General features: G+C 38.3%; 113 protein-coding genes, 3 tRNA genes, 1 other RNA gene and 2 other annotated features (1 of these 119 running past the window's edge). Of the genes, 93 read left to right on the forward strand and 24 right to left on the reverse strand.

Going from position 1 to position 115,343, the window contains the following annotated elements:
- Positions 1-141: LPXTG cell wall anchor domain-containing protein (locus AC6UD6_RS05755; protein ID WP_500696109.1), on the forward strand; the 141-nt coding region annotated here is incomplete at its 5' end.
- 290 nt (positions 142-431) lie between these two features.
- Here AC6UD6_RS05755 and AC6UD6_RS05760 read toward each other — a convergent pair.
- The gene (locus tag AC6UD6_RS05760) at positions 432-1,484 is read right to left on the reverse strand and encodes a lactonase family protein (protein WP_500696013.1); all 1,053 of its coding nucleotides are present in this window, start codon (positions 1,482-1,484) and stop codon (positions 432-434) included.
- 240 nt (positions 1,485-1,724) lie between these two features.
- Between AC6UD6_RS05760 and AC6UD6_RS05765 the strand changes: the two genes are divergently transcribed.
- From AC6UD6_RS05765 to whiA, 4 genes are all read left to right on the forward strand, one after another.
- Positions 1,725-3,068 (forward strand): glutamate--cysteine ligase, encoded by a 1,344-nt coding sequence (locus tag AC6UD6_RS05765; protein ID WP_500696014.1) that lies wholly within the window; start codon positions 1,725-1,727, stop codon positions 3,066-3,068.
- Between the two features lie 93 nt (positions 3,069-3,161).
- Positions 3,162-4,043 carry an RNase adapter RapZ gene (gene rapZ / locus AC6UD6_RS05770; RefSeq protein ID WP_500694289.1) on the forward strand — a complete coding sequence of 294 codons (882 nt, stop codon included), beginning with the start codon at positions 3,162-3,164 and terminating at the stop codon, positions 4,041-4,043.
- Positions 4,044-5,051 carry a gluconeogenesis morphogenetic factor MgfK gene (gene mgfK / locus AC6UD6_RS05775; RefSeq protein ID WP_500696015.1) on the forward strand — a complete coding sequence of 336 codons (1,008 nt, stop codon included), beginning with the start codon at positions 4,044-4,046 and terminating at the stop codon, positions 5,049-5,051.
- A gap of 11 nt (positions 5,052-5,062) precedes the next feature.
- Complete coding sequence (gene whiA / locus AC6UD6_RS05780) at positions 5,063-5,998, forward strand: DNA-binding protein WhiA (protein ID WP_500694291.1); 936 nt, start codon at positions 5,063-5,065, stop codon at positions 5,996-5,998.
- 67 nt (positions 5,999-6,065) lie between these two features.
- On the opposite strand, the gene clpP is transcribed toward whiA, so the two are convergent.
- The 4 genes from clpP to AC6UD6_RS05800 all read right to left on the reverse strand — a co-directional run bounded on the left by clpP (position 6,066) and on the right by AC6UD6_RS05800 (position 9,700).
- Entirely contained in the window at positions 6,066-6,659 is a 594-nt protein-coding gene (clpP, locus tag AC6UD6_RS05785) for an ATP-dependent Clp endopeptidase proteolytic subunit ClpP (RefSeq protein ID WP_500694292.1), read from the reverse strand.
- 98 nt (positions 6,660-6,757) lie between these two features.
- Positions 6,758-8,674, reverse strand: a complete 1,917-nt coding sequence (gene asnB / locus AC6UD6_RS05790; RefSeq protein WP_500696016.1) for an asparagine synthase (glutamine-hydrolyzing) — start codon at positions 8,672-8,674, stop codon at positions 6,758-6,760.
- Positions 8,675-8,875: 201 nt separating this feature from the next.
- Positions 8,876-9,532, reverse strand: coding sequence for a helix-turn-helix domain-containing protein (locus AC6UD6_RS05795; protein WP_500696017.1), 657 nt, complete (start codon positions 9,530-9,532; stop codon positions 8,876-8,878).
- Positions 9,533-9,628: 96 nt separating this feature from the next.
- Positions 9,629-9,700, reverse strand: a tRNA-Arg gene (locus AC6UD6_RS05800).
- Positions 9,701-9,936: 236 nt separating this feature from the next.
- Between AC6UD6_RS05800 and gap the strand changes: the two genes are divergently transcribed.
- From gap to AC6UD6_RS05860, 12 genes are all read left to right on the forward strand, one after another.
- Positions 9,937-10,941 carry a type I glyceraldehyde-3-phosphate dehydrogenase gene (gene gap / locus AC6UD6_RS05805; RefSeq protein ID WP_500696018.1) on the forward strand — a complete coding sequence of 335 codons (1,005 nt, stop codon included), beginning with the start codon at positions 9,937-9,939 and terminating at the stop codon, positions 10,939-10,941.
- A gap of 89 nt (positions 10,942-11,030) precedes the next feature.
- Entirely contained in the window at positions 11,031-12,248 is a 1,218-nt protein-coding gene (locus AC6UD6_RS05810; protein WP_500694296.1) for a phosphoglycerate kinase, read from the forward strand.
- 113 nt (positions 12,249-12,361) lie between these two features.
- The gene (gene tpiA, locus AC6UD6_RS05815) at positions 12,362-13,129 is read left to right on the forward strand and encodes a triose-phosphate isomerase (RefSeq protein WP_500694419.1); all 768 of its coding nucleotides are present in this window, start codon (positions 12,362-12,364) and stop codon (positions 13,127-13,129) included.
- A gap of 86 nt (positions 13,130-13,215) precedes the next feature.
- Positions 13,216-14,535 carry a phosphopyruvate hydratase gene (eno, locus tag AC6UD6_RS05820; RefSeq protein ID WP_500694297.1) on the forward strand — a complete coding sequence of 440 codons (1,320 nt, stop codon included), beginning with the start codon at positions 13,216-13,218 and terminating at the stop codon, positions 14,533-14,535.
- A gap of 102 nt (positions 14,536-14,637) precedes the next feature.
- Positions 14,638-15,591 (forward strand): LPXTG cell wall anchor domain-containing protein, encoded by a 954-nt coding sequence (locus AC6UD6_RS05825; RefSeq protein ID WP_500696019.1) that lies wholly within the window; start codon positions 14,638-14,640, stop codon positions 15,589-15,591.
- A gap of 86 nt (positions 15,592-15,677) precedes the next feature.
- Complete coding sequence (secG, locus tag AC6UD6_RS05830) at positions 15,678-15,914, forward strand: preprotein translocase subunit SecG (RefSeq protein WP_500694299.1); 237 nt, start codon at positions 15,678-15,680, stop codon at positions 15,912-15,914.
- Between the two features lie 116 nt (positions 15,915-16,030).
- On the forward strand, positions 16,031-18,370 hold the full coding sequence (gene rnr / locus AC6UD6_RS05835) for a ribonuclease R (RefSeq protein ID WP_500694300.1): 2,340 nt from the start codon (positions 16,031-16,033) through the stop codon (positions 18,368-18,370).
- A gap of 11 nt (positions 18,371-18,381) precedes the next feature.
- Positions 18,382-18,855 (forward strand): SsrA-binding protein SmpB, encoded by a 474-nt coding sequence (gene smpB, locus AC6UD6_RS05840; RefSeq protein WP_500696020.1) that lies wholly within the window; start codon positions 18,382-18,384, stop codon positions 18,853-18,855.
- 82 nt (positions 18,856-18,937) lie between these two features.
- Positions 18,938-19,639 carry a uracil-DNA glycosylase gene (locus tag AC6UD6_RS05845; RefSeq protein WP_500694302.1) on the forward strand — a complete coding sequence of 234 codons (702 nt, stop codon included), beginning with the start codon at positions 18,938-18,940 and terminating at the stop codon, positions 19,637-19,639.
- Between the two features lie 2 nt (positions 19,640-19,641).
- Positions 19,642-20,616 (forward strand): phosphate acetyltransferase, encoded by a 975-nt coding sequence (gene pta / locus AC6UD6_RS05850; RefSeq protein ID WP_500696021.1) that lies wholly within the window; start codon positions 19,642-19,644, stop codon positions 20,614-20,616.
- Between the two features lie 15 nt (positions 20,617-20,631).
- Positions 20,632-21,111, forward strand: coding sequence for a tRNA (adenosine(37)-N6)-threonylcarbamoyltransferase complex ATPase subunit type 1 TsaE (gene tsaE / locus AC6UD6_RS05855; protein ID WP_500696022.1), 480 nt, complete (start codon positions 20,632-20,634; stop codon positions 21,109-21,111).
- Complete coding sequence (locus AC6UD6_RS05860; protein ID WP_500696023.1) at positions 21,098-21,586, forward strand: GNAT family N-acetyltransferase; 489 nt, start codon at positions 21,098-21,100, stop codon at positions 21,584-21,586. Before tsaE ends, AC6UD6_RS05860 begins: the two co-directional genes overlap by 14 nt.
- 18 nt (positions 21,587-21,604) lie before the next feature.
- Here the strand turns inward: AC6UD6_RS05860 and AC6UD6_RS05865 are convergent, their stop codons facing one another.
- Both AC6UD6_RS05865 and AC6UD6_RS05870 read right to left on the reverse strand, forming a co-directional pair.
- On the reverse strand, positions 21,605-22,138 hold the full coding sequence (locus AC6UD6_RS05865) for a 3'-5' exonuclease (RefSeq protein ID WP_500694306.1): 534 nt from the start codon (positions 22,136-22,138) through the stop codon (positions 21,605-21,607).
- A 14-nt stretch (positions 22,139-22,152) separates the two neighbouring features.
- Positions 22,153-22,923, reverse strand: a complete 771-nt coding sequence (locus tag AC6UD6_RS05870) for an exodeoxyribonuclease III (protein WP_500694307.1) — start codon at positions 22,921-22,923, stop codon at positions 22,153-22,155.
- A 100-nt stretch (positions 22,924-23,023) separates the two neighbouring features.
- Here AC6UD6_RS05870 and murB point away from each other — a divergent pair, with 100 nt between their 5' ends.
- Both murB and AC6UD6_RS05880 read left to right on the forward strand, forming a co-directional pair.
- A complete protein-coding gene (gene murB / locus AC6UD6_RS05875) occupies positions 23,024-23,923 on the forward strand; it encodes a UDP-N-acetylmuramate dehydrogenase (RefSeq protein WP_500696024.1) in 900 nt (299 codons plus the stop codon).
- 15 nt (positions 23,924-23,938) lie between these two features.
- On the forward strand, positions 23,939-26,050 hold the full coding sequence (locus AC6UD6_RS05880) for a cation:proton antiporter (RefSeq protein ID WP_500696025.1): 2,112 nt from the start codon (positions 23,939-23,941) through the stop codon (positions 26,048-26,050).
- Between the two features lie 37 nt (positions 26,051-26,087).
- On the opposite strand, the gene AC6UD6_RS05885 is transcribed toward AC6UD6_RS05880, so the two are convergent.
- Complete coding sequence (locus tag AC6UD6_RS05885) at positions 26,088-26,738, reverse strand: DUF1361 domain-containing protein (RefSeq protein ID WP_500694310.1); 651 nt, start codon at positions 26,736-26,738, stop codon at positions 26,088-26,090.
- 167 nt (positions 26,739-26,905) lie between these two features.
- Between AC6UD6_RS05885 and cdaA the strand changes: the two genes are divergently transcribed.
- The 12 genes from cdaA (at position 26,906) to AC6UD6_RS05945 (ending at position 38,572) form a co-directional block, all read left to right on the forward strand.
- Complete coding sequence (gene cdaA / locus AC6UD6_RS05890) at positions 26,906-27,754, forward strand: diadenylate cyclase CdaA (protein ID WP_500694311.1); 849 nt, start codon at positions 26,906-26,908, stop codon at positions 27,752-27,754.
- 2 nt (positions 27,755-27,756) lie between these two features.
- Positions 27,757-28,728 (forward strand): CdaR family protein, encoded by a 972-nt coding sequence (locus tag AC6UD6_RS05895; RefSeq protein WP_500694312.1) that lies wholly within the window; start codon positions 27,757-27,759, stop codon positions 28,726-28,728.
- Between the two features lie 17 nt (positions 28,729-28,745).
- Positions 28,746-30,098: a phosphoglucosamine mutase gene (gene glmM / locus AC6UD6_RS05900; RefSeq protein WP_500694313.1), complete on the forward strand. Its 1,353-nt coding sequence runs from the start codon at positions 28,746-28,748 to the stop codon at positions 30,096-30,098.
- Between the two features lie 201 nt (positions 30,099-30,299).
- Positions 30,300-32,117 (forward strand): glutamine--fructose-6-phosphate transaminase (isomerizing), encoded by a 1,818-nt coding sequence (glmS, locus tag AC6UD6_RS05905; RefSeq protein ID WP_500696026.1) that lies wholly within the window; start codon positions 30,300-30,302, stop codon positions 32,115-32,117.
- A 145-nt stretch (positions 32,118-32,262) separates the two neighbouring features.
- Positions 32,263-33,408 (forward strand): ABC transporter ATP-binding protein, encoded by a 1,146-nt coding sequence (locus AC6UD6_RS05910; RefSeq protein WP_500696027.1) that lies wholly within the window; start codon positions 32,263-32,265, stop codon positions 33,406-33,408.
- Between the two features lie 57 nt (positions 33,409-33,465).
- Positions 33,466-33,780 (forward strand): hypothetical protein, encoded by a 315-nt coding sequence (locus AC6UD6_RS05915; protein ID WP_500696028.1) that lies wholly within the window; start codon positions 33,466-33,468, stop codon positions 33,778-33,780.
- 102 nt (positions 33,781-33,882) lie between these two features.
- A complete protein-coding gene (locus AC6UD6_RS05920; protein WP_500696029.1) occupies positions 33,883-34,926 on the forward strand; it encodes a lactonase family protein in 1,044 nt (347 codons plus the stop codon).
- Positions 34,927-35,021: 95 nt separating this feature from the next.
- Positions 35,022-35,849 carry an HAD-IIB family hydrolase gene (locus AC6UD6_RS05925; protein WP_500696030.1) on the forward strand — a complete coding sequence of 276 codons (828 nt, stop codon included), beginning with the start codon at positions 35,022-35,024 and terminating at the stop codon, positions 35,847-35,849.
- Positions 35,850-35,899: 50 nt separating this feature from the next.
- Complete coding sequence (locus tag AC6UD6_RS05930; protein WP_500694319.1) at positions 35,900-36,148, forward strand: hypothetical protein; 249 nt, start codon at positions 35,900-35,902, stop codon at positions 36,146-36,148.
- Between the two features lie 89 nt (positions 36,149-36,237).
- The gene (locus AC6UD6_RS05935; protein WP_500696031.1) at positions 36,238-36,558 is read left to right on the forward strand and encodes an ArsR/SmtB family transcription factor; all 321 of its coding nucleotides are present in this window, start codon (positions 36,238-36,240) and stop codon (positions 36,556-36,558) included.
- Positions 36,548-37,150 (forward strand): cation efflux transmembrane domain-containing protein, encoded by a 603-nt coding sequence (locus AC6UD6_RS05940; protein ID WP_500696032.1) that lies wholly within the window; start codon positions 36,548-36,550, stop codon positions 37,148-37,150. The genes AC6UD6_RS05935 and AC6UD6_RS05940 overlap by 11 nt, the downstream gene beginning before the upstream one ends.
- An 81-nt stretch (positions 37,151-37,231) precedes the next feature.
- The gene (locus AC6UD6_RS05945) at positions 37,232-38,572 is read left to right on the forward strand and encodes a dihydrolipoyl dehydrogenase family protein (protein ID WP_500696033.1); all 1,341 of its coding nucleotides are present in this window, start codon (positions 37,232-37,234) and stop codon (positions 38,570-38,572) included.
- A gap of 58 nt (positions 38,573-38,630) precedes the next feature.
- Here the strand turns inward: AC6UD6_RS05945 and AC6UD6_RS05950 are convergent, their stop codons facing one another.
- Positions 38,631-39,512: a 3-hydroxyacyl-CoA dehydrogenase gene (locus tag AC6UD6_RS05950; RefSeq protein WP_500696034.1), complete on the reverse strand. Its 882-nt coding sequence runs from the start codon at positions 39,510-39,512 to the stop codon at positions 38,631-38,633.
- 157 nt (positions 39,513-39,669) lie between these two features.
- Here AC6UD6_RS05950 and AC6UD6_RS05955 point away from each other — a divergent pair, with 157 nt between their 5' ends.
- The 8 genes from AC6UD6_RS05955 (at position 39,670) to AC6UD6_RS05990 (ending at position 47,122) form a co-directional block, all read left to right on the forward strand.
- Complete coding sequence (locus tag AC6UD6_RS05955) at positions 39,670-40,197, forward strand: GNAT family N-acetyltransferase (protein WP_500696110.1); 528 nt, start codon at positions 39,670-39,672, stop codon at positions 40,195-40,197.
- A 17-nt stretch (positions 40,198-40,214) separates the two neighbouring features.
- Entirely contained in the window at positions 40,215-40,988 is a 774-nt protein-coding gene (locus AC6UD6_RS05960; protein WP_500696035.1) for a sulfite exporter TauE/SafE family protein, read from the forward strand.
- A gap of 25 nt (positions 40,989-41,013) precedes the next feature.
- Positions 41,014-41,760 carry a sulfite exporter TauE/SafE family protein gene (locus AC6UD6_RS05965; protein WP_500696036.1) on the forward strand — a complete coding sequence of 249 codons (747 nt, stop codon included), beginning with the start codon at positions 41,014-41,016 and terminating at the stop codon, positions 41,758-41,760.
- A gap of 23 nt (positions 41,761-41,783) precedes the next feature.
- Positions 41,784-42,533 (forward strand): sulfite exporter TauE/SafE family protein, encoded by a 750-nt coding sequence (locus AC6UD6_RS05970; RefSeq protein WP_500696037.1) that lies wholly within the window; start codon positions 41,784-41,786, stop codon positions 42,531-42,533.
- 46 nt (positions 42,534-42,579) lie between these two features.
- Positions 42,580-42,788: a binding site (T-box leader), on the forward strand.
- A 43-nt stretch (positions 42,789-42,831) separates the two neighbouring features.
- Positions 42,832-44,229, forward strand: a complete 1,398-nt coding sequence (asnS, locus tag AC6UD6_RS05975) for an asparagine--tRNA ligase (protein WP_500696038.1) — start codon at positions 42,832-42,834, stop codon at positions 44,227-44,229.
- Positions 44,230-44,349: 120 nt separating this feature from the next.
- On the forward strand, positions 44,350-45,750 hold the full coding sequence (locus AC6UD6_RS05980) for a DHA2 family efflux MFS transporter permease subunit (protein WP_500696039.1): 1,401 nt from the start codon (positions 44,350-44,352) through the stop codon (positions 45,748-45,750).
- Between the two features lie 206 nt (positions 45,751-45,956).
- Entirely contained in the window at positions 45,957-46,442 is a 486-nt protein-coding gene (locus AC6UD6_RS05985) for a C40 family peptidase (protein WP_500696040.1), read from the forward strand.
- A gap of 95 nt (positions 46,443-46,537) precedes the next feature.
- Positions 46,538-47,122: a YdeI/OmpD-associated family protein gene (locus AC6UD6_RS05990; protein ID WP_500696041.1), complete on the forward strand. Its 585-nt coding sequence runs from the start codon at positions 46,538-46,540 to the stop codon at positions 47,120-47,122.
- A gap of 9 nt (positions 47,123-47,131) precedes the next feature.
- Here AC6UD6_RS05990 and AC6UD6_RS05995 read toward each other — a convergent pair whose 3' ends face one another.
- The 3 genes from AC6UD6_RS05995 to AC6UD6_RS06005 form a co-directional block, all read right to left on the reverse strand.
- A complete protein-coding gene (locus AC6UD6_RS05995) occupies positions 47,132-47,779 on the reverse strand; it encodes a hypothetical protein (protein WP_500696042.1) in 648 nt (215 codons plus the stop codon).
- 324 nt (positions 47,780-48,103) lie between these two features.
- Positions 48,104-48,470: a transfer-messenger RNA gene (gene ssrA / locus AC6UD6_RS06000) on the reverse strand.
- A 49-nt stretch (positions 48,471-48,519) separates the two neighbouring features.
- Positions 48,520-49,293, reverse strand: a complete 774-nt coding sequence (locus AC6UD6_RS06005) for a Cof-type HAD-IIB family hydrolase (protein ID WP_500696043.1) — start codon at positions 49,291-49,293, stop codon at positions 48,520-48,522.
- Between the two features lie 117 nt (positions 49,294-49,410).
- Here AC6UD6_RS06005 and AC6UD6_RS06010 point away from each other — a divergent pair, with 117 nt between their 5' ends.
- Both AC6UD6_RS06010 and AC6UD6_RS06015 read left to right on the forward strand, forming a co-directional pair.
- Positions 49,411-50,580 (forward strand): class I SAM-dependent methyltransferase, encoded by a 1,170-nt coding sequence (locus AC6UD6_RS06010; RefSeq protein WP_500696044.1) that lies wholly within the window; start codon positions 49,411-49,413, stop codon positions 50,578-50,580.
- A gap of 97 nt (positions 50,581-50,677) precedes the next feature.
- Positions 50,678-52,042, forward strand: a complete 1,365-nt coding sequence (locus AC6UD6_RS06015; protein ID WP_500696045.1) for a glucose-6-phosphate isomerase — start codon at positions 50,678-50,680, stop codon at positions 52,040-52,042.
- Positions 52,043-52,114: 72 nt separating this feature from the next.
- Here the strand turns inward: AC6UD6_RS06015 and AC6UD6_RS06020 are convergent, their stop codons facing one another.
- Together AC6UD6_RS06020 and AC6UD6_RS06025 are read right to left on the reverse strand one after the other, a co-directional pair.
- A complete protein-coding gene (locus tag AC6UD6_RS06020) occupies positions 52,115-52,429 on the reverse strand; it encodes a hypothetical protein (protein ID WP_500694336.1) in 315 nt (104 codons plus the stop codon).
- A gap of 115 nt (positions 52,430-52,544) precedes the next feature.
- Positions 52,545-54,605, reverse strand: coding sequence for an NlpC/P60 family protein (locus tag AC6UD6_RS06025; protein WP_500696046.1), 2,061 nt, complete (start codon positions 54,603-54,605; stop codon positions 52,545-52,547).
- A gap of 318 nt (positions 54,606-54,923) precedes the next feature.
- On the opposite strand from AC6UD6_RS06025, the gene AC6UD6_RS06030 reads away from it, so the two are divergent.
- The 4 genes from AC6UD6_RS06030 to AC6UD6_RS06045 all read left to right on the forward strand — a co-directional run bounded on the left by AC6UD6_RS06030 (position 54,924) and on the right by AC6UD6_RS06045 (position 56,626).
- Positions 54,924-55,133 (forward strand): MerR family transcriptional regulator, encoded by a 210-nt coding sequence (locus tag AC6UD6_RS06030; RefSeq protein ID WP_500696047.1) that lies wholly within the window; start codon positions 54,924-54,926, stop codon positions 55,131-55,133.
- Complete coding sequence (locus tag AC6UD6_RS06035; protein ID WP_500696111.1) at positions 55,129-55,434, forward strand: TipAS antibiotic-recognition domain-containing protein; 306 nt, start codon at positions 55,129-55,131, stop codon at positions 55,432-55,434. Before AC6UD6_RS06030 ends, AC6UD6_RS06035 begins: the two co-directional genes overlap by 5 nt.
- A gap of 96 nt (positions 55,435-55,530) precedes the next feature.
- On the forward strand, positions 55,531-56,025 hold the full coding sequence (locus AC6UD6_RS06040) for a DnaJ domain-containing protein (RefSeq protein ID WP_500696048.1): 495 nt from the start codon (positions 55,531-55,533) through the stop codon (positions 56,023-56,025).
- A 133-nt stretch (positions 56,026-56,158) separates the two neighbouring features.
- Positions 56,159-56,626, forward strand: a complete 468-nt coding sequence (locus tag AC6UD6_RS06045) for a DUF2798 domain-containing protein (RefSeq protein ID WP_500696049.1) — start codon at positions 56,159-56,161, stop codon at positions 56,624-56,626.
- A gap of 59 nt (positions 56,627-56,685) precedes the next feature.
- Here the strand turns inward: AC6UD6_RS06045 and AC6UD6_RS06050 are convergent, their stop codons facing one another.
- Both AC6UD6_RS06050 and AC6UD6_RS06055 read right to left on the reverse strand, forming a co-directional pair.
- Positions 56,686-57,357: a hypothetical protein gene (locus AC6UD6_RS06050; protein ID WP_500696050.1), complete on the reverse strand. Its 672-nt coding sequence runs from the start codon at positions 57,355-57,357 to the stop codon at positions 56,686-56,688.
- Between the two features lie 112 nt (positions 57,358-57,469).
- Positions 57,470-57,542, reverse strand: a tRNA-Gln gene (locus AC6UD6_RS06055).
- Positions 57,543-57,659: 117 nt separating this feature from the next.
- On the opposite strand from AC6UD6_RS06055, the gene AC6UD6_RS06060 reads away from it, so the two are divergent.
- From AC6UD6_RS06060 to AC6UD6_RS06070, 3 genes are all read left to right on the forward strand, one after another.
- A tRNA-Glu gene (locus AC6UD6_RS06060) sits at positions 57,660-57,733 on the forward strand.
- A 78-nt stretch (positions 57,734-57,811) separates the two neighbouring features.
- On the forward strand, positions 57,812-58,834 hold the full coding sequence (locus AC6UD6_RS06065; RefSeq protein WP_500696051.1) for a linear amide C-N hydrolase: 1,023 nt from the start codon (positions 57,812-57,814) through the stop codon (positions 58,832-58,834).
- Between the two features lie 74 nt (positions 58,835-58,908).
- Entirely contained in the window at positions 58,909-59,913 is a 1,005-nt protein-coding gene (locus tag AC6UD6_RS06070; protein ID WP_500696052.1) for a serine hydrolase domain-containing protein, read from the forward strand.
- Positions 59,914-59,956: 43 nt separating this feature from the next.
- Here AC6UD6_RS06070 and AC6UD6_RS06075 read toward each other — a convergent pair whose 3' ends face one another.
- Entirely contained in the window at positions 59,957-62,347 is a 2,391-nt protein-coding gene (locus AC6UD6_RS06075; RefSeq protein WP_500696053.1) for a Xaa-Pro dipeptidyl-peptidase, read from the reverse strand.
- A 123-nt stretch (positions 62,348-62,470) separates the two neighbouring features.
- On the opposite strand from AC6UD6_RS06075, the gene AC6UD6_RS06080 reads away from it, so the two are divergent.
- Positions 62,471-62,827, forward strand: a complete 357-nt coding sequence (locus tag AC6UD6_RS06080; protein ID WP_500696054.1) for a DUF1516 family protein — start codon at positions 62,471-62,473, stop codon at positions 62,825-62,827.
- A 39-nt stretch (positions 62,828-62,866) separates the two neighbouring features.
- Here the strand turns inward: AC6UD6_RS06080 and AC6UD6_RS06085 are convergent, their stop codons facing one another.
- Positions 62,867-63,571, reverse strand: coding sequence for a type 1 glutamine amidotransferase (locus AC6UD6_RS06085; protein ID WP_500696055.1), 705 nt, complete (start codon positions 63,569-63,571; stop codon positions 62,867-62,869).
- Entirely contained in the window at positions 63,571-64,923 is a 1,353-nt protein-coding gene (locus AC6UD6_RS06090; protein WP_500696056.1) for a MurT ligase domain-containing protein, read from the reverse strand. Before AC6UD6_RS06090 ends, AC6UD6_RS06085 begins: the two co-directional genes overlap by 1 nt.
- A 231-nt stretch (positions 64,924-65,154) precedes the next feature.
- On the opposite strand from AC6UD6_RS06090, the gene AC6UD6_RS06095 reads away from it, so the two are divergent.
- The 23 genes from AC6UD6_RS06095 (at position 65,155) to AC6UD6_RS06205 (ending at position 84,797) form a co-directional block, all read left to right on the forward strand.
- A complete protein-coding gene (locus AC6UD6_RS06095; protein ID WP_500696112.1) occupies positions 65,155-65,727 on the forward strand; it encodes a thymidine kinase in 573 nt (190 codons plus the stop codon).
- Between the two features lie 20 nt (positions 65,728-65,747).
- Positions 65,748-66,836 (forward strand): peptide chain release factor 1, encoded by a 1,089-nt coding sequence (gene prfA, locus AC6UD6_RS06100; RefSeq protein ID WP_500694425.1) that lies wholly within the window; start codon positions 65,748-65,750, stop codon positions 66,834-66,836.
- The gene (gene prmC, locus AC6UD6_RS06105; protein WP_500696057.1) at positions 66,820-67,671 is read left to right on the forward strand and encodes a peptide chain release factor N(5)-glutamine methyltransferase; all 852 of its coding nucleotides are present in this window, start codon (positions 66,820-66,822) and stop codon (positions 67,669-67,671) included. The genes prfA and prmC overlap by 17 nt, the downstream gene beginning before the upstream one ends.
- 15 nt (positions 67,672-67,686) lie before the next feature.
- The gene (locus AC6UD6_RS06110; RefSeq protein ID WP_500696058.1) at positions 67,687-68,700 is read left to right on the forward strand and encodes an L-threonylcarbamoyladenylate synthase; all 1,014 of its coding nucleotides are present in this window, start codon (positions 67,687-67,689) and stop codon (positions 68,698-68,700) included.
- Positions 68,701-68,736: 36 nt separating this feature from the next.
- On the forward strand, positions 68,737-69,981 hold the full coding sequence (gene glyA / locus AC6UD6_RS06115) for a serine hydroxymethyltransferase (RefSeq protein WP_500696059.1): 1,245 nt from the start codon (positions 68,737-68,739) through the stop codon (positions 69,979-69,981).
- A 71-nt stretch (positions 69,982-70,052) separates the two neighbouring features.
- On the forward strand, positions 70,053-70,685 hold the full coding sequence (gene upp, locus AC6UD6_RS06120) for a uracil phosphoribosyltransferase (protein ID WP_500694349.1): 633 nt from the start codon (positions 70,053-70,055) through the stop codon (positions 70,683-70,685).
- Between the two features lie 298 nt (positions 70,686-70,983).
- Positions 70,984-71,694: a F0F1 ATP synthase subunit A gene (gene atpB, locus AC6UD6_RS06125; RefSeq protein WP_500694350.1), complete on the forward strand. Its 711-nt coding sequence runs from the start codon at positions 70,984-70,986 to the stop codon at positions 71,692-71,694.
- Positions 71,695-71,714: 20 nt separating this feature from the next.
- Positions 71,715-71,927, forward strand: a complete 213-nt coding sequence (gene atpE / locus AC6UD6_RS06130) for a F0F1 ATP synthase subunit C (protein ID WP_010021947.1) — start codon at positions 71,715-71,717, stop codon at positions 71,925-71,927.
- Positions 71,928-71,968: 41 nt separating this feature from the next.
- Complete coding sequence (gene atpF, locus AC6UD6_RS06135) at positions 71,969-72,487, forward strand: F0F1 ATP synthase subunit B (RefSeq protein ID WP_500694351.1); 519 nt, start codon at positions 71,969-71,971, stop codon at positions 72,485-72,487.
- On the forward strand, positions 72,474-73,016 hold the full coding sequence (gene atpH, locus AC6UD6_RS06140; RefSeq protein WP_500694352.1) for an ATP synthase F1 subunit delta: 543 nt from the start codon (positions 72,474-72,476) through the stop codon (positions 73,014-73,016). Before atpF ends, atpH begins: the two co-directional genes overlap by 14 nt.
- Positions 73,017-73,052: 36 nt before the next feature.
- On the forward strand, positions 73,053-74,588 hold the full coding sequence (gene atpA / locus AC6UD6_RS06145) for a F0F1 ATP synthase subunit alpha (protein WP_500694353.1): 1,536 nt from the start codon (positions 73,053-73,055) through the stop codon (positions 74,586-74,588).
- Positions 74,589-74,610: 22 nt separating this feature from the next.
- Entirely contained in the window at positions 74,611-75,537 is a 927-nt protein-coding gene (locus AC6UD6_RS06150; protein ID WP_500694354.1) for a F0F1 ATP synthase subunit gamma, read from the forward strand.
- Positions 75,538-75,560: 23 nt separating this feature from the next.
- Positions 75,561-76,985 carry a F0F1 ATP synthase subunit beta gene (atpD, locus tag AC6UD6_RS06155; protein ID WP_500694355.1) on the forward strand — a complete coding sequence of 475 codons (1,425 nt, stop codon included), beginning with the start codon at positions 75,561-75,563 and terminating at the stop codon, positions 76,983-76,985.
- A 13-nt stretch (positions 76,986-76,998) separates the two neighbouring features.
- Positions 76,999-77,427, forward strand: a complete 429-nt coding sequence (locus tag AC6UD6_RS06160) for a F0F1 ATP synthase subunit epsilon (RefSeq protein ID WP_500694356.1) — start codon at positions 76,999-77,001, stop codon at positions 77,425-77,427.
- Between the two features lie 125 nt (positions 77,428-77,552).
- Positions 77,553-77,783, forward strand: a complete 231-nt coding sequence (locus tag AC6UD6_RS06165; protein ID WP_500694357.1) for a DUF1146 family protein — start codon at positions 77,553-77,555, stop codon at positions 77,781-77,783.
- Positions 77,784-77,804: 21 nt separating this feature from the next.
- Positions 77,805-79,097: a UDP-N-acetylglucosamine 1-carboxyvinyltransferase gene (gene murA / locus AC6UD6_RS06170; protein WP_500696060.1), complete on the forward strand. Its 1,293-nt coding sequence runs from the start codon at positions 77,805-77,807 to the stop codon at positions 79,095-79,097.
- 106 nt (positions 79,098-79,203) lie between these two features.
- Positions 79,204-80,217: a rod shape-determining protein gene (locus tag AC6UD6_RS06175; protein WP_500694359.1), complete on the forward strand. Its 1,014-nt coding sequence runs from the start codon at positions 79,204-79,206 to the stop codon at positions 80,215-80,217.
- Positions 80,218-80,230: 13 nt separating this feature from the next.
- Positions 80,231-80,506, forward strand: a complete 276-nt coding sequence (yidD, locus tag AC6UD6_RS06180) for a membrane protein insertion efficiency factor YidD (protein WP_500696061.1) — start codon at positions 80,231-80,233, stop codon at positions 80,504-80,506.
- Positions 80,507-80,548: 42 nt separating this feature from the next.
- A complete protein-coding gene (locus tag AC6UD6_RS06185) occupies positions 80,549-80,764 on the forward strand; it encodes a DUF2969 family protein (RefSeq protein WP_500696062.1) in 216 nt (71 codons plus the stop codon).
- A 31-nt stretch (positions 80,765-80,795) separates the two neighbouring features.
- The gene (locus tag AC6UD6_RS06190) at positions 80,796-81,992 is read left to right on the forward strand and encodes an FtsW/RodA/SpoVE family cell cycle protein (RefSeq protein ID WP_500694362.1); all 1,197 of its coding nucleotides are present in this window, start codon (positions 80,796-80,798) and stop codon (positions 81,990-81,992) included.
- 102 nt (positions 81,993-82,094) lie between these two features.
- Positions 82,095-83,231 carry a D-alanine--D-alanine ligase family protein gene (locus AC6UD6_RS06195; protein WP_500694363.1) on the forward strand — a complete coding sequence of 379 codons (1,137 nt, stop codon included), beginning with the start codon at positions 82,095-82,097 and terminating at the stop codon, positions 83,229-83,231.
- 80 nt (positions 83,232-83,311) lie between these two features.
- On the forward strand, positions 83,312-83,890 hold the full coding sequence (locus AC6UD6_RS06200; protein WP_500696064.1) for a DNA-3-methyladenine glycosylase I: 579 nt from the start codon (positions 83,312-83,314) through the stop codon (positions 83,888-83,890).
- Positions 83,891-83,927: 37 nt separating this feature from the next.
- Positions 83,928-84,797, forward strand: a complete 870-nt coding sequence (locus AC6UD6_RS06205; protein WP_500696065.1) for a helix-turn-helix domain-containing protein — start codon at positions 83,928-83,930, stop codon at positions 84,795-84,797.
- Between the two features lie 20 nt (positions 84,798-84,817).
- Here the strand turns inward: AC6UD6_RS06205 and AC6UD6_RS06210 are convergent, their stop codons facing one another.
- The 5 genes from AC6UD6_RS06210 to rpsD all read right to left on the reverse strand — a co-directional run bounded on the left by AC6UD6_RS06210 (position 84,818) and on the right by rpsD (position 88,139).
- Complete coding sequence (locus AC6UD6_RS06210) at positions 84,818-85,309, reverse strand: universal stress protein (RefSeq protein ID WP_500694366.1); 492 nt, start codon at positions 85,307-85,309, stop codon at positions 84,818-84,820.
- 68 nt (positions 85,310-85,377) lie between these two features.
- Positions 85,378-85,662 carry a hypothetical protein gene (locus AC6UD6_RS06215; RefSeq protein WP_500696067.1) on the reverse strand — a complete coding sequence of 95 codons (285 nt, stop codon included), beginning with the start codon at positions 85,660-85,662 and terminating at the stop codon, positions 85,378-85,380.
- A 6-nt stretch (positions 85,663-85,668) separates the two neighbouring features.
- Positions 85,669-86,952, reverse strand: coding sequence for a replication-associated recombination protein A (locus tag AC6UD6_RS06220; protein WP_500696068.1), 1,284 nt, complete (start codon positions 86,950-86,952; stop codon positions 85,669-85,671).
- 14 nt (positions 86,953-86,966) lie between these two features.
- Positions 86,967-87,425, reverse strand: a complete 459-nt coding sequence (locus tag AC6UD6_RS06225) for a YueI family protein (protein ID WP_500696069.1) — start codon at positions 87,423-87,425, stop codon at positions 86,967-86,969.
- A 108-nt stretch (positions 87,426-87,533) separates the two neighbouring features.
- On the reverse strand, positions 87,534-88,139 hold the full coding sequence (gene rpsD, locus AC6UD6_RS06230; RefSeq protein ID WP_039144319.1) for a 30S ribosomal protein S4: 606 nt from the start codon (positions 88,137-88,139) through the stop codon (positions 87,534-87,536).
- 330 nt (positions 88,140-88,469) lie between these two features.
- Between rpsD and ezrA the strand changes: the two genes are divergently transcribed.
- From ezrA to ruvB, 21 genes are all read left to right on the forward strand, one after another.
- Positions 88,470-90,188 (forward strand): septation ring formation regulator EzrA, encoded by a 1,719-nt coding sequence (gene ezrA, locus AC6UD6_RS06235; protein ID WP_500696070.1) that lies wholly within the window; start codon positions 88,470-88,472, stop codon positions 90,186-90,188.
- A 113-nt stretch (positions 90,189-90,301) separates the two neighbouring features.
- Positions 90,302-91,447, forward strand: coding sequence for a cysteine desulfurase family protein (locus tag AC6UD6_RS06240; RefSeq protein ID WP_500696071.1), 1,146 nt, complete (start codon positions 90,302-90,304; stop codon positions 91,445-91,447).
- A gap of 33 nt (positions 91,448-91,480) precedes the next feature.
- On the forward strand, positions 91,481-92,704 hold the full coding sequence (gene thiI, locus AC6UD6_RS06245) for a tRNA uracil 4-sulfurtransferase ThiI (protein ID WP_500696072.1): 1,224 nt from the start codon (positions 91,481-91,483) through the stop codon (positions 92,702-92,704).
- Between the two features lie 42 nt (positions 92,705-92,746).
- Positions 92,747-92,950: a binding site (T-box leader), on the forward strand.
- Positions 92,951-92,986: 36 nt separating this feature from the next.
- A complete protein-coding gene (locus AC6UD6_RS06250) occupies positions 92,987-95,653 on the forward strand; it encodes a valine--tRNA ligase (RefSeq protein WP_500696073.1) in 2,667 nt (888 codons plus the stop codon).
- A 52-nt stretch (positions 95,654-95,705) separates the two neighbouring features.
- On the forward strand, positions 95,706-97,046 hold the full coding sequence (locus AC6UD6_RS06255) for a bifunctional folylpolyglutamate synthase/dihydrofolate synthase (protein WP_500696074.1): 1,341 nt from the start codon (positions 95,706-95,708) through the stop codon (positions 97,044-97,046).
- 107 nt (positions 97,047-97,153) lie between these two features.
- The gene (locus AC6UD6_RS06260) at positions 97,154-98,158 is read left to right on the forward strand and encodes a rod shape-determining protein (RefSeq protein WP_500694426.1); all 1,005 of its coding nucleotides are present in this window, start codon (positions 97,154-97,156) and stop codon (positions 98,156-98,158) included.
- Between the two features lie 59 nt (positions 98,159-98,217).
- Positions 98,218-99,066 carry a rod shape-determining protein MreC gene (gene mreC, locus AC6UD6_RS06265; protein ID WP_500696076.1) on the forward strand — a complete coding sequence of 283 codons (849 nt, stop codon included), beginning with the start codon at positions 98,218-98,220 and terminating at the stop codon, positions 99,064-99,066.
- The gene (gene mreD / locus AC6UD6_RS06270) at positions 99,050-99,598 is read left to right on the forward strand and encodes a rod shape-determining protein MreD (protein WP_500696077.1); all 549 of its coding nucleotides are present in this window, start codon (positions 99,050-99,052) and stop codon (positions 99,596-99,598) included. Before mreC ends, mreD begins: the two co-directional genes overlap by 17 nt.
- Before the next feature lie 18 nt (positions 99,599-99,616).
- Positions 99,617-100,297, forward strand: a complete 681-nt coding sequence (locus AC6UD6_RS06275; protein WP_500696078.1) for a septum site-determining protein MinC — start codon at positions 99,617-99,619, stop codon at positions 100,295-100,297.
- Complete coding sequence (gene minD, locus AC6UD6_RS06280; RefSeq protein ID WP_500694377.1) at positions 100,297-101,100, forward strand: septum site-determining protein MinD; 804 nt, start codon at positions 100,297-100,299, stop codon at positions 101,098-101,100. Before AC6UD6_RS06275 ends, minD begins: the two co-directional genes overlap by 1 nt.
- A gap of 67 nt (positions 101,101-101,167) precedes the next feature.
- The gene (yfmF, locus tag AC6UD6_RS06285; protein WP_500696079.1) at positions 101,168-102,430 is read left to right on the forward strand and encodes an EF-P 5-aminopentanol modification-associated protein YfmF; all 1,263 of its coding nucleotides are present in this window, start codon (positions 101,168-101,170) and stop codon (positions 102,428-102,430) included.
- Positions 102,423-103,709, forward strand: coding sequence for an EF-P 5-aminopentanol modification-associated protein YfmH (gene yfmH, locus AC6UD6_RS06290; RefSeq protein ID WP_500696080.1), 1,287 nt, complete (start codon positions 102,423-102,425; stop codon positions 103,707-103,709). Before yfmF ends, yfmH begins: the two co-directional genes overlap by 8 nt.
- 71 nt (positions 103,710-103,780) lie before the next feature.
- A complete protein-coding gene (locus AC6UD6_RS06295) occupies positions 103,781-104,746 on the forward strand; it encodes a helix-turn-helix domain-containing protein (protein WP_500694380.1) in 966 nt (321 codons plus the stop codon).
- Positions 104,747-104,819: 73 nt separating this feature from the next.
- Positions 104,820-105,401 (forward strand): CDP-diacylglycerol--glycerol-3-phosphate 3-phosphatidyltransferase, encoded by a 582-nt coding sequence (pgsA, locus tag AC6UD6_RS06300; protein ID WP_500696081.1) that lies wholly within the window; start codon positions 104,820-104,822, stop codon positions 105,399-105,401.
- A 23-nt stretch (positions 105,402-105,424) separates the two neighbouring features.
- Complete coding sequence (locus AC6UD6_RS06305; RefSeq protein ID WP_500696082.1) at positions 105,425-106,663, forward strand: competence/damage-inducible protein A; 1,239 nt, start codon at positions 105,425-105,427, stop codon at positions 106,661-106,663.
- Between the two features lie 139 nt (positions 106,664-106,802).
- Complete coding sequence (gene rny, locus AC6UD6_RS06310; RefSeq protein ID WP_500696083.1) at positions 106,803-108,359, forward strand: ribonuclease Y; 1,557 nt, start codon at positions 106,803-106,805, stop codon at positions 108,357-108,359.
- A gap of 83 nt (positions 108,360-108,442) precedes the next feature.
- Positions 108,443-109,252: a TIGR00282 family metallophosphoesterase gene (locus AC6UD6_RS06315; RefSeq protein WP_500696084.1), complete on the forward strand. Its 810-nt coding sequence runs from the start codon at positions 108,443-108,445 to the stop codon at positions 109,250-109,252.
- A 15-nt stretch (positions 109,253-109,267) separates the two neighbouring features.
- Positions 109,268-111,916, forward strand: coding sequence for a DNA mismatch repair protein MutS (gene mutS / locus AC6UD6_RS06320; protein ID WP_500696085.1), 2,649 nt, complete (start codon positions 109,268-109,270; stop codon positions 111,914-111,916).
- Positions 111,917-111,928: 12 nt separating this feature from the next.
- On the forward strand, positions 111,929-113,845 hold the full coding sequence (gene mutL / locus AC6UD6_RS06325; RefSeq protein ID WP_500696086.1) for a DNA mismatch repair endonuclease MutL: 1,917 nt from the start codon (positions 111,929-111,931) through the stop codon (positions 113,843-113,845).
- Positions 113,846-113,869: 24 nt separating this feature from the next.
- Positions 113,870-114,466, forward strand: a complete 597-nt coding sequence (gene ruvA, locus AC6UD6_RS06330; RefSeq protein WP_500696087.1) for a Holliday junction branch migration protein RuvA — start codon at positions 113,870-113,872, stop codon at positions 114,464-114,466.
- Positions 114,467-114,481: 15 nt separating this feature from the next.
- On the forward strand, positions 114,482-115,343 hold the 5' portion of the coding sequence (gene ruvB / locus AC6UD6_RS06335; RefSeq protein WP_500696088.1) for a Holliday junction branch migration DNA helicase RuvB. 152 nt of this gene lie beyond the right edge of the window; 862 of the gene's 1,014 nt are visible here — the first part of the coding sequence; the start codon lies at positions 114,482-114,484; its stop codon lies beyond the right edge, outside the window.

Below are 115,343 nucleotides of genomic sequence, written 5' to 3' on the forward strand. Positions count from 1 at the left end.
AAGTCTGAAAAGAAGACGACGTTACCACAAACTGGTCAAAGTTCTGATAGCTTCTTAAGCCTGATCGGAACCATGCTTCTGTCACTTCTCAGCTTCTTTGGCTTAGGAAAATGGTTTAAAGACCGAAAAGAAACCAAGTAAGTCAATTTGTGATTTAAAGATTAAGCGAGATTAATAAGTTTAAAGGCTAACATCCATTTTGGGTGTTAGCCTTTTTATAAATTCATACTTTCAAGGACTCATACCGATATTTAATCTGTGTGAGTCTTTTTTTCTTACCTGAAATGTTTGCTTTAATGTTAAAAAAATATTTAGTCATAATAAAAAGCTCCAAATCAGTTAGTTTTTACCTAACCATTTTGGAGCCTATTAATGTCTAAAAATTACAGAGCACTTCATAAATTAATAAAATGTTTTTTAATGACAAATTATTAGTCAACGTTTTTACGTCGAACCACACAGGTACCTTCAGGAACTTCGAAATCTTTTTGAATCAAAGTTAATTTTCCGGTATCGGCGTCTCGTGAGTAAAGAGTAGCATTGTCACTGTTTTGGTTAGCAACGATAAACATTGATTCATCGGCACTAAAGTTAAAGTCGCGAGGGAACTCACCTTCACTTGAAATCAATTGAATTCGTTTTAAATCACCATTTGGTTTAATCTTAAATACCGCAATTGAATCGTTACCACGGTTTGAGACATAGACAAAGCGGTTGTCCTTTGAAACTTTGATTCCAGCAGCACCGTTGTGACTTTCCCAATCGTCAGGAATGGTTGAAACAATTTGTTGAACCGTGAATAATCCAGCCTCTTCGTTGTAGTCAATCACAGCAACTTTACTGCTTAGTTCACCAACAAGGTAACCCTTGCCAGTTCCTGGAACAAAAGTAATGTTTCGTGGTCCAAAGCCAGGGTGAGCGTTGACTTCGCTGACTAAGTTTAATTTACCTTGATCAGAAACATCATAGAGGTAGACGCGGTCAAGACCAAGGTCACACACTACCAGTCGATTATCAGGAGTTAGATTGGCATAATGAGGGTGTGGTCCGTCGGCCTGCTCAGGAAGTGGCCCAGGAATTCCATTATCTTGGGCACGATCGGTAAGCTTTAAAGTGCCATCTTCTTGGATTTTGTAAACGCTGGCGTGTCCCATGTGGTAGTTGGCGGTAAAGACAAATTGGCGTCTTTCGTCAATGGAAACAAAGGCGGCTGAAGTACCTTTTTCGATGCATTCCTGCATTTCTTTAGCTGGGATGGTTTTACCATCGAAAGTTGCCACTCCACCACGGAGTTCTGGTTCGTCCATATTACGATCAACGGCGTAGATCTTGTGGGCTTTTGACTCAGCAAGATATGTAGGACTACCAATCTCGGCTACTAATTGAGTGTTTTGTAATCTTTTTTTGTCGGTATCTAACTCGATTTGGTAGATCCCCTGGCTAGCATTAATGGTGTAAGTTCCAATTAAATATTTTTCAATCATGATCTCAATTCCCTCCTAATATATACAGTTTCATTTTGCCACAAAAGTGATCCTTTTGCAGTCGAAATGTGTTTTTATTTCTTCAAATTCCAAATTTTATCAATGTCAAAAGTAGTAATCGGGACGGAAATGAAATTAGTTTAGTAAATCCTATTGACGTGTCACGTGAGCGGTGTAAACTATTGGAAATTTCACCTATCAACTACTCGTGAAATTATCAACAGGTTTGGAGGGATGAAAATGGGAAGCAAAGCAAAATTTGTTAACTCACCAAACGAACTTTTTGCTGGTTCGTTTGGCATCGAGATCGAGGAGGAACGGGTTGATCTGAATCGTGACAGTCTCTCTCGCTATGCTCACAGACGTGAACTAGGTGATCGACGAGGGAAAACACACTTTCAGACTGACTTTGCTGAGTGTATGGAAGAATTAGTTACGGATAAACACACGACCACCAAAGGAGTGCTCCTACAAATGCGATCACTTCAGTCTATTCTTCATGGAACACTAGAACCAAGTGAGATTATTTGGCCGATGTCGATGCCACCCAAACTTGATGAAGATGATGTTAATTTTGTAAGAAAGACGTTTAAGCGTTTTTGGATGGATGATTATCGCAAATGGCTCGTGAGACGCTACGGAATTTTTCGTCAAATCATGTGTGGCATTCATTTTAACTATTCACCCAGTGCTCAAATTATTGAGATTTTTCAACGAAATTATTCCATTGATAGTCGGAAAAGGGCACAGTCAGAGCTGTTGTTTCAAATTGCTCAACAATTGGTAGGATATCGTTGGCTTTTAACGTACCTTTTTGGGGCCAGCCCGCTATCAGAAAATCCAGAAGATCACTTATTCGGTGCTGAAAAAAAGATTGTCCCAGTCCGTTCTTTACGTTCCAGTCAATACGGATACGAAAACTTGGATAATATCCATGTTTCTTACGCTAGTTTGAGTCAATACGTAAACAATTTGCAGCATGAGGTTAATTCCCACAAATTATTTTCCGAGAGCGAGTTTTATGGTCCGGTGCGTTTAAAGGCTAAAGATGGGATTAATTCTGTTAAGGAAGAGGGATTCGACTATCTTGAACTTCGGACCCTTGATCTTGATCCATTTGACTTTTTAGAGATTAATTTAAAAACTTTAAATTTCATCCATCTTATAATAGTTGACGGGATCGTTAATCCTCAGAAATGGACTGACGAAAGTTTAAATGAAGCAAAAGATCAAAATAATCGGGTCGCTTTACAACATCCAACTGCTCCGTTACCACCATCTTTACAGAGTAAGACTTATCGGGTCTTGGATCAGCTTGATGAATTAATTGAACATGCTCCTAATGATTTAAAACCAGAGCTAGTTCAAGCTAATGAGGCCGCTAGAAATAAGGTTGATAATCCAAACTTGACACCATCCGCAAAACTAATGAAATATGCTGAGAATCGCTCATTAATGAATTTTGGAATTCAGCGCGGTGGGCAACTAAAAAAAGAGTATGAAAATCAGAGCCTTGAGGATGCTTTTCCTGGGGTTCAACCAGATACAGTTAATCAATACATTGAGAAACAAAAGGGAGTTTAATGAGTATTCGTTAACTCTCTTTTTGAATCATCTTGAGACTATATAAATGACACACCCGGTATGTTATACTTATAAGAGTTTGGAGGTATCAAAATGGCAGATAACGAACAATTTGTGATTATCACGGGCATGAGTGGAGCAGGTAAGACACTGGCCATGCAAACATGTGAAGATTTAGGATACTTTTGCGTTGATAATATCCCACCTTCTTTAATTCCGAAGTTCATGGAATTGGTTCACACTTCTAGTGAAATTAAGAAGGTTGCTTTAGTAATTGATTTAAGGGCTCCAGCCTCATACCACGAAATTGTTGATACCTTGGTTAATATGTCTAACGACAAAGACACTGAGGATCAGGTGATTTTTCTCGATGCCTCTGACGAAAAATTAGTGTCTCGATATAAAGAAAGCCGGAGAACCCATCCCTTAGCACGAAAAGGGCGGGTAGTTGATGGAATTGAAAAAGAACGAAAATTAATGAAAAGGGTCAAAGACTCTGCTGATCTTGTTATTAATACAAGTGATTTGACCCCACAGGAATTACGTGAGGAAATCATTCATAAGTTTAAGCTCTCTCATTCAGAGCCATTTCACGTTGAATTAATGTCATTTGGATTTAAATATGGGCTTCCAATCGATGCTGACATTATTTTGGATGTGCGTTTTTTAAAGAATCCATTTTATGTGGTTAAGTTAAGAAGTAAGACTGGAAAAGATCAAGATGTTTATGACTACGTTATGAACCAAGATGAAGCTAATGAATTTTATGAAAAAGTCTTTGACCTCGTTAAATTTACGTTACCTAAATTTAAAAAAGAAGGAAAATCGACTGTCACCATGGCAATCGGTTGTACTGGCGGTCAACATCGTTCGGTTGCAATGGTTGAACGATTGGCTAAGGATATCAAGGATCAACTTGGATATCCAGTTAATGTTACCCATAGAGACATTAACCGTCACAAAGGGGTTAAATAAATGATTGATAAAGTAGGTAAAAGAATCGGACGTCCTAAAATGGTTGTAATTGGAGGAGGAACCGGTTTACCTGTAATTTTAAAAAGTTTGAAAAAGCGTGATGTTGATATTACCGCTGTTGTCACGGTGGCTGATGATGGGGGGTCATCAGGGATCCTTAGAAACTACATTAATGTTTTGCCACCGGGAGATATTCGCAATGTTATAGTGGCACTTTCGACGTTGCCTCAGATTGATTTGGATATCTTTCAGTATCGCTTTGAATCTTCCGACAAGTTTCTTGCTGGGCATGCCATTGGCAATTTAGTAATTGCGGCGCTTTCTGAAATGAGCGGCGGCTTTTTTGATGCCATCCAAAAGTTGACCGACATTATGAAGGTCGACGGGCATGTGTATCCGGTGTGTGATGAAAGTTTAGAACTACACGCTGAGTTTTCCGACGGGACGACCATGTCTGGAGAATCTGAAATTACCAATTCTGACAAAATGATTAAAAAAGTGTGGGTTGAATCTACTGATGGCAATAAGAAGCCAGAGGCAGTTCCAAGTGTGATCAATGCGATCATGAACGCTGACCAAATTGTTTTGGGACCGGGAAGCTTGTTTACCAGTATCTTACCCAACCTGATGGTTGATAATGTTGGCAAAGCGGTTACTGAGACCGACGCGGAAGTTGTTTATATTTGTAATATCATGACTCAGAAGGGTGAAACCGATAATTTCACTGACGCTGATCATGTCCGGGTTTTAAATCGTCATTTGAAAACTAATTTTATCGATACCGTTTTGGTTAACAATAAAAAAGTTCCAGCGAGTTATATTGATCATCAACGCTGGGGTGATGAAGCTCAACCAGTGAAATCTGATTTTAAGGGTTTAAAGAAACAAGGTTGTCGGGTAATCTCTTCTGATTTTCTTGAATTAAGAGACCACGGAGCTTTTCATAATGGACTACTAGTGTCCGACGAACTGATTCGTTTATTAGGGCAACCTAAAATTCGCCAGTAGGGGATGATTAGATGTCATATGCTAGTGACGTCAAAAAAGAATTAACTAACCTAGAAGTCCATCGAGCTAACGCAAAAGCAGAACTGATGGCATTAATTCGAATGAATGGAACACTTAAAATATCCGAAAAACACCTGGTGTTAGATGTTCAGTCCGAAAATCCAGCAATTGCTAGACGACTGTATCAACTTTTACTTCAGTTTTATCACGTTGAAGGAGAAGTTCTGGTTCGAAAAAAGATGAAACTAAAAAAGAACAATCTATACGTGGTGCGTTTGAATCATCATGTAAGAGCAATCTTGGATGATTTGGGCATTTTGGATGGAAACAAGATTATTGAACGGGTGCCATTAGAGTTACTTAAAGATGATGGGCAGGTTCGTTCTTACTTACGTGGTGCATTCCTAGCGGGGGGATCCGTTAATAATCCAGAAACATCTCGGTATCACCTTGAAATTTATTCAACGTATGAGAATCATAACGAAATGATTGCGGAGATGATGAATCGTTATCATTTGGGCGCTAAAACTACTACGAGACGAAGCGGGTGTATTGCGTATCTGAAAGAAGCTGAAAAGATTGCGGATTTTCTGCAACTAATTGGGGCCACTAATTCTATGTTAAAATTCGAGGACATTCGAATTGTTAGAGACATGCGGAATTCCGTTAACCGACTTGTAAACTGTGAAAATGCCAATATGAACAAGGTAGCCAATGCATCAACTAGGCAAATTGAAAACATTCAGTTTATAAAGGAAACCGTGGGGCTGAAAAAGTTGCCACCAAAGCTTCGAGACGTTGCCGAGGTTCGCATGAAGCATCAAGAAGTGAGTTTAAAGGAGTTAGGTGATTTGGTTCCAGGAGGACCGATTTCTAAGTCTGGAGTCAATCATCGGTTACGTAAAATTAATGAATTTGCAACTCAATTACGTTCCGATAATGCCTAATGAAACGAACAAAAAAGCAGCAATTAGAATAATTCTAATTGCTGCTTTTGTTATAAACAGGAACTAATTATTTTTTGTCAGAACTGTTTTTCATGATACCGTCAATCAAACCGTAATCAACTGCTTCGTCAGCGGTAAGATAATTGTCTCGTTCAGTATCACGGTTAACTCTTTCAAGGGGTTGACCGGAATTTTCGGCAAGTAATTCATTAATCATCTTACGGGCACGCAAAATTTCTTTTGCGGCGATTTCGATTTCAGTTTGTTGACCTTGAGCACCACCAGATGGTTGGTGAATCATGATTTGAGCATGTGGCAATGCAAAGCGCTTCCCTTTGGCACCAGATGAAGCCAAGACACTGGCCATTGATGCTGCCATCCCCATCACGATGGTTTGAACATCGGCGTGGATGAAGTTCATCGTATCGTAGATTGCCATTCCAGAAGTGATAACACCACCTGGTGAGTTGATGTACAAGTAGATATCTTTGTCAGAGTCTTGAGCATCCAAGAACAATAGTTGAGCAATAATTGCGTTAGCCATATCATCCTGGATTTCACCGGATAACATAATGATTCGGTCTTTTAGAAGACGTGAGTAAATGTCATATGCACGTTCACCTTGTGGTGAGTTTTCGATGACAGTTGGAACTAAATTCATATCCATACTCCTCCTTTGATAATTTCAAATTATATCAAGTTATAAAAGTCATTCTACATTAAAGGTCAATAAAGGTCAAAAACTTTGCTTGATGATAATTATGCGATTGATTCACGTGAGTATTTGTGTAAATCAACTTCTTTATTGTAGTTCATCTTGGTGTCTTCTGGGAAGTAAACACCATACCAAAGAATGAAAGTGTAGATGGTAAAGATCTTTTGCATGCTGGATTTACCTTCCATGTGTTCTTTCAGGATGCGGTCTAATTCATCCACATTAAAGAACTTTTGGGCAATATCGGAATGAAATGCTGTTTCGATTTTATCATGGTATTTGGGTTCTTTGATCCATTGTGCGATTGGGGATGGGAAACCTAGCTTTTCTTTGTCGGCAACGATCTTTGGTACTTGCGAGGAAGCCGCCTTTCGAAAGGCCACCTTAGTGATTGGATTGCCGTCTTTATCAAATGAAATTCGAGTTTTAGTTGGCATCGTTTTGGCGAATTCTGCTACGTCTTTGTCAACTAGTGGAGTTCGAACTTCAAGACTGTTAGCCATGCTCATCCGGTCAGCCTTTTGCAGGATATCAAAGGGTAACCAGGTGTTAATGTCAAAGTACTGTTCCTGCGTTACTTCGTCCTTGCCAGCCACTTCATCAAAGATATGCTTAGTGTACTGACCAGTATCGAAGTTAAGTGATTTATCTTTTAAGACGCGCTCACGATCGTGTTCGTCAAACACGTAGTTAACCCGATAGTATCGTTCATACAACGGTTGAGCACCACGGATTAAGAAACGACGACCGTGAAAACGTGGGAGTGATGAGGCGATTTTACCGAGAGCGGTTCTAACAAACTTTGGTACCATCTTTTGGTACTTCTCAAAGGTAAAAGCTTCAAGGTACGTATTGTATCCGCCAAAGAATTCATCAGCACCTTCACCGGATAATGAAACAATTAGGTCTTTTCTAGCACTATGTGACAGGTAGTAAAGTTGTGGAGCAGAAGGATTAGACAGTGGTTCGTCCATGTAGTACATCATAGTAGGAAGGAAATCGAAGTAATCCTCACCATCAATTGTGGTGGCCGTGTTCTTTTGTCCAATTTCTTTTGCAAACTTAGTTGACCATTTTAATTCACTGTACTTAGAACCGTTAAACCCAAGTGAAAATGATTGCATAGGTTTAATCTTAGCGGCTTCATTTAGCACATAACTGGAATCGACACCACTTGATAGAAAACTACCCAAAGGAACGTCAGACGCCATGTGCGCCTTAACACTGTCATCAACTAATCCTTCGATCTTTTTAGCGTCCCCATCAATGGTTTGCGAATTATCAATGTGATCGTAGTTGTACTTGTAGTATGTGTCAGTGGTAGTTTTACCATCTTTATAGATGAAATACTGTCCTGGCATCACCTTATAAACGTTTTTAAACATTGTTTCTGCTGATGGGATGAATTCAAAACTTAAGTGAACTGGTAATAATTTGGTATTCAGTTCCTTTTTAAAATTAGGGTTTGCTAAGAAGGCTTTGATCTCAGATCCCCACATGAAATTCGTTCCATCATCATAGTAGTAGAGTGGTTTGATACCAAAGTGGTCTCGAGCTCCGAAGACCTGGTGTTTCTTTGAATCGTAGATTGTAAATGCAAACATTCCGCGAAGCTTTGAAAGTAATTTTTTCGGACCCCATGCTTCGTATCCACGAATTAAAACTTCTGAATCACAGTCAGTATCAAATTTTTGACCTACTGCAATTAATTCTTTTTGTAAATCTTTATAATTATAAATCTCACCATTAAAGGTTAAAACGTCGGTATCATTATCACCAAACATTGGTTGATGACCATTGGCTAAGTCAATGATTGATAAACGACGAAAACCCATTGAGATTTCATCATTTTGGAAGAAACCATCATCATCTGGTCCACGGTGTTTAATTCTTTTAGCCATGCTTTTGATAGTATCCTTCGGGATATTATTTTGGTTAATATAACCAGTAAATCCACACATAGTATCCTCTCCTTTTCAATTGCTTATTAAATTGATTATTTCTGCTAACCAAACTCCATTAACTATCTTAAGTTGTTCGCACACAAAAGGCTAGCTATGTATGGCTAGTCTCAATAAAATATTAATAAATTTGTCTATTTAACGGTTACATTATGGGTTACATTGCTTACAGAACAGCCCTTGTTAGCCGGAACTGTCTAATTAATTTTTAGACGAACGCTTAACCGTCATCCGCTTTAACGGAAACAAGATTCCAAGAATCAAGCCAATACTTAATGTAAATGAAAACATAATTATACCAATAATGGTTCCGACTTTCATCATTAAATCATGACTAAGCATGGCATCAAGATTGATAACACAACCAATTATAAAGATTACTACCCATAATATCGGAGATAAAATCTCGACCTTTTTCATTAAAGGTTTGTCTTGTGTAATGGTTTTCCAGTTCTTCTCATAGAGAATAATGATGCAAATGTCAATCACGAAGAGGGGGATTAACCAAAGGTCACGTAAATTAAAGGGCAAAATAAATAATATTATCCCAATTACGAGTAAGACCAGCTCAAAAAAGTAAGCATACTTTGAGATATAACCATACCGTTTTATACGGATCATCTTTTGTCTAAAACTTAATTTTGGTTTGTGGTTATTTTCAGGGTTGTGACCGGTCAGGTTACTGACTGGAACTTGATAAAGGGTAGCAAGGTTGCTTATCGCATTTTGATCAGGTTTACTTCTACCATTTTCCCACGCTGAAATGGTTTTTCTTGAAACGTTAATTTTATTGGCAACTTCTGCTTGAGTTAATTGATTTTGTTTTCGATATTTTTTAAGGTTTGCGTTTAATTTCATATATAAGTTCCTACAGTTCGACTTAACCTCTATTATAACGGTAATGGTCAATTGAAAGAAATTAAAAGCAGTGAGCGAGACTCTCTCACTGCTTTATGCGCATGGACGGAATCGAACCGTCATCTCAAGAACCGGAATCTTACGTGCTATCCATTACACTACACGCGCAACACAATATTAAATATAGTAGATTAGAGGAAAAAACTCAAGATAATAATGGTTTTTAATTACAAATGGGGTTTGTTTTTGCTATACTATTTCTGGTAATGAATTTCGAATTCATTGTCACAATTTTATCGCTTGTAGCTTGTCATTTGGTGTTTTTAATCACTGACATGATTTGGCAAAAGTGTTAAGATGTGAATGTATTAAAATTTGATTATTCCAAAAGGAGGAAGCATATTATGACTACAAAAATTGGTCTTAATGGTTTCGGAAGAATTGGTCGTCTAGCATTCAGACGTATCCTTGAATTGAATTCAAGTGATATCGAAGTTGTAGCAATTAATGATTTAACTACCCCTTCAATGTTAGCTTACCTACTAAAATATGACTCAGTTCATGGTCGCTTTGACGGTGACGTTTCAGCTACTGAAGATGCAATTATCGTTAACGGTACTCGTATCCCAGTTTATGCAGAACGTGACGCAAAGAACATTCCTTGGGTTAAAAATGATGGTGTTGACTTCGTACTTGAATGTACCGGCTTCTACACATCAAAAGAAAAAGCACAAGCTCACCTTGACGCTGGTGCAAAGCGTGTCTTGATTTCAGCACCTGCTGGTCAAATGACTACTGTTGTTCCCGGTGTTAACATGGATGATTTGACTTCAGAAGACAAGATCGTTTCTGCTGGTTCATGTACCACTAGTTGTTTAGCACCTATGGCTTACTGGTTGAACAAAGACTTTGGCGTTAAGTTAGGTACTATGACTACTGTCCATGCTTACACTGCTTCACAAGCACTTCAAGATGGTCCACGTAGCGCTAAGTTACAAAACAACCGTGCTGCAGCTATTAACACTGTACCTCACTCAAGTGGTGCTGCTAAAGCTATCGGTTTGGTTATTCCAGAACTTGATGGTGTCCTTAAAGGTCACGCACAACGTGTTGCCGTAGCTGATGGTTCATTAACTGAATTAGTAGCTGTCTTAGACAAGAACGTTACTGCTGAAGAAGTTAACGATGCTATGAAGAGTCATGCAAACGATGCCTTTGGTTACGCTGATGACTACATGGTTTCAACCGACGTTATCGATGACTCACACGGATCAGTATTTGATCCAGGTCAAACTGAAATCACCCAAAGTGGTGACACTCAATTAGTTAAAACTGTTGCTTGGTACGATAACGAATGGGGCTTCACTTGCAACATGGTTCGTACCTTGTTGAAATTTGCTACTCTATAATTTTAGATTGCAACTTTGAAAAGGCGGAGGAGGGAAATCTCTTCCGTCTTTTCCTTTATAAAATATAACTAACACTGGAGGCAATCACGATGGCAAAAGTAATCGTTGATGATTTAGATGTTCAAGGTAAAAAAGTTCTGATGCGTGTTGATTTTAACGTTCCAATTAAGGACGGTAAAATTGGTGATGACAACAGAATCGTTGCTGCTCTTCCAACAATCAAGTACGTAATTGATCATGGTGGTAAAGCAATCTTATTCTCTCATTTAGGCAGAATTAAAACAGAAGATGATAAACCTGGTTTATCACTTCGCCCAGTTGCAGAAAAATTAGCTGAATTGCTTGGCAAACCAGTTACATTTGTTCCTGTTACTGAAGGTCCGCAGCTTGAAGAGGCAATTGATAACATGTCTGACGGCCAAGTCCTTTTGGTACAAAATACTCGTTATGAAGATGTTGTTAATGGTAAGAATGTTAAACGTGAATCTGGTAATGACCCTAAGTTAGGGGAATACTGGGCTTCACTTGGTGATGAATTCATTAATGATGCGTTTGGAACTGCTCATAGAGAACATGCTTCAAACGTTGGGATCGCTAAAGCAATGGAAAAGGCTGGTAAGCCAGTTGCTGCCGGATACTTAATGGAAAAAGAAATTAAGTTTTTAGGTAACGCTGTTGATAATCCAAAGCATCCATTTATCGCAATTCTTGGTGGTGCTAAAGTTTCTGACAAAATTGGTGTGATCGATCACTTGTTGGACAAGGCTGATAAGATTATTATCGGTGGTGGAATGACCTATACATTCTATGCCGCTAAGGGAATCCCAGTTGGTAATTCACTTGTTGAAAAAGATAAGATTGATGTTGCTAAAGATATCCTTAAAAAAGGTGGCGACAAGATCGTCTTACCTGTTGACTCAGTAGTAGCCGACAAGTTTTCAAATGATGCAAAGGCTGAAGTCGTTGATGGTGGAATTCCAGACGGCATGATGGGTCTTGACATTGGTCCTAAGAGTATTAAATTATTCGAAGACGTTTTAAAGGACGCCAAGACCGTTGTTTGGAACGGACCAATGGGTGTTTTTGAATTTCCTAAGTTTGCTAAGGGAACCTTGGCAATTGGTAAATTCTTGGGTACATTAACTGATGCTACTACCATCGTTGGTGGTGGAGACTCAACCGCTGCTGTTAAGGAATTAGGTGTGGCTGATAAGCTTACCCATATCTCAACTGGTGGGGGAGCTTCGCTTGAATATCTTGAAGGTAAGACTCTTCCAGGGATTGCATCAATTTCTGATAAAAAGTAATTTAAAAGTCACCGATTTAATCGGTGACTTTTTTGTTTGTATCAATTTTCTAGCTTATTGCTTCTCTTTCGGCTAAAATGTAGGTAAAGATGAATTATGAGAGGAGAAGTATCATGCGTATTCCCTTTATTGGTGGGAACTGGAAAATGAACTTGTCTTTAGATGAAGCAGTTCAATTTGTGATTGATATCAAAGATAAAATACCAGATCCTAAAAACGTTGAAACGGCTCTTGCAGCTTCACCGTTGTTTCTTGAATCAATGCTTAAAGCCAACGGATCGAGTCCATTGCACGTAACAGCTGAAAATTGCTTTTACAAAAATGAGGGTGCTTATACTGGGGAAGTTAGTCCTAAAGCTCTCAGTCAGATGGGAATCCCGTACGTGATCGTTGGTCATTCTGAAAGACGTCGTTACTTTAACGAGACTAATGACATCATTAATAAGAAGGTTCATGCGGTTTTAAATAACAATATGAAGCCGATATTATGTTGTGATGAAACGATGGGACGACTTGAGACTGGTGATCGAATCCACTGGGTAGTTAACCAGGTTACCGCTGGTTTAAAGGGTGTTTCCGAAAAAGACGCTTTAAAGGTCGTTATTGCCTATGAACCAAGTTGGGCAATCGGGACAGGTCATAGTGCTTCAACTACCGAAGCGGAAGAGGGATGTTACCTAATTAGACAAACTTTAGCTGACATTTACTCGGATGATATTGCTAACCAGATTCGAATCTTATATGGTGGAAGTGTGGACCCAAATAACATCATCTCGCTTATGAAACAAATTGATATTGACGGGATTTTAGCCGGTAAAAGTAGTCTTGAACCAAAGGAATTTTTGGAGCTTGCGAATTACCAAGATTTGCAAAATAATTAGTTATTATGATTGCAAGTTAAAGCCTAAACTAATAGAATTAAGTTGACCTTTAAATATAGGTAACAAATTCACTAAGGAGAGATAACATGTCAATTATTTCTGATATTTATGCTCGCGAAGTATTGGATTCACGTGGAAATCCAACTGTTGAAGCTGAAGTTTACACAGAAGACGGTGCAATGGGCCGTGGAATCGTCCCATCTGGTGCCTCAACTGGTGAACACGAAGCCGTAGAACTTCGTGACGGAGACAAAAATAGATATATGGGTAAGGGTGTTACTAAAGCTGTTAGCAACGTTAATAACATTATTGCCAAACAAATCGTTGGTTTCGATGTAACTGATCAATTAGGTATTGACCAAGCTATGATCAAACTTGATGGCACTCCAAATAAGGCTAAGTTAGGTGCTAACGCAATCTTAGCCGTTTCAATTGCTGCTGCTAGAGCTGCAGCTGACGAACTTGGCGTTCCATTATATAACTACTTAGGTGGTTTCGATGCACATGTTCTTCCAACTCCAATGATGAACGTTATCAATGGTGGTAAGCATGCTAACAACAAGGTTGATTTCCAAGAATTCATGATTATGCCAATTGGTGCAAAATCATTTAGAGAAGCTGTTCGAATGGGATCAGAAACATTCCATAACTTGAAAGCAATCTTAGCAGAACGTGGATACTCAACTGCTGTTGGTGATGAAGGTGGATTTGCACCTGATTTGAAGAATAACGAAGAGCCATTTGAAATCTTAGTTGAAGCAATCAAGCGTGCTGGATACAAGCCAGGTAAGGACATTTCAATTGCCTTTGACTGTGCCGCTTCAGAATTCTACAATGCCGACACTAAGAAGTACAACTTGGTTGGTGACGGTAAATCATACAATGCTGATGAATTCATCACTTTGCTTGACAGCATCGTTGAAAAATACCCAATCATTTCAATCGAAGATCCACTAGATGAAAACGAATGGGAAGATTGGCAAATGGCTACTAAGCGCTTAGGTAAGAAAGTTCAAATCGTTGGTGATGATTTGTTCGTTACTAACACTGAGTACTTGTCAAAGGGTATCAAGATGAACGTTGCTAACTCAATCTTGATTAAGCTTAACCAAATCGGTACTTTAACTGAAACTGTTAATGCCGTTAACATGGCTAAGGAAGCTAGTTACACTGCAATTATTTCTCACCGTTCTGGTGAAACTGAAGATACCACTATTTCAGACTTAGTTGTTGCTTTAAACACTGGTCAAATCAAGACTGGTTCAATGAGTCGTGGTGAAAGAATTGCTAAGTACAATCAATTGATGAGAATTGAAGATCAATTAGGATCAGTTGCTGTGTACAAGGGAATTAACTCATTCTACAACTTGAGTCCAGAAGCAAAAGAAGCAATCATCAAAAAATAATTGATTTAAAAACACCTTCGTTATGAAGGTGTTTTTTTATACATAAATTTCGTGAGTTCGTAAACCTTCCTCGTATTTAATCACAGAAAGAGGAGGAGAAACATGAATATTACAAAACAATTTTCATTATTTTTAGCATTAATTGCAATTACAGTTGGATTATCATTGAGGATTTTTACTCCAAATGTGAGGGCAAGCGAATACACCATTACTGCTCATAAACATTGGGTAAATAAGGACGGAGAAAAGGATTCATCGTATGCCTTTGACATTGCCAGAGTGAACGTCAAAAATCGAGCTGATATCAAGGCGCCACTAATTCCTGGGTTTCATTTAGATAAAAGTATTCCACCAATCTATGTGGGAAGTGACGTGGTCGTTTTTAACTACAATAAAGACGAAGATTTGCCGATTCCGTCACCTCACATTCCGATTAAACCAATTCCAAGTAACGATCATCCAGATTCTGGTGGAACAGTTCCATCCAATGATCATAAGCACGATCGTCCAGTTGAACCGGCTGATAATCGTAAACCAATCGTACCAGCTGAACCGACCAAAAAACCCGCTCATTCTCAAGATCTGCCAGATAAACGACCTCATGAATCAGGTAGAATCGCCCCAGATAAAAAAATAGTTGGTAATCACAGTGAGCCAATGGCAAAACGTATCAGTCAGAGTAGTAAGAAGCAGAAAGATCAGTATGAACCCACGAAGAAGGTACTTGAAAATGGGATGAATCCAATGTTATTACGTGGTAAAAAAAGATCTGGGCGTCATCCTGTTCAAATGCCAAATGAAAACGGAATGAGCAAGTATAATCGACGTAATTTCACTAATCACGCTCCGTACCTAGATGCGAACCACGATTCAATTGCAACGGTTCACGTGAGAAGAAGTAAACATGGGGTAAACAGAACCCATACGAATCGCCAACCTACTAAAAGGTTACCTCAAACCGGGGAACGCACCAGCGAACTTCTTTCACTGATTGGAATGGTAATTTTGCTGTTCAGTTCGATTTTGTTTATTAGGACCAATCGAACTGAGAAATAATGATGGACTGGAAATAACTCCTAGTTTATGCTAAACTAATTAAAGTATTGATAAGCCTGTTTAGCTGATGGGTAGGAGGCATTTTTTTGAATAATCTTTTGATGATATTATTATGGATCGTTAGTATTCTCATTATTGGTGCAGTTTTAATGCAACCTTCTAAAAATAATGATGCAATGTCATCACTCTCTGGTGGTGCAAACGATTCTTCCTCTGAGTCCAAGCCGAGGGGCTTTGAGGCATTTATGCAAAAAGTGACTGTGGTACTAGGAATCTTTTTCTTTGGTATCGCATTAATTCTAATGTGGATTTCATCACATTAATAAAAAACCTCCTGTTAAACAGGGGGTTTTTGCATTTAAAGCGGATTACTAGCGTTTATTAAAGAATGAGATTTATAATTGACGTATAAGTCAATTGGATTGTAGAGGAAAATATATTGCAAGATAATAAGTTAAAAAATGAAATTGAGCAGGAGTTACAATCACATCCTGATCAAAGTTATAGTGTCGAAAAATTAGCTGATGATTTGAATTATCATGGATCATCAGCTTTCAAATTAATCGTTTCAGAGCTCGCTTCACTGGAACGAGACCGTGCCGTTGTGGTTACTGAAAACGGTGATTTTAAGGTTAATCCAAGTGAGTTGAAGCTAGAGGGGATTTTCCACTCTAATCCAAAGGGATTTGGCTTTGTTAGATATGATGATGAATTACCTGATGCCTTTATCGCACCTGATGAAACGATGCATGCGATGAACCTGGATAAGGTTGAGATTCAGATTACTAAGCCAGGTGAAAAAGATTCTGATCGGGGACCACAAGCTAAAGTGGTTAGTATTTTAGAACACCATTACACTCATGTGGTTGGTGAATTTCGTAAGACTGATGATGATCATGGTTATCTTGGTCAGGTTGTTTTAAAAGACAAAAAATTAGCAGGATTCAAGTTCTACGTGGTAGATGCTGGTCTTCATCCTACTCCAGGAGAAGTGGTTACTGCTGATATTACGGAATATCCAAGTAACGAGCATCCAGATTACATGGTTGGAATTGTGAAACAAGTAATTGGAAGTGTTGATGACCCTGGAATTGATATTTTACAGGTTGTCTATGCTCATGATGTTCCTTCCCAATTTCCAGAAGATGTTCTAGAAGAAGCAGATGCTATTCCGGACCATGTTTTGCCTGAGGAAACCAAAGGACGAGAAGATATTACCGATCAGACGTTAGTTACCATTGATGGAGAATCATCCAAAGATTTGGATGATGCCGTCACGGCATGGAAGTTACCAAATGGCAATTATCATTTAGGGGTCCACATCGCTGACGTTAGTCACTACGTTAAACAAGGAACACTACTTGATCGTGAGGCGTATAAACGTGGAACCTCAGTTTATTTAACCGACCGAGTTATTCCAATGCTGCCTCGCCGTCTATCAAACGGGATTTGTTCGTTAAACGAGGGACAACTACGGTTATGTTTAAGCTGTGATATGGAAATTAATCCCCAAGGGAAAGTTGTCAAAAAGCGGATTCATCCGAGTGTTATGAAGTCGAAAGCTCGAATGACATATACAGCTGTCAATAATATTCTTGAATCACATGATAAGAAAACGAGAGAAGAATACCATGATTTAGTACCAATGTTTGAAACCATGGCTGAGTTACACCGAATTTTATACAAGCAAAGAAAGCGTCGTGGGGCGATCGACTTTGATGATGACGAAGCAGAAATCATCATGAACAAAGAAGGTAAACCCGTTGATATTAAACTTAGAACGAGAGGTTTAGCCGAACGAATGATTGAATCATTCATGTTGGCTGCAAACGAAACTGTTGCTGAAACTTACTATCGACTTAAAGTTCCGTTCATTTATCGTGTCCATGAGACGCCAGATCCAACGCGAGTTAAGGACTTCTTTGAATTCCTAACTGCCTTTGGAATTGAAGTAAAAGCTGACCCCGATCATTTAACTCCCAAGACTTTACAGAACATTTTAAGTAAAGTACACGGACTTCCTGAAGAAACAATGGTATCAGTAATGATGCTTAGAAGTTTACAACAGGCCAAATATAGTGATAAGTGTGTGGGACACTTTGGATTAGGTGCCAAATACTACACCCATTTCACTTCACCAATTCGACGTTATCCTGATTTGTTTGTCCATCGTTTAGTTCATTATTATGAAGATAATGGGATTAATGATGTTACCAAGCAAACCTATGCTGACCAGGTTGGAGAAGTTGCGGTTCACTGTTCAGAAACTGAGCGTCGCGGTGTTGACACCGAAAGAGACGTTGATTCGATGATGAAGGCTGAGTACATGACTCAACATATTGGTGAGGAATACGATGCAGTTGTATCTTCAGTGATGAAGTTCGGAATGTTCGTTGAACTTCCAAACACCGTTGAAGGTCTTATTCATATCAGCAAGATGAATGATGATTACTATGAGTACGTTGAAAAGTACTTGGCGCTTGTTGGTAGAAATACCAGAAGAACTTATAAGATTGGACAAACGTTACGGGTTAAATGTGTTGCGGCCGACGTTGATCAGATGACCGTTGACTTTGAGATCGTTAAACCAGAAGATGCTCCATTGAGTGAACTTCTCCCAAAACAGGAACATAAAAATGATAAGCACCATCACAGTGGCAAACATTCTGATGGGAAAAATCGTCGTCAGAGTTATAAGAATCAAGATCGTAGAAAGAACGGTAAAAAAGGTCATTCGTTTAAAATCAGAACCAAACCATCTAATAGTCGCAAAAAATAGGGGATGGGAACATGGCTAGAAAAAAGCATCAACCAACTGAAAAGAACGTAATGGCAACTAACCGAAAGGCCCGACATGATTACTTTATTTCTGATACTTATGAAGCTGGCATCTCACTAACGGGAACTGAGATTAAATCAGTTAGAGAACGCCGTATGAATCTAAAGGACGGATTCGTGCAGGTGAGAAACGGACAAGCTTATTTGATGAATGTCCACATCAGTGAGTATGCGCAAGGAAACCAGTTTAATCATGATCCATTGCGTAATCGAAAGTTGTTGTTGCATAAAAAAGAGATCAAAAAACTTGGTGAAGCGACTTTGACTAAGGGAATTACCATTGTTCCCTTAAAAGTTTATTTAAGACATGGCTACGCTAAGGTGCTGATTGGGGTTGCTAAGGGGAAGCGTGAATATGATAAACGTGAAACCATAAAGCAACGTGATACCCAACGGCAAATTGATCGCGTTATGAAACATTATTAATTAAAAGAGAGTGCAATAGCACTCTCTTTTTGCTTGCCTAAAAATTCACATTTTATGGTAGAATAAATTGGAGGTGTTAATAGTGAAACCGTTTATTCATAACGACTGGTGGCCGATTTTGGAACCAGAATTTGAGAAACCATATTATCAAAAGTTAAGGCGTTTTTTGGTTGAAGAGTATAATAACAAGACGATTTATCCAGAAATGCACCATATTTTTCAGGCATTTGAGTGGACTCCCTTTAGTAAGGTGAAAGTCGTTATTCTGGGACAAGATCCATATCATGGTCCTAATCAAGCCAATGGTCTTAGCTTTTCGGTAATGCCAGGCGTAGCTGTTCCACCATCTTTAAAGAATATTTATAAGGAATTACAAAGTGATTTGGGCATTAAACCAGTTAATCACGGTTATCTAAAAAGTTGGGCTGAACAAGGGGTATTGTTATTAAACTCCGTTTTGACCGTTCAAGATGGAGTGGCTTTTTCTCATCGTGGCAAAGGATGGGAAAGACTCACTGATTATGCTATTGAACAATTGTCAAAGCGTCCTGAACCGGTTGTCTTCATCCTATGGGGAAGGGCCGCTAGGGATAAGATTAAGTTGATTAATACTGACGCTAATATTGTGATTCAGTCGGCTCATCCAAGTCCCCTTTCTGCGAATCGAGGCTTTTTTGGCTCAAAACCGTTTTCAAAGACGAATGAAGCACTAAAAGCCATGGGTGAGACGCCGATTAACTGGAAATTACCGGAACACGTCACTGCCACTAATAAGGAGAGTTAATTATGGACCTTTTTGATAGTTTGAAAGCAAAGATTAACGATAAAAACATTAAGTTAGTATTCCCTGAAGGGGAAGATCCAAGAATTATTGAAGCAACTAGTCGGCTTAAAAAAGATAATTTGGTTGAACCAACGTTATTGGGTGATCCCCAAAAAATCAAACAAGTTGCTAAAGAAAACGGAAATGATTTAGACGGAATTACCATCATTGATATCCAAAACGTTGATTCTGACACGTTCAACGAGATGGTTAGATCACTTGTTGCACGGCGTAATGGCAAAACGGATGAAAAAACAGCTCAGCAATGGTTGAAAGATCCGAATTATTTTGGCACGATGATGGTATACATGGGAACCGTTGACGGAATGGTGTCCGGTGCAGCTCACCCAACTGGTGATACGGTTCGTCCAGCACTTCAGATTATTAAAACTAAACCAGGTGTGAAGTTGATTAGTGGTGCTTTTGTCATGCAAAAGGGTGACACACGTTACTTGTTTGCAGATTGTGCCATTAACATTGAACTTGATGATCAACAACTTGGTGAAGTTGCCGTTGAAAGTGCACATACCGCCCGGTTGTTTGATATCGATCCCAAAGTTGCCTTACTTAGTTTTTCAACCAAGGGTTCAGCTAAGGGACCAGAAGTCGATAAAGTTCAAAGTGCAACCAAGATTGCCCAAAAGTTAGATCCAGATACTCCAATTGATGGGGAACTCCAATTTGATGCTGCGGTTGTTCCCGCGGTTGCAAAGAGTAAGGCACCGGGTTCAAACGTTGCTGGTCAGGCAACCGTTTTTGTCTTTCCAGAGCTTCAGTCAGGAAACATTGGTTACAAGATTGCCCAACGTTTAGGTGGATTTGAAGCCATTGGTCCAATTCTTCAGGGATTGAATCAACCAGTTTCTGATTTGTCGAGGGGATGCAATGCTGAAGATGTTTACAAGGTAGCCATTATCACGGCTACTCAAGCACTTTAATTTGAGGCGATTGAATTGATTAAATTTAAGGTTGATAGTCCCGATCAAACTGAAAAATTAGGCGAAGAACTCGCCCCGGATTTAAAAGCTGGAGACGTTATTTTACTCGATGGCGACCTTGGCGCGGGAAAAACCACCTTCACAAAGGGACTTGGGAAAGGTCTCGGAATTAAGCGAAACATCAAAAGTCCGACTTTTACCATTATTCGGGAATACAAAAATGGACGGTTGCCCCTTTATCACATGGACGTTTATCGTCTTGAAGAGGGAGGATCCGACGAATTAGGTCTGAATGAATATTTTAACGGTGATGGAGTCAGCGTCGTTGAATGGTCCAAATTTGCGGAGGACGAACTTCCCGACCAGTATTTGAGAATCAGATTTACTAGAAATGATGATCTGGGGGATAACGATCGGACAATTGAAATGACTGCTAAGGGACAGCATTTTGATTCAATTTTAAAGTCAGGAGACTTAGTGCTTGGCAAAGGATAATGAAGAAATTACGATTCGTGCTGCTAAATCGGACGATTCCGAAGCACTAATCGAGCTAATGAAACGATTAAGTCAAGAATCTAGTAACTTTACGACGGATGTTCAGATTGATCAATTGACCGCTGAAACCGAAGCAGATGCCATTGACGCGGTGAATGCCACTGGGACTAACATCATTTTAGTGGCAGTTGCTGGGACGAAATTAATTGGAGTCTTGAGCGTTAGTCAGGTTGACGAGACTGCTGGGGAACTTGGTGTCGCCGTTTTAGCTGATTATCAGGACATTGGACTTGGGACCAATCTGATTCAGGAAGCAATTGACTGGGTGGCCACTTTTAGTCACCTTAATGAATTGCGATTGACGGTCTTAAAGTCCAATGTAGGGGCTTTTCGATTGTACAAAAAATTAGGATTTATCACTAGTGATCAAAACGATCATGTTATTGAAATGAAAATGAACGTAAAAAAAGGCTGAGAAAATATCTCAGTCTTTTTATATTAACTTAACGAACGGTTTAACAGCGTTTTTGCCAAACTGCTGGTATTCATAAATCAAGATGTTAGCACACGCTAAGCTGTCATCTAATGCATTATGATGGTGTTTTAATTCAATTCCTAAGTTCTCGCTAACCGTGTTTAACTTATGGTTAACAAATCCAGGGTAAAACTTTTTGGAAGTCTTAACGGTATCAAGAGTCTGATAGTGTGGTTTTGATAAACCATACCTTTCCAGACTCTTTTTTAATACACTATTATCAAAATTATTGTTGTGGGCAATCACCAGCTTATTTCTATCAAAGAGGGGGCTAATTTGATCCCACACCTCTGGAAAGGTTGGTGAGTCAATTACATCTTTTTCATGAATACCATGAACATTGATATTGCGCCAGTTAAACTCACATTCGGGGTTAATTAATGAGTAAAACTCATCAACGACTTCGTTATTTCTTACTACCGTTAATGCGACCGAACAAGCACTGGCTCGTTGACCCGCAGCAGTTTCAAAGTCAATTGCCGCAAAATTCATTTAACGATTCTCCTCTAATCAATCTTAAGTCCATCAGTAATTAATTGGATCGGAGCATGATCTGAGCCGGTTACCTCACCAAGAATGTTTGACTCGGCAACGTCATCTTGAATTGAGTTAGAAACCAAGAAATAATCCATTCTCCAACCACGATTTTGGGCTCGCTCGTCGTAACGGTAACTCCACCAAGTATAGGCACCACTTTGGTAAGGATGAAGTGCTCTAAAGGTATCTACAAATCCGGAAGCTAATAATCGACCAAAATCGTCACGTTCCTGTTGGGTGTATCCAGCCTTGTGGTGATCTTCTTCTGGGTCATCAATGTCAATTGGTTGATAAGCAACGCTCATATCGCCGCCAATCACGACCGGCTTTCTTTCAGCAAGTTTACTTACAAAGGTAATAAATTTTTGGTCCCAATCAAGACGGTAGTCGAGTCTTTGCAGCTCTTCACCTGAATTGGGTACGTAGGTATTAATTAAATAAAAGTCAGGATATTCGAGTGTCAAACAACGGCCCTCGGTGTCAGTGTCGCTTCCATCAACACCATAAAACACGTTATCAGCTTTATGCTTTGTGAAAGTAGTTACGCCTGAGTAGCCGGGGCGTTCCGCTGAGTCCCAGTACTGGTAATAGTCACCTGGTACTTCTAAAGCAATATCATTTTCGTGAACTCGAGTTTCTTGAACATTAAAAAAGTCAGCATCAGTTTCATTAAAAAATTCGTAAAAATTCTTTTTAACTGCTGAACGTAAACCATTTACATTCCATGAGATAAAATTCATTGTATCCCCTCCTTTAATGCCAGTATAGCACGATCAGAAGTGTTTAAATAATGATAACGTGCTAGAATGTAATATGGATAATTAGAAAGGAAAATGACGAATGACTGAAGATTTAACAAAAAAATTCAAGGATATTAAAATTTTAAAAGATGAACCACTTTCCAAGTATTCTTGGACTAAAACTGGTGGGAAAGCTGATTTTCTTGCATTTCCTTCATCATTTAAAGAAACCGAAGAATTATTAAATTATACAAATGAAATTAAAATGCCGCTTACTGTGCTGGGAAATGCCAGTAATCTAATCGTACGAGATGGTGGAATTCGTGGGTTAACCATGATTTTGACCCAAATGAATAACATTAGAACTGAAGACCATCGGGTAATTGCCGAGGCTGGGGCTGCTTACATTGATGCAACTAAGGCTGCTCAAAAAGCCGGTTTGACTGGATTAGAATTTGCTGCTGGGATTCCTGGCAGTGTCGGTGGCGGAGTGTTTATGAATGCCGGTGCTTATGGGGGAGAGACCCAGTATGCACTTGAATCAGCCACGGTTTTGACGCGTAAGGGTGAGATTATTGTTTTAAACAACGACCAGTTAGACTTTGGTTATCGTCATAGTAGTATTCAAGACTATGGGGACGTTGTTTTGGAAGCGACCTTTAAACTTGAACCCGGGAATAAACGTGAGATTCAAAACGAGATGGATCATTTGAACTACCTGAGAAGATCAAAGCAACCCTTAGAATGGCCTTCATGTGGGAGTGTTTTCAAGCGTCCTAAAGGATACTTTGCCGGAAAGCTGATCCACGATGCTGGACTACAGGGATATCGCTCTGGCGGAGCTGAAGTGTCAAAAAAACACGCCGGATTTATCATTAACGTTGGTGGTGCCACCGCTACTGATTATTTGAATGTGATTAAGCACGTTCAGGAAACTGTGTATAAAGATAATGGGGTTCACCTTGAGACTGAGGTTCGAATTATTGGTGAGCCAAAATAGGAGGAAACATAGCTTATGGTAATAGTTGAAGCAGTCATCACATTAATAGTTTTAGTCCTGCTTTCTAGCATTATCTCTCACTATGTCACTAAGATTCCAGTTAGTTTGATTCAAATTTTGCTTGGTTTAGGATTAGCATTATTCTTTAAATTCAAAATTGATTTAAACACGGACTGGTTTTTATTGCTGTTCATCGCACCATTGCTATTTAATGATGGTCGTGACTTTCCAAAACGAGAACTTTGGGAATTACGTGGTCCCATTTTTGAAAATGCCATCTGGTTGGTGTTCATTACAACCATTATTGGCGGTTATTTCGTTAATTTGCTGGTACCATCAATGCCACTGGCAGCCTGTTTTGCTCTAATTGCGATTTTGTCTCCAACCGATCCAATTGCCGTTCAGTCCATCTCAAAGCGTGTTCATCTTCCAAGTAATATTTTGCATCTAGTATCAGGTGAGAGCTTGATTAACGATGCTAGTGGACTAATTGCGTTTAAATATGCGATTGCTGCAGTTGTCACCGGTTACTTTTCTTTGGAACACGCTGCGGTTGATTTTGTTTATACCGCACTAGTGGGTTTGATCATTGGAATTGTTGGAATGTCTTTAATTATTGTTCTTCGTAATTTGTTATTAAAGGTACACTTCAATGACGTGATTTTTAACGTCGTCCTGCACATCTTGACACCGTTTATTATTTATGTAATTGCTGAAGATCTTCTTCATGCTTCGGGAGTTATTGCGGTGGTTGCCGCTGGGATTATTGATCACTTACAGACTAACGTTACCAATACCAAGTCACCAGAAGTCAACTTGTTGACCAATCGTACTTGGGATGTCATTGTTTACTGTTTAAACGGGATTGTGTTTTTAATCTTAGGTATTGAATTACCGGTTGCTACTAGGGTGGTCATCAATGGATCGGAATATCGAACTTTAGCTTCGTTTGGGATTGCTTTTGCCGTTTGGGTGGCTCTTTTGGTAATTCGAGTGGTCTGGATTTTAGGATACGAATTCTTTTCGTACTACATTACTAAACGGTCCAATAAGAAGCCCAGTTTGTCGGTTGCGCTATTGGCTGGAATTTCCGGGGTTCGTGGTGCCATTACCATGGCAGGAATTCTTTCGGTTCCCGCATTTTTATCGAATGGAAAGGAGTTTCCCGACCGTTCTTTGATGCTTTTTATTGCCGCAATGGTTATCGTGATCAGTTTAGTTGCGGCTACCATTATCTTGCCAATCATTTCCCCAGATGCTAGTTCACTTCAGACCCGAGCCTCATTGATTGATAAGGATGAAGATGATGATGAGACGGAAGATGAAGAAGATGAGCAGGAGGGCTATATTTCGGAAGATGCTGCTCGGATTTACATCGTAAAGAGTGCCATTGTCAGTCTTGAAAATAATAAGACCAATGATAATGAACGAGCGGTATATGATATTGTTTTGGATTATCAGGTTGAGTTACGAAAACTTTTAAGAAAGACGAGAGACGATAGTGCAGAAAGTACGTCTCTCAATGAAGAACTTAGTTTGAGACGAGTTGCTTTAAAAGGAAAACGTGACGCGGTTAAAGATTTGTATCGTGAACAACAAATCTCAAAAGATACTTACTGGATTGCAAATCGAAGGATTAATCGTGAGGAACGTCGAATGTTTGCAAATGGCTACGACGGCTATCGCAAAAATCACTGGTACTATCCGGGATGGTTTTCATCGATTCTTCATTCCATTAAAACCTGGCAGGTAAGTGAATCAGAAAGTAAAAAGACCAAGAGTGAATTAAGACTTGTTACGATTGTTGGTGATCAGGCCGCCATTGATGCTATTTCAGATTTCTTGAGTCGAAGCGACATTAATGGTCAGGACTTTGACTCACAAATTGTTCACTTTATTGTCACTTTCTATCAGAGTCAGATTGAACGGGCCAATTCATACGATGATCCCGACGAAGATGATGAAGTCTTTGAGTATCAATTGATAAGATTACGGTCGGTTGCACTGGAAGCAGAACGTCGCGCTGTGGAACAATTGATTAATAATAAAAAAGTTAGTCACGCGATGGGACTTCACTTGCGGCAGGACATTAATTATAAGGAAACGCTAATGTTGAGTGATAACTAAAGAATCCTCCACTTATTGATAAGTGGGGGATTTTATATTATTCCTTATTATTACTGATAATGGAATAAATCCAGTAGATCATTAACTGTAGAACGGTCATCAAAAATACGAATACGACCATGTGCATATTCCACATGTTTAAAAATGGTCGAATGTACATCCTAGGTGAAAGGATGAGGTAAATTGTGTGGACTCGCATAAACCGTCCAATGAATAGTCCGATGGAACTTGCAACCGTTAGAATCACAATTGTAACGAAGTTAGAAAAATTACCGGATAAATGAATTTTAACGTCAATGGCCTTAGCAACGTGGACTAAACTCCAGAAACCGATAAAGGCACAGCTTAATGCACTGATCATCAGACATGTGTATAAAAACCAGACGTGCGGATCAAGTCGAAGTAACCCATTGGCTTCATCAGGATGTAGCCAAGCGAGATGAAGTAGGTCGGTCAGAATGTAGGGTGAATTGGGATAGAACAATAACCACAGAAGTGATAGGATCCAGAACACGAAACTATTTTGGTGTGGTTTGTTACCGATGTGGAAACTAAGTTCAATTGGGATGTATCCTAAAAGGGTGTTGAGCGCTAAAAAACCGAAGCGTGTATCACGTAGAAACATGAATAAAAGCACGATCCACCCGATGAAAAATATTCTAACTTGCCATCTTTTATTTTGTGACATTATAATTTGACCCCTTTTCTTCTATATATAAATTAAACCCCAAATTAGCAAAAAAAACTAGAAATTTAACCATAGAATTTAATTTTTTTAACATTTGGAATTAGTTAACTGCCTTTATTTCAGCAATAATTCAGTGATATAATAATATACAAATTGGAGGTCGTTCTATGGGGATTGATTGGAGTAGCTTATTTACATTACATAACCTAAGCAACTTAATTGATATATTGGTTGTCTGGCTCGTGATATACGAGTTAATCATGCTTCTTCGTGGCACTCGGGCAGTGCAACTTTTTCGCGGCATTATTGTAATTATTATCGCTAAAATTGCCAGTTGGTATTTAGGACTGACGATGGTATCTTGGATTCTGGATCAAATTATCAATTGGGGAGTTATTGGATGCATTATCATCTTCCAACCTGAAATTAGACGCGGACTTGAAAAATTAGGACGCGGCTCACTCTTTAGAGCAACCCAGAATCAGGATGAAAAAGCCAAAAAAATGATTAATGCTTTAGATGGAGCAATTCAATACATGTCCAAGCGTCGAATTGGAGCGTTAATCACCATTCAAATGCATACCGGGCTAGAAGAATACATTGAGACCGGGATTAAGCTTGATGCTGACATTTCAAGTCAGTTATTAATTAACATTTTTATTCCCAATACGCCTCTTCATGACGGAGCGGTCATCATTAAGGATGATAAGATTGCTGCAGCGGCTGCCTACTTACCGTTATCGCAGAGTAATTTGATCCCTAAGGAATTGGGAACTCGTCATCGTGCTGCCGTTGGAATCTCGGAAGTTTCCGATGCTTTAACGATTGTTATCTCAGAAGAAACGGGAGAAGTTTCAATCACTAGAAACAATGAGCTTCTTCGTGGGATGACTCAGGAGGATTACCTGAAATACCTGAGAAGTCAGTTGATTCCTCGTGATCGACAGGAGCAACATCCAACGATTGTGACTCGTGCGATTAGTTTCTTTCAGAAGCATTTCGGAGGTGACAAGTAGCCATGAAAAAATCTTTTCGGAGTAAATTATTCTATGCTATCTTGGCACTAGTCTTTACAATTGCACTGTTTTTCTATGTTCATGATGGCAAAAATGATATGGGTCTCACTAACAGTACCAGTAATTCGACTAAAAGCACCCAGATGGCAGCTAATAAAACCAAGACACTGTCAGTTCCATTACAGCTCAACGTAAACTCAGACAAGTATTTTGTAATTGGTTATCCAGAAAAAGTTAACGTCCAGTTGTCAGGACCGTCGGCGTTAGTCACTACAACCGCTAATACCCAGAACTTTAAGGTGTACGCTAACCTTAGTAATTTGGGGCCCGGAGAACACATCGTTAAATTACAACAGCAGGGTCTAAATTCTGACATTAAGAGTAAGATTAAACCTGCTCGCATTAAAGTTAACATTCAACCACGCCGGACCGTTAAGTTCCCCGTAAAAGCTGTCTACGACAAGAAAAACATTGCTTCTGGTTATAAGGCCGGAAAGCCGTCGTTAGACGTCAGTTCTGCAAAAGTGACTGGACCGAGTGATCAAATTAATCGAATTGATTCAGTAGTTGCTAAAACTAACTTGAAGCCTAACACCAAGCGTGATATAAAACAGGATGCGGTGATTGAGGCTTTAGACAAAAAAGGAAAGACCATCAACGTTATTATTACCCCATCAACAAGTTCGGTTGATTTACCGGTTTCAGCGGGTGATAATAAGAGGGTACCAGTCAAGGTTAATTTAGTTAATAAGCAGGCAAGTAAGACCTATGACGTTAAGTGTGATCCATCTGATGTGTTATTGTTAGGTGATAAAGACACGATTGATGGGATTAATTCGGTTAATGCCGACGTTGATGTCGAAAACATGTCTGGTGATAATACTAAGACGGTTTCACTTGATGCGGGTAACTCCAAAGTAAGTGGCTTGGATCCGGAAACGGTTAAAGTACAGATTAACGCAAAGAATAAGTAATAAAGTGAGGACTATATATGAAATATTTTGGAACAGACGGAATTAGAGGAGTTGCGAATAAAGACTTAACCCCAGAATTGGCTTTTCGGGCTGGTCGTGCAGGTGGTTATGCTCTGACTAAGCACAGTGTTCAAGATCATCAGCCACGTGTCTTGGTATCAAGAGATACACGAATTTCTGGACAGATGTTGGAAGATGCTTTGGTAGCTGGAATGTTGTCCGTTGGAATTGAGGTGGTTCAACTCGGAGTTGTCACTACCCCCGGAGTAGCATACTTGGTTAGAGATCAAAGTGCTGATGCCGGAGTTATGATTACGGCTTCACATAATCCCGCTGAGTTCAATGGAATTAAATTCTTTGGCGGTGACGGATATAAATTGTCCGATGACATCGAGGCTGACATCGAGAAGATTCTTGAAAGTGATACTGATGACTTACCACGTCCCTCAGCAAAGGGATTAGGCACTTCAGCAGAGTACACCGAAGCATCGCAAAAGTATCTTCACTTTCTGTCCCAAACGATTCCAGATGAATTAAGTGGGATTAAGGTGTCAGTTGATGCCGCAAATGGGGCTACCAGCAACTTGGTTCCCCGCCTTTACGCTGACCTTGGCCTTGACTTTAAAACAATGGCGACCTCACCTAATGGACTAAATATTAATGATAACGTCGGTTCCACTCACCCAGAACAGTTGCAAAAAATGGTTGTTGAAAATGGTTCCCAGTTAGGAATTGCCTTTGATGGTGATGGTGATCGGTGCATTGCTGTCGATGAAAAGGGAAACATCGTTGATGGTGATAAGATTATGTACATCTGTGGTAAGTATATGGATGCTAATGGTCGATTAAAGCATGACACCATTGTTACGACAGTGATGAGTAACCTCGGAATGTACAAAGCCATGGAAGCCAACGGCTTAAATAGTGTGAAAACTAAAGTTGGGGACCGATACGTGGTTGAATCAATGAAAGCCAATGGTTACAATCTAGGTGGCGAACAGTCCGGTCACATTGTGTTTTTGGACTTTAATACCACTGGCGATGGGATGCTAACCAGTCTGCAATTAATGCATATTATGAAAGAAACCGGTAAACCGCTTTCCGAATTAGCAGACGAAGTGAAAAAATATCCTCAAAGTCTTGTTAACGTGAAGGTTTCTGACAAAAAGCACGCGATGGATCATGATAATGTTAAAAAGGCCATTGATGATGTTGAAGATGAAATGAATGGTAATGGTCGTGTCTTGGTTCGACCAAGTGGGACTGAGCCGCTGTTAAGAGTCATGGTGGAAGCTCCGACTCAAAAAGAAAGTGATAAGTATGCAAACAAAATTGCCGACGTTGTTAGAGACGATATGGGAATTGAATAAAGCAATCACGAATTATTAAAAGAGTTAACGTTTGTTAACTCTTTTATTATGCTTAAATTTTTATTAAATTTCGTTCATCAGTGCTATACCAATTCTAACTTATATTTGACAAACACTTGTGAAACCATTATTATCAAAGATGTTAAGTATATAAATAAAATTTAAATACATCTATACCAATTTTAAAGAGAGGTCATTCCCATGTGCGGAATCGTTGGAGTTACAGGCAATAAGAATGCGACATCCATTTTAGTTAATGGATTAGAAAAATTACAATATCGAGGATATGATTCAGCCGGAATCTTTGTGGAAGAAAAAGACCACAAAGATTATTTAGTGAAAACAACTGGAAGTATCGACGATTTAAAGAAAAAAATTGGACCAGAGGTTCAGGGAACTGCCGGAATTGGGCACACTCGTTGGGCCACTCATGGTGGAGTGAACATTGAAAATGCTCATCCTCAATTCTCAGATGACAATCGTTTCTATCTGGTTCACAATGGTGTGATCGAAAACTATGAACAATTGAAGAAAGAATACTTATCAGACGTTAAGTTTCATAGTCAAACTGACACCGAAGTGGCGGTCCAATTGGTTGATAAGTTTGTGACTGAAGACAAAATGAGCACGAAGGATGCCTTCATTAAGATGCTTTCACTCCTTAAAAATTCTTCATATGCTTTTATCTTAATGGATAAAGAAGATCCAGATACTTTATATGCAGCCAAAAACAAAAGCCCCATGTTGATTGGATTATGTGACGGTTTCAACGTAGTATGCTCTGATTCAATTGCCATGTTAGACGTTACTGATACTTTTCTTGAGGTGGTTGATGGTGACGTTGCGATCGTAAAGCCTGATAAGGTAACCATCCTTGATGAAAACAGTAAGCCAGTAGAGCGTCATCAGTTCAAGGTAACCATTGATCCAAGTGCGTCTGATAAAGGGACTTATCCTTACTACATGCTTAAAGAGATTGATGAACAACCCAATGTCATGAGAAAATTAGTTAAAGAGTACTTTGATGCAGACGGAAACATGAACGTTGGTTGTGGCGTAATGGATACCATCCTTGATTCAGATCGAATCTATATCGTGGGTGCTGGTACCAGTTATCATGCTGGATTAGTCGGTAAAGATTTGATGGAAAAGTACACTGGAATTCCAACTGAAGTGCACGTCTCATCCGAGTTTGCTTATGAAGATCCATTGCTTTCTAAGAAACCATTCTTTATCTTTTTGACTCAAAGTGGGGAAACTGCCGATAGTCGGGAAGTCTTAGTGAACGTTAACAAGCATCATTTCCCTAGTTTAACCATTACTAATGTTGCTAATTCGACCTTGTCACGCGAAGCAACTTACACGATGTTGCTTAATGCTGGTCCAGAAATTTCAGTTGCTTCAACTAAAGCATATACTGCTCAAATTGCAATCCAAGCCATTTTGGCAAAGGCCGTTGGTATGCGGGGTAATCGTCAGGTCGCAAAAGATTTTGATTTAGCACGACAATTGGGTTTGGTTGCGACTGGGATGCAGTCAATTGTTGAAGAAAAAGATAAGATTGATGAAATTGCTAAGAAATATTTCGTTGATGCTAAACAGGCCTTTTACATCGGCCGTGGGGTTGATTACACTGTTTCCCTTGAAGCAGCGTTGAAGTTAAAAGAAATTTCTTATGTCCATGCGGAAGGCTTTGCTTCTGGTGAACTTAAGCACGGAACGATTGCATTGATTGAAAAGGGCACTCCAGTGATTGGTATTATCACCCAGAAGAAGACCGCTGGATTAACTCGTAGTAATCTGGAAGAAACTGCAGCTCGTGGTGCCAGTGCTTTGACGATCGTGCGACAAAGTCTAGCTCAAGATGGTGATACGTTTGTGATCCCGGACGTTGATGAGTTGTTAACACCGCTGCTTAGTGTCATTCCAGCTCAACTAATTGCTTATTACACTAGTTTGAACAAGGGATTGAACGTTGATCGTCCAAGAAACCTTGCTAAAAGTGTTACAGTTGAATAATGTTTTTAAGAGCTACCATTCTTGGTAGCTCTTTTATTATGTTGTTGAAGCATCGTTGAATACTGAACTTTCTTTACATTTTAGTAATTTTCTCGTATTATTTTATTATCGTGTCAGTTGTAATTTTGAATTTAGGAAGTAAACCATGACTGAAAAAAATTATAAAATTAAAGTACAAGATGTCACCAAAGAGTATGACATGTTCAAGACTCAATCTGACAAGTTAAAGTCGTTTTTCTCATTATCAAGGAAAAATAAAACCCCACATTTTTGGTCTTTGATGGGAATTTCATTTACCGTTCAGCCTGGTGAAGCATTGGGAATCATTGGTGTAAATGGTTCAGGAAAGTCAACCATTTCTAACATTATTTCTGGCATTATTCCGCAAACGACCGGCCAAGTTGACGTGCGCGGAGATACTTCGATTGTTGCGATTAACGCTGGATTGAGAAAGAATTTAACTGGCCGTGAAAACATCCGAATGAAGTCATTGATGCAGGGACTTACAAACCACCAAATTGATGACATGATGGATGATATCATTGCCTTTGCTGATATTGGTGATTTTGTTGATCAACCAGTAAAAGACTACTCTAGTGGTATGAGGTCCCGACTTGGCTTTGCCATTGCCGTTCACATTAAGCCAGACATTTTGATTATTGATGAAGCCTTGTCCGTTGGTGACGATACCTTCTACCAAAAATGTGTTGATAAGATTGATGAATTTAAAAAAGAAGGTAAGACCATCATCTTTGTATCTCATTCACTAAAGCAGGTGCGTTTGTTGTGTGACCGAGTTGCTTGGATTAACTACGGGAAGCTACGGAAAATTGGTCCGATGGAAGAAGTCGTCTCCGAATACCAGAAGTTCATCAAGTGGTTTAAGTCGTTAAGCAAAAAAGAGAAAAAACAGTTCCAGAAAAAAGAAAAGACCATTCAGAAGAATTTTGATATTGATAAGTATCAAAAAGAAATTACTAATGAGTATGCTGAGGATCACCCGAATGACCCTAATCCAGCACGAACCATCCATAAGCGGTTCTATAGTGAAGTTATTCAAGAAAAGATGCCGTTGACCACTAAGATTATGACGTGGGCGGTTTTCTTTGCCATGATTTTCTTTTGCTTGGTAAATGTATCTGGTCATCCAACGATGGCAGTTGTTAGACATCCAAGTTATATCATTCACCCAAGTAAGAAGATGAGGTACCAGAAGAAAAATGGTAAATCAGTAATGGTCACCAAGCATGAATACAAACAACTTGAGAAACATGCCTGGGGACAACGATAAAAATTTTGCTATTATTCAAAGTGAATAATAGCATTTTTGTTTAGGAGGAAGATTTAGATGGCAATGAAGAGTCATGAAACATTTACATTGATTGAGGAAATTACGCGGTTAGATGGGTCTAAGTACCTTGAAATCAGCAACATGGTGCAGAACGGACGAGCTGAGCTTGCCGCAGAACGAAAAATGATTAAACAGGTTCGGATCCTTCAACTAAACATTCCTCACTCCGTTCATGTCATTAATTACGAGAACTATGTTAACCAGAATTATGTGATGCCAAAGGAAAACTTTGACCACTTTGAGGAGTGGAAACGAACCCCAGCAATGGATCATGAAGTCCAGATGATTTTAAAAGAGAACCATATTGGTTAAATCAATTGGCTAATCTTTTTGTGAATTAAATCATTAATATTTGTTATCACCAACCACCAAATATGGCATAATGAGTATGAATAATATTTGGAGGTGTTGATGATGACTGAAAAATTTTTAATTGGAACTTATACCCAAAAAACTAGTAAGGGCGTTTATCAAATTGAATTAAACAAAGACAAAAAACAGCTGGAAAATGCTCAGTTAATTGCGCAAATTAGCTGTCCAACTTACGTTGTGGAATCTAGTGATCATAAAATCTATGCGATTGATCGTAATCAAGATGAAGCGGCAACACGTGGTGGGATTGCTGTTTTTGATGGCAGTACCATGCCTGCTAAATTAATGCAAGAAGACATTGAAGTGGGTCCCTCACCAGCTTACATTACTGTAGATGAAGGACGCCAGATGGTCTATACAGCAAATTATCATACTGGTAATGTCATTGCGTATCACATTGAAAGTGACGGGACTGTCAAAGAATCACAGCGAATCCATGACGATGGAATGACCGGTCCACTACCAGAACAACAAAGTGGTCCTCATCCACACTATGCCGATCTAACTCCTGATGATCGCTTAGTGATTTGTGACCTGGGATTGGATCGAGTTTATTTGTATGATGTTTCTGACGCGGGTGAGATTACTCCTGTTAGTGAGATTCAGTTGTCACCTGGATTTGGTCCAAGACACATTGCTTTTGCTGAATCGACGGGAAAGGCTTACTTAATTGGTGAACTAAGTAGTAAGATTGCAGTTCTTGATTATAATGAAGAAGCTGGCATCTTTACCGTCCAACAAGTTGTTAAAACTATTCCTAATGACTACAAAGATGCCAATGGTGGAGCGGCAATTCGAATAACTGACGATGAGAAGTTTGTGTATGTTTCTAATCGTGGCAATGATTCGATTGCTGTTTTTAAGGTCCTAGATGATGGTGACTTAGAGCGAATTCAAGTAATTTCAACTGAAGGGGAATTCCCGCGTGATTTTAACTTTAATTCAGATCAATCCTTCCTAATTGCTGTAAATCAAAACACTAATAACGCAACCTTGTACGAGCGAAATCATGAGAATGGTAAGTTATCTGTCATTCAAAAGGATTTTGCGGTACCAGAGGGAACCTGTGTTGCTCCTCGAAAATAGTTAATTTAATTAAAAGTTAATGCTTTTATAGCGTTAACTTTTTTCATTCCCTTAACAAATTGATATAATTAATTTAGACAGGTGGGGTGGAGATTTTGATTAAATTAATTGTGACAGATATGAACAAAACCTTTTTAAATGAAGCTAATCGATATGATGAGATTAAGTTTTTAAAAACGTTTCAAAAGATGAAACACCAAAACGTTAATTTTGCCGTAGCTAGTGGCGGACCGAATGATAAATTACAAAGCCTGTTTATTGATTATCGGGACCAAATGGATTTTATTTCTCAAAATGGTTCAGTAATTTATCGTGGTAATGATTTAGTTCATGCCGAATCGCTGAATGATGATCAGATTAAACAGACCTTAAAGATGCTTTATGATGATTTTGGCCCTGACATTGTCGGGGTTAACGTATCTGGGCTTAAGCATACTTATGTAGATAAAAGGCTACCCGAAAAAATGTATCAGTTAATGAAACAATACTACAGTAATACGGTCCGTTTGAATGATTTGGCTAACATCACAAGTGAGAACACTGATGATCAATTAGTAAAAGTTGGTGTGACGTTTAAGCAAGGTGCAAACGTGATGCGAAAAGTTCATGAAATGCGACAGATGCTTCCAGATAATCTTGAGAGTTTGAACTCTGGCTTTAATACCGACCTAATTGGTGTAAAGGGGATCGACAAAGCAACTGGCGTGCGCTATTTGATGAAAAAATATGATGCTAATCCTGAAGAAGTTGTCACATTTGGGGATAATGAGAATGATTTAGGAATGTTGGATTTAACCCCGAATAGTTATGCTATGAAGAATGGCATTCGGGAGGCAAAGGACGCCGCTGGTCACGTTACCGAGTTTGATAATAACGATGATGGGGTTCTAAGGACAATTGATACCATTTTAGATAATCAGTAGTTTCATTTAGTAAGGTAATGACAGTACAAATATACGTGAGGCGATTAAAAATGAATAATGAAGAATTAAATAACATTGTTGAAGGACGTTTGGATAAGTACTTTGAAAAATATCCAAGTACTCCTGATGTTGAGATGTACAAGATTGAGTTGAAACGTTCAATCGTAAAAGATGCCTTAGCTAAGATTTCAGATGAAGTTACGATTAACGATGCAATTAACCAGGCTTTTTCTGACTTTGGTGACATTGATCACGCTATTAATCAGATTGTTTTTAAAAGTCATGGAATCAAGGATTAAAATGAATTAGCCGTTGTGGCTTTTTTTATTAGGATACACATGATAATATATTCATATGAAATAAATTACATATATATAAGGAGAAAATCATGGATTCTAAGATTAATCCCAAAAAATTAGAAGAAGCTCATGAGTTATTTAAAATCTTGAGTAATCCGGTTCGGATTCATATGTTAGTGTTGTTAGAAAATCACTTACTCAACGTTGGTGAGATTAGTGAGGAACTTGGACTTGAACAATCAGCTACCTCTCATCAATTGGCAATGCTTAAAAAGCATCAATTGGTAAGTAGCGAACGGAAGGGCAAGTCAAATTATTATCGCCTGGATGATCCTCATATTATGGACATTGTAAATGAAGGACTAGCTCATTCGGATCACGTGGTAAGGGGTGTCAAACATGGAAACTAAAAACGTGGTTGGATATGGAATCATAGTTGAGTTGGTTGCGATTGCTTGGATGATAGTAGAATTTTCGGTTGGCTTAAAGGCCGGGATCGATGCCCACTCAATTGTATTAATTGCGTTTGGTCTTGATAGTTTGATGGAGATTATTGCTGGATTTGTTTTACTATTTCGTTTGGAAATTGAGTTTAAAGGGAGTTCAAAAATTGACATTAATCGAGTGGATAAGGTTGCCACGAAGATCGTTAGCATCATTTTGCTCCTTCTGTGTGTCTATATTCTAGTTACTTCTGGATATAATTTGTTTCAGCATGAAGGTGCTGATGGCAGTCTGATGGGGATCATCATTTCTATTTTGTCTCTTATTATCATGCCAATGATCGCCTATGCTAAGTATTGGATTGGGAAAGTAATTGGTTCTAACGCTTTAATTCAGGATGCCATTTGTAGTGTTACGTGTGCTTATCTTGCTGGGACGGTGCTTATCGGAGTTTTGCTTAATTATTTTTTCCATATTTGGTGGATCGATTCAGCAGCAGCAATTCTAATTGTTTTCCTTATTGGTAAAGAGGCATTAGAATGTCTTGTGGAGAGCTAATCTTGACAAGTGCAATTATAGAACTATAATAATAATTGTATAAAGTTTAGTTGTACAAAACTAAAAGGTGAGGTGTTAAGTATGAGTGAAAACAATTATCAATTTGATGTATTGTATTTAGGAAGTGGACATGGTGCTTTTAACGGTGCTATTCCATTGGCCCTAAAGGGTAAAAAAGCTGGCATTATTGAAGTTGGCAAGATTGGTGGAACTTGTCCTAACCGTGGATGTAACGCTAAGATTGCTTTAGACTTCCCAGTTAAGATGAAAAAAGACGTTGATAACTTCCAAGGACACGGCTTAGATGGAACTACTAAGATCAATTGGGCCGATAACGTTAAGCATGAAAAAGAAGTCATCAGTCAATTACCTGGTGGAATCGAACAGGGTCTAAAGAGTGTTGGCATCGATGTGATCCATGGGTATGGAAAGATCGTTGATGCGCACACCATCGACGTTGACGGTACCAAGTACACTGCTGATAAACTTGTTGTAGCAACTGGAGCTCATTATCACAAGATTGATATTCCGGGTGCTGAGTTGGCATACGATGGAACTGATTTCTTGAACTTAGAAAAACAACCAGAACACATGACCGTTATCGGTGGTGGATACATTGCCATTGAATTTGCTACAATCGCAGCAAATGCTGGAACTAAGGTAACCATCCTATTGCACCATGACAAGGCTTTAAGAAAGTTTTATCAACCATTTGTTGAGTCATTACTTAAAGATCTTGAATCTCAAGGAGTTCAAATCATTCGAAACGTTGATCCTGAATCAATCGAAAAATCAGGTGATGGTTTTGTAGTCAAGACTAACAAAGACGACATTGACTCTGATTGGGTTCTTGACGCAACTGGCCGTGATCCGAACGTTGAAGGATTCGGTCTTAAAGAAGTTGGCGTTGATTACGATAAGAACGGAATCAAAGTTGATGATCATCTTCAAACTTCAGTTGACAGCATTTACGCTGCTGGCGATGTTCTTGATAAACAAGTTGGTAAGTTAACTCCAACCGCTATTTTTGAGTCAATGTACCTTACCAAGTTATTTACTGGTGCTACTACTGATCCAATTAAGTATCCAGCTGTTCCAAGTGCAGTTTTCTCATCACCACGAATTGCTGAGATCGGTGTTAGTGTTGACGAAGCTAAGGCCAACCCTGATAAGTATGATGTTAAAGAATCAGACCTTGCCACTGATTGGTTCAGATTTGCAATGCAGGAGAACAAAGGTAAGACCATTTCAATCACCGACAAACAAGGTTACCTAGTAGGTGCTACTGAAATCAGTTCTGAAGCTGATAACGTTATTAGTACTTTGGCACCATTTGTTGAGTATCACATCTCACCAGAAAAGATGAGCGAATTGCTCCCATTGTTCCCAACACTTGGTTCTGAGACTTTGAATCATCTATAAAATTAAAAATCTATAAAATAAAAAGTTCGCCAAATGGCGAACTTTTTTTTATCTAATTCTATTTAAGAAATTCTGGTTTTCTGAAATCAGGATCTGGATAAGTGTAAAAGCCCTTACCGGATTCAAGACCAATGTTACCTTGGTCAATCATATCCTTGAATTTTTCGGAAGCTTTTTTAACTTCTGGGTTAGTTGACATCTTAGTGATATCATACATGGTTTTCATCCCAATAATGTCCATAATAGCGAATGGACCAAGTGGTGCACCAGTTCCAATCATCCATGCCTTATCGATCGTTTCAGGATCAGAAACGCCATTGTTCCAGAGGACTAAAGCATCTGATAGAAATGGTACTAACAGTGAGTTCAATAGGTAACCAGGTTGTTCCTTGTTAACTAGGATTGGAACCATTCCGATTTCGCGTGAAAACTGTTCCATCTCTTTTGGAAGATCCTTATTAGTTTTAGATTGTGACATGATTTCAGCGGTATTGTTTTTCCAAATTGAGTTAGCGAAGTGGTAACCCAAATACTTGTCAGGGCGACCAGTAGTATCAGCAAACTGTGATGGTAGTAAAGTTGAAGTGTTAGTGACGATAACAGTATCTGGATCAGCTAAATCGTTGAACTTTTTGTAAAAGTCATTTTTAACATCTGGATCCTCAGAAAGAGCCTCGATAACTAAGTCAGCACCCTTAAGAGCGGCCTTTAAATCAGTGGTGTAATGGAGATGTTCCTCTGCGTTCTTGACCTGTTCATCGGTAGCTCCAATGTCTTTTTTTACTGCTTTTTCCCAACGAGCTACTCGCGCCTTAGCACGATCGAGTGAGCCGTCTGAACGGCCCCAAATAGTAGTGTTTTTTCCGTGAAAAGCCGACATGAAAGCAATTTGTGAGCCTAAGGTGCCTCCACCGACAATGACAACGTTATTGAATGTCATGGTGATTTCCTCCTATATATTTACTTATTATCCACTTCTATTTTATGCTAGTGAAAGCGCTTAAGCAACCTTCTTTATCTGTTATAAATGACAATGGTTGCAAGCCAGAGTAAATTAGTTAAAATATTAACTAAATTGTTAATGGAGGTTCAAAATGATGAGTGAGATTAGAAGGGTAACGATTGATGATATTAGTGCTTTACGAGCCATTAGTCGGGAAACGTTTGCCGAGACGTTTGGAACCGAAAATAAACCTGAAAATTTAAATCAATACTTGGATAATGCTTACGATCCGGAAAAATTAAAGAATGAAATTTCTGATCCTAATTCTCAATTTTATTTTGCCTACGTTGATGGAAAGTTAGCTGGTTATCTAAAGTTAAACGTTGATGATGCTCAATCTGAAGAAATGGGTCCGCATCTTTTAGAAGTAGAACGAATTTATTTGAAAAAAGAATTTAAACGTCACGGTCTAGGAACCGAATTGATTGATTTGGCTGTTAATGAGGCGCAGAAAAAAGGGAAAGGAAAGGTTTGGCTTGGGGTCTGGGAACATAATGATGCTGGATTAAAGTTCTATCAAAAAATGGGATTTAAGCAAGTTGGGGATCATGTTTTTCAATTGGGCAAGAGTGCTCAGCGTGATTTGATAATGGAAAAACCAATTAGTGGTAACATTAAGTAAGTAGTTAATAATCTTAATTGGGAAAGTTGGTTCTTTCGTTGTTATTTAATGGTATTTTTCTTTTAATTGCTAGCATCATTGCCGGAACGTTGAGTAGTGTCGTTGGCATGGCAAGTGTGATTCTTTATCCGGCACTTTTGTTTGTTGGATTACCACCAATTATGGCAAACGTCACGATTACGGTGGGAATTATTTTTAGCGGAACGAGTGCCGTCTTGTCATCGAGACGAGAGCTCAAAGGACAGGGTTCGGTCACTCTTCACGTTATGCTATTTGCGGTCATTGGTGCGGTTATTGGATCAATTATCCTGTTACATAGTTCCAATAAAAGCTTTCAAGATGTTGCTCCCTTTGTCATCTTACTGTCTGGAGTTTTAATGTTAATTCCAAAACGACAGTCAACGTTTGCTTCTGAAAGTATTTCAAAAACAGCGAGTGCAATTGCCGCGATTGCCATTGTGATTGTTGGGATTTACGTTGGCTACTTTGGTGCAGGCGGCGGAGTGCTAATGGCTGCCATTTTGATTCGAATTATCGATGCACCATACGCCATTTGCAATGCGGTCCGAAATGTGACGACTTTAACCATGAACGCAGTATCAGCTGCCATCTTTATTTTTACTACCCCAATTAGTTGGAGTGCTTTGGTGGTGCTTGCCATTGGTCTGTTTATTGGTGGGTACATTGGCCCGATTATTGTCCGGGTAATTCCATCAGCTGTAATGAAGTACACGGTTGCGATTGGTGCGATTATCCTGGCTGCTTTTTTAGCATATCAGGCATATTTTTAAAAAAGATGAATGTAGGGAAAATATTATGTGGAATTTAATTTTTTTAGTAGTGGCAGGAGTTGTTAGCGGGGTGCTTGAAAGTACGGTTGGACTGGCCAGTTTAGTTGCTTATCCAGCGATGCTTCTGGCAGGATTTGCACCGATCGTTGCAAACGTTACCAACACGGTTGGCTTTGCTTTTAGTGATTCAAGTGCCATTTTAGCGTCCCAAAAAGAACTTAAGGGACAAAGCAAAGTCATCTTTAAGGTTACCATCTGTGCTGGAATTGGGACCATTATTGGTTCTTTAATTTTACTTAACAGTTCGAATAAAAATTTTGAAAACGTTGCCCCAATCATCATTATGATTTCGGGAGTTTTGATGTTGCTGCCAAAGAGTCAAAAACAATTATCTGAGACGCATATGACCGTATGGGGAAAGATAATTACCGCCATTGCACTTCTTTTTGTTGGGATGTATTTAGGTTACTTTGGTGCTGGCGGAGGAGTCATGTTAATTGCAATTTTACTTCGAGCTGTGAACCAACCCTATGCTGTTTGTAATGCAATCCGAAATTTTGTTTCGTTAATTTTGAATTGGATTTCGGCCATCATATTTATGTTTACAATGCCAATCAATTGGGTGGCTTTGATTGCCATCACAGTTGGGTTACTAGTAGGTGGATATATTGGGCCGTCAGTCGTACGTCATATTCCATCCAATGTTATGAAGTATGGGGTTGGGATCGGTGCCATTGTATTAGCGATTTGTTTGGGAATTAAGACCTATTAATAAAACAAGGAGAAAGTGGAAGTTTGATTTTAAAGTATTTCTTATTGATTTTTGCTGGGATTTTGAGCGGAATTATGGGAACCGCTGTGGGACTTGCTAGCGTTGTTTCATATCCAGCAATGTTGGCTTCCGGACTATCACCAATCGTTTCCAGTGTGACTAACATCGTTGGTTTTGCGTTTAGTAACATGAGCGCAGTGGCTTCATCTCAAAGAGAATTAAAGGGTCAAGGTAAGACCATTTTAAAAGTGGCTATTTTTGCTGGAATTGGGTCTGCACTCGGTTCCCTGATTCTTCTTCGTAGTTCCAACAAAAGTTTTGCAGATATTGCACCAGTTGTCATCATGTTGTCTGGGATTTTGATCATGCTACCGAAGAGTCAAAAGCAGTTAATGAAAACCCATTTGGGATTATGGGGTAAGACCATTACCGCCATTGCACTGACGTTGGTTGGAATGTACTTAGGTTATTTTGGTGCTGGTGGTGGAATTTTGATCATGGCGATTTTAATGCGAGCCTTAAATGAGTCATATGCCGTGGATAATGCCATTCGAAATGTGATGTCACTAGTTATGAATTGGATCTCGGCTTTGATCTTTATTTTTACAATTCAGATTAACTGGCCAGTTCTGATTACGCTAACGATTGGATTGATGATTGGCGGATACATTGGACCAGCCATTGTACGTCTCATCCCATCCAATATCATGAAGTACGGGGTCGGAATCTTGGCAATTTTATTGGCCATTTATTTAGGAATTAAAACTTACTAATCATGTTGCAACCAGCCTGTGATTATGGTACTTTTAAATCAAATAAGATATGACAATAAAGAGGACGAGTACCATTAATTTCTTTTATAGCGAGTCGAAGTTGGTGAGAGTTCGATAAAGAGTTAATGGGAAAAACACCTTGAGTTTTAAAGCTTGAACGAAGTAGGGCTAACGGTCGCAATCCGTTATCATTGTGTGAGTTGGTTTATGTTACATAAACAATATGGGTGGTACCGCGATGACCTCGTCCCTTTTTGAGATGAGGTCTTTTTTATTGTCTAAAAAGGAGTTGTTAAGTATGAAAGAACAAAACGTTTTAGCAAAAGATTTGTACACTAAGAAACACGATTTTGGTAATGAATCAGTAGTTCTAGAAGGATGGATTCGAACCATTCGTAATTCTAAAAAGATTGCCTTTATCGAAGTCAACGACGGTTCATACATTAAGAATGTTCAGGTGATTGTCAAGAGTGATCTAGATAACTTTGATGACATCATCAAACTGCCGATTAGTTCAACTCTGAAGGTGATTGGCAAACTCGTGGACACCCCGGATGCCCCGCAGCCATTTGAAATTCATGCGGAGCAAGTTAAGATTGAGGGTGTTTCTGATCTAGACTATCCACTGCAAAAGAAGAAGCAATCACTTGAGTACCTTCGTTCTATTGCACATTTACGTCCTCGAACCAATACTTTTTACGCTGTTTTCAAGATTCGTTCGATGGCAGCCTTTGCGATTCATGAATACATGCAAAAACACGGCTTTGTCTATGTAAACACTCCGATTGTTACTAGTAGTGACACGGAGGGGGCTGGTGAGATGTTTCAGATCACTAGCTTAGATCAAAATGACCTGCCAAGGGATGAAAATGGTAAAGTCGATTACTCAAAGGATTTCTTTGGTCAAGAGACGAACTTAACCGTTAGTGGACAATTACCAGTCGAGGCCTTTGCTCTGGCATTTAGAAACGTATACACTTTTGGCCCAACTTTTAGAGCTGAAAATTCGCATACTAAACGCCACGCTGCCGAATTTTGGATGATTGAACCGGAAATGGCCTTTGCTGATTTAGATGACATTATCGAAACGTCTGAGGACATGCTAAAGTATGTCATTAATTATCTACTTGAAAATGCTGCAGAGGACCTTCAATTCTTAAATGATAACGTCGACGACAACTTACTTAAGTTGCTTCAAACTACTGTGAACGAGAAGTTTGCGCGGATCACGTATACGGAAGCAATTGATTTGCTTGAAAAGGCCGACGTTCAATTTAAATACCCAGTTAAGTGGGGGATTGATTTAAAGGCTGAACACGAACGTTATCTATCCGAAAAAGTGTTTGGCAAACCCGTGTTTGTCACCGATTATCCACGCAATATCAAAGCCTTCTATATGCGTGATAACGACGATGGCAAGACCGTTGCTGCTTCAGATCTTTTGGTCCCAAGAATTGGTGAACTAGTTGGAGGAAGCCAACGAGAAGAGCGTGAGCAAGAATTGGCTGACAAAATGGATGAATTTCATTTATCAAAGGATGAGTACGAGTGGTACCTCGAATTACGTAAATACGGTGGCACTAAGCACTCTGGCTTTGGAATTGGCTTCGAACGATTACTGATGTATGTCACTGGGATGGATAATATTCGTGATGTTATCCCTTATCCAAGAACCCAAGGTAGTATTAAATTTTAGACTAAAATGAGCCCATGAGAAATCATGAGCTTTTTGTTATCTTTTGTAACAATTCAAATGAAAAAATGATAGTCTATAAATAGCTATTAAATTAGTACAAATCGAAAAGGAGCGCTTTATATGGCAAAAAGTAATGGACTTAGTAGATTAGAAAGATTTTGGTTTATTACCATCATGTTAATCGGTACTTTCACCATGTCGATTAGTCAGTCATCACTATCGACGGCTTATCCCACATTGATGAAGTACTTTGATATTTCAGCATCAACCGTTCAATGGTTAACAACTGGCTTTATGATCATCATGTGTATTATGATGCCGATTAGTCCTTGGCTTTTGAACAACATGAGTTTTAAGAAACTCTTTATGGGAGTTTTACTGATGTTTGATCTAGGGACGTTAATCATTTTAATCAGCAATAGTTTTACGTGGGTTCTGATTGGGAGAGCCTTAGAGGCAATTGCCGTTGGGATTTTGTTTCCATCGTATCAAACTGTTTTACTAAATATCACGCCGGAAGATGATCGAGGAACGATCATGGGAGTTGCTGGACTGGTCATGGGTTCAGCTCTGGCTTGTGGACCAATCATTTCTGGAATCGTTTTGAAGTTTACCACTTGGCGTGGTTTGTTTGATGTTTTCATTGTGATTATCACTGCTGTATTCCTGATTTCATTCTTTGTGATGAAAGACGTTATGCCACGAATTAAATCAAAGTTAGATTGGCTTTCAATCATCTATTCATTTGGTTTGATTGGAATCTTATACGTAATTAGTGAAATTGCTAAACCAAACAATAACTATGGAATGCTTTTACTCATCCTGATTATTAGTATCGTTTTGATTGCGTTGTTTGTTTTCCGTCAGTTTAGAATCAGCAATCCACTATTGAACTTAAACGTGTTAAAGACGTTTAACTATGATTTGGCGGTACTCTTAACCGGATTCTCATACATTTCATTGATTGTAGTTACGATCATTTTCCCACTGTACTATCAACAGGTACTGGGAGTATCACCATTCATTTCCGGGATGGCACTAGTTCCTGGAGCTGTTTTCTTAAGTATCTTGAACCCGATCACGGGTACGATTGTTGATAAAATTGGATTTAAGCCAGTTATGTTAACAGGAATGTTGATGATTGTGCTGGGCTGGGCCATTTTAGCCTTTTTCCCAATTTACAATATTTGGGGCATGATGGTTCTGGCAATGTTAATTGAGGGTGGAAATGCCTTTGTCATGATGCCTGCGGTTACGCTTGGGGCCGATTCACTGCCGGAAGATTTGATTTCTTATGGAACGGCTTTAATTACGACGGTCAGACAGGTACTTGGGTCAACCGGAGTTGCGGTTGCTACGATTGTATTAGTGAGAGCAACTGGATTCTTCAAACTCAGTATGCCGACGATGCCAGCTCAGGTTAATGGATTCCACATGGTTTACTGGGTCTTCTTGGTAATTGCGGTTATCGGACTATTGTTTGCAGTTATGATTAGAACGCCGAAAAAAGATCAAAAATAAATTAAAAACGTATTTTAGGTGGAAATCGAATGATTTCCATCTTTTTTGTTCAAAAGTAAATTAATTTCACAAAGTATTACTTTAATTACTGAAATTAATGGATTTGCAATCGTGATGTAATCATTTGGTATTAATCCTAACCTATCATAGAAAGTGTATGATGATTGTAAAATAATGCACAATAAATTAATAAAGGAGCTGGTAAGATGTTCAAAGGATTAATCAGAGGTGTAACAGTAGCGATTGCGTCGTTAGGTTTATTTGGTGTTGTAAACATCGCCACTAACCAAAATCGAGTATCCGCAAATAAAGTCCATTTTTCAAACGTTAAGCGGGTTGCTACTAGTGAGCTTGGTAAATCATATTCGTACGGTGCAGTCGGACCTAACAGTTTTGATTGCTCTGGCTTTACTCAGTATGTCATGGAAAATGGTGCTAATCGTAATATTGTAAGAACCGCACAGGCTCAATACGATGCTTATAAGCATGTTAGAAAGAGTAAAATCAAAAAAGGTGACTTAGTCTTCTTTGGTTCAAGTAAAAGTGACATTTACCACGTTGGGATTGCTTTAAACAAACATCAAATGATTGATGCGCAAAATCGTGGAGTGGTGATTGAGCCAATCCACGCCCCGTGGTGGCATTTAGTGGGGGTTTCGCGTCCAGTTTCATTTACTAAGAAAACAGTTTAAAGTCCCGTTAGGTTTTAATGAGCCTGACGGCTTTTTTGACTTCTCCAACTTTGCTGATTACTATGTAGGCAAATGTTGAAGGGAGTGCATTTCAAGTGCTAAGAAAAGACGAGCCATTTTTACCAATTACATCAAGAAAGGAACTTCGTGACTGGTTTGCTGAAAATTGCAAGAGAGAAGATTGTCTGTGGGTTCCAGTCAGCATGAGTAAAACCAGTGAAGAAAAGATGTTTTATTTGGATATCGTCGAAGAGGCACTGTGTTTTGGCTGGGTCGATGGTTTGCATAAAAGTTCGGATGAAACGGGACTAGCACAACGATTGACTCCTCGAAAGGAAAACAGTAACTGGACCGAGCTCAACAAGGAGCGGGCTCGAAGACTAATTAAACTAGGTTTAATGACTGAAGAAGGCAAACGAGTGTTACCAGATTTGTCTCCTAAATCGTTTAAGATTATTCAGCCCGTTAAACGTGCCTTAAAACGTGATCCGAAAGTATGGGATAACTTTAACCATTTTCCCGATTTGTACCAACGAGTTCGCGTTGATGGTGTTCAGTCCCGCTTGAAATTTAGTAAACCCCAATCATATAAACATCGGTTACGTAAGCTAGTAAAGAAGACGAAAGTCAATGAGATGTATGGTGGTTGGTGTGATGATGGAAGATTGTTGCATTATTAAGTATGATATTTACACTTTGTTATTTCTCTTTGTTTTATAAATTTGATTGTCTATAATATATATTTTGTTATTTAACAATTTCTGTAATACTTTCTTTTTTGAGAAAAGTACTTTGTCTACCCAAAAAGATAGAATTAGGAATAGCATTGGAATTATTATTAAACATAAAATAATCAATTTTATTTCATAATTATAAACAAAAATACTTAATAAAATCGATAATACTAATGATATTACAGGTAATATTATAGAAAAAAGAATTTGAATATCAGATATATCATTATTACCATTGATTTCATTTAACAAATGGTTTAAGTGATTTTTTTGCCACTTAACGTCATTTGAATTTTGAAGTTGTTTGTCAAGTTTGCATTTTAAATTTTCCTTTTTTTGTGTCTGATCTTTTTTTGCATTTAAAATTTGTAGTACAACTCTTATAATCATAGACACACATAAAATTATAGCAATTACTATAGAAATGACACTAACGCTGTTCATTAAAGCTAAAATTATTACAATGATAAAAAATGATATAAAAAAAAGTTCAGCTATTATTTCTGTTAGATCATTGAATTTAAGAGGGAATCCATTTGGAGCAGATTCATATAATTCTAGTGCATTATCGGATAATCCTTGATAGTTAGTATTTTTAAACATTTTATCGCTCCTTTTTAGATGTAAATTTACCTAAGCAGGTAAAAAACTAATGTGTGTTCATGGACTAAATTGTTGATTGTCATTTGCTTCATAAAATTATACAGAAAGATATACTTTATATTCAAATAATAGCTACTAGTGATATTGGGTTAGAAGGGACTATTAAAAATAATGGGGACGGAACTGCTAACGTATCAGAAAACGTTGTTTCAGAAGCAACCAGTCCGCATTCTTCAAGTTTAGAGAGAAATGGGACAATTCCACGTTAAACCTATAGAATACAAAAAAGCGAGCCAATCAACTTAATGACTGGTTCGCTTTTTATTATGGAGGCGGCGGGATTTGAACCCGCGTCCGAGCATATTGCCTCCTGAACGTCTACATTCGTAGGCTAATCATTTGAAGTTCACTGTACAATCCGCAATTAGTCAATGCTAGCATGCACAGCTAATCTGATTAATCTCTTCATACTACTTCAGATGGGAGCAGTAAGCGTATCCTATTAAAGGTAGGACCTAGGACTGATCCATAGGAAAAATCAGCTAGATCTACGTCAAGCGCTTATTAGGCAGCTACGGCGTAAGAATTGTTATTATTTTTTGCAGTTATAATTAAACTGAGCGATTTGACGCATCGTCGTACGGAATGCAATTCAGGCTCAAACTATACCCGTCGAATCCATAACGCCCCCGACAGACACATTATTACTATACCATGATATCTGCCTAATTTACAGTAATTTAGATCAGGTTAAAATGCTTCAGTCCGTTGACAATTCCATGGTCGGTATTTTTGGTGGTAATGAATTCACCATGTGGTTTGACATTTGGAAGTCCATTACCCATTACGACCGGATGATCAACGTAGTCTAACATTGGGATGTCGTTATTACCGTCTCCAAACGCGTATGTTGGGATTCCAGTTAGTCCAGCAGTGTTTATTAATTGCTTGATTCCAGTAGCCTTAGAAACGTCATGAACGACCACATCAATTGAATAGGGCGAATTACGGTAAAAGGTTAGGACATCTCCAAAGTTTTCTACGTAGTCAGTATCCAGATCAGTATTGGTAACCACCATCATGTTAATGGGATTTTCGTGCCAATACTTTTTTGTGACAATGGTCGGAAGTGGAGCGTGGACGTGTTCAAAGGCTTTAACTGCCAATTCATCGTGATTGGTAATGGCACCACGTTTTTGGTTCAGTAAAACTAATGTATTATCGTGTTTTTCAACAAAGTTGTACAAACGATCAATGATTTTGGGGTTGATTGTATTAGAAAAGACTTCTTGGTTTCTTAACATTCCAAAATCACCGTTTGCGGCTACCACGGAATCAATCTTGGTTTTCTCTAACGTATCTCTGATTTCAAAAAGATTCCTTCCGGTTGAGATTACCGGAAGGCCACCATGTTTTCTGATTTCATCCATTGCGTTTGCAACTTCATCGTTCACCTTTGAATTTTCATCAAACAAGGTCCTATCTAAGTCAAAAAATACTAAATATTTATACATAATCGAATCTCCTTTGCTTATTATTTTAACATATGACCTACTTTGCAATCCTACTAATTAATCGTGATTACATGTACAATGAGATAGGAAGCGATTTTTAGAGGAGAATAAAATAATATGAAAAAAGTTGAAATAACCGGTAAAGCCGTCAAAAAGTTTGAGGGCGGTTATCCACAAATTAGTGAAAAAGATTTAGTTAACGAAGCGGATTTTAGCAACGGCGAAGTCGTGGCTTTAATTAAGGGAGATCATTTCGTTGCCAGTGCTTACTTTGGCAAACAAGCTGGGGGAATCGGTTGGATTTTGGATCGCAGGGAAAATCAATCTATCGACGATCGTTTCTTTGGTCATTTATTTAGTCAGGCCTTCAGTAAAAGGATCTTACTTCAAGATGAAGGCATTGATATTCATCGCCGGTTTAACGGACAGGGAGACGGTTTGGCCGGAATTACGATTGACAGCTACGATGGTCAAGACGTGATTACCTGGGAAAATGCTGGAATTTACCAATTGCGAAATCAGTTGATTCCAATCATTGTTAATCAATTGGGGAGTTACCAGAATTTATACGAGTATCAGCAGTTTGAACATGGTTCTGAAATCAAGTCAGTTGAAAACGCTAGTCCCGATCCAGTAGGCTCGGCCAATGTCTTGGAGGGTGAAGTAACGTATCCAATTAGTTTACAGAACGCCAAAACGACAGGATTAGACATTATTTATCGCGATGTAAGACAGGACGTTTTTGATCAATCACAAGATAAAGTTGGTCTAAATTTATTTTATGAGGGAACCGGAGTTGCTAGTGCCATGATTGGTGGTGGTAGCGTTAAGACCGTTAATGTTGACGATAGTAATCGTGCTAAATCTCAATTGATTAATGAAATTGATGCTAATGGATACGTGATCGGTGCCCAAGAGGTCAGAAAAATGAGTGTCTTTGGGTATTTAGACTATGCGCAAAAGCATGATTTGAAGTTTGACTTAATCACCGTTAACGTGCCTGTCTTTGTTAGAGATAAAAAGAATCGGTTTGAGATTAAGCGTGATTTACAAGCTCTCGTTAGTGCGGTAAGTCAAGTTGCTAGTAAGGATGCGTCCGTCTTCTTTACCACAGATACCAATAAAATGAATTCGAAAAAGTTTCGGTCTGAAATCTCGGATGCATTTGCCGCAAACGGTGTTAACGTTAATTTTGGCAAGACTTACTCTAATCCAAATGATTTTCCGATTGACCCTGATTATGAACGTGAGGGATCGTTTAAAGGAATCAATGTGCGGATTAAATAAGAACTAATATAATAAAATTAACAGAGCAAAAACATCATTATGTAATTAATTTTTGTTGTATAATGTAAGCGATATTATAGAAAGTGGGGATAGTGTAATGGCTTATTTGAAATTTGATGATTCTAAGTTAAGCAAGTTTGTACATCCGGATGAGTTGCCTGAGATTCAAGCGATGGTGACTGCAGCGGATAAAGAGTTAAGGGATGGCACTGGTGCTGGAAATGATTTCCGTGATTGGTTAGATCTTCCAGAAAATTATGACAAAGATGAGTTCGCAAGAATTCAAAAAGCGGCTGACAAAATCAAGTCTGATTCAAAGGTTTTAGTTGTAATTGGAATTGGTGGTTCATATTTAGGTGCCAAGATGGCCGTTGATTTTCTAAATGGTACGTTTTACAACTCTGAACCTGACGAAAAGCGTCGTGGTGTAAAGGTTGTCTTTGCAGGTAATTCACTTAGTGCTCCATACATTCATGATTTGTTGAACTACATTGGTGACGATGACTTTTCAATTAACATCATTTCTAAGTCTGGAACAACCACTGAGCCAGCAATTGCTTTCCGAATTTTCAAGGAAAAGTTAGTTAAAAAGTATGGTGAAGATGAAGCTAACAAACGAATCTATGCTACTACTGATGCTCATCGTGGTGCTTTGAAACAAGAAGCCGACGCTAACGGCTACGAAACCTTCGTAATTCCAGATGGTGTTGGTGGACGATACTCAGTTCTTACCCCAGTTGGTTTATTACCAATTGCTGCAACTGGTGCTGACATTAGTCAATTAATGAAGGGTGCACTTGATTCTTCTAAGGAATACACCAATCCAGATGTTAATAAAAACGATGCCTATCGTTACGCTGCGTTGAGAAATATCCTTTACAGAAAAGGTTACACCACTGAATTACTCGAAAACTACGAACCAAACATGAGAATGTTCTCAGAGTGGTGGAAGCAGTTAATGGGTGAGTCAGAAGGAAAAGACCAAAAGGGAATTTATCCATCATCAGCTAACTTTACAACTGATCTTCATTCATTAGGTCAATACATTCAAGAGGGACTCCGTGATCTGATTGAAACGGTTGTTAAATTAGATAAGCCTGATGACGATATTGCGATTCCAAAGGAAGAGTCAAACCTTGATGGTCTTAAATACCTTCAAGATGACACGGTTAACGAAGTTAATACCAAAGCCTATGAAGGGGTTGTTTTAGCTCATACCGATGGTGGGGTTCCAGTTATGACCGTTCATATTCCTGATCAATCAGAATATTCACTAGGTTACTTGATTTACTTCTTTGAAGTTGCGGTTGCTATTTCTGGTTATCTAAATGGCATTAATCCATTCAATCAACCAGGCGTTGAAGCATACAAGAATAATATGTACGCACTATTAGGTAAACCTGGTTACGAAGAATTAACCAAGAAACTGGATGCAGAATTAAAAAAGGAAAACAATAACTAAATAGACAAAAAGAACGGATTCAACTGAATCCGTTCTTTTTATATGGTCAATGATTTGATTGTAATAAGAGGGTTATTCCCATTTTCCCTCAAGAGTACGAAGTTTTTTAATCAAACGTTGTTGGGCTCTTTCAAGATCATTCATTTGATCATCAACGTGACGGTTTTTGTCCATTCCACGTTTATCATCTCGAGTCGGCTTAGCAACCTTAGTATCACGTAAGTTATTGGTCTGATTTTCATTTTCAATCAACTCTTTCACAACGTCCATTCGTTCGTTGTAATTAGATAATAAATCAGCGTTGAATTTATCTGAGTTTTCTTTTTGGAACTTTTCTTGATCCTTGATTAATTTTTTAAGTTCTTTTTCTTTTGAGTGTGCGTCCATATTGTCATACCTCCAATATAAAAAGAATAGCACTAATGATGTTTCAATAGCAATCTAATTTTATAAATAAAAATGGTCTTCCGATTAATCGGAAGACCATTTATTAGTTTAGATATTATTTGTCAGTATCTTTACGTCTGAAACCAAGTACTGCGGCAAGAGCAACCATGATAGAACCAATGGCACTCATAAGTAGTGTACTTGCTTGACCAGTTTGTGGCAAGATGTGACCATTCTTTTGGTCATTGTTTTTAACTGCAGAAGCTTGACCGTTATCCTTAGTAGCAATGTGTGAAGTTGTCTTATCATCATTGTTTACCTTAGCAGCAGTTTCTTTGTTTGAAGCATTCTTGTCAGAAACTTCTTTGTTTGAAACAACCTTAGCGGAAGTCTTCTTGTTAAGTGCTGCCTTTTGGTCAGTTGACTTCTTTGAAGCGTTCAAATCAACTGTGTTCTTCTTAGCAGTAGTGTCATTTGACAAGTTACTTACTTGTTCTTTAGGTGCTGCTGGAGTTTGTTGAACATTTTGTTGAACGTTAGGAGTCGTCTTTGAAGTTTTAACAGTCTCGTTAGTGTTGGCACTAGTATTTGATGATGCCTTTGTTTGTTGAACATTCAAGTTAACCGTCTTAGTGTTATTTTGTGATACAACACTAGTAGTTTGTTGTTTGCCATTTGAAGCAGTTGGAGTTGGTGTAACACTAGCTGATTTATTAACAGTGTTCAATTGAGTAGTAGGGACATTAGCTCTCAAGTTGTAAGTGTATGCTCTGTTATTAGCAGGTCTTGCAGCTGGAGTGCTTACGTTTTGTTGAACGTAGTTAACTCTTGGAGTATATGAATTGTTGTTAGTGTTTTGGCTTGGTGTGTAAGTGCTTGCGCTTCCACCGTTAAATCCGTTAACACGTCCGAATAATACGGCACCAGGGAAATAACTAAGTGAATCGTTGTAAATAACACCACGGTTTTGAGCATCAAGCATTAAACCGTTACCTAAGTAGATTCCAACGTGGTAAAGATCGCCACCTTGAGAGAAGAATACTAAGTCACCCTTTTGAGCTTGACTACGTGAAATGTGTTGTGTAGCAGGGTATTGACTGTAAGTAGTTCTTGGAAGACTGTATCCAGCCTTGCCAAATACGTATTGAACGAATCCAGAGCAATCAAATCCAGCTGGTGTACTGCCACCCCAAACGTACGGAGTTCCAACATATTGTCTACCAATGTTAACTACTTGATCGGCATTAGTGTTTTGAGCTCTAAAGCTGACATTTTGAACTCTAAAGTTAGTTGCGGCTGCACGAGCGGCACTCAATTGAACGTTTGAGTAAGAATGAGCGGCTGGGGTAACATTGTTGGTTTGAGTGTTAGTCTTAACAGTTTCAGTCTTAGCTGATTGTGCGGGAGTAGTAGTTTTAGCATCAGCTTGTTTTGCATCATCGTTTGAAACTGGTGCTTGCTTAGCAGGTGTTTGTTGAGTAGTTTTAGATTTAGTAGCTGGGGTTACATTATTTTCAGCTTTTTCAGTATTTACTGATTGTGCTTGTGTAGTAGCTTCGGCTTTAACTGAATCGTTGTTAGTAGTCTTTTGGTCAGCGTTGTTGTTTTGCTTGTTATCTGCTTTAGCAGAAACAGCGTTGTCTAAATTATTAACGTTAACATCAGTTTTAGCTGATTGTGCAGGAGTAACAGCTTCTGCAACCTTGTTTTCAATCTTGTTTGGTGTAACAGTTGATGTTTGGTTATCGTTTTTAACGGCATCATTGTTAGCATCATTTTGATTGTTTTGGTTGTTTTCAGCTACTTGATTATTATCAGTAGTTGCTGATTGATCGTTAGTAGTTGTAGCTTTTGTTGCATCATTAGTAGTGTTGTTTACATCATTGTTTGAAGCAACATTAGTTTGAGTAGTGGCATCTTTAGTAGCATTAGCATCGTTTGTTTGATTATCAACGTTAGTGTTAACTTTGGCTGCGCTCTTAGATGAGTCATTTTTAATAGTGCCGTTATCTTTCTTGGCACTTTGAGTAGCTTGTGCGTTATTTCCTAAGGCGTCAGCGTTAACAACGCTACTGGTAGTTAGAAGGCCACCGGCAACCATCGTAGTTGCAAGGGCAGCAAACATCCATCTCTTACCAGCTTTGTACATTTTATAGTGTAATTTATCATTATTCATATATTTAATTTCCTCCTTTGGAATATATAAACAATAACATCAAAACTATGTGAAAAAAAGAGTTAAACTCAAGCGTAACTATAATGATATAGTGCGAAACATTCAGGAAATGGTTTGTTAAACTAGTAATGTTTCAGTAACATTGGTGTAATATAACTGTGCTACTTATAAAATGTGACTAAACGGCTTGACCACGACGTTACGTAACGGTTAACAATGATTTATAGAGAGGTATCATGCATGCTTAAAATAAAAGAATGAGCCGATATGGCGGGCGTTATAGCTCGTTCCCTTCAATACTATGATTGAATATATTTATTGGTTCTCAGAAGAGATATTGATTCTGGTTATCGAAATTATAATTCTAACGATATTTTGAAATTACAGGTGATTTTATTTTACAAAAGTTTTGGTTTTGACTTAAAAGAAATTAAAAAAATTATGAGTGATCCAGCCTTTAGTTTTCACAATGCAGTACTGATTCAAGAAAGATTTTATCTGAACAGGGCCGGCACCTTACCCGATTAATCAAAAGCATTTAAACTTATTTGCCGTTGATTTTCAAAATATACAAGAAATGGAAAATCGAATGATTGGTTTATTAAAACAATCATTAAGGAATAAAAATACTGATTATAATGGAAGAAAAATTTACAAATTACACAAAAAGTGTTTGCAATATACATGGCCAAATTATTCTATAGAAGCTCATCAAGGACTGTCTAAAATTTATTTAAATGATGGCCGGTTTCAAAAATATTACGATAATAAAGCGGGAACTGGTGCCACAGAAATTTTGGCTCAATCAATTCAAAAATATGCAAAGTAATGACCCTAACCCCAAAGATGTTTTATTAAGCATTGATTAACCGAATTGTTCAAGGTTTGGTAGAATTAGTGTAATACATTTAAGAGGGGGATTATGATGGCATATGGAAACTTAGACTATTATTATGCAATATTAGGATTACCCACAACAGCAGACAAACAAGAAGTTGATCGAGCTTATCGCAAATTGGCTAAGAAGTATCATCCTGATGTTAATCATTCTCCTGATGCTGCCTCCAAGTTCAAAGAAATTACCAGTGCGTATGAAATTATTAAAGAAAATAATTATAGTTCTGGATCATATGCAGGATCAAGTCAGTCTAGTTATGAATCACATTCTAATGAGTCTAACGCTAACAATGATTCTTATCAGCAAAACACTAATTATAATTATTCTAATTACCAGCAACAAAATCAAAATCATGAACCTCATCATTTCACTGAAGCTGACATTGGTAAGGTAATTTTCTGGATTGCAATCGCAATTTCGATTGCGACGGTAGTGATTGTCATTAAGGTCTTACCTCTTAGTATTACTTATGCGGTTTTGATTGTGTGTGGAATTTTGTATTACTTCTATCAGAAAAAGTGATTAATTATAAAGATCGAGCATTGTAATGCCTGGTCTTTATTTTTTATTAATTAAGTTTTTATTGTAATAAAAACTTACATGAAAAAATTCTTTGTGGTAGATTAATCATTGCTGAAAAATTAGGAGGTTAAGTATGCCAAAGGATTTTAAGGAAGAATTATTGTTTACTGGATTAATGGCAGGTATGATGGTGATCGTGATGGAAGCCTATAACATTGCACTCGGGAGTGGGGTTGATTCCACTTTTGTTAAAAGTGTGTTAATGGGTTATCCATTTGCGTTAGTTATTGCGGCTGTTTGTGACTTACTTTTTGTGGGACCACTTGCAAAAGGAATCTTTTTCAAATTTATTTTTACTGAAAAAATGGAAGAGAAGCCACTTTTGATTTCTTTAGGAATTTCAATTTTGATGGTTTTAGGAATGGTAACTTGCATGTCAATTTTCGGAATTGTAGTTGAAGGCGGATTTTCTAGTCTTAATCTAGCAACGTTTGAGATGACATGGATTAGAAACTTGATTTTGGCTCTGCCATTACAACTTCTGATCGTTGGACCAATTGCTAGAATGGTTTTGGGTAAGGTTCAAGAAATCAGGAATTAAAGTATTTAGGTGCGACTGAAAAAATAAACCCTCAACACTAAGTGTTGAGGGTTTATTAATTAATAAGGTAAAGTTAAATTTTCATTTGCTAGTGTATACGTTGATGCTCTATTGGTTGAATTGGTTGTAATATGAGATCTCCCGAAAACGCTGTTGATTTCTTTTTGTGTTACAAGGTGATACCCGCCATTTGGATCTATATACCAAGAGTTTCCACGTGATTTAAAGAAAGCACCAACGGTGTCATGTTGACCCGATTTTTCGTTTTTATTATTACGTTTTAAAGTTGTGGTATATGTAGTAGGTGGAATTATTTCCGCGTATTTATAGTATTTATTATTAATTTTTAGATTATTTATATTATTTGTTTCATTTGAATTACTGGTTTCTTTGATAAAGATTGATACGTCATAAATCGGCATTCCAGAATCGTTTTTAATGATGATTCCATTACTGTTGTTATTGTTGTACTTTCGATTTTGATCCCATATGCCAATGTTTGATGCTGTTGATTGTTTTGCTTGCAGTTCTTGAAAATTTAAAGCTTGTATAGCAGTAGATTTTGAATCTTTAGCGATTAAATTAGAATGTTTAGAAAGAGCATTAGCATGTTCGTTGTTTGTATTTGAATTGATGTAAAACCATATAGTCAGCATAAGGGATATGACAGCAATTACTAGAGTAAAAATGTCTAAAAGATGTTTACTAAGCCAGGATTCTTGTTTTTTCATTTGGAAGTTCTCCAATATATCTATATAATTTGTGAAATATAATTAACTAATCGATTATTAAACAAAAGTGCTATTAAATCCACATATTGTGGATTTAATAGCACTTTATTAGTTGAGTATACTGGGCTCGAACCAGTAAATTGCGGATTCAGAGTCCGCTGCCTTACCAATTTGGCGAATACTCAATATTTGAACAACTAATATACTACAATTCTTTATGGACAGTTGTCAACAGAAAATTTTGCATTACTTTGTTGACAGACCGGTTTAAATTGGGTAAACTATGTAATTGTTCAGTTTATTGCCCGTTGGTCAAACTGGTTTAAGACGTCGCCCTCTCAAGGCGGAGCTATGAGTTCAAGTCTCATACGGGTAATTCAAATATGATAATGCCTTCAAACATAGTTATGTTTGGAGGCATTTTTTTATAAATAAATCTGAGGAGGATTTGGATATGTGTACTTCAATTATTATTAAATCTACGGATGGTCATCCATTTTGGGGACGTACGATGGACTTTATGGTTCCACTTTTTGATTCTCATAACGAAAAAGCGGCTGTCTCAACTAAAATCGTAAATATTCCCGCAAATCAGATAATTCAGTCAGAATTAAAAAACTGGCATAGCAAGTATGCAGTTATGGGGATTGGCCCTGACGAAGGAAGTCTTCTGTTTGATGGTATCAACGAAAAGGGAATCACTGGAGATCTTCAGGTTCTTCTGGAAACCACTCATGGAAGTGAAGCAGATTTAAAAACTCGTAATCTAATACCAGTTTTTGGTGAGGAATTTGGGACATATGTTTTAACTCAATGTGCAACGCTTGATGACATCAAACAGTTTGCTAAGACCACTGGATTGATTGATAAAGCTTATGTTTTTCATGGAAAAGCTGGCAAGCTTCATCTTCATTACACCTTTTCTGATGAAAACGGGAATTCCATTGTGCTTGAAGCGACGGACAATGGCGGATTTAAAATATACGATAGTATTGGAGTGATGACCAATAGTCCACAATATTCATTTCATACTACTAACCTCAGAAATTACGTTTCGTTAAACGCTTATAATCAGAAGCCGACTAAGATTGGTGAAAAATTACCGGTTAATCCAATCGAAGGTGGTACTGGATATGGAATGTTTGGGCTTCCAGGAGATTATTCTTCACCATCGCGGTTTATTCGAGCAACTTTTATCTCTAAAAACATTGATGAATTTTCAGATGCTGAAGGAATAAGCACTTTATACAATTGCTTTAAGCCATTCATCGTTCCAAAGGGTATCAGTCGAAATCCTGATTTGCCGCAACAGTGCGATTTTACTCAGTATTGGGTTGGTTATGACGTTAAAAACAGGACCTTGTATTTACAAACATCAAGTTGTCCGACGATGACCCGTGCTACTCTTGATCCTAACTGCACTGAAATTGATAAATTTGACGTTGATCAGACATGGAAAGTTAATGAGCCTAAGTAAATTTAATTTGGAAGTAATTTGCTCTCTTAATTTTTAGAGAAATTGGTATAATTAAAGTTATTAGGAGAATAAAAATGAATTTTTCAAAGACAAAAGCTAAAATAAAAAAAATGATTGAAAGTCAGAGTATTCCAGGAGCGGCATTTTCGTTTATCACTGGGATGAACGTTGAAAGTGATGAAATGGGATTAAAGCAAGTGGAGCCAACGAAAGAAGCCGTGGGACCAAACGACGTTTACGACATTGCTTCTTTGACCAAAGTAGTCGGGACCCTCCCGGTTATCATGCGGTTACTTCAAGATGGACGGATTCACTTGGATGATTCTGTTTCTGACTATTTACCAGAATGGAAGTATCCGGAGGTTACAATTCGTCATTTGTTGACTCATACGTCCGGGATTGAAGGGTACATTTCCAATCGAAATCAGATGAACATCAATCAGCTTCGTGAGGCTCTTTTAGGTCTTCATGTGGGCGGTAATTTTAACAAGCAAATGAAATACGAAGACGTGAACTATATTTTCTTAGGATGGATTGCTGGGTTGGTAATGGGAATTCCTATTCAACCACTGATTACGCAAATGGTCCTAAAACCACTTGGTTTAAATGACACGACTTTTCACCCAGAAGTGCAACGTTCTGTTCCCACTACATACAATGAAGAAACCCGTACTAATTTGCAGGGTGAAGTTCATGACCCGAAGGCGCAAATCTTGGGCGATGATTGTGGTTCAGCTGGGATGTTTAGTACTTTAAATGACTTGTCTCGTTTTGCCCAGTGGATGCTTCAGGTTAATAGTCGTAGTAGCATCTTTAATAATGAGACGTTTGATGAATTGTATACCGATCAGACGCCGATGGAAGATGGCACCCGGTCATTTGGATGGGCTTTAGCTGATTACGAAGGTCATCCGTACATTTGGCAGTCCGGTTACACAGGGGTGGTAATCGTACTCAATCGGGACCAAAAGAGTGGCTTTGTCTTTTTGTCTAATCGGGTTCACCCTCACTTAAGTGATCATTTCATGGAAGATCGAAATGACTTAATTAACACCTATCTTGATGAATTATTTAATTAGATTAAAAACACGTTTGCTTTAATTTAAGACAAACGTGTTTTTCTTATTTATAAGGAACTTTAAGATAACTGTTTTCCAAATCAATCGTGTACTCAATCTCTTGATTCCCGCGCTGAGTCATCTGAAAGTCAGTTCCGTATAGTACTAGTCCAAGTTTTCTGCCAGCTGGAAGGTGGTAGAAGGTTGGTTGTAAAGTTAAGTCAATATCATAAAATCGGTTTGGGACCAATTGATCGTTTTGATAAGCAGAATGGCGATTCTGAAGGTTCATATGTCCAAACGAAATCATTTTATTTGGTGTTGAATGCTTATTTAAAGTGAATTCCCGTAGATCATCCGTGTACCATTTGTGTCCTAGTAGAATTCCTTTGGGCTCAAGAATGGTAGGGGTAACATTCAATCTTTTAGCGTCCCCATAATCGACCAATTGGGCTGACAAGAGTCCGACGTTCTTAGACGTGGCGATGCGTAGATGAAGGGTACTAAATCCCGAAATGATTTGATCTTCACTAAAAGATATTGTCTTAAAGATCAAACGGTGTCCTTTTAATGAACTGTTTGAATCAAGTAAGTCTTTTTCCCACCGTGTTGGATGAGAACAGTATGCCTTAAATCGCGACAAATCCAACTGGTCTTGGTATTTAAGTTGGCCTTTGTTTGAAGTTTTGCTTAGTTTTTCATCATTTAAGTAGTATTTTTTACTATGATTATCAAGCCAGTTATTCTTTTTGTTCCACGTTTCCGGCTTGACGTTGTCTTGCACAATCATATTTGGGATTTGGTTCATTACGTTATTCTCAATCCCATATAACTCATGTGAAATCCACATGTTGACGATATCGTTGAAATCAAACGAACGAAAGGCGTTGATGTAAATGTGTTGACCTTGGTGAAGGATAATCTTTTGATTGATTGGAAGAGACCTGATTCCTTGCCATAGTTTAGCTGCGTTGACTGGTTTAACATTCCAGTCGTTTAAGCCCTGCACAAGCAAGACATCGGCTTTAATGTTTTTAACATTGTTTCGATAGTTTCTTTTGTCCCAAAATTCGTTGTAATTTCCGGTAGTACGGTCCATCTGTTTTTGCATAATTGATAAGTAGCGATCAAAGAAGGGCCGGATCTGGAAATTATCACCAGGATTGAGACTTCTACTGAATGTCTCAGCCGCTAAAACGTCAGCGTCTTCTCCCTGAAATCCGCCGGGAGCCATTACAAGGCCATTTTCACGATAATAATCGTACCAAGAAGAGATGGCGGCTTCTGAAATAATGGTTTTAAGGCCGTTCACTCCAGTGGTTGCTGCAGCATTGGCAAGGGTTCCTAGGTATGATCGTCCGGTCATTGCTACGTTACCATTGGACCAGTCAGCTTTGATCTCGATGTTGTCCGTTCGGTTGGTGAATGCTCGCCGTTTATGATTAAGCCATTCAATTACCGCAACTGTTGAATCGGTTTGTTCGGGGGAACCGCACGTCTGAATTCCGTCAGAATCTTTGGTTCCAATACCAGCTGAATAAACCACTGCATATCCCCGCATTAAGAAGTAGTCATTTAAAGTATAACCGGGCTTTGCAACGTGTCTCTCAATGGCTTCATCAGAAAAACCCTTTGGTGTTCTAGTACTAAACTTTTGGGGTTGTTCTTCATACATAATGTCAGAATAAATGGTATCATCTGGTTCTTTTCGAATAATTGGTTTGTTTACATCATGAGTGATTTGGTCTCCAAACGCATCGTTTGTCCCTTGGTCGTACGGACTAGCCGTATAAAGAGTTCCTAGCTTGAAACTAGTTTTGGGACGGGTGATCTCAGCTTTGATTAGATCAGCTTTTCCGTCCTTATCAGAATCAGTGTCGGTTTCAACGTAGACTGTCTCATAAATGAGGTCTTCTGGTTCAAAAATAGCCTGCGCTTTGCCATTAAAGAAGAGGGGCTTATCTTTTGGAAATCCCTTAAAGAATCCCTGGTTTGCTAAGTGATCAAGGTAGGTTTGACCAGTCTTGTTATGGGTGGTTAGTAGAAGGTACCAAGCTTGAAGTAAGTCGTCTATGTCCCACTGACCAGGTTTATTAAAGTACTTCAAATGAATTTCTTTCATCGCTTTTAGTGGTTCATCAACCTGAAAGTCGACGTCTGCTTGAAATTCAAGCAGTTGGAGGGCCACTAGGTAGAAAACCCGTTGGTTGACTTCACCATTATTTTGCAAATAATCGCCAAGTCGTTTATCTGGAGTCGCTAGTTGATTATTCAATTGCTCCATTTGACCACTTTTATTGTTTACGTTAATAAGCGTTTTACTAAGTAATTTCAAAAATGCTTCTGAAACGGTTTTAGAATTTTCGATTTCGGTTGGATTAAAGCCAACTTGGGCTAACTCTTGCTTAGCGGTGTTAAGGTCAACTAGTACTTGTGCGAACTGATTATTTTTCATGTCATCCACCACTCCTTCTTTTCAGTAATTATGCCATAACCAGAGAAGGGTGTTAACGAATTATGACTAAAAGTCCTTATGGATTGTGTATAATGGAGTTAATCTAAATGGGGAAGTGTTATTATGCTAATTTGGATTCATTTATTAACGTGGTTGGTTCTTTTTATTGTGGTTTGTATCGCTCTTTTTTCGAACTGGCATTTTAAAGCCATGACGATGATTGCCAGACTCTGTTATGTGATTTTAATTATTTCGGGAATTTTTCTGATCCCATTTGCATGGGGACGTGATCCAATCTTGACGATTATCAAGGTGGTTTGCGCGTTACTATTGATTGTTCTGATTGAGATGGCGTTTGCCTTTAAATCACAACAGAAACTTTCAGGATGGTTTTTGTGGATGACCGTGATTGCAATTATAGTGGTGGCAATTCTTGGATTGCTTCTAGCAGGTGGTCGACCGTTTATTCATTTTATGTAAAAAAGAAGCACTACCAATTTAATCGGTAGTGCTTTAATTTTAGAATGATTCAACTTTTACTTTTTTCTTATCTTCTGAAAAATCTGTATCATGATATTTCTTTTCAAGGGCATGAAACATCATTCGCTTTGCTAGGTTTCCGTTTCGAGCTAGGATGGGTCCATGAAAATAGGTACAAACGGTGTTTTTATAGATGGCACCCTCGGTCCCATCTTTCCCGTTATTTCCATGTCCCTTAATGACCTTACCAAGTGCTCGCTCGCTTGGACCCAGGTATGTGACCCCGGCGTGGTTCTCAAAGCCATGGTATCTTTCCTTGGTTTGTTCGTTTTGAATTTCAATGTTTCCAATGAAACGATTGTCCTTCATTGCATCCGTGTAGTGATCAAGGGCACCAATGCCAGGAAGCTTTTCGCCATTAGCTGCAACGTAGTAGTTTCCAAGTAACTGGAAGCCACCACAAATTGCGATGACTGGTTTACCTTGTTCAATGAAACGTTTAATTTCATCCTTTTTGGTTTGAATGTCTTTTGAAACAATGGTTTGTTCAAAGTCTTGTCCACCACCGAAAACCATGAAATCATAATCGTCTGCGTTGAACCCTTCTTCTAAACTAACAACGTTTGAGGTGACCTCAACGCCAATCTGTTTAGCGTAATATCGTAACGACAAAATGTTACCGATATCACCGTAAGTATTCATTAAGTCACCATATAAGTGAGCCACTCGAATGGTTTTTGTCATTAGTCCATTCCTCCTTTAATGAATCCCTTTTGTGCTAGTAAGTGTCTGAATTGAAGCATAGCCGTGTAAGTGGCCAGAACGTAAACCTTTTTAGTGGGAAGCTGCTTAATTTGTTCCAAGATTTTTTCAATGTTTGGTTCAATGATGTGATTGTCATCGTGAACCCCAGCAACCTTAAGGCGGAAGGTAATGTCTTTGTATCGTTCACCACCGGAAATGAATTTTTTAATGTTCATCTTTGGCAGACGTTCAAAGTCGCCATCCCAGATCCAACTCGTGTCAATTCCGTCAGCATAGTTAGCATTTTCAAGAAAGACAAATGAAAATGGTTCTTTTTCATGAGAAATCATATCAATGACTTGGTTAAGTCCAACTGGATTTTTAACTAACACAATGGTTACTTCCTTGTCACCAACTTTGATTTCTTCTTGTCTTCCAAAGAGCCGCTTGTTGGTTTCAAAAGCGTGTTTAATTTGATCAGGACGAACTCCCATTTGTCGACCCGCCGCATAAGCTGCGAGAGCATTGTAAATATTGTATGTTCCACCAACATCAATTGAATACTGGTTTCCATCAATGTCAAAGGTTGAACTAGTGGGGGTTTCGTCCACCACTTTAGTGACTTTGTAATCTAGTTCTGGACGATGGAAACCACAGTTAGGACAGAAGTAGTCACCTAAATTTCCGTAAGTGATGTAATGGTAGTGCATAATGTGCGAACAAACGGGACAAAGGACCCCATCCGTGTTGGGAGCTGCCTTGATGTCTTTATCAGCTGGTTGATCTTGAAAGCCATAGAACACTTGTTGATTTGGCATTTTTTTAGAGTTAAAAATGGCGGAATCACCGTTTGCAACCACTAAGGCATCTGGAACTAGTAAGATCCCATTTAAGATTTTTTGGTAGGTAGTGTAAATCTCACCATAACGATCCAGTTGGTCACGGAAGATATTAGTCAAAACAAACATCTTTGGTTTGATGGCCTTAACAACCGGTTTTACGTTGGCTTCGTCAACTTCTAAGACTGCAATTGGATTTTCACCATATTTGGGATGCTTTGCTTGTAAAAAGGTTGAGACAATTCCCTGAGTCATGTTAGATCCAGTTGGATTAGTCAGAATTTGATCATATTCTTCCTTTAGGACTTGAACGATCAGTGCGGTAGTCAAAGTTTTACCGTTCGTTCCTGACACAATAATCACATCATAATTTTTACCCAGCGTCTTTAAAATATTGGGATCAATTGCAGTGGTTATTTTTCCTGGTAATGAGCTACCACGGTGCAAAAAATTATGCAGGAACCAGTAAGATGACTTACCAGCCATGGTGGCAATTCTACTCTGAAATGACATAATGAGTTCTCCCTTAGAAATGATTAGTTTTACACAATTAAAAATAATTCTATCATAAAATCACTCTTATAAGTAAGAATAGTGACTAATTTAAGAAAAAGCAATTATTCAAATGGTAGAACAAATTTTGAATTTGGATGCGAAAAAGTGGTAAATTCGATATAATGAAAAAGTTAGTGAAAATAGAGAAAAGGTGATAACTTGGCACAACTATTCTTTCGTTACGGAGCAATGAACAGCGGAAAATCAATCGAAATTATCAAAGTCGCTCATAACTATGAGGAACAGGGTAAATCAGTTATTTTGATGACAAGTGGCGTTGATACCAGGGAAAAGAAGGGGACCATCGCTTCTCGGATTGGGTTGACTCGTAAGGCCCTTTCAATTAATTCCGATTTAAACGTATTTAAAATGGTAAAAGATGAAATTGAAAAGCGCGATGAACCCATTAGTTGTGTGTTAGTTGATGAAGCCCAGTTTTTAAATAAGCATCACATCTTCGAATTAACCGAAGTGGTTGATCAATTACATATTCCGGTCATGGCATTTGGACTTAAAAATGATTTTCAAAATAAATTGTTTGAGGGATCGAAGTATTTACTATTGTATGCGGATAAGATTGAAGAAATGAAAACGATTTGTTGGTTTTGTGAAAAGAAAGCAATTATGAACTTAAGAGTCCATGATGGAAAGCCCGTTTACGAGGGCGAGCAGATCTTTATGGGTGGTAATGAGTCATATTATCCTGTTTGTCGTTATCATTATTTCAATCCTCCGATTGAAGCACAAAAGAATAAGGAGTAATAAGAATGGCTGAAGCCGATATGGATAAAATTTTTGATAAATTACAGTCCGTTTCTGACAGATACGATGAATTAAACGAACTGATCAGTGATCCAGAAGTGATTGCTGACACGCAGAAGTTCATGAAACTCTCAAAAGAAGAGGGCAGTCTCAGAGAAACGGTTGAAACTTACAATAAGTATAAAAAGATTAGTAAACAATTAGATGATGATGAGACCATGTTAAGAGAAAAACTTGATAGCGAAATGGAAGACATGGTTAAATCCGAGATTAGTGACTTAAAGGATCAGAAAACGCAACTTGAAGATCAAATGAAGTTGTTGTTGATTCCAAAGGATCCTAATGACGAGAAAAATATTATCATGGAAATTCGTGGAGCAGCTGGTGGAGATGAGGCCAGTTTATTTGCGGCTGACTTATATAACATGTACACCAAATATGCTGAACGTCAGGGATGGAAGATTGAAGTGATCGATGAAACTGATACCGAAGTTGGTGGTTTTAAAGAGATTGTTCTAATGATCACTGGTGATAAAGTTTATTCCAAGTTAAAGTACGAAAATGGTGCTCACCGAGTACAACGAATTCCATCAACGGAGTCGGCTGGACGAGTTCACACTTCTACAGCTACCGTTGGTGTAATGCCTGAGGAGGAAGATGTGGACATTGATATTGATCCAGGCGATATTCGAACGGATGTCTATCGTTCCTCTGGTGCGGGTGGTCAACACATTAATAAAACCTCATCAGCCGTCCGAATGACCCACCTCCCAACTGGGATCGTGGTTGCCATGCAAGATGAGCGTTCTCAACAACAGAACCGTGCTAAGGCAATGCGAGTTTTGAAAGCGCGTGTCTATGACTACTACAAACAAAAAGAACAGAATGAGTACGATGAGAAACGGAAAGATGCCATTGGAACGGGTGATCGTTCTGAACGAATCCGGACTTATAACTATCCTCAAAATCGAGTTACTGACCATCGAATTGGATTAACCTTGAACAAGTTAGACAAAATCATGGATGGTGACTTAGATGACATCATTGATGCATTAATTGTTTCTGATCAAGCTAAAAAGTTGGAGAAATTGAATGACTCAGAAGCTTAGAAATAATGCAACTGTTTTTGAAGCCCTTAAATGGGCTTCTTTGCGTCTGGAGCAAGAAAATTTGGATCCTGATCAAGGACGCCAGGTGATGAGGTCTTTGATGGGATGGAATTTGACGGATTTGCTGATGAATTATCGGTTTAATTTGTCTGATGATCAGGAAGCTAAGTTTATTGAAATGATAGAACGGGTTCTAAATCATGAGCCACTGCAATATGTAATTGGAACTGCTAATTTTTATGGATACACGTTTCAAGTTAATCCCAGTGTTTTGATTCCAAGGCCTGAAACGGAAGAATTAGTGGAGTGGATCTTAAATGATTATGATGATCATCCTATTAACGTATTGGATGTTGGAACTGGTAGTGGTGCCATTGCGGTTTCATTAAAAAAGCAACGCCCAAGTTGGAAAGTAACTGGTTCTGATATTTCACTTAATGCATTAAAAATTGCTCAAAAAAATGCAACGTCAAATCACACCGAAATTAATTTTGTTCAGAGTGACCTATTTGGCGCTTTTAGTGAACAAAAATTTGACCTGATTGTCTCTAATCCACCATATGTGGCTCAAAATGAGATTAAATATATGGATGAAAGTGTCTTAAAATATGAGCCACGTCAGGCTTTGTTTGCTGATAATAATGGGCTTTCAATCTATCAGAGAATTTCGCGTGACGTTGATGCTCATTTAGAGAGGGATGGCTCTCTTTATTTAGAAATTGGCTTTAGACAGGGAGATCCAGTTCAAAAGACTTTAATGAAGGATAATAAAAAACGGTCGGTTCGTCTTAAAAAGGACATGGCAATGCGTGATCGAATGATTAAAATGAAATAAAGGAGAATTTTTAAAATGGATACAAAGATATTTACGCCGGATCAGATTGATGCGGCCGCAGAAGAACTTAAGAAGGGGAGCCTCGTTTCTTTTCCCACCGAAACAGTTTACGGACTAGGGGCCGATGCTACTAATGTCTCAGCGGTTAAAAAGGTTTATAAAGCTAAGGGACGTCCAAGTGATAACCCATTAATCGTTCACGTTGCTGATGTTGAGACGGTTGAGAAGTATGCTCAACCGTTAGACGAAGAAGTAAAAAAATTAATGAAAACGTTTTGGCCTGGTCCATTGACAATCATCTTAAAGTTAAAAAAGGGTGCACTTGCTAAAGAAGTTACTGGTGGACTTGATACCGCTGCTTTTCGAAATCCCAATAAGCAGTCAACGCTAAATTTGATTAGGAGCGCTGGTGTTCCGTTAGTAGGTCCATCAGCAAATACGTCTGGCAAACCTAGTCCGACCCTTGCAAAGCACGTTTATCATGATTTAAATGGTAAAATTGCTGGAATTTTGGACGACGGTGCCACTGACTTTGGGGTTGAATCGACGGTTATTGATATGTCAACGGGGAAGCCAGCAATCTTGCGGCCTGGTGCAGTTACCGTTGACCAGATTGAAAAGGTCGTAGGCCCAGTTGACGATGCCGTTCACCATGTTAGTGCGGATCAGGTTCCAAAAGCTCCTGGAATGAAGTATCGTCATTATGCCCCAGATGCTCAGGTTCAAATTGTTGACCATAAAGATGACTGGAAGCGAGCGGCTGATTGGATTAAAAAACAAGATGGGACTGTGGGAGTTATGGCAACTGACGATGTAATTGATGCAGTTGACTGGCCAAACAATGCAGAAACTTACAGTCTTGGAAGTGATATTAATACGGCCAGTCATTTACTATTTGCCGGACTTCGTCAATTTGATTCAGAAGATGGTGTTGATAATATCTTGACACAGGGATTTACCCCAACTGAATTAGGGGAAGCTTACATGAACCGCTTAAACAAATCCGCAGGACAAAAGCACTTTGAATAGTATACTTAATTCAAATAGTGAAATGAGGTAGATATCATGTCAGACAAAGAGTATAAAAAGATGGATCCTGAACTTTGGGACGCCATTTACGGTGAAAAAAAGCGTCAAGAGGACACAATTGAGTTGATTGCATCCGAGAACATTGCCTCAAAGGGTGTCCGAGCCGCCCAGGGCTCCGTTTTAACCAATAAATATGCGGAAGGCTATCCTGGTCATCGTTATTACGGTGGCTGTGAGTATGTTGATAAAGTGGAGACGCTGGCCATTGAACGAGCAAAAAAGTTATTTGGTGCTGAGTATGTAAACGTGCAACCTCATTCTGGTTCTCAAGCTAATCAAGCTGCATATGCTGCTTTCTTAAAGCCAGGAGATAAGATCCTTGGAATGGACCTAAATGCCGGTGGACACTTGTCACATGGTGCTAAGGTCAACTTTTCTGGTAAGATTTATCAGTCGTTCACTTATGGAGTTAATCCAGAGACTGAGCAACTTGATTACGATCATATTCAAACAATTGCAGAAGAAGTAAAACCGCAAATTATCGTAGCTGGTGCATCTGCCTATAGTCGAATCATTGATTGGCAGAAATTTAGAGAGATTGCTGATAGTGTGGGTGCCTACTTAATGGTAGATATGGCTCACATTGCTGGTCTTGTTGCAACCGGATTACATCCTAGTCCAGTGGGAATTGCCGATGTAGTGACAACTACAACACATAAAACCTTGCGTGGTCCTCGTGGTGGAATGATTTTAAGCCAAGATAAGCACGCCAAAAAGATTAAATCAGCTGTTTTTCCTGGGACCCAAGGTGGTCCTTTAGAACAAGTAATTGCTGCTAAGGCGGTTGCCTTTCATGAAGATTTACAACCCGATTTTGTTACTTATTCCAAGCAAATTCTTAAAAATGCGAATGCCATGGCTGACGAGTTCAATAATTCCGAACATTTACGAGTAGTTTCTGGTGGAACTGATAATCATTTAATGACCGTTGATCTGACTGATACCGGTTTAAATGGTAAACAAGTTCAAGACATGTTGGATTCATTAATGATTACCACTAACAAGGAAGCAATTCCAAATGAAAAGTTGAAACCAACTTTAACTAGTGGACTACGAATTGGGACTCCCGCGATCACTTCAAGAGGGTTTGGTGAGAATGATTCAAAGAAAGTTGCTGATTTAATTATTAAAGCCATTGACAATTACGATCAACCCGATGTTTTGGCTCAAATCAAGAGTGACGTATCCAAATTGTGTAAAGAAAACCCAATTACACGATAAGGAGCTAGAAATTTTTTAGTATTCCTTGTGTTATAATAGGTATAAATATAATACGAATAGGAGAGTGCGTTATGGGCGAGTTTCACGTAATGGATCATCCGTTGATCCAACATAAATTAAGCATTATTAGAGATAAGAATTGTGGGACACGTGAGTTTAGAGAAGTCGTTAATGAAATTGCTAGTTTGATGGTTTTTGAAGTTGCTCGTGATATGCCACTTAAAGACGTTGAAGTTGAGACACCTGAAGGAACTGCGCACGCTAAGAAATTAGCTGGTAAAAAAGTTGCTGTTGTTCCGATTCTGAGGGCTGGAATTGGAATGGTTGATGGGGTACTTGATCTAATTCCTACAGCCAAAGTTGGTCATATCGGGATGTATCGTGATGAAAAAACCTTTCAGCCTCACGAATACTTTTTAAAGTTGCCAAGTGATATTGGTGAGAGGCAGATCTTCGTTGTTGATCCAATGCTTGCTACGGGTGGATCTGCAATCATGGCGCTCGATGCATTAAAGAAGCACGGCGCTAATCCCAAAAACATTAAGTTTGTTTGTCTAGTTGCCGCTCCTGAGGGAGTTAAAGCGGTTCAAAAGGCTGAACCAGAAGTTGACATTTATGCCGCTGCACTTGACGATCATCTTGATCATGGTTACATCGTTCCTGGGTTGGGAGATGCTGGTGACCGTTTGTTTGGAACAAAATAAAAATAATAATTTTAAGTGAGAGTTAATGAACTCCCACTTTTTTGTTAGATTGCTTTACGTAAAGGCCGGGTTTAAGTTTTGCCAATTTCGATTGTGAAGTAATTGTTATAAAGACTATAAAATTAGAATTTTTGGTGCTTTATAGCTTTGAAATTTGCCTGAAATGGTGGTATTATTTCATCAGATTTGAATAAGTGAGCTTTTGACTTGTTTGAATATAGAATCGCAATTATTCAACTACTTTTTATGGCACGTTTTTTATTGCGAGTGATAATAGTTGCGAAAAGAGGTGATATCTGTGGAGCCAACTCGTACTTTTCAATTTTTAGGTCTTACTTTCAACGTCAGCAATATGATTTCTGGTGTGATTGTGGCTGTTGTTTTGTTCGCTTTTATATTCGTCTGCTCGAGAAACCTGCAGTTGAAACCAAAGGGGAAACAGAATTTATTGGAGTACATGATTGATTTTACAAATGGAATTATAAAGTCAACGATTGGTAATGATGCGCCTAAGAATTATGGACTATGGGCATTTACGCTATTCTATTTCATCTTAATAGCTAACTTACTTGGTTTGTTCTTGCATATTCAGGTAGGTAATATTGTCTATGTCAAGAGTCCTACGGCCGATCCAATCGTCGCTTTGACGTTCTCATTAATGTCTCTGACATTTGCTATGTATTGTGGTGTTGAGAAACTAGGTTATAAGGGACACTTTAAGGGATTCTTACAACCTGTCTTCTTGTTCCTACCAATCAACCTACTTGAGGAGCTTACGAACTTCTTAACACTTGGAATTCGTGTTTATGGGAATATCTTTGCTGGTGAATTGTTGGCCGGGATAATTGCTAATTTAGCATTTTCAAATGGATTGTGGCTGATTCCAGTCGCTGCCCCACTTGAGTTAGCATGGCAAGGATTCTCAGTGTTTATTGGCTGTATTCAAGCCTATGTATTTGTAACATTATCATCTGTATATGTTTCTCAAAAATTATCAATTGAGGAATAAGAAAATAGGAGGATTATATTATGGGAGCTATTGCTGCTGGAATCGCAATGTGTGGTGCCGCTATTGGTGCCGGAATTGGTGACGGTTTAATTATTTCCAAGATGCTTGAAGGTATGGCACGCCAACCAGAATTATCAGGAACACTTAGAACTAATATGTTCATTGGTGTTGCCTTAGTTGAAGTTATGCCCATCTTGGCCTTTGTTGTTGCCTTCTTGGTTATGAACAAATAGAGAAAACATTTTCTTAGTTTAGAAAAAGGAGGTGTCAATAGATGTATACACATTTAGTTATTGCGGCTGGATTCAATGTTGGTGATATGCTGTTTTATGCCATCTTGTTCTTACTCTTGATGTGGATTGTTAAGATTTTCGCATGGAAACCCGTCACAAAGATGATGCAAGATCGTGCAACTAAAATTGCCAACGATATTGATTCTGCTGAACAATCACGTAACGATGCTGCTAAGTTAGCCAAAGAACGTGCCGATGCATTACAAAACTCGCATGACGAAGCAACTAAAATCGTTAGTGATGCTGAACAAGCTGGTCAAAAACGTCGCGACACAATTATTTCCGATGCTCAAGATGATGCTAAAACCTTAAAGGATAAAGCTCATAAAGATATCGAACAAGAACGTGAAGACGCTTTAGCAAGTACTAAAGATGATGTGGCAGATTTATCTATTGAGATTGCTTCCAAAATCATTAAAAAGAACTTAAATGCTGATGATCAAAAAGCATTAATCGATTCTTATATTGAAGGGCTAGGTAATCCAAATGAGTCTAGATAAGGTTACGCTTGCCAAAAGATATTCTAATGCGCTCTTTCAAGTACTAGAAGAACATGATGAGTTAGAAACTGGGAACGCTGATTTAATGGCGATTAAAGACATTTTTCAAAGTGACCCTGGTTTATCTATCGCATTAGCAGGGCCAGTACTTGATCTTAAGCAAAAAGATTCGATCATTAATTCTTTGATTGATGGCGCAACTTCTCAGTACGTCAAGAATTTTGTAAAGATGGTCTATGACTATGGGCGTATTAATGATATGGTCGCGATTATTGATGAATTTGGCAAATTATATGATAAGAAGCAAGGAATCGTGCGTGCTAGCGTAGTTACAGCAGTTCCAATGAATGACGAAGAGAAAGACAAGTTAACCAAGACATTTGCCAAAAGGGTTGGTGCTAAAACAGTTGACTTATCTGCGAAAGTAGACAGTAGTATTATTGGCGGTGCGATTTTGTCGTCAGATAACGTTGTTTACGACGGAAGTGTTCGTACTAAAATTAAAGAAGTACGGAATTTGCTCTCTTAGTCGATAAGATATCTATATTGAAGAGGTGAAACTTTTATGAGCATTAAGGCTGAAGAAATTAGTGCCCTAATTAAAAAACAATTAGATGGCTACAAAGACGAACTTAACGTCGACGAGACTGGTGTCGTTACCTATGTTGGTGACGGTGTTGCTCGTGCATATGGTCTAGATAATGCTTTATCCGGTGAATTACTGGAGTTCCAAAATGGTGTTTATGGAATGGTGCAAAACCTCGAAAGCAACGAAGTTGGTATCGTTGTTTTAGGTGACTTTACAGGTATTCGTGAAGGTGACAGTGTTAAAAGAACCGGAAGAATCATGGAAGTTCCTGTTGGAGACAATATGGTTGGACGAGTTGTGAACTCATTAGGCCAACCAATTGATGGTAAAGGTGAGATCAAGACCGATCAAACTGCTCCAATTGAGAAAAAAGCACCTGGAATCATGCAACGTCAAAGTGTTAAACAACCACTACAAACTGGGATCAAGTCAATTGATGCCTTGGTTCCAATTGGTAGAGGTCAACGTGAGTTGATCATTGGTGATCGAAAGACTGGTAAAACTTCAATTGCGATTGATACAATCTTGAACCAAAAAGATCAAGATATGATTTGTATCTACGTTTCAATTGGACAAAAAGATTCAACTGTTAGACAACAAGTAAACACCCTCCAAAAGTACGGTGCGATGGATTACACAATCGTCATGTCAGCTGGTCCATCTGAACCTGCTCCCTTGCTTTACATTGCACCATATGCTGGTGCAACCATGGGTGAGTATTTCATGGACAAGGGTAAAGATGTTTTGATTGTTTTCGATGACTTAACGAAACAAGCTAATGCTTATCGTGAACTTTCCTTAATTTTGAGACGTCCACCTGGTCGTGAAGCTTATCCTGGTGATATTTTCTATACCCACTCACGTTTACTTGAACGTGCTGCTAAGTTGAGTGACAAGATGGGTGGCGGTTCGATGACCGCTCTTCCAATTGTTGAGACGCAAGCAGGGGATGTTTCCGCTTATATTCCAACCAACGTAATTTCAATTACTGATGGTCAGATCTTCTTAAACTCTGACATGTTCTATTCTGGAGACCGTCCAGCCGTTGATGCTGGTACTTCAGTTTCTCGTGTTGGTGGAGATGCCCAAATTAAGGCAATGAAAAAGGTTGCTGGTACATTACGTTTGGATCTTGCTTCATATCATGAACTTGAATCGTTTGCTCAATTCGGTTCTGATCTTGATGAAGCTACTAAAGCTAAGCTGGATCGTGGATCTAGAACGGTGGAAGTCTTAAAGCAACCACTTCATTCGCCACTACCAGTTGAAAAACAAGTTTTGATCTTGTATTGCTTAACTCATGGCTACCTAGATAAAATTGCCGTTGATGATGTTTTAAGATTCCAGGATGAGATCTTCAAATTCTTTGATACAAATTATCCTGACCTACTTGAAAGCATTAAGAAAACTGGTGATCTTCCAGATGAAAAGAAGCTAAACAGTGCAATCCAAGAGTTTGCAAGCACCTTTAAGCCTTCAGCTAAAGGTGACAGTATAGTTAATAGTAATTAACTTGAAGGGAGGATAACAACTAATGGCTGAATCGATGAATGATGTAAAGCACAGAATCGCATCGACCAAGAGTACACGTCAGATTACCGAGGCGATGCAGATGGTTTCAACGGTTAAGTTGAACAGAATTCAGGCGCATACAGAGAACTATAATCAGTATGTATCTAAGGTTAAGTCTGTAATCGCTCATCTGGCTCAGTCCGATTTGTTAGAGGATAATAAACCTTCAAGTCAAGATTCAAAAAATGCTAAGAAAAAGACCGCCTATATTGTAATTTCATCTGATCGTGGAATGGTTGGAAGCTACAATAGTAATGTAATCAGAGGTGCCAATGAGTTTATTGAAAAGCACACTCCAAATACTGATGATTATATGATTTTAGCAATTGGTGGTAATGGTGCAGACTTCTATAAGAAGCGTGGAGCAAACGTTGCATACGAAAATCGCACCGTTTCAGATGTTCCTACTTATACCGAAGTTCAAGGGATCGTTAAGACCATTACCTCCATGTATAATGATGGAATTTATACTGATTTGTACATTTGTTATAATCACTTCGTTAACCGAATTTCCTCTGATTTTAGGGCTGAAAAGCTTCTTCCCATGGATAAAGAGTCAATTCAATCATCTATGGATGATAAGAATAGTGGTCAAGCTGGATCTGATGTCAAAGTTAAAAACTTGATTGAAGATTATGATATTGAGCCATCCGCTAAGGCTGTGCTTGGTGTTGTAATTCCTCAATATGCTGAAAGTTTAATGTATGGAGCAATCTTGGATGCCAAGACAGCTGAACATGCTTCCAGTTCAACTGCAATGAAATCAGCCACTGATAATGCCGATGATTTGATTTCATCACTTGAACTCAAGTATAACCGGGCACGACAGGCAGCTATCACTACTGAAATTACAGAAATTACTGGTGGTCAAGAAGCATTGAACCATTAATAGATGGGAGGAATTAAAGCATAATGAATACTACTGGTAAAGTACAACAAGTTATCGGGCCAGTTGTTGATGTTAAATTTCCCCTAGACGGTGATTTACCAGAAATTAATACTGCTTTGAACGTTAAAAAGGGTGACAACAAGCAATTAGTTGTTGAAGTTGCTCTTGAGTTAGGTGACGGAGTGGTACGTACCATCGCTATGGACGGAACCGATGGTTTACGTCGTGGGATGGATGTTGAAAATACTGGTGCTCCAATTGAAGTGCCAGTAGGTAATGATACTCTAGGTCGAGTATTTAATGTTTTAGGTCAGCCAATTGATGGTGGACCAGAATTTGGTCCTGATCAAACGAGATGGGCCATTCACAGACAACCACCTAAGTACGATGAGTTAAACCCATCGACTGAAGTTCTTGAAACTGGAATTAAAGTTATTGATTTATTAGCTCCATATATTCGTGGAGGTAAAGTTGGATTATTCGGTGGTGCCGGTGTTGGTAAGACCGTTTTGATTCAAGAATTAATTCATAACATTGCTCAGGGTCATAACGGTATTTCCGTTTTCACTGGTGTTGGTGAAAGAACCCGTGAAGGTAATGATATGTACTTTGAAATGAAAGGATCGGGTGTGTTAAAGCATACTGCCATGGTGTATGGTCAGATGAATGAGCCACCTGGTGCTCGTATGCGTGTGGCATTGACGGGTCTTACACTTGCTGAGTACTTTAGAGATGCTGAAGGTGATGATGTTCTTTTATTCATTGATAACATCTTTAGATTTACCCAAGCTGGTACGGAAGTTTCAGCTCTGTTAGGACGTATTCCATCAGCCGTAGGTTATCAGCCTACTCTAGCTACTGAAATGGGACAACTTCAAGAACGAATCACATCAACTAAAAAGGGTGCGATCACTTCAATTCAAGCTGTTTACGTTCCAGCCGATGATTATACCGATCCTGCTCCTGCAACAACGTTTGCCCATTTGGATGCTACCACTAACCTTGAGCGTTCATTAACGCAACAAGGTATTTATCCTGCCGTTGATCCATTGGCATCAACATCATCTGCCCTTTCTCCAGAAATCGTTGGACAAGAACACTTTGACGTTGCAAGTCAAGTTCAACACGTTCTTCAGCGATATCGTGAATTACAAGATATCATTTCAATTCTAGGAATGGATGAATTATCCGACGAAGAAAAGACGATTGTTGGTCGTGCTCGTCGTATTCAATTCTTCTTATCACAAAGTTTCACCGTTGCCGAACAGTTTACGGGTCTTCCAGGTAAGTATGTATCCGTTAAGGATACTATCGCCGGCTTCAAGGGAATTCTTGAAGGTAAGTACGATGATATTCCTGAAGACTGTTTCAGAAACTGTGGTGGAATTGATGATGTCGTTGCAAACTACAACAAACTGAAAGAACAAAAAGCAAGTCAAAGCAAATAGGAGGCTGATCTAATTGGCTGATAATAAATCGTCAGTATTAACCGTTAGTATCGTTACTCCTGATGGCGAGGTTTATTCCAATGATCAAGTCACCATGGCTATCATTGAAACAATGATGGGTGACCTTGGAATTTTAGCTAACCATGTTCCAGTGATTGCTTCTTTAAAAATTGGGGAAACGAGGTTTAAGTTTAACGGAAATGACATGGATACCGTTGCGGTCAATGGTGGATTTGCCGAATTTTCCAATAATACTTTAACCATCGTTGCTGATAGTGCTGAACGTAAAGGTGACATTGATGTATCGAGAGCTACTCATGCCCGAGAGCGTGCAGAACAGAAGATTAAAGATGCTCAATCTAAGAACGATACGGATGCATTGAAACGTGCACAAGTTGCTTTACAAAGAGCTGTTAATAGAATTAATGTTGCACAACATTAATTAAAAAAGAGGAACTTTTTAGTTCCTCTTTTTTGTTACAATTTTTTACATGGACCTCCGATTTACGACAATTGAATGATTTTATGATAGTATATAGTAAGAATGAATATTAGGAGTATCGCGTAATGAATCCATTTGGAGTTGAATCTTTAATAACAATAATTAGCCAGCTATTCTTTATTGCATTAGCTTTTTGGTCTATACAAGGAATTCACTTTGAACGGTTTTTACCAATTCAAGAACGACAGGGGAAGGTCTTGATTGTCCTCCTTTCGATCGTAATTGGTTTTATATGCAGTTCGTTCTTTATGTCATTCATTGATAACTTAAAAAATTTAACAGTACTATTTAAATAATACGTAATAGGAGAGAGTACCATGGAAAAAATTGTTGTGCATGGCGGAAACAAACTTAATGGTCGAGTTCACATTGAGGGTGCAAAAAATGCCGTTTTACCGATTCTAGCTGCTACTATTCTTGCAAGTGATGGCGAGACTGTTTTAACCAACTGTCCCATGTTGTCCGATGTGTTTACTATGAATGAAGTTTTAAAACATTTGGGCATTCGAGTTGATTTTGATAAAAGTAAAAATAAAATTACAGTGGATGCTTCTGGGCAAATTTCACCAGAAGCTCCGTACGAATATGTTTCAAAAATGAGAGCCTCAATTGTTGTGATGGGTCCACTTTTAGCTCGCTTAGGTCAAGCAAAAGTTGCTTTACCAGGGGGATGTGCAATTGGAAGTCGTCCCATTGACTTACATTTGCGTGGCTTTGAAGCCTTAGGTGCTCACATTGAACAACATGATGGTTACGTAGAAGCATCTGCTCCTAACGGACTTACTGGAACCGATATTTATTTCGATTTTCCAAGTGTTGGTGCTACTCAAAATGTAATGATGGCCGCTACCCTTGCAAAGGGAACTACCAAGATTCAAAACGTTGCCCGTGAACCTGAGATTGTTGACTTACAAAAAGTATTGAACAAAATGGGAGCAAAAGTTTCTGGAGCAGGCACTGATACGATTACAATTACCGGAGTATCAAGTGTTCATGGTGCTAGTCATGAAGTGGTTCAAGATCGAATTGAAGCTGGGACTTTTATGGTTGCCGCAGCGCTTACTGAAGGAAATCTTTTAATTGAAAACGGAATTACCGAACATAACTTACCATTAATTTCCAAAATGAAACAGATGGGGGTTAAAGTTGAACAAGAACGCGATGGTGTTCGTGTCATTGGACCCGCAAAATTAAAACCAGTTAACGTTAAGACTGCCCCATATCCAGGCTTTCCTACTGACATGCAGCCTCAAATGACAGTATTGCAGTTAAGGGCCGATGGTGTCAGCAAGCTAACGGAAACTGTTTTTGAAAATCGGTTTATGCACATGGAAGAATTACGCAGAATGGGTGCTAAGTTCGACATTAATGGCGAAACGGTCACCATGTATGGACCAACCCATTTTGAGGGTGCTAAAGTTGCTGCGACTGATCTTAGAGCTGCAGCTGCATTGATTTTAGCTGGTCTAGTTGCTGATGGTTATACGGAAGTTACTAATCTGAAGTATCTTGATCGTGGCTACTACGAATTTCACAAGAAACTGCAAAAACTTGGCGCAGAAGTTGAACGAATCCCAATTAAAGAAAGCGACGCAATTGCTAATGACTAACTTGATCGTTAGAAAAATTTAGATAATTTCGTATGTGATAATTCTCTTTTGCTATTCTGGATATGCTATAATTTAGTTAAACGATGTTACGGAAGGAAGTATTTTTATGGCACAAGATATTGGGATTGACTTAGGAACTGCTAACGTTCTTATATACGTTACGGGGAAGGGTATTGTTCTTAATGAACCATCTGTAGTTGCCGTTGATACTAAAACAAATAAGGTATTGGCGGTCGGTTCTGAAGCTTACCAAATGGTAGGTAGAACTCCTGGAAACATTAAAGCCATTAGACCTTTAAAAGACGGAGTTATTTCTGATTTTGATATTACTCAAGAAATGCTTTCGTATTTTATCAGTAAATTAAGCGTTAAGGGCGTTGTTTCTAAACCACAGACGATGATCTGTGCTCCTACAAACATCACTAACATTGAACGAAAAGCAATTATCCAAGCAGCGGAACGCGCAGCTGGTGGCGAAGTTTTCATTGAAGAAGAGCCTAAAGTAGCTGCCGTAGGTGCTGGTATGGATATCTACCAGCCTCATGGTAGCATGGTAATCGATATGGGTGGTGGAACCTCAGACATTGCGGTTCTTTCACTCGGTGATATCGTAGCCAGTAAATCACTTAAAATTGCTGGAGATGTGATGAACGTTGATATCGTTAACTTCTTGAAACAAGAACATAACCTTATTATCGGTGAACACACCGCTGAACGAATTAAAATGCAGATTGGAACGGCAGACGTTTCCACCCAAGATGTTAAAGAGATGGAGGTTAGAGGTCGTGACTCAGTTAGTGGGATGCCTAAATCGGTAACCATTACTAGTCAGGAAGTTGCGAGAGCTATTAGTGGTTCAATTAACTCCATTGTGTCAGGTGCAAAGGCAGTCTTAGAGACAATTCCACCAGAAATTTCAGCTGATATTATTGATCGAGGAGTAATGTTAACCGGTGGTGGTGCACTTCTTAAAGACATTGATACTGTAATTTCAAATGCGTTAACGGTTCCGGTTTATATTTCTGAAGATCCTTTAGACAATGTTGCAAAAGGTGCTGGTGAAATGCTTGAGCATATGAGTAGCAATAAAAAGAGTCGTGGATTTTTCAGTAGAAAATAATTGAGAGAAAAAATTGAAACGAATATTTATATCTTTAATTAAGTTTTACCAGCGGTTTATTTCACCATTGTTTCCGCCTAGTTGTCGGTACTCACCAACCTGTTCGCATTATACGCTCGAAGCGATCAATCGCTTCGGAGCATTGAAAGGGACACTGATGGGAGTTACACGAATTTTGAGGTGTAATCCACTGGTTAAGGGTGGATACGATCCAGTTCCCAAGAAGTTTTCATTGGGAAGAAATAAAAAAGCTGAGGAAGATTATCGTCGCTCAATGAAGCTAAAATAGTTGATTTTATCAACTATTTTTTATTCTAGGAGGTTTTTAAGCGTGGCTCGAAAAGAAAAACGAATTGGTGTTAATATTATTGATGATCCAGAAGAAAACGCGCTGAAATTGGTGCAAATTGGCGGTCATACCGTGGGCACCATTGAAGAAAAGAACGGGAAGTCAATTTGTGTGGTTGGTGACAAAACTTTCCATGAAAACAGCGAAGAAGATGCTGTTGCTGAGGTAATAAGGGAGTATAATTTGCACCAAAGATAAGTATGATTTATGAAAAAAAGGAGTTCTAATCGTGTTTAATAGGTCGGAAAGTACAGACGAGAATCGAATCGATTGGGGAATCATTTTTTGTGTACTGATGCTTGCTTTGGTGGGCATAGGGTCGATCTTTGTAGCTGCCAGTCATGATACAAGTCAAACAAGTGTCGTAAAGGCGGTTGTTTCGCAATTAGTGTGGTACGCAATTGGTGCAATTGCCATCGTTGTGATTATGCAATTTGATTCCGAACAGTTATGGAAATTAGCACCTTATGCGTATTGGTTTGGGATCTTTCTTTTAGTTGCTGTTTTGTTCTTGTATAGTCGTTCCTATGCGGCACAAACTGGTGCTAAAAGTTGGTTTCAGTTAGGGCCACTGACATTTCAACCATCTGAAATCATGAAACCTGCATATATTTTGATGTTGGCTAAAGTCATTGCTTCTCACAATAATGAACATCCAATTCATGAAACTCGAAGTGATTGGGCGTTACTGGGTAAAATGATTCTATGGACGATTCCAATTGTGATTTTACTAAAGTTGCAAAATGACTTTGGAACTACCATTGTGTTCATTGCCATCCTGGCCGGGATGATGATTGTATCCGGTGTTACGTGGAAAATACTGGCGCCAATCTTTGGTGTTACAGGTGGTCTTGGTGCCATTGCACTGACACTTGCCATTACTAAAGAGGGTCGAATGTTACTTGGTCATTTTGGCTTTAAGTCTTATCAATTCGCTCGAATTGATACTTGGTTGCATCCTGAGTCAGATACGAGTAACCAAGGATTTCAACTATGGCAAAGTATGAAAGCAGTTGGATCAGGAGGTCTCACTGGAACGGGATTCAATGTTTCAAAAGTTTACGTTCCTGTTCGTGAGTCTGATATGATCTTTTCCGTGATGGGAGAGAACTTTGGATTCATTGGTGGGGTATTATTGATTCTTCTTTATTTCTTATTGATTTATGAAATGATCAAGGTTACTTTTGAGACTAAAAATGTTTTCTATGCCTATATTTCTAGTGGAGTTATTATGATGATTTTATTCCATGTTTTTGAAAATATTGGAATGAGCATTGGGTTGCTGCCAATGACTGGAATTCCGCTCCCATTTGTGAGCCAGGGAGGTTCTGCCTTAATTGGTAACATGATAGGGATTGGGTTGATAATGTCAATGCAATACCATAACAAGAGTTCAATGTTTAGTACAGATAAGAATTTCTCATAAAGCATGAAAGCATGTTCATTCATGCTTTTTTATTTGGGATTATTTACCGGTTAATTTTTGTGTTATAATTAAGGTTCTATTATGAACGACAGAGGTGCGAATATGACTAAAAATAAGAAGCACGTCGCGTTATTATTTGGTGGTAATTCATCAGAACACGACGTCTCAAAAAGATCCGCGCATAATATTTATGATGCGATGGACAAGGATAAGTATGAAGTCAGCTTATTCCTAATTACTAAGGATGGAATCGTCTTGAGCGATGATGCTTCACATCGTGTATTTGATGGTGAAGATGAAACGGATGTGGAAAAAGATGAGATTTTAAATCTCGACATGAATAATCCGCTAGCTCCCATTATTAATTTCGATAGCGCTAAAGATATTGACGTTTTCTTTCCCATTATTCATGGAAACTTAGGGGAAGATGGAACCATTCAGGGGCTATTACGTCTAATGAATAAGCCCTACGTTGGAAGTGGAATCTTAGCTTCTGCAATGTCTTATGATAAGGATATTACTAAGAAAATCCTAGATGAAGCAGGCATTAACAATACCAAATACGTCTTATTGACTCCAGATAATCGTAAAGATTGGAATTATGCTAAATTATCTAAAAAGCTCGGTTCATTAATGTTTATCAAACCAGCCAATCAAGGTTCTTCCATCGGTATTCATCAGGTGCATAATCAAGAGGAATTGGATAGCGGACTAGAAGATGCTTTTCGTTATGACAACAAAATTTTGATTGAGGAAGCAATTGAGGGACCAGAAGAAGTCGAAATTTCTATTTTAGGAAATGAAAATCCCAAGGCATCAAAACTAGGGGCAATTAAAGTTCCAGCAGATGACAAATTCTATACCTATGACAACAAGTTCGTGGATGCCAGTCAGGTCCAATTTACCATTCCAGTTGAATTGCCAGATGGTGTCGATGATCAAATCACGAACATGGCATTAGACGCTTATAAGGCCCTTGGATTAAAGGGAATGGCACGAATTGATTTTCTTGTTTCAAAGGATTTTAAGCCGTATTTGAGTGAAGTTAACACATTACCGGGCTTTACCAATATTTCTTTGTATCCGCAACTTTGGGAAGCTTCTGGAATTAGTTATACCGAATTAATCGATAAATTGATTGAACTAGCTTATGCTGAATTTGACCGTCAATCTAAAATTTTGCATGACTTTAAGCCGCTTCAAAAGGGCGATCAGAAAAAAGTATATAAGGATAAATAATAAAAAAAGATTATGACATAGTCATAATCTTTTTTTATTTGAAGATTGTTCTTCGTATATACTTATAAGAGGTGATAATAATGGAAAGATGTAACTGGGCAACTAAGAGTCCACGATTAATGAATTACCATGATACGGTGTGGGGTGTTCCAGATTATGACGAAAAAGCATTATTTAGAGAACTGTCACTAGAAATAATGCAAGCAGGACTTCAGTGGAATTTAATTTTGAAGAAGTTAGATGGACTGGATAGCATTTATCATAATTTTGATTTTAACTATTTGTCTACTCACGCAGAAACCATCAAAGACACTGCAATGAGTGACAAACGTGGAATTAGAAATCGATCGAAACTTGATGCCATTTTAACCAATGCCAAGATTGTTTTTGAGTTAGAGGGAAAGGGGATTCATTTTTTTGACCAATTATGGCAGCAGGTGAATTATACCCCCGTTGATCATTTAATTATTGATGATCAAATCGATATTTCGGAAATGAAACCAATGATTAAAAAATTTAATCAGGTTTTTCAAATGTATCATTTTAAAAGAGTTGGACCCACAACACTCTATTCGTTTTTACAAGCTTCGGGGATCATTAATGATCATAACGTTAATTGTTTTAGACACGATGAAATTTTGAATCGTCAAGGGAGATGACGTGCAATTGGAAGTCATAATGCCCTCAAAAGCGCTATTGAAAAAGATTGGAGCGAGAATTAAAAAACGCCGAATTGATATTCATATGACGCAGTCGGAGCTTGCCAAAGGACTATGTACTCAGTCAACCATCAGTGCGCTTGAAAATGATGGGTGTTTTAATCAATGGGTGATTATTCCAGAAATTGTGTCCCGATTGGGATTGAACTTAGACGAAGTTTGTTCTGATGAAAAGTATTGCTATGCTAAAAAAATACTGAAGAAAGTTGAATGCATTCTACTTCATTATCATTTCAAGAAAGCTAATACGATTATTGAAACAATTAAAGTTGAGAATATTGATTCAAGAGAAATCAAAGGAAGATATTATTGTGAACGTGGTTTTGCGGAACTATTTTGTGGTTTTTCTTTAGATGAAGTAATCCTATGCTTTCATACTATGATTGACTCGTGTTCCGTCAAAACAAATTTTATTTGTACTGCATGGAGTTATTTGGGCATTGCAATCTCATATCGGAGATTGGGATGTCAAAAATTGGCTCGTAAGTATTTGGATGATGCTTTGGTGAGGATGGGGCAATTGCTACATCGAAGAGAAATGAATACAATTGATCGATATGTTGTCATTAAGTTAGGACTTGCCATTGTCACTTTCGCATTTGTAGCTAACGATAATCAACTAGTGATTTCTGAATCCAATGTTATGATATCTTACCTAAAACGCAAGTATTCCTTCTATTGTTTGAAATCATTTTATAATTTGAAATATTTGAGTTATAAACGAGAAAAACTGTTTGAAAAGGCAGAAAGCACCCAAATTAAAATCAATCTTTTGAAAGGAGTAAGAGATAGCGGGCGGATTGATAAATTATTAAAAATTGCCAAAACAAAAAATCATTCGAAATAATCATCGAATGATTTTTTGTTTTACTTAGAAACTTTTTGTTTTCCTTTTTTAGGATCAACTTTTTGATTATTTAGATTTGTTCTTACAACTAATACATCACAGACCGCCATCCTAGTGACATATTCAGTTACTGAACCAATTAGTAACCGTTCAACACCATTTAACCCGGTTGCACCGATCATGATTAAATCAATATCGAGTTTGTCTGGAATTTCCTTTGAGATGATTGTTTTCGGTGCGCCATATTCGATTGAATAATCGACTTTGTTAACGCCATCATCCTTAGCCTCTCTGGCGTACTGTTCGAGTGTTTTTTTAGCGTTTTGAGTTACTTCTTCAACTACTGATGTATCAAAACTAGAGATATTTTGAAATGCTCGTGTGTCTACAACGTGGACAATGTGTAAATGAGCATCATTACGTTTGGCAACGGCAACGGCCTTTTTAAAAGCCAACTCGGATTCGTATGAACCATCAACGGGAACTAAAATATTATTGTATTCTTGTAGCATAAAAACCACCTCGATGTTTTATTTAACTTAATTCTAGTATTTTTTAATTGAAAAGTCAGATATAAAGGCTATTTATCCATGTATTGAATGATGAATAGTTCTGGAATCACAGCACACAAACACCCCGCACATAAGACTAACAGAGTAAAAACAGTGTTATCGAAAAATATTGAAATAATTCCTAAAATTGCTACCACAATTAGAATGACACCACTAATGAGTAAGATGATGCTTAATGAGGTAAACTTTTCGGGATGAAACAGTAGGAAACTTTTATGAGCATGGGTCAAAAAATAAATTCCGTTAATAATTAAAATTACGGAGAAAAATAACATTAAAACTTTTATGAGCATCGACAATTATTCCTTTCCGACATGCCTTTCAGCCTCGTTGATTTTTTCATATTGATCAGCTAGAGCTCTTTCGTATTTACCGTTCAGCTTTGGTTGGTAGTACTTGGCATTCTTAATTTTGTCAGGAAGATACTGCTGTTTAACCCAATCATTGGGATAATTATGTGGGTATTTATAACCGACGTGTCCTAGTTTTTTGGCACCCTTGAAATGGGCATCTTTTAAGTGATCAGGAATGTCTCCGTAATTGCCAGTTTTTACGTCAGATAAAGCCTTATCAATCGCTGTAATTCCTGAATTTGATTTTGGTGAAAGACAAAGATCAATGATGGCATCAGATAGCGGAATCCGTCCTTCAGGGAGACCGAGTTTATCAGCAGCTTGCACTGCCGATACTGTTCTGGAAGCAGCAGCCGGATTAGCTAACCCAATGTCTTCATACGCAATTACCATTAATCTTCTTGTTAGGGAGTTTAAATCCCCTGATTCAATTAACCTCGAGGCATAGTGTAGGGATGCGTTAACATCGGAGCCACGAATTGATTTTTGAAGTGCTGACATCACGTTGTAGTGAGCGTCGCCATTTTTATCTTGACTCAATGCTTTCTTTTGTAAACAAGCTTCAATATCAGCCAGAGTAATGTGAATGACGCCATCTTGGTCAGGTGTAGTGGACTTGGCAGATAATTCTAGAGCGTTTAAAGCGCTTCTTAAGTCGCCATTGGTGCTGTGAACTAAAAAGCTCATAGCGTTATGGTCAAGTTTGATCTTTAGATTACCTAAGCCATTTTGCTTGTCCTCTAGTGCCCGCTTAACGGCTTTGGTTATGTCATCACTGGTTAATGGATGAACTTGAAATATTTCTGTTCTAGAACGAATGGCCGGACTGATATTGATATACGGATTTTCTGTCGTTGCCCCGATTAAGATAATTTGCCCACTTTCTAGTAGTGGTAACAAAAAATCTTGCTTGGTCTTATCTAACCGATGGATTTCATCTAGTAATAACACTACCGTTCCACTCATTTTAGCTTCTTCAGCTACCGCCTGGAGGTCCTTTTTGGTATCAGTTGCTGCATTTAACATCCGAAAAGCATATTTAGTCGAACCCGCAATTGCACTTGCAATGCTGGTTTTTCCGGTGCCAGGTGGACCATATAAAATCATTGATGAAAGCATTTTAGCTTTTACCATGCGATCAATAATCTTGCCCTTGCCAACCAAATCCTGTTGGCCAACAATATCTTCAATTTTAGTGGGCCTCATTCTGTAGGAGAGGGGCTTTTGCATTCTATAGCTTCTTTCTACTTAAATAACCGTGAGAACCATGATTGATGTTTTTTAGGTTGATCGTTGTCATGTTTGGCGTTAACCTTACTAGGATCAAAATCAATATGGTCTTTATTAATTGCATCAGGGGCAACTAAGACCACGGCATATTGATTAGGCATCGTACCATAAGCACTGTTATTTTTTAAAGTGAACTTAGTGTTGTTTTGGCTAGCTAACTTCATGTATGGTTGTTGCTGTTCTTCAGCTATATTGCCATTAATGAATAGTTGGTAACTGGGATGTTGTTTCATCTCGGCACTCAACTGATCGATTGCATCCTGGTTTTTATCTTCAGAAATCGTAATGGCGAAGTCGACCCGTTCTCGAAAAGTGCCCAGGTATTTTCGTTGCTCATCTGGGTTAATTTGAGGGGAGTTTCCACTCATTGCTTGATCAAGTCGATTTTGAACTGATCCTTTGTCATCTGTCATAATATTTGCTCCTTATTGAGTATTTACTACATTTTAACATTAAAGAAATTGGAGATACAAAAAGGCGGTCTCAATCGAGATCGCCTTTTCTCTAACAAACACAATATTTTAACGGTTGTAGTATTCAACAACTAATGAAGTATCGATGTCTGCATTTAATTCATCTGGTTGTGGATATCTAGTCAATGAACCCTCAAGCTTATCAGCATCAAATGATACATAAGCAGGGCGGCTCACAACTGATTCGACAGCTTCTTTGATGATGCCCATGTCCTTATCCTTTTCACGAACACCGATCACTTGACCGGGCTTTACTTCGTAAGAAGGGATATCAACCCGCTTGCCATCAACGGTAATATGACCGTGGTTAACTAATTGTCTAGCTTGTCGTCTAGTGGTAGCTAAGCCTAAACGGTAAACCATATTATCTAAACGGCTTTCAAGCATAATTTCAAAGTTATCACCATGCTTACCCTCACGGATTTTACCAGAGCGGTTAAACAATGAGTAAAATTGACGTTCAGTTAAACCATACATGTAACGTAATTTTTGCTTTTCACGTAATTGAACACCATATTCTGAAAGTTTTTGACGACGACCTTGGCCGTGAACACCTGGAGCATATGGACGACGTTGTAATTCTTTACCAGTACCTGATAAAGAAACTCCAAGACGACGAGAAATTCTCCAACTTGGACCTGTATATCTTGACATAAATGAATCCTCCAATAAAATATTTGGAGTAAAATAACGATGTACGCTTAGTATTCGTGCATATCCCTCTGAACTTTCGCCTCAGCAGCCAGTGGGTTACTAATTAAACTACAAGTAGCAAGGACATGTTGACGAGCTTACCGCATACTGCTGCATTATTTTACACAAGCTCAATTATATGAAATTAGCACTTAAAAGTCAATGCAACGTTGCAGTCGATGATCTTAAAAACTCAGAATGCTATCATAAATTTTTCTCATTTATGATATAATTACTTTAATAACGAGGAAAAGTTTATACATAATTAATTTGTTGAAGGACGGGTATTTAATGGTTAACGTCATTATTGGAATTTTAGTTGTAGTAGCTGTAATTTATTGTGCCGTGGTCATGTATCAGCACCATTTATTAAAAATTGCTGAAACAATTGAAAAACGCGTTAAGCGCCTAAATGATTTGAATCTGCAAGATGAGATTAATAAGGTGAAAGATATCGGCCTCACCGGTGATTCATTAAGTAGCGTTAATAGTGCTCAAGCTGATTTTGATAACGTTACTAATAACTTACTTCCTTCCGTCAAAAATAACGTCGAAGCGGTGAAAAGTGACGCAAAAGGAATTAACTTTGTTAAGACACGGGAAGCATGCTCAGATGCGGAACAACAAATTAAAACCTCAGAAGATGATGTAAAGGTAATTCGTCAGTTTTTAGCTAAAATGAATCAGCTGAATTCTGAACATAAGAAGGCCATTACTGATTTAGAGGGTCGTTATAAAGAACTTCGAAAAGAATTGCTTACTAAGAATGCTTCCTTTGGGCCCGCAATTGATGCGCTTGAAAATCAGTTGTCGACGATTGAAGGGACCTTTGATGATTTTTCTAATCTATCAAAAAATGGTGATCACGAAAAGGCTGATAAAATTCTTGGTGATTTAAATAAGTCAACTAATCAGTTAGAAGCTGATGTGCAACAAATTCCTCATTTATATGCTACTAATAATGTAGAATTTAAAAATCAAATTGATGAGATTAGCTCAACGCATTCTAAAATGAATGCAAGTGGGTATGAATTTGCTGATGATGAATTTGACGTCTCTTTAGAGGAATTAAGAACAGCCGTTTCCGATAACCTTGAAAATATTGCTCACCTTGATTTAAAATTGGCCAAGGATTCTGATAGTGAGATTGAGACCAAGATTGATCGTCTTTACGATTTAATGGAAAAGCAATTAATTGCTAAGAAAAAAGTTGATAAAGGATTTAAGATCACCGGAGAATATATCCAACACGCCAAAAAACAAAATCAGGTTTTAATCGATGAATTAGATCGACTCAGTCATAATTACTCACTAGAACATGGTGAGATTGATAAGGCCAATGCTTTAGGAAAACAAATTGATGAGATTGAAGCTACCTATAAAAAAGATCGTGAGGCAATTGACAACAAGAAAGCCATTTATACTCACATCCTTGACAACGTTACTAGTAGCGATAGTCAATTAACGGAGATTGAAAAGAAACAACGGGCCATTAATGATTCGGTTGCTGACTTTAAGGATGAAGAGCAGAAGGCCCATCAGGTCTTAGATGATCTTGATTTGGAACTTCATGGGATTCAGCGTAAGATTGATGAGTTGAATTTACCGGGCATATCACAGGATTACATTGACTACTTTGGCATTGTGGCTGACGAGATTAAAGATCTTAATCGGACGATGGATAAGGTCAAGATTAGTATGGATGATGTTCAAAAACAGTTAAGCGTGATTAAATCAGATCGGGATACTCTTGAAGAGAAGACTGATGATTTAATTGATAGCTCATCGCTTGCTGAGCAAGTGATGCAATATGCCAATCGTTATCGAAATTCTGATCCAGAGATTAACAAAGCACTGGTAAAAGCTAAGCATCTGTTTGACGATGAATATAAGTATCCTGAAAGCTTAGAAACGATTGCCACTGCGATTGATAAAGCCAATCCTGGATCCTACAAGCGAATTGAAAATACTTATTACAAAAATAAGCAAGATTCACAAAATCAAAAGTAAGCACGAACAAGCTGAATTAGAGTTGGAACAATTCAGCTTGTTTTTATTATGTTTCAATGCTGGTATAATAAATCTTGTTGTAATTTGGACGAATTAGAAAGAGAGGGTACCAAATGATTTACTTTGATAATAGTGCGACGACTAAAGTAGATAGTCAGGTTTTGGATACCTATAATCAGGTAAGTGAAAAGATCTGGGGAAATCCTTCCAGTCTTCATAACTTTGGTCAACAATCGTTTAATTTATTGAATCAATCAAGAAATCAAATTGCGAGAACTTTAGGAGTAGAACCTAACGAAATCTACTTTACTAGTGGAGGAACTGAAGGTGACAATTGGGTTATAAAGGGGACCGCCAAAGAGAAACATCAATTTGGTAAGCATATCATCACTTCTTCTGTTGAACATGCAGCGGTGAAAAATTCAATGCACGCTTTAGAAGATTTGGGATTTGACGTTACTTATTTACCCGTTGATAAAGAGGGACGAGTTTCAGCAAAAGATTTAGAATCCGCTATTAGGCCAGATACTATCTTGGTGTCAATCATGGCGGTTAATAATGAGATGGGCGCCATTGAACCCATCAATGAAATTAGTGATGTCTTAAAACAATATCCCAAAATTCATTTTCATGTTGACGCCGTCCAGGCTGTTGGTAAAGGCCTACACGATTTGGTTTTCAATGATCGAGTTGATTTTGTCACATTTTCTGGGCATAAATTTCATGCTCCCAGAGGAATTGGTTTGATCTATGGGAAAAACGGTCGTAAGATTGCCCCATTAATGGATGGTGGTGGACAAGAACGAGGACAACGGAGCGGGACTGAGAATTTGCCTGCGATAGCAGGGATGGCTAAAGCACTCAGAATCATTTCGGATCATGAATCTGAAAGCATTGCACGTGAACAAAAAATCAGAGAACGAATTTATGCTCATATTACTAAGTTCAACAAGGTCCATCCTTTCTCCGGTTTATCAGACCACTTTGCTCCACACATTCTTTGCTTTGCAATTGAGGGAGTGAAGGGTGAAACGATCGTGCATGCCTTTGAAGAACATGGAATTTACATTTCTACTACGAGCGCTTGTTCATCCAAAAAAGAGGAAACGGCAGGAACTTTAGATGCTATGGGAGTAGACCCAAGCATCGCTCGCAGTGCCGTTCGAATCTCCTTAGGAGACAAAAATACTTTAGATGAGGCTGATAAGTTTAATCAAGTATTTGATGAATTGTACGAAGAATTCAAAAAGTTAAGTTAGATAATCATTAAAGAATAGTAAAGGAGTGAGGGTGTGAAGTATAGTGAGATTATGGTTCGTTACGGCGAACTGTCCACAAAGGGAAAAAATCGCAAGGTCTTTATTGGGCAGCTGGGACATAACATTAGGCAAGTTTTAAAACAGTTTGATGGAGTCACCGTTGACGCCCAGCGGGATCGGTTACATGTCAGTTTGCATGGTCAAGATGCAGCTCCAGTGATGGCAGCCCTAAAAAAAGTCTTTGGAATTGAGACTTTTTCACCAGTTGTTAAGTTGGAAAAAAATACCCCAATTGAAGACATTCAGAAAAAGGCACTCGCAATGATTTCGAATCAATTCCAGAGTGGTCAAACATTTAAGATTTCAACTAATCGTCAAAATAAAGATTATCCACTAAATACTTATCAAGTAAATGATGAGGTCGGCGGGTATGTCTTAGATCATTTGGATGGGATTAAAGCTCAAATGAAAAGACCTGACATTAACTTACAGATTGATGTCAGAATGTCTGGCATTTATTTATCAAGTGAGACGATTCAGGGAGCATTAGGACTACCAGTTGGAACTGGCGGACGTGGTACCATGATGCTTTCAGGAGGCATTGATTCACCCGTTGCGGCGTACATGGCCATGAAGCGTGGGGTAAAGTTGGATATGATTCATTTCTACAGTCCTCCATACACTAGTGAACAAGCGCTAGCAAAAGCTAAAGACCTCACGGCGAAGCTTTCGGCATTAGGTGGAACCGTTGATTTTATCCAAGTCCCATTTGCTAAGATTCAAGAAGAGATTAAAGAAAAAGTTCCAGAGGGTTACTTGATGACGGTTCAGCGCCGGATGATGTTGAGAATTGCCGCAGCAATTACCATTGCACGTCATTGTGATGGAGTATTTACCGGTGAGTCGTTAGGACAAGTTGCTTCACAGACTTTAGAAAGTATGCGCGCCATTAATGATGTGACTAATTTGCCAGTTCTACGTCCGTTGCTTTCTTTGGATAAGACTGAGATTATTAAGATTGCTGAACAAATTGACACCTATGATTTGTCAATTCTTCCTTATGAGGACTGCTGTACGATCTTTACCCCACCAGCACCGAAAACGAAGCCGGACGTGGAGAAAGCCAGAAAGTTTGAAAGAAACATTGACGTGGATGGTTTAATGAAAGAAGCCATTGACGGTATTACGATCAGTAAGATTCACCCAAATGATGATTATTTGAACGCTAATGAAGATGTTTTTTCAGAATTACTTTAATGTGATTGACTAAAGATTATAAATTGAGTAATATTTATTATGTTAAATGCTTTGATCAAGAGGTTGGTTGTTATGACGCGCAGAGAGTGGGCACGTGCTGGAAAGTCCATGCGTTAAAATGGTCATTGTTGCTTGTGAGCAGTTATGTTGAATGAATTAAGATGTAATCGGTACTAGCCGTTATCTAGTTAAGTTGGAATTAGCAATAATTCAATTTAGGTGGTACCGCGAGCATTCGTCCTATTCTGGACGGATGCTTTTTATTTTAAATGAGGTGAAGAAATGGCAAAAGAAGTAGATATGTCAACGAAATATGATCCCAACTCAGTTGAAGCAGGGATGTATAAGAAATGGCTTGATGAGGATGTTTTCAAGCCAAATGGGGATAAAAAGGCAAAACCATATTCAATTGTTTTACCTCCGCCAAATGTGACCGGTAAGCTTCACTTGGGTCACGCCTGGAATACTACTCTTCAAGACATGTTGATTAGACAGAAACGGATGCAAGGTTATGATACCGTTTGGATTCCTGGGATGGATCATGCTGGGATTGCAACTCAGGCAAAAGTTGAAGCCATGCTTAACGAGAAGGGAATCTCGCGGTACGATTTAGGTCGTGAAAAATTTGTCGATAAGGTTTGGGAATGGAAAGACGACTTTGCTGATACGATCCATAAACAGTGGGCCAAACTGGGGTTATCACTTGATTACAGTCGTGAACGCTTTACGTTGGATGATGGTTTGTCAAAAGCCGTCAGGAAAGTATTTGTTGACCTGTACAATCAAGGGTTAATTTACCGTGGTGAATACATTATTAATTGGGATCCAAAGGCTCGGACTGCTTTATCTGATATTGAAGTTATTCACAAAGATGATAAAGGCGCTTTCTATCACATTAAGTATCCGTTTGCTGATGATACGAAATTTAATGGAAAGAATTACATTGAAATCGCTACAACTCGTCCTGAGACTATGATGGGTGATACTGCTGTCGCAGTGAACCCAAGTGATGATCGTTATAAAGATTTAGTGGGTAAAGAGGTCGTTGTTCCACTCGTAAATCGGACCATTCCGATTATTGCCGATCAGTACGTTGATCCTGAATTTGGGACTGGAATGGTTAAGATTACGCCAGCCCACGATCCTAATGATTTTAAAGTTGGGAACAGACATGATTTAAAACGGATTAATACCATGAATGAAGACGCTACGATGAACGAAAATGCTGGGAAGTATGAAGGCATGGATCGTTTTGATGCTCGAAAGGCAATGGTCAAGGACCTTGAAGATCAAGGCTTGATGATTAAAATTGATCCCATTGTTCACTCAGTTGGTCATTCTGAAAGAACCGGAGTTCAGGTTGAAGCTCGTCTTTCGACTCAATGGTTTGTAAAAATGAAACCATTGGCCAAAAAGGCAATGGAGAATCAAAAGACCAATGATGCGGTTAGTTTCATTCCAGAACGATTTGAGCATACCTTTATGCAATGGATGGAAAACGTTCATGATTGGGTTATTTCAAGGCAACTATGGTGGGGACATCGGATTCCTGCCTGGTACAATAATGAGACTGGCAAGATTTACGTTGGCGAAAACGCTCCTAAGGATCCCGAAAACTGGACGCAAGATCCAGACGTGTTGGATACCTGGTTTTCATCAGCTTTATGGCCATTTACAACCCTTGGTTGGCCTGATACTGACTCAAAAGATTATCAACGTTATTTTCCTACCAACACGCTTGTAACTGGTTATGATCTGGTGTTCTTCTGGATCTCAAGAATGATTTTTCAAAGTTTACATTTTACCGGTAAGCGTCCATTTAAAAACGTGCTGTTACATGGTTTAATCCGTGATGAACATGGGGTTAAGATGAGTAAGTCTTTAGGTAACGGGATTGATCCAATGGATGTTATTGATCAGTACGGAGCCGATGCCTTGAGATGGTGCCTTTCAACTGGAACAACGCCTGGACAGGACATGAAGTTTAGTTATAGTAAGGTCGAATCAGCCTGGAATTTTGTCAATAAGATTTGGAATGCCAGTCGTTATGTCATCATGAATTTAGGTGACATGTCTAAACCAGAGTTACCAGCTCAATCAGAATGGAATTTATCCGATCGATGGATTCTTTCGAAATTAAACTCTGTTGTTAAGCATGTTACCGAAGAATATGACAAGTTTAACTTTGGTGAAGCCAACCGTTCACTTTATGATTTTATTTGGAATGATTTTTGTGATTGGTACATTGAAATGAGTAAGGAAATTTTGACTGGCTCAGATGAAAAAGCCAAACAAAACACGCGAAATATCCTAGCGTATGTTTTGGATCAAATCTTGCGATTACTCCAACCAGTTATGCCATTTGTTACTGAAAAAATTTGGCTTTCAATGCCGCACGTTGATGAATCATTGGTGGTAGCTGAGTATCCAGTAACTCATGATGAGTTTGATGATAAAAAAGCAGAATCAAATATGAATCATCTGATTGACGTTATTAAAGCGGTCAGAAATATCCGTTCGGAGGTTAATGCACCACTATCTAGTCCAGTTGACATTCTAGTTAAAACTAAGAATTCCGATTTGAAAAGGGTACTAGAAGATAACAGTGACTACATTGAACGATTTGGTCACCCTGATAAGTTAGAGATTGGTTCTGACATTAATATTCCTAAATTGGCTATGACATCGGTAATTACTGATGCTGAGATCAGCATCCCACTGGATGAACTGGTTGACCTCAATGATGAAAAAGAACGGCTACAAAAAGAAGTCCAAAAATTTGAATCAGAAGTCAAACGAGCACAGAAGAAACTAGCTAATAAAAAGTTTTTAGACAATGCTCCGGAGGCAGTTGTCAACGAGCAAAAGGAAAAGCAAGCCGACAATGAGACTAAACTGAAAGCCGTTAAAATTCGACTTAAAGATGTGATTGATGCTTTAAATAAATAAAAGACGAGGCTCAGCTAAACGGCTGAGCTTTCTTTTTAGAGGAGTGGTAAGGGTGATTGATAGTTACAGTGCAGCATTAAAGTATATCCACGGTAGACCACGAATTAAAAAAGAACCACCTACAAAGCGGATGGCTCACTTTATGAAGAAATTAGGCTGTCCAGAAAAAACGTTAAACTGCATTCATGTGGCAGGGACTAATGGAAAAGGATCGTGTGTTGCCTATTTGAGTAACATGTTAATGGCTTCTGGACTCTCAGTTGGAACCTTTACTTCACCATTTATGATTAAGTTCAACGAGCGGATCAGTGTGAATAATCAACCAATTTCAGATGATGAAATTTTAGAGTTGGTGCGTGAAATTAAACCGGTTGTCGATGAAATTGATAAAAATGATCCTGATTTAGGTCCCTCTGAGTTTGAAATCATTTGCGCTATGATGTTCATCTATTTCCGTAAGCATCCGGTTGACATTGTGATTGTAGAGGCCGGAATTGGAGGAAGGTCCGATTCCACCAACGTGGTTAATTCGAAAATGTCAATTATTACTACCATTGGGATGGATCACATGACACTGCTTGGTGACTCTGAAGAAGAAATTGCGGATAATAAGGCTGGAATTATTCGCCAAAATCGTCTCTGTGTGATTGGAGGGATCAAAGCAGGTCCGAGAAAGGTGATTGAACGAGCAGCAAATCAATTAGATAGTCCAATTTGGGAATTAAAGCGTGATTATCAATTCGTGCCGGTAAATCAAAATCGTTTTAATTTTTTAAGTGATTATTTGAACATTGATGACATTTCAATGAAACAAATTGGAAGCTTTGAAATGGAAGATGCTGCAATTGCGATTGAAGCTTTCTTGGTTTATGCGTTCAAATATTTAAACATGACAGAACCATCCATGATTTCTTCGGTCAAGACGGGAGTCAGCTCAACAAAATGGATTGGAAGGATGGAAGTAATTAATCATGATCCCACGATTATGATTGATGGGGCACATAATGTCCCAGCAATTCAGAGCCTTTTGTCGTCGCTTCGTTTTAGAAGTAGTAAGTGGAGGAATTCTCATCTTACAATTGTGATGGGGGTTTTCGCTGACAAACAGTATCCAGAAATGCTAAAAATTGTTAAGTCTTTGTCTAATAGTGACGTTATTTTGACACGGTTTTCTGCGGGAGAAAAGCGAGCAAGTGCTGACTTTTCTAAACTTGATATCAATAACTTTTCCAATGTTTCATTAGTTAGCGATTGGCATAAAGCACTGAACAAATCGGTAAAAAAGGTCCGTGACAGTAAAAATGATAATCAGTTAATTTTGGTTACTGGATCGCTGTTATTTATCTCGGAAGTTAGAAAATATATTAAAGAAAATGAAGAAAAACTTAAGTAACTAATTTTGGCCTTATATTTCTGACTGATATAAATGCAGTATGATATACTAGTCTTATCAAAGTAATTACTTAAAAATTAAAACTTAAAATTGAAGGGATGAATAAATTGTTCGGATTAGGTACAAAAAACATCGGAATCGATTTAGGAACCGCTAATACCATTGTTTATGTTGATGGAAAAGGAATCGTTTTACGAGAACCCTCTGTGGTTGCTAAAAATACAAAAACTGGCGAGATTGTTGCTGTTGGTCAACAAGCCGAATCTATGATTGGTAGAACGCCTGCCAGCATTGAAGCTATTCGTCCAATGAAAGACGGTGTAATTGCTGATTATGATACTACTGTGACCATGATGAAATATTATATCGATAAAGCATTGGGAAGCCACGGTGGTAAGCCTTATGTAATGGTTTGTGTTCCAAGTGGTATCACTGCTGTGGAAAAGCGTGCCGTAATTGATGCTACTCGAGTTGCTGGAGCAAAGGATGCTTATGTAATCGAAGAACCATTTGCTGCTGCAATTGGTGCCGGTCTACCAGTTATGGATCCAACTGGAAGCATGGTTGTTGACATTGGTGGTGGAACTACCGACGTCGCTACTATTTCTCTTGGTGGGATCGTATCATCACGTTCGGTGAGAATGGCTGGTGATAAGTTGAACGAAGTGATCGTTACCTTTATCAGAAAAAATTATAATGTGCTAATTGGTGAACCAACTGCAGAACATTTGAAATGCACCATTGGTTCTGCATCAATTGGTGCCGCAAAGGACATGAATGATGAAACCGTTCGTGGAAGAGACTTATTGACCGGCCTTCCTAAGTCAGTTGAAGTAACTGCGGAGGATGTGGCTTCTGCAATGCACGAAGACATTCTTGAGATTATCACTACGATTAAAGAAACTCTAGAAGAGACATCTCCTGAAATTTCTGCTGATGTGATTGATCATGGAATTGTTCTTACCGGTGGCGGTGCTCTACTCAAAAATCTCCCAGAAGTAGTATCAGATGCCACTCAAGTTCCTGTGACAATTGCCAAAGATCCGATGGATTGTGTAGCAATTGGAACCGGTGAATCGCTTAAAAGTATTGAGGCAATGAATAGAAAATAAATTGGATAAGCGGGGATGAATTCCCGCTTATTTATTTTAAGCACGTACGGAGGATTATTATGCACAAGTTTTTTTCAAGTCGAAAGCTAGTAATCATTGTCGTTTGCTTAATTATTGGCTTAGGTTTGATTAGTGGGTCAGTGGCAGTGCGAAAAAATCGTGCTACTCCTCCATTGATTCAACAAGTTGGAAATGATGTTGTTGGATTTGGCGATCGAATTGTTAGTATTCCTGCCAATGGCGTTGGCTCATTGTTTGGTGCCACTGATAATTTGTTAAATACTTATCAGGAAAATAATCATTTAAAGGGTCAGGTTGAACAATTAGCTCAAACTCAAGTTAAAAATCAAGCACTGGAAAATGAAAATGAAAAATTAAGACAACAGTTAAATATCAAGGGGACTCCCACGGACTACAAGGCGATTAATGCTAGCGTAATTACTCGGACGCCATCCTCATGGCAAAATCAACTGATCATTAATAAGGGATCGGCTGCAGGAGTTCAAAAGAACATGTCTGTAATTGTTAATTCTGGATTAGTTGGTCGGGTTGCTGAAGTTAATAAGACCAACAGTAAAGTCGAACTAATCACCGACAAAAGTGATACTGCTAGTCGTTTTGCGGTTCAGGTTCAAGGAGAAAAGAAAGTCGTTAATGGATTAATTGACGGTTATAATCGTGATACTAATGAGTTGGTAATGGGAAGTGTTACTAATCAAGACAAGATCAAGACTGGGACGAAAGTTATGACTAATGGTCTTGGTGGCGTGACTCCTAAGGGACTTTATGTCGGAAAAGTTGTTGGAACTAAACAAAATAGTGATGGTATTTCTGAAAAAGTCAACATTAAACCAGCTGCAAACATGGATGATATTGAGGCGGTGACCGTAATTGGCAAGAAGGATTAGAAGAGGAAGTCCAATGAGACGTCCTTCCCGGTTAAAGTTCTTATATCCAATTGGGTTGGTCATTTCATTTCTACTGGAAGGAACGATTTCTAAACTTTTTTCACCAGTACTTTTTGGCAAATTTTCAATGGTACCTTACTTAACCTTATTGTGGTTGGTAATGGCCACTCTTTTTGCGCGCCATGAGAAATTACACATGGGCTGGTGGGCCTTAGGAATTGGAATCGTTTATGATATTTATTACGTTGGAATTATTGGAATCTTTACGTTTGCATTTCCGCTGGTGGTTTATATTAATCGAATGGTTTTAAAATTTGTGCGTGAAAACATGGTCACTTCATCTTTACTTTATGTTGGGGATGTTTTGGTGGTATTTATTTTGAGCTACTTAGGTGACCGAATTGCACATATTGCCTCTCTTAGTGGTGTACAGTTATTGATTTATACTTTAGGGCCAACGTTAGTGTTGAACCTGATCTTATTTGTAATTCTGTATCTCCCAATCAGGGGACTTTTCAATTATTTTAGTTAAACTAGGAGCATTGACTGTATGGAAAATGTAGTTTTAAAGGGTACTCAAAATGGTTATGAAATTAATATTTCTGATACCAGTAGTTTTGATAGTGACATTAATGAATTCAAGAACTTGATGGAACAACTTAGTAGTGGAAAAGAATTAGGGAATGCTAAACAATTTTCTTTTGATGTTTTTACCGGGAATCGGATTCTCACTGGAGTGCAAAAGCAAACGTTAAGAGAGATTGTTTCTAAATATCCAAGGATGAGTATCAGGCGATTTATGGCTGATGTAGTTACTACATCAGAAGCATACCGAATCCGGGACTTAAATAAGGTTTCCGTCATTGGGAGAACCATCAGAAATGGTGAAGAGATTACAGCCAAGGGCGACGTCCTTTTTTTTGGTGCCATTCATGAGGGAGGTAAATTACTTGCGGGCGGTAACGTTTATAATTTAGGATATGTGAGAGGAATTGTGCACGCTGGATTTCCGAACGATGAAGAGGCCATTGTAATTGGCAACTTAAACGATGCCCAGCAGGTTCGGATCGGAGAACAGTTTGATATCGTCAGCGATAATAAGAATAGAATTTCTGAAAACAGCCGTACTGTTATTTACATTAATGACTTACATACTATCGAGTATGGCAATTTAGATCAGATTAAAGACATTAGTCCGAAGTTTTATAATCGAATAGGAGGAACCGAATAATGGGAAAAGCAATCGTTATTACCTCTGGAAAGGGTGGAGTTGGTAAGACAACTACCTCAGCTAACATCGGGACTGCTTTAGCCTTAATGGGGAAGCGCGTCTGTTTGATGGATTTGGATATCGGCCTTAGAAACCTTGACGTCGTTCTTGGACTAGATAATCGAATTATGTATGACATCGTTGACGTTGCCAATGGACGGGTTCCACTGCAAAAAGCATTGGTAAAGGATAAACGCTTTGACGATAATTTATACTTATTACCAGCCGCTCAAAATACAGATAAATCGGCCTTAAAAGAGGACCAAGTTAAAGATATTGTTGATGAATTAAAGCCACAGTTTGATTTCGTGTTGATTGATTGTCCAGCAGGAATTGAACAAGGGTTTCTCAATTCCGTTGCCGGAGCAGATAGTGCCATTGTGGTTACCACACCGGAAATTTCTGCGGTTCGAGATGCAGATCGAATTGTAGGGCTATTAGGAAAGCATCCTTTAAAAGAAGCTCCAAGGTTGGTTATTAATCGAGTTCGACCAAGTATGATGGACAATGGCGATGTGATGGATGTTGACGAAATTACTCATCACCTGGGAATTAGTTTACTTGGAGTTGTAGTTGATGATGATAAGGTGATTACTACTTCAAATCATGGCGAACCAGTAGTTTTAGACACTGATGATCCTGCATCAACGGCTTATCGTAACATCGCACGACGCTTGCTTGGAGAAACCGTTCCATTGATGAAAATTAAGCCACAGAAAAAAGGGTTTTGGTCTAAATTCAAACACGTATTTACAAAGAATTAGTTATACTAATTGATAAAGTTCTCTTAGAATTCTTTCTATGGGAACTTTTTATTTTGGAGGAATTAGTTTGAAAAAAACAATCACAAATGGGGTTCATTTAAATGTTCATGAGAGTAATAAATTCAAAACAACAGCGATCACAATTGACTTTGTTGCCCCGTTAAACTATGCAGATTATTCTGCTAGAACCATGGTTTCTGAAATGATGGAAAATTATAGTCACAAGTACGATTCAAAATTAAAGTTGGCTAGAAGACTTTCCGAACTATTTGGTGCCAGTTTTGGCACGAATGTGTTTAAAGTTGGCAATCGCAGTGTGTTGAGAGTGGTTATGAGCTTTGTTAATGACGAATTTACGTTGGATAATTCTGATGTTTTTGACGATGCGTTGACTTTTCTTTCAGAAGTTATTTTTCATCCCAACCTTGATGGTGAACATTACGTCAATGAACAATTTGAAATTCAACGAAAAAATTTAATTCAGTATCTAGATTCTCTTAATGATGACCATCGTTATTATGCAGCGAAGAGAGCTCGAGAGCTTTACTTTTCCGACCAACCCAATTATGCCAATTCAATCATTGGAAATCAGGAGCAAATTAAAAACTTAGAAAATGAGGCTGTTGTAAAAGAGTGGGAAAGCCTTCTTAAAAACGATGAGATTTATATTTCGATTTTAGGCGATCTCTCGGAGAAACAAACTCAGATGATTGAGACGCATCTGCCGTTTTTATCCAGAAGGGAATTTAATGAGTCAATGAATCGCAATTTTAGCTCCTTACCGATCAGGACTCAGGTTGAAAAAATTAATGGAGAACAATCCAAGTTTGATTTAGCTTTTGATTTTCCTATTTTCGTAAATGATGATGACTATTACGCAGCAATTGTTTTTAATGCTTTGCTTGGGGGAGCCCAACAATCATTAATGTTTCACAATATTCGTGAAAAACATAGCTTAGCATATTACATTTCGAGTAATTATAATTCTACTTTGGGGTATGTGTTAATTGAAAGTGGCATTAACGCGGGGGACGTGGATCAAGTTAGCCAGTTAATTGATGAGCAAGTTAGTTTAATTCAGAAACAAGAGTATTCGGATCAGCGATTTTTAGACATTAAATCAGCATTGATTGATGGATATTATTCTAAATTTGATAGCCAACGCCAAACACTTAATGGTGATTTTATTAATGAACTATATGGGATCGATTTGAGCTCCAGTCAATGGATTAATAGAGCTAGAGGGGTTACCAGTGACGATGTAAGTCAAGTAGCTTCGAAGTTTAAATTGCGGGCTAAATTTTTATTGGAAGGAATTAATAATGGTTGAAATTAAGTATGACAAGCTAAATGAAACGGTTTACCGCTATCAATTAGATAACGGAATGAAAGTATTTATTGACTCTAAGCCAGGCTTTCATTCGACCTACGGCATTTTAAACGTTCATTTTGGTGCAATTAATAATTTGATTTTGGAAAATAAACGATCCCGAAAGATGCCGCTCGGAATTGCTCATTTTTTGGAACATAAAATGTTTGATAAACAAAATTATGATTCAAGTGATCAGTTTGGCAAATTTGGATCGGATTCAAATGCGTTTACGAGTTTTGATCAAACCAGTTATCTTTTCAATACAACTAATCATGTTGGTGATAATTTAGATGTTTTAGTTGATTTGGTTCAGCATCCGTATTTTGACGAAAAAAAAGTTCAAAAAGAGCAGGGCATCATTGGACAGGAAATTATGATGTATCAAGATGATCCCGGTTCTAGAATTTATTTTGATACGATCGGAAATATGTATCATAACTCTCCACTTGATCATGATATTGCGGGCACAATTGATTCAATTGCCAAAATTACGACAGAAGACTTGTATGCAATGTATAACCAGTATTATGTTCCAAACAATATGGATTTAATGCTCGTTGGAAATGTCAACGAGAGTGATGCGATTGAAAGGATTGAAAGACTTGAAAGAACCATTCCCTCAATTAGTCAATCTGAGATTTTAACCTTGAAGCGGCAAACGAACGATGCCATTAAGAAAAGCTCGATTATATCAGATGAGCATACTACTATGAATTTGACAAGAGGGAAAGTTGCGGTTGGATTTAGAGGACCTGACGAGATTAGTAGTGGGGTCCAATTCACTAAAAACGAATTATCACTGGGATTGTTTTTGTCGATGATTTTTTCTGAAGATGCTGAGCCATATCAAAAACTCTATTCCAAGGAGATCATAAATGATTCGTTTGGTTATGATTTTGATCTAGAAGATGGTTATCAATTTGTGATCTTTGTAGAGGATTCAAATCGTCCAGAAGAGTTTCGAAAAGCCGTTGAACGTGAAATTAAGAATGGATTAAATGACGACGCAAAATTGTCTAAGATTTTTAACCTAATTAAACGAGAAGAAATTGGACAGTATATTTCACTTATGAATTCCAACTCGGCTATTGCGAATCAAATGGGAGATCCACTAAATGGATATACCAATCTTTTTGATGAAATTCAAATCTTAAACCAACTTTCCGTTCATGAGGTAATTGATTTTGCTAGTAAATTCTTTGACTTTAATAAAACAACTTTGAAGGTTATTTCCTAATGTATATCTTTTTTTAAGGTAACGCGTTGTGATATACTGACAATGAAATCTAAAACGATGGGGTTTTACATATGGATAAAGAAGAAAAAAATCAAAAAAGTGTAAACATTGGTCAATTATTGCGTAAGGCTAGAGTTGACTCAGGAATTTCAATTGATGACGTTCAAAAGAAAACTAAAATTCAAAAACGTTATTTAGAAGCAATTGAACAAGATGACTTTAAGGCACTGCCCGGTGATTTTTACGTTCGTGCTTTTGTTAAACAGTTTGCAGATGCAGTTGGTTTAAACGGAAGCGAGTTTATTCAAAAATATGACTCCGAGCTTCCTGGTGGAGAAAAGTTTGGCTCTTCTGAGGACGATAACGGTGAGGGTCAAAATAACATTAAGGAAAATCCTCAACCAGTTCAGTCTGAGATGCCCAAACAACGTTCTGTTAGACATCACTCAACGAGTCCAGAATCAGGCCCTTCAGGATCTGGTGTGAAGAAACTAATTCCGATTGTTGGAATTGTGGTCATTGTGATTATTATCATTGGCGTCATCTGGGTTGGAGCCGGAAAGTTAGCTCATCACAATTCAGATACTACTTCAAGTACAACGTCTGTTTCCGTATCTTCGGATAGTTCAAGTTCGATGGCCAGCTCGCGTTCGAAGAAGGCCGCTCAGGATAAGGCCAAAGAGGCCAAAACAAAGAATCAGAATAACCAAGGAACCCAGATTGCTAAGGGTGCTAATGAGAACGAGTACAATGTTAAAACCAATGAAAAAGAAACAAAGGTCACTTTAAAGGGAAATGCTAAGTCTTGGTCAGCTGTTTCGGTTAATGGATCACAGGTTTGGCAGGGAACTTTAAATCCCAACCAGACTCATGATGTCACCATTCCTGCTAACACGAAAGAATTTAACGTTAACCTCGGCAATGCCCCCGCTACTGACATCACGATTAACGGTCAAAAAGCTAATTTAGAGAAGCCCGCTAACAATGGGAATGCTCAAGTTAGAAATGTCACTTTTAAAATTACAAATAAACTTTAACCCAAACCTAAATAACGATCTGTTAAAGATAGCAGGTCGTTATTTTAGCGTTTAACCTCAGGAGGATAAACTTTTGAACTTACCAAATAAATTAACTTTATTTAGAATAATTTTAATACCAATATTTTTAATTTTACTGGTTGTGCCAATGGATCTTGGCAGCGTGATGATCGTGGGAACCATGATTCCAGTTACACAGGTTTTAGCTACAGTGGTATTCATTGTGGCAGCGTTAACGGACTTTTTGGATGGTCAAATTGCGAGAAGACAACACCTAGTGACTAATTTTGGGAAATTCGCTGACCCGTTAGCGGATAAGATGTTGGTAATGTGTGCCTTCATTGTCTTAGTTGGTCTTGGCAGTGTTGCTAGTTGGATTGCGGCTATCATTGTTTGTCGTGAATTAGCCGTGACTGGTTTACGTTTAATTGTTGTTGAAAATGATGGTGAAGTTGTTGCGGCTGCGTGGCCAGGCAAGATTAAAACCTTTTTCCAGATGATTGCGATTATTATTCTGTTATTAAATAATGTATTATTTAATAACATTAATCTTCCGATGGGCCAAATCTGTTTATACATCTGCTTATTCTTTACCATTTACTCTGGTATTGAGTACTTTTACAAGAACCGAAAAGTTTTTTCTGATTCATTTTAATTAATACAGTTAGGAGTGGTTTGATGAATGCTGAAATAATATCAGTTGGGACGGAAATTCTCCTTGGTGAAATTACTGACACCAGTGCGCCCTTTATTGCGCGTCATCTGGCAAATTTAGGAATTGATGTTTACTTTCAAGACACCGTTGGAGATAATTACAAACGGTTAGAAGCTGTTATAAAGCTTGCTGAAAGTCGAAGTAACTTAGTGGTTTTGACAGGCGGGTTAGGTCCTACCGAAGATGACATTACTAAGATTGTGCTAGCTAAGCATTTGGGTCTTGGGTTAGATACTAATCAAAAAGCACTGGAAAAAATTAATCATTTTCATAAAAATTATCCAATGGAAAAGCCTCAAAATGCTGATATTCAAGCTGAATATATCCATGGTTCGACTGTATTACCAAATGATAATGGTTTTGCTGTTGGTATGTTTTTAAGAACTAAAAACTGTGATTACTTGGTTTTACCGGGACCACCAGTTGAGATGCAACACATGTTTACTAAATATGCACTTCCAATTTTAACTAAATTAGCTAGTGGTAATCCCGTTATTGCTTCCAAAGTAATGCGTTTCTTTGGAATTGGTGAAACAGAACTTGAGGACCAATTAAAGCCCTTGATTTCTCATCAAACGAATCCAACTTTAGCAACGTACGCCAAGCGAAATGAAGTTACCCTAAGAATTACTGCGAGTGGAAAGAAAAAATCAGATGTCGATCATTTAATTGATGAAATGATCTTTAAAGTAAACTCAATTGTAGGGAAATATTTCTATGGTTTTGGTGATGATAACTCATTGGCTAAAGTAGCTGTTAATATCCTTAAAAAGAAAGCATTGTCGATCACTGCGGCAGAATCACTTACTGCTGGGATGTTTCAGAGTCGGCTTGGTGATGTCTCAGGTGTCTCTGAGGTTTTCCCAGGTGGATTTGTGACTTATTCGGTTAAAGTGAAAGAGGATGTCTTGCACATTCCAAGCGAAGTGATTGATAAGCATGGAGTGGTTTCATCTGAGACGGCTGTTTGGATGGCTAAAAATTCGAAAGCAATTCTCAATACTGACGTTTCGGTTTCTTTTACTGGAGTTGCTGGACCTGATGAATTGGAAGGACATCCTGCTGGGAATTTCTGGGTAGGAATTTCATTACCTGATGGTGAGGTTAAGACCCGTGAATTTAATTTTGGCAAGGATCGAAATGAAATTCGTGATTACGCTACAAAATGCGGTCTTAAAATGATTTATGATAATTTAAAGTGAAAATAGGAGGATATTGGTTCTCCTATTTTGTACATACTAGTTGACACTAATTTTTCTAAACTTTAGAATTAAGAAGTGAATAACGTTTATGCTAGTTATTTAAATAAATTTTTTATTAGTGATACGGAGGCATATGTAAATGATAGTTACAGTTGTTTCCGCTGTTATCGCTGTCGTTGTTGGTTTTTTGATTGGTCAGTTCACCTATAAGCAGGTATCTGAGAAGAAGTTAGATGCTGCTCATGAAAGCGCAAAAGATATCCTTTCTGATGCTGAAAAGCAAGCTGAGAACTCGCTTAAAGAAGCTAGTTTAGAGGCAAAAGAGAAGGGGAATGCTTATCGACTTCAAGTAGAAAAAGAGTTGAAAAAGCGTCGTCTTGAAGTTCAAAAACAAGAAGATCGTTTGTTGAAACGTGAAGAAACGCTTGATCGAAAGGATAGTGCGTTTGAGAAACGTGATAATTCTTTGGAACGGCAAGAAGAAAAACTTGAAAAAGAAAAGCAAGAACTGACAAAGAAACAACAAAAAGCAGATTCACTTATTGAAAAACGGCAACAGGAAGTTGCCAGAGTTTCTAATTTAACTAAAGAGGAAGCTCGTACGATGGTAATTGATGAGACTAAGCAAGAATTGGCTGATACCCGTGCTCAAATGATTAAAGAGAGTTACGATGCTGCTAAAGAAGCTTCTGCTAAGGATGCTAAAAACTTGATTGTTGAAGCACTTCAACAGAGTTCTGCTGATATTGTCTCAGAGACTACTGTGTCTGTAGTAACTTTACCCAATGATGATATGAAAGGTAGAATCATTGGACGTGAGGGTCGAAACATTAGAACCTTTGAATCATTGACTGGGATTGATCTAATTATTGATGACACTCCCAATGCGGTGGTTTTAAGTGGTTTTAATCCGGTTCGACGTGAAGTCGCCAAAATGGCACTTGAAAAGTTGATTAAAGACGGAAGGATTCATCCAGCACGTATTGAAGAAATGGTTGAGAAGAGTAAAAAAGAACTCGATGCTCAAATTCAAGAGACTGGGGAAAACGTTGTCTTTGATTTAGGGATTCATTCAATGAACCCTGATTTGATTAAATTAATTGGTCAATTGAAATATAAAATTTCATATGGACAAAATGTTTTATCACGCTCCATTCAAGTAGCAAAATTGGCGGGAGTGTTTGCTGCTGAGTTAGGTGAAGATGTTACATTAGCGAAAAGAGCGGGATTGTTGCGTGAGATTGGTCTGTCGTCAAATAGTGGAACTGATGTTTCATATGTTGATGCTGGGATTGATATTGCAAAGAAATATGGTGAGAGCCCAGAAGTAATTGATACAATTCAATTAGGTGGTCAAAAAAGTGAGCCACATTATATGATTTCAGAATTAGTTGATGTTGCCGATAAGATTTCAATGGCACGACCTGGTGCAAAGAGTGATTCACTTGAAAGCTTCGTTCATCGTTTAGATAAACTTGAAAAAATTAGTAATAGTTTTGACGAGGTTTCCAAGAGTTATGCAGTTCAGGCGGGTCGCGAAATTAGAGTGATTGCCAAACCCGAAAAGATTTCTGACACAGAAGCAATTGTACTTGCCAGAGATATTAAAGATAAGATTGAAAAGGAAATGAATCATCCTGGTCATGTCAAGGTAGATGTGATTCGGGAAGTCCGCTCAGTTGAATATGCCAAGTAAAAGATCAGAGATTATCCTGGTCTTTTTTATTTTGATTTATCAGTGTAAAATAAGGGTATTACAGTAGAAGATGGAGAGCGGATATGCGATTTTTATTTTTAGGTGACACGGTTGGCAATATTGGGGTGGCAACGGTAGAAAAATATCTACCCTTGCTAAAACATGACTTAAAACCACAGGTAACCATTGTGAATGGCGAAAATGCAACAAAGGTGGGACGTGGGATTAATCATGATCTTTATTTAAAAATTATGCATGCCGGAGCAGACGTGATTACTTTGGGGAATCATGCCTGGAATAATCCAGAAATTTTTGATTTTATTAATCAAACCCAAAATTTAATTCGTCCCCTTAACTATCCTGGAAAAGATGTCCCAGGAAAGGGCTACATAGAAATGAACGTTAATGGTAGTAAGGTAGCTGTGATTAATCTTCAAGGTCGCGTGTTTATGGATGAAATTGATGATCCATTTAGTAAAGTGGATGCGCTTCTTGATAAGCTACATACCAATGGGTTTAATATCGTCTTTGTGGATTTTCATGCCGAAACTACTAGTGAAAAGAAGGCCATGGCGCTTCATTTGGATGGGAAAATCTCCGCATTAGTGGGTACCCATACCCACGTGCAGACTAGTGATGGGCAAATCTTACCAAGTGGGACGGCCTTTTTAACTGATGCAGGGATGACTGGACCAGATGATGGAGTGATTGGGATGAAGTTTGAACCCGTTATTAATAAGTTTATGACGGCACGTCCTAATCGGTTTGAGGTTCAAGAGACTGGCGCAGCAGTGTTGTCAGGTTGCTACATTGATGTCGATAACAAGTCTGGCAAAGCTAAAAAAATTAAGAATATTTTAATCAACAAGGATCACCCATATCAAGAATTTTAAAGAGGAGCGATGTTAATGGCAAAATCAAAACAAACTACGCCAATGATGCAACAATATCAAAAAGTTAAGGATCAATATCCTGATGCTTTTTTGTTTTATCGAATTGGCGATTTTTATGAATTGTTTAACGAGGATGCTATTAAAGGTGCGCAATTGTTGGAGTTAACTTTAACCAAACGAAGTAGGAAGTCAGATAATCCCATTCCGATGTGTGGCGTTCCTCATCAATCCGTTCAAAATTACATTGATACCTTAGTAGATAAGGGATACAAGGTAGCAATTTGTGAACAGATGGAAGACCCTCGGACTGCTAAGGGAATGGTAGATCGGGATGTTATTCAGCTAATTACGCCTGGAACTCAAACTGATGCCAATGCCGAAAATGCTAAGGTCAACAACTACTTAACCGCGGTTACTTATAATAAAGATGAGCATTCTTTTGGATTTTCTTACATTGATCTTTCTACAGGTGAGTTAAAGGTTAGCTTGTTAGCAAGCGATGAAGCTGTCTTAAACGAAGTGATTAATCTTAATTCAAAAGAGATTGTAGTTAACGACTCGATCGATGATAATTTGATTCATCAACTAAAGGGAATCGGTGTTCTTATTTCAAAAGAGAATCAAACTTCTGAGGTGGGGTCAAATGTCATTACTAATATTGATGATCCAACGCTAATTGACTCCCTTAAAATGTTATTAACTTATATTTCGGACACACAAAAGCGTAGTTTATCTCATATTCAACCAGCAGTTAGATATGAGCCAAGTTCTTTTTTGAAAATTGATCATAATTCGCAATATAATCTGGAACTAACTAAAAACATTAGGACCGGCAAAAAGAGTGGCACGTTGCTATGGATCGTTGACGATACTAAAACGGCAATGGGTGGTAGAAAACTTAAGCAATGGTTAGAGCGGCCGCTAATTAATCGGAAAGAGATTGAGCAACGCCAGAATCTAGTTGGGACGCTCTTAGATAATTATTATGAGCGGAGTGAGCTTTCCGACAATTTGATTAAAGTTTATGATTTAGAGCGACTTTCTGGACGAATTTCATTTGGCGGAGTAAACGGTAGAGACTTGATTCAGCTGGAGACTTCACTTGAACAAATCCCCAAAATTAAGCATGTTTTAAATGACCTAGATACTCCAGAGTTTGATGAAATTTATCAAAAACTCGATGATGTTAATGATGTGTATGAATTAATAAAAGACGCCATCGTTTCAGAACCCCCAATTTCTGTCACGGATGGTGGAGTCATTAGAAATGGTTATAATAAACAACTTGATCGGTATCGGGATGCCATGAAAAATGGTAAAAAATGGTTAGCTGATATGGAAGCTAAAGAGCGTCAGGAAACTGGGATCCATAACCTCAAGATTGGTTATAATCGAGTATTTGGCTACTATATTGAGGTATCGAAAGGTAATCTTGGTAAACTTGATGATAGTAGGTATGAACGTCTTCAGACACTTACCAATGCGGAACGTTTTTCAACACCGGAACTAAAGGAAAAAGAATCGATTATTTTAGAAGCAGAAGAGAAATCTAAAAGTTTAGAATATGAAATTTTTACACAGGTCAGAGATAAGATTAAAAAGCAGATTCCGCGAATTCAGAAGTTAGCGAGTGGAATTTCACGCTTAGACGTTTTGCAGAGCTTTGCGACTATTTCTGAGAAGTATCAATTTGTAAAGCCCAAGTTTAATAATGGTCATGATTTGAACATTAAAGCAGGACGTCATCCCGTTGTGGAGCATGTGATGGGGGCTCAAAGTTATGTTCCAAATGATGTGATAATGAATCCAGATATTTCTGAATTATTAATTACTGGTCCGAACATGTCCGGTAAAAGCACATACATGAGACAACTAGCTCTAATTGTAATCCTGGCACAAATGGGGTGTTTTGTTCCAGCTGATGCAGCCGAGATGCCCATATTCGATCAAATTTTCACTCGAATTGGTGCTGCCGATGACCTTATTTCGGGTAAAAGTACGTTTATGGTGGAGATGAGGGAAGCCAATGAAGCCTTGAAACATGCTTCCGCTAATTCACTGATTTTGTTTGACGAAATTGGACGAGGAACTTCCACATATGATGGCATGGCACTTGCACAATCTATCATTGAGTATATTCATGATAATATTGGTGCTAAAACACTATTTTCAACTCATTACCACGAATTAACCGAATTAGATCAAGAGTTAAAGCATTTAAAGAACGTTCACGTTGGGGCAGTTGAAGAAGATGGCAACCTGGTTTTTCTTCATAAAATTATGGATGGACCAGCCGATCGTTCCTATGGAATTAATGTTGCTAAGTTAGCTGGCCTTCCTGATCAGTTGTTGAAGCGCGCTAGCACGGTTCTTTTAAAGTTAGAAGATGATGAGCAACAAAAAAGTAATGATAATCATGCTACTCAAGCTCAAAGTCCCGTTCATAAGGACAACCCAGCATCTACCACGCCATCTAGTTCAATTGATTTAAATGATTCGGAACAAATGGCGTTGTTTAAAGTGGATGATCCCAAAAGTGATAAGTCATTAGATAAAAATAAAAGTAAGATTATTGAGGACATTGAGAATACTGATCTTATGAGTAAGACTCCAATTCAGATTATGAATTTGGTGTATAAATGGAAAACTAAGTTAGAAAATTAAGGTGGTGATATTGTGTCCGACATTCATCAATTACCGACAATTCTTTCCGATCAAATTTCGGCTGGAGAAGTTGTTGAGAGGCCAGTATCGGTAGTTAAAGAACTAGTTGAAAATTCAATTGATGCCAGTAGTAGTAAAATTGACATTGAAGTGGTTGATTATGGCCTTAAAAAGATTAAGGTGATTGATAATGGATCTGGAATTGCTCCTGATCAAGTTGAGTTGGCGTTTCGACGTTTTGCTACGAGTAAAATTAATAATAAACGTGATTTGTTTCGAGTTAAATCATTAGGATTTCGTGGCGAAGCGTTGCCTAGTATTGCCTCTGTCTCTGATGTGGAAATGAGGACTTCGGATGGTAGAGAACAGGGGTCTGAAATTAAAATTCATGGTGGCAAGGTTGTAAAGATGGAGCCATCACAGGCACGAAGAGGGACATCGGTCGTCGTTTCTGATCTATTCTTTAATACCCCTAACCGGCTAAAATATTTAAAGGCACCATCTACGGAACTATCTAAGATATCTGATATTGTCAATCGATTGGCTCTTAGCCATCCTGAAATTGCTTTTTCTTTGACTCATAATGGTCGAGAACTCCTACGGACTTCGGGTCGAAACAACATGCAACAAGTTATTGCTGGAATCTATGGCAATCGAAGTATGAAGCAAATGATTCCGATTAGTGCTGAAAATCCGGACTTTAAATTAAGCGGCTACGTCAGCTTGCCAGAGTTAACTAGAGCAAGCCGTAAATATACATCTGTGATCGTTAATGGGCGATTTATTCGTGACTTTGGCATTGATCACGCGATTATTGACGGGTACGGATCAAAACTGATGGTTGGAAGATATCCGATTGTCGTTTTAAGTATCGAGATGGATCCAACTTTAGTTGATGTTAATGTACATCCTTCAAAAGAGGAAATCAGAATCTCCAAAAAGAAGGAATTAAGTTCATTCGTCTCACAAACAATTTATGATGCTTTAGCCAAACAAAATCTGATTCCGGATGCTATGAATAACCAGACTTTAAAAAATGGGGTTGCACGTCATAACTCTACGGAAATTTCACTTAACTTAAATCAACTCTATGAAGATCAAAATACACAAAAAAGTTCGATTCCACAGGTTAGTAAGTCAGACTCGATGAAGTCAGTGGCTAATCACAATGCTTATCCAGCTCATCATCAGCCGATTATGATTTATCGAAAAAATGATTTAGATTCGAATTCCGCTCGTAAATTTAAAGCAAAGTACGAAAATGAAGTGGTCGACTTACCGTTTGGTGACAATCAGCAAAGTCCAAATTCGTCTCATGATTTTCCACAATTACGGTATGTTGGTCAAGTTCATGGTACGTACCTAATTGCTGAAAGTTCAGATGGGATGTATGTTGTTGATCAGCACGCTGCTCAAGAACGGATTAATTATGAATACTATCGAAGACAAGTTGGCAATGTGAGTGAAGACGAGCAGAAATTATTGGTTCCAATTGTTCTTGATTACACTTCCAGTGATGCTTTAATTATTTCCAATCATTTGAATCTTTTAGAGCAGAATGGAATCCATTTAGAGTCATTTGGGAAAAATAGTTTTGTCATTAGGCAGCATCCGGTTTGGTTTAAAGCTGGTCAGGAAGAAGATACCATTAAAGAAATGATTGACTGGGTTTTGAGTAATCAACAGCTTTCGATTGCACAGTTTAGAGAAAAAGCTGCCATCATGATGAGTTGTAAACGAGCAATTAAAGCTAATCATCATCTGGATAAGCGCCAGGCTCAGGCCTTGTTAGATAAATTACCACAGTGTGAGAATCCTTTTAATTGTCCCCATGGCCGTCCTGTTTTAGTTCATTTTTCTAATTCAGATCTGGAGACCATGTTTAAGCGAATTCAGGACCCGCATCAAAGTAGAGATGTGAATTTTTAATCCAATAGGAAATGAGTTGATTGTATGTATGAATACTTGTATGGGATGATTACGGATGTGACCCCCAAGTACATTGTTTTAGACGTTGATGGAGTTGGTTACTTAGTTTATGTAGCTAATCCCTATCACTATAGTACTGACCAACAGGTGCGAGTTTATATCCACCAGTCGGTTTCAGACAATGGGATTGCATTATATGGATTTATTTCGTTAGCGGATAAACAACTTTTTGAACAATTACTGAATGTTTCCGGGATTGGATCAAAAAGTGCCTTGGCAATTATGGCTGGTAATGACAGTAATGGTTTAATTAGTGCCATTAATGCTGGAAACATTAAGTATTTAACTAAATTTCCCGGAATTGGGAAAAAGACTGCCCAACAAATTGTGTTGGACCTAAAGGATAAGATTACATCTAATGACGTATTTGTTGGTAGTATTTCGGTAAATGACGTTGAAGACACTGGAAATAAGCAGTTAGACGATGCATTGAGTGCATTACAAGCTCTTGGTTTTAAGCAACGTGAGGTTGATAAAGTTAAAACAAAACTACAGAAAATAGAAGCAGACTATACAACTGATCAATATATTAGTTCAGGTCTCAAACTATTGACTAAGTAGATTAGGAGGAAGTTAATGGCAGATGATCGAATAGTTTCTGGATCAAGTGATGATGAAACCGATGATTCTTTTGAAATGTCACTTCGGCCCCAAAGTTTTGATCAGTATATTGGTCAAGATGATTTAAAAAAGAAACTTAAGATTTACATTCAAGCCGCTAGGCAGCGAGAAGAATCGCTTGATCATGTCTTATTGTATGGACCACCTGGTCTTGGAAAGACCACACTAGCAAACGTGATTGCAAATGAGATGGGTGTTGATATGAAGACAACCACCGGTCCCGCCATTGAAAAAAAAGGTGATTTGGTGGCTCTTTTAAACGAATTAAAACCCGGTGATATTCTTTTTATTGATGAAATTCATCGTTTACCTAAAGAAGTTGAAGAGATGTTATATTCCGCGATGGAAGACTACTATGTTGACATTATCATTGGAAATGACGATTCAACCAAGCATCCCGTTCACTTTGAATTACCACCGTTTACGCTGATCGGAGCTACCACAAGGGCTGGGTTGCTTGATTCACCATTTAGAGATCGGTTTGGTATTGTTGAACGGATGAATTACTATAATGATCGTGATTTAGAAAAGATTGTGAAACGTTCAGCTAAAATCTTTCATAGTAAGATTAAAGAAGATGGTGCTCACGAAATTGCGCTGCGCTCCAGAGGAACTCCCAGAATTGCTAATCGATTGTTAAAACGAGTGCGAGATTTTGCACAGGTGGCCAATCATGATGAGATTGATGTTGATAACGTTGACACCGCACTTAATGCCTTAGGTGTTGATAAGAACGGATTAGATCGAACTGATCTCAATTTGCTTTCAACGATGATCGACTTTTACGACGGTGGTCCAGTTGGATTAAACACTTTGG

It is taken from the genome of Fructilactobacillus sp. X8R2C1 (assembly GCF_059900955.1).

Bases quoted from the DNA above. Each gene is read 5' to 3' on its own strand.
- AC6UD6_RS05760 (WP_500696013.1), bottom strand. From the start codon at position 1,484: ATGATTGAAAAATATTTAATTGGAACTTACACCATTAATGCTAGCCAG.
- AC6UD6_RS05765 (WP_500696014.1), top strand. From the start codon at position 1,725: ATGGGAAGCAAAGCAAAATTTGTTAACTCACCAAACGAACTTTTTGCT.
- rapZ (WP_500694289.1), top strand. From the start codon at position 3,162: ATGGCAGATAACGAACAATTTGTGATTATCACGGGCATGAGTGGAGCA.
- mgfK (WP_500696015.1), top strand. From the start codon at position 4,044: ATGATTGATAAAGTAGGTAAAAGAATCGGACGTCCTAAAATGGTTGTA.
- whiA (WP_500694291.1), top strand. From the start codon at position 5,063: ATGTCATATGCTAGTGACGTCAAAAAAGAATTAACTAACCTAGAAGTC.
- clpP (WP_500694292.1), bottom strand. From the start codon at position 6,659: ATGAATTTAGTTCCAACTGTCATCGAAAACTCACCACAAGGTGAACGT.
- asnB (WP_500696016.1), bottom strand. From the start codon at position 8,674: ATGTGTGGATTTACTGGTTATATTAACCAAAATAATATCCCGAAGGAT.
- AC6UD6_RS05795 (WP_500696017.1), bottom strand. From the start codon at position 9,532: ATGAAATTAAACGCAAACCTTAAAAAATATCGAAAACAAAATCAATTA.
- gap (WP_500696018.1), top strand. From the start codon at position 9,937: ATGACTACAAAAATTGGTCTTAATGGTTTCGGAAGAATTGGTCGTCTA.
- AC6UD6_RS05810 (WP_500694296.1), top strand. From the start codon at position 11,031: ATGGCAAAAGTAATCGTTGATGATTTAGATGTTCAAGGTAAAAAAGTT.
- tpiA (WP_500694419.1), top strand. From the start codon at position 12,362: ATGCGTATTCCCTTTATTGGTGGGAACTGGAAAATGAACTTGTCTTTA.
- eno (WP_500694297.1), top strand. From the start codon at position 13,216: ATGTCAATTATTTCTGATATTTATGCTCGCGAAGTATTGGATTCACGT.
- AC6UD6_RS05825 (WP_500696019.1), top strand. From the start codon at position 14,638: ATGAATATTACAAAACAATTTTCATTATTTTTAGCATTAATTGCAATT.
- smpB (WP_500696020.1), top strand. From the start codon at position 18,382: ATGGCTAGAAAAAAGCATCAACCAACTGAAAAGAACGTAATGGCAACT.
- pta (WP_500696021.1), top strand. From the start codon at position 19,642: ATGGACCTTTTTGATAGTTTGAAAGCAAAGATTAACGATAAAAACATT.
- AC6UD6_RS05865 (WP_500694306.1), bottom strand. From the start codon at position 22,138: ATGAATTTTGCGGCAATTGACTTTGAAACTGCTGCGGGTCAACGAGCC.
- AC6UD6_RS05870 (WP_500694307.1), bottom strand. From the start codon at position 22,923: ATGAATTTTATCTCATGGAATGTAAATGGTTTACGTTCAGCAGTTAAA.
- murB (WP_500696024.1), top strand. From the start codon at position 23,024: ATGACTGAAGATTTAACAAAAAAATTCAAGGATATTAAAATTTTAAAA.
- AC6UD6_RS05880 (WP_500696025.1), top strand. From the start codon at position 23,939: ATGGTAATAGTTGAAGCAGTCATCACATTAATAGTTTTAGTCCTGCTT.
- AC6UD6_RS05885 (WP_500694310.1), bottom strand. From the start codon at position 26,738: ATGTCACAAAATAAAAGATGGCAAGTTAGAATATTTTTCATCGGGTGG.
- cdaA (WP_500694311.1), top strand. From the start codon at position 26,906: ATGGGGATTGATTGGAGTAGCTTATTTACATTACATAACCTAAGCAAC.
- AC6UD6_RS05895 (WP_500694312.1), top strand. From the start codon at position 27,757: ATGAAAAAATCTTTTCGGAGTAAATTATTCTATGCTATCTTGGCACTA.
- glmM (WP_500694313.1), top strand. From the start codon at position 28,746: ATGAAATATTTTGGAACAGACGGAATTAGAGGAGTTGCGAATAAAGAC.
- glmS (WP_500696026.1), top strand. From the start codon at position 30,300: ATGTGCGGAATCGTTGGAGTTACAGGCAATAAGAATGCGACATCCATT.
- AC6UD6_RS05910 (WP_500696027.1), top strand. From the start codon at position 32,263: ATGACTGAAAAAAATTATAAAATTAAAGTACAAGATGTCACCAAAGAG.
- AC6UD6_RS05915 (WP_500696028.1), top strand. From the start codon at position 33,466: ATGGCAATGAAGAGTCATGAAACATTTACATTGATTGAGGAAATTACG.
- AC6UD6_RS05920 (WP_500696029.1), top strand. From the start codon at position 33,883: ATGACTGAAAAATTTTTAATTGGAACTTATACCCAAAAAACTAGTAAG.
- AC6UD6_RS05930 (WP_500694319.1), top strand. From the start codon at position 35,900: ATGAATAATGAAGAATTAAATAACATTGTTGAAGGACGTTTGGATAAG.
- AC6UD6_RS05935 (WP_500696031.1), top strand. From the start codon at position 36,238: ATGGATTCTAAGATTAATCCCAAAAAATTAGAAGAAGCTCATGAGTTA.
- AC6UD6_RS05940 (WP_500696032.1), top strand. From the start codon at position 36,548: ATGGAAACTAAAAACGTGGTTGGATATGGAATCATAGTTGAGTTGGTT.
- AC6UD6_RS05945 (WP_500696033.1), top strand. From the start codon at position 37,232: ATGAGTGAAAACAATTATCAATTTGATGTATTGTATTTAGGAAGTGGA.
- AC6UD6_RS05950 (WP_500696034.1), bottom strand. From the start codon at position 39,512: ATGACATTCAATAACGTTGTCATTGTCGGTGGAGGCACCTTAGGCTCA.
- AC6UD6_RS05955 (WP_500696110.1), top strand. From the start codon at position 39,670: ATGAGTGAGATTAGAAGGGTAACGATTGATGATATTAGTGCTTTACGA.
- AC6UD6_RS05965 (WP_500696036.1), top strand. From the start codon at position 41,014: ATGTGGAATTTAATTTTTTTAGTAGTGGCAGGAGTTGTTAGCGGGGTG.
- asnS (WP_500696038.1), top strand. From the start codon at position 42,832: ATGAAAGAACAAAACGTTTTAGCAAAAGATTTGTACACTAAGAAACAC.
- AC6UD6_RS05980 (WP_500696039.1), top strand. From the start codon at position 44,350: ATGGCAAAAAGTAATGGACTTAGTAGATTAGAAAGATTTTGGTTTATT.
- AC6UD6_RS05985 (WP_500696040.1), top strand. From the start codon at position 45,957: ATGTTCAAAGGATTAATCAGAGGTGTAACAGTAGCGATTGCGTCGTTA.
- AC6UD6_RS05995 (WP_500696042.1), bottom strand. From the start codon at position 47,779: ATGTTTAAAAATACTAACTATCAAGGATTATCCGATAATGCACTAGAA.
- AC6UD6_RS06005 (WP_500696043.1), bottom strand. From the start codon at position 49,293: ATGTATAAATATTTAGTATTTTTTGACTTAGATAGGACCTTGTTTGAT.
- AC6UD6_RS06010 (WP_500696044.1), top strand. From the start codon at position 49,411: ATGAAAAAAGTTGAAATAACCGGTAAAGCCGTCAAAAAGTTTGAGGGC.
- AC6UD6_RS06015 (WP_500696045.1), top strand. From the start codon at position 50,678: ATGGCTTATTTGAAATTTGATGATTCTAAGTTAAGCAAGTTTGTACAT.
- AC6UD6_RS06020 (WP_500694336.1), bottom strand. From the start codon at position 52,429: ATGGACGCACACTCAAAAGAAAAAGAACTTAAAAAATTAATCAAGGAT.
- AC6UD6_RS06025 (WP_500696046.1), bottom strand. From the start codon at position 54,605: ATGAATAATGATAAATTACACTATAAAATGTACAAAGCTGGTAAGAGA.
- AC6UD6_RS06040 (WP_500696048.1), top strand. From the start codon at position 55,531: ATGGCATATGGAAACTTAGACTATTATTATGCAATATTAGGATTACCC.
- AC6UD6_RS06045 (WP_500696049.1), top strand. From the start codon at position 56,159: ATGCCAAAGGATTTTAAGGAAGAATTATTGTTTACTGGATTAATGGCA.
- AC6UD6_RS06050 (WP_500696050.1), bottom strand. From the start codon at position 57,357: ATGAAAAAACAAGAATCCTGGCTTAGTAAACATCTTTTAGACATTTTT.
- AC6UD6_RS06065 (WP_500696051.1), top strand. From the start codon at position 57,812: ATGTGTACTTCAATTATTATTAAATCTACGGATGGTCATCCATTTTGG.
- AC6UD6_RS06070 (WP_500696052.1), top strand. From the start codon at position 58,909: ATGAATTTTTCAAAGACAAAAGCTAAAATAAAAAAAATGATTGAAAGT.
- AC6UD6_RS06075 (WP_500696053.1), bottom strand. From the start codon at position 62,347: ATGAAAAATAATCAGTTCGCACAAGTACTAGTTGACCTTAACACCGCT.
- AC6UD6_RS06080 (WP_500696054.1), top strand. From the start codon at position 62,471: ATGCTAATTTGGATTCATTTATTAACGTGGTTGGTTCTTTTTATTGTG.
- AC6UD6_RS06085 (WP_500696055.1), bottom strand. From the start codon at position 63,571: ATGACAAAAACCATTCGAGTGGCTCACTTATATGGTGACTTAATGAAT.
- AC6UD6_RS06090 (WP_500696056.1), bottom strand. From the start codon at position 64,923: ATGTCATTTCAGAGTAGAATTGCCACCATGGCTGGTAAGTCATCTTAC.
- AC6UD6_RS06095 (WP_500696112.1), top strand. From the start codon at position 65,155: ATGAACAGCGGAAAATCAATCGAAATTATCAAAGTCGCTCATAACTAT.
- prfA (WP_500694425.1), top strand. From the start codon at position 65,748: ATGGATAAAATTTTTGATAAATTACAGTCCGTTTCTGACAGATACGAT.
- prmC (WP_500696057.1), top strand. From the start codon at position 66,820: ATGACTCAGAAGCTTAGAAATAATGCAACTGTTTTTGAAGCCCTTAAA.
- AC6UD6_RS06110 (WP_500696058.1), top strand. From the start codon at position 67,687: ATGGATACAAAGATATTTACGCCGGATCAGATTGATGCGGCCGCAGAA.
- glyA (WP_500696059.1), top strand. From the start codon at position 68,737: ATGTCAGACAAAGAGTATAAAAAGATGGATCCTGAACTTTGGGACGCC.
- upp (WP_500694349.1), top strand. From the start codon at position 70,053: ATGGGCGAGTTTCACGTAATGGATCATCCGTTGATCCAACATAAATTA.
- atpE (WP_010021947.1), top strand. From the start codon at position 71,715: ATGGGAGCTATTGCTGCTGGAATCGCAATGTGTGGTGCCGCTATTGGT.
- atpF (WP_500694351.1), top strand. From the start codon at position 71,969: ATGTATACACATTTAGTTATTGCGGCTGGATTCAATGTTGGTGATATG.
- atpH (WP_500694352.1), top strand. From the start codon at position 72,474: ATGAGTCTAGATAAGGTTACGCTTGCCAAAAGATATTCTAATGCGCTC.
- atpA (WP_500694353.1), top strand. From the start codon at position 73,053: ATGAGCATTAAGGCTGAAGAAATTAGTGCCCTAATTAAAAAACAATTA.
- AC6UD6_RS06150 (WP_500694354.1), top strand. From the start codon at position 74,611: ATGGCTGAATCGATGAATGATGTAAAGCACAGAATCGCATCGACCAAG.
- atpD (WP_500694355.1), top strand. From the start codon at position 75,561: ATGAATACTACTGGTAAAGTACAACAAGTTATCGGGCCAGTTGTTGAT.
- AC6UD6_RS06165 (WP_500694357.1), top strand. From the start codon at position 77,553: ATGAATCCATTTGGAGTTGAATCTTTAATAACAATAATTAGCCAGCTA.
- murA (WP_500696060.1), top strand. From the start codon at position 77,805: ATGGAAAAAATTGTTGTGCATGGCGGAAACAAACTTAATGGTCGAGTT.
- AC6UD6_RS06175 (WP_500694359.1), top strand. From the start codon at position 79,204: ATGGCACAAGATATTGGGATTGACTTAGGAACTGCTAACGTTCTTATA.
- AC6UD6_RS06195 (WP_500694363.1), top strand. From the start codon at position 82,095: ATGACTAAAAATAAGAAGCACGTCGCGTTATTATTTGGTGGTAATTCA.
- AC6UD6_RS06200 (WP_500696064.1), top strand. From the start codon at position 83,312: ATGGAAAGATGTAACTGGGCAACTAAGAGTCCACGATTAATGAATTAC.
- AC6UD6_RS06210 (WP_500694366.1), bottom strand. From the start codon at position 85,309: ATGCTACAAGAATACAATAATATTTTAGTTCCCGTTGATGGTTCATAC.
- AC6UD6_RS06215 (WP_500696067.1), bottom strand. From the start codon at position 85,662: ATGCTCATAAAAGTTTTAATGTTATTTTTCTCCGTAATTTTAATTATT.
- AC6UD6_RS06220 (WP_500696068.1), bottom strand. From the start codon at position 86,952: ATGCAAAAGCCCCTCTCCTACAGAATGAGGCCCACTAAAATTGAAGAT.
- AC6UD6_RS06225 (WP_500696069.1), bottom strand. From the start codon at position 87,425: ATGACAGATGACAAAGGATCAGTTCAAAATCGACTTGATCAAGCAATG.
- rpsD (WP_039144319.1), bottom strand. From the start codon at position 88,139: ATGTCAAGATATACAGGTCCAAGTTGGAGAATTTCTCGTCGTCTTGGA.
- ezrA (WP_500696070.1), top strand. From the start codon at position 88,470: ATGGTTAACGTCATTATTGGAATTTTAGTTGTAGTAGCTGTAATTTAT.
- AC6UD6_RS06240 (WP_500696071.1), top strand. From the start codon at position 90,302: ATGATTTACTTTGATAATAGTGCGACGACTAAAGTAGATAGTCAGGTT.
- AC6UD6_RS06250 (WP_500696073.1), top strand. From the start codon at position 92,987: ATGGCAAAAGAAGTAGATATGTCAACGAAATATGATCCCAACTCAGTT.
- mreC (WP_500696076.1), top strand. From the start codon at position 98,218: ATGCACAAGTTTTTTTCAAGTCGAAAGCTAGTAATCATTGTCGTTTGC.
- AC6UD6_RS06275 (WP_500696078.1), top strand. From the start codon at position 99,617: ATGGAAAATGTAGTTTTAAAGGGTACTCAAAATGGTTATGAAATTAAT.
- minD (WP_500694377.1), top strand. From the start codon at position 100,297: ATGGGAAAAGCAATCGTTATTACCTCTGGAAAGGGTGGAGTTGGTAAG.
- yfmH (WP_500696080.1), top strand. From the start codon at position 102,423: ATGGTTGAAATTAAGTATGACAAGCTAAATGAAACGGTTTACCGCTAT.
- AC6UD6_RS06295 (WP_500694380.1), top strand. From the start codon at position 103,781: ATGGATAAAGAAGAAAAAAATCAAAAAAGTGTAAACATTGGTCAATTA.
- AC6UD6_RS06305 (WP_500696082.1), top strand. From the start codon at position 105,425: ATGAATGCTGAAATAATATCAGTTGGGACGGAAATTCTCCTTGGTGAA.
- rny (WP_500696083.1), top strand. From the start codon at position 106,803: ATGATAGTTACAGTTGTTTCCGCTGTTATCGCTGTCGTTGTTGGTTTT.
- AC6UD6_RS06315 (WP_500696084.1), top strand. From the start codon at position 108,443: ATGCGATTTTTATTTTTAGGTGACACGGTTGGCAATATTGGGGTGGCA.
- mutS (WP_500696085.1), top strand. From the start codon at position 109,268: ATGGCAAAATCAAAACAAACTACGCCAATGATGCAACAATATCAAAAA.
- ruvA (WP_500696087.1), top strand. From the start codon at position 113,870: ATGTATGAATACTTGTATGGGATGATTACGGATGTGACCCCCAAGTAC.